Below are 99883 nucleotides of genomic sequence, written 5' to 3'. Positions count from 1 at the left end.
CCGAACTACGACGTACCCGTGCAGGGAATCACCTCACCCGGCACCGACGGCCCGACCTTCCTCGACCTGGTCTGGGATCAGGCGCCCTTCGAGAACCACGGCCAGTTCGTGTCGACCGTCAACCACGTCGCGCAGGCGTTCGTCGAGGCGGGACTGCTCAGCCAGGAGGAGAGGTCGACCGTCGTGACGACCGCCGCCCGATCGAACAAGGAGCTCGCTCCGTAGGCGTCGCCTGCTGCCGTCCTCCGCGTGCTGGACGGCCGTGGCCCGGTCGAGTCGACCGGGCCACGGCCGTTCGGTGGCTTTCCCTGCCGCCGTCGAGCGAGGGCATTCGGTCGAGGTTTCGAGAGGTTTTCGGGACGGGTGTCCCTGCCTGTGACAGGGCGGCGAGCTCCCCGTGTAGTGTTCCGCCCAGGTAGGGGTTCCGCGCGTGCTGCGGGGGCCGCACCCGCGCCGCAACATCTCCGAAAAGGTTTTAGGATGTGCTTCCGCTGGCTGATCGACAAGACACCCGGCGACGGCCTCACCGACGCGCAGCGCACCTGTGTCGGTCGCTGAGAGGGAGCATCGCATGACCACCGAGCCCGAGATCCCCGCCTACCGCCCGCCCACGCTCACCGATGTGGCCAAGCTCGCCGGGGTGTCGGTCGCCACCGCGTCCAAGGCCATCAACGGTCGCGGCGAGGTGCGGTCGTCCACGAGAGTCCGGGTGCTCGAGGCGGCGGAGCTGCTGTCCTTCGCGCCGAACGCCCTGGCCCGCGGGTTGCTCAGTGGCCGGACCGGCACCGTCGGCCTGCTGACGAGCGACCTGGAGGGGCGCTTCTCGATCCCCATCCTGATGGGCGCCGAGGACGCGTCGGGGGCCGGCCAGGTCTCGGTCTTCCTGTGCGACGCGCGCGGCGACGCGATCCGGGAGAAGCATCACGTGCAGGCGCTGCTGTCCCGGCGGGTGGACGGCCTGATCGTCGTGGGCTCCCGCACCGACCCCCGCCCGCCGCTGGCCGGCACCATCCCCGTGCCGGTCGTCTACGTCTACGCACCCTCCGCCGATCCGGCGGACATCTCGATCACGGTCGACAACGTGGGTGGTGGGCGGCTCGCCATCGAGCATCTGCTGGCGTGCGGCCGGCGCTCCATCGCCCACATCACCGGGGAGGCCGGGTTCCAGGCGGCGAGGGACCGTGCCGAGGGCGCGGCCGCCGCCCTCGCCGACGCCGGCCTGGGAATGGTCGGCGACCGGCCCTACTTCGGGTCGTGGGACGAGTCCTGGGGCAGAGCCGCCGCACACATGGTCGTCGAGCAACACCCCGAGGTCGACGCGATCTTCTGCGGCAGCGACCAGATCGCACGTGGTGTCCTGGAGACGCTGCGTGACTTCGGACGTGACGTGCCGCGCAGCATCTCGGTCATCGGGTTCGACAACTGGGAGGCTGTCGCCGCCGACTCCCGTCCGCGGCTGACCAGCATCGACATGAACCTGAAGCACCTCGGCGAGGTGGCCGGCCAGCGGCTCTTCGCGGCGATCGACGGTGCCGCGCCCAGTTCGGAGGAGTTCCCCGGCCGCGTGGTGATGCGCGAGTCGACCCTGCCCGTCGGCTGAGTCCGGCGGCCGTGCTGTACGCCCGCGCGGCCGTGGGGTTCAGTGGTGCAGCACCGGGCCGGTCGACTCGCGGACCACGAGGCGGCCGGGCTGCCGGATGACCCCGGAGCCGGCGTTGCCGTCCATCGCGGCGAAGAGATGGTTGACCGCGGCGGCCCCGAGCTGTTCGAGGTTGAGGTCCACGGTGGTCAGGGGCGGTCGGCAGTCGGCCGCGAAGAACTCCCAGTTGTCGTATCCGACGATCGCCACGTCGTCGGGGATCCGCCGACCGAGGTCGCGCAGGGTGTCGGCGGCGCCGGCGGCGACCTGGTCGTTGCCGCAGAAGATCGCGTCCACGTCCGGCCGGGCGGCCAGCAGCAACCGGGCGGCGTGCCGGCCCCATCGTTGCGACCACTCGCCGTAGAGCGGGTCGCCGGCCGGGGTGAGCCCGGCCTCGGCGAGCACCGTTCGTAGTCCGGTGGCGCGATCACGGGCCGCTCGGTAGGTGTCCGGCCCGGTGATGTGTCCGATCCTGCGGCGGCCGTGCGACACCAGGTGTTCGGCGGCGAGCCGGGCGCCACCCTCGTCGTCGGCGACGATCGACAGGTCGTTCGGATCGGTCGACTCGGCGTAGGCGTAGACCACCGGGACCGGGATGTCCTGTGTCAACGACGAGCGCAGGTCGTTGCTGTCGCCGACCACGATGAACCCGTCGACCTGGCGGGCGAGCAGGGTGCGGATGTAGTGCTGCCGTCGGATCGCGTCGCCACGGGCGTCGCAGAGCAGCACGGACATCTGTCCGTTGCCGAGGGCGTTCTCGGCGCCGAGCAGGATGGGTATGGCGAACCGGCCACCGAGTTCGTCGGTGAGCAGCCCGACGGTGCGGGTGCGCCCGGAGATCAGACCGCGGGCCAGCACGTTCGGCTGGAACGACAGCTCGGCGGCGGCCCGCAGGACCCGTTCCCGGGTTTCCGGCGCGACCTCGGCGCGGCTGTTGAGTGCCTTGGACGCGGTGGCCACGGAGGTGCCGGCGCGGTTCGCCACGTCGCTCAACGTCACTGACTGGGATCGTCGTCGGCCCACCGAAAGCCTTTCGCAAACATTTCAGGGGTGAATGGCGGGTGCCTGCTGCCCGTGCTCCCCGCAAGCGTAGTGCGCACGCTGGCTCCGGGGAAGGTGGCGAAGCTGTCGAGGGCGGTAGATCGTCACGCCCGCGACGACGAGCCGAAACGGTTTTCGGAGCGGATGCGACCACAGGTTGTTTCGCTCTGGTGAACCCATTGACACGGCCGTGATCCACCCGGAACCATCAGCGACAGTCCACTGCTCCTGCGTCGTCGTCGTGAGTTCTCATGACAACGATGTCAGGCGGCTCCGAGGAATCCACCACGATGGACCGCAGCCACGGTCCACTCTGCCCAGACGTTCGACGTACTCGACCCGGTTCGAGGCGAAAGGCCCTGCCCCTATGTCGCAACCCCCCATCGCGCGCCTCCTGTCCCCCCGACTGATCGCCGCGACAACCGCGGTCCTGCTGCCGGTGGGCCTGCTCGTCGGCGCGCCCCTGGCCAGCGCCGCGCCGACCACCGCGCCGCCCGGCACCTTCAGCTCCTCGTTCGAGTCGGCCGACCCGCAACCCTCCGCGAGCACCGTCGAGGTCGACCAGAGTGGAAAACCGGTCCAGGCGAACCTGAGCGGATCGAGCCGCAGGGTACTGCCCGGCAGCCTGCTCGGTCAGGTCCAGGCGGTGACCGCGAGCGCCGAGAACCCGCCGAACGAGACCGCCGCGAAGCTCACCGACGGCGATCCGTCGACCAAGTGGCTGGCGCGCAACCGGACCGGCTGGGTGACCTACCAGCTGACCAAGCCGACGGCCGTGGTGCGGTACGCGCTGACCTCCGGGGACGACGCTCCGACCCGTGACCCCAGGGACTTCACCGTGCAGGGGTCCACCGACGGCAGCACCTGGGTCGACCTGAACAGGCAGACCGAGCAGAGCTTCCCTCGGCGGTTCGCCACGAAGACCTACAGCCTCACCAACACGACCGCCTACGGCTACTACCGGCTGAACATCACCGCGAACTCCGGTGACCCCCTCGTGCAGCTCGCCGGCTGGGACATCAGCGACGGCTCCAACGTCCGACCGCCGGCCGCTCCCATGGTCAGCGTCGTCGGCACCGGTCCGTCCGGCGGCTACACCACGAAGCCGGGGGCCGGCTTCACCGGACTGACTTCGCTCCGGTACGCGGGCGGCGCCGAGGACGATGGCCGTTCGTACGCGACCAACCGGCTGTTCGACGTCAACATCCCGGTCGGGCCGAAGACCCGGCTCTCCTACAAGATCTTCCCGGAGTACACCGGCGAGGACCCGCAGTATCCGTCCACCTTCGCGGCAGTCGACCTGCACTTCACCGACGGCAGCTACCTGAGCGGCCTCTCGCCCGTCGACCAGCACGGCTACGCGCTCACCCCGGACGGGCAGGGTGCGTCGAAGGTGCTCTACGCCGACCAGTGGAACGCGGTGCAGGCCGACATCGGCGCGGTCGCACGCGGCAGGACGATCGACCGCATCCTGCTCGCCTACGACAACCCGCAGGCGACGGCGGACACCCGGTTCCAGGGCTGGCTCGACGACGTCGCGGTGACCGCCTCGCCGGCGTCCATCGACGGTTCGCGGCTCACCAACTACGTCGACACCCGGCGCGGGACCAACTCGACCGGTGGGTTCTCGCGCGGCAACAACCTGCCGATCACCTCGGTGCCGAACGGCTTCAACTTCTTCACCCCGGTGACCGACGCGACGTCCGACTCGTGGGAGTACCAGTACCACCGGGTCAACAACGCCGCCAACCTGCCCACCCTGCAGGGCCTCGCGATCTCGCACGAGCCGAGCCCGTGGATGGGTGACCGCAACCAGATGTCGGTCATGCCGGTGGCGGGCGACGGCCCCCTCACCGGGCCGCCCAGCAGCCGGGCGCTCGCCTTCAACCACGACGACGAGACGGCCCAGCCGGACCTCTACCGGGTCGCGCTGCAGAACGGCCTCACCGCCGAGATGTCGCCCACCGACCATGCCGGGATCATGCGGTTCACCTTCCCGTCCGGGCCGGCGACCGGAAGCCTGGTCTTCTACAACGGCACGTTCACCATCGGCGCCGACGGCACGTTCACCGGCTGGGTCGATAACGGAAGTGGCCTGTCGGCCGGTCGTAGCCGGATGTTCGTGTCCGGCACGTTCGACCGGGCGCCCACGGCGTCCTCCGCGACGGCCGCCACCTTCGACATCTCCGCGAACCGCCAGGTGACGATGCGCATCGCGACCTCGTTCCTATCGGTCGACCAGGCGCACCGGAACCTCGACCTGGAGGTCACCGGGAAGAGCTTCGACCAGGTCCGCGCCGCCGCCACCGCCGCGTGGAAAGACCGGCTCGGCCGGGTCGAGGTGCGGGGGGCGGCCGAGACGCAGCTGGTGACGATGTACTCGAACCTGTACCGGCTGAACCTGTACCCGAACTCGCAGTCGGAGAACACCGGCAGCGCCGCCGCGCCGCGCTGGCAGTACGCGAGCCCGGTGTCGGCGCCGACCGGCACGTCGTCCGCCACCCACACCGGCGCGAAGATCGTGGACGGCCAGATCTACGTCAACAACGGCTTCTGGGACACCTACCGCACCGTGTGGCCCGCCTACGCGCTGCTGTACCCGGACGTCGCGGCCAGGATCTCCGACGGGTTCGTCCAGCACTACCGCGACGGCGGCTGGATCGCCCGCTGGTCGTCTCCGGGTTACGCCGACCTGATGACCGGCACCAGCGCGAACGTGGCACTGGCCCAGGCGTACCTCACCGGCGTCAAGCTGCCCGACCCGCTCGCGGCGTACGACGCGGCGGTCAAGGACGCGACCGTCGCCTCCGGGCGCAGCGCGGTGGGCCGCAAGGGCATCGAGACCTCGCTGTTCCTCGGCTACACGCCGACGTCCACCGGAGAGTCGGTGTCGTGGGCGCTGGAAGGCTTCATCAACGACTACGGCATCGGCAACATGGGCGCGGCCCTGGCCAAGGACCCGGCCACGCCGAAGTCGGAGCGCCAGCGGCTCAAGGACGAGTCACGGTACTTCCTAGAGCGCGCCCGCAACTACGTCCACCTCTTCGACCCGAAGACGAAGCTCTTCCAGGGCCGGGACGCGTCCGGCAACTTCCTCGCCGGTGACCCGCTGGACTGGGGCGGCGTCTACACCGAGACCAACGGGTGGAACTTCGCGTTCACCGCCCAGCAGGACGGCCAGGGACTGGCCAACCTGCACGGCGGGCAGAAGGCGCTGCGCGACAAGCTCGACCAGTTCTTCGCCACCCCGGAGAACGCCGACCGACCCGGCGGGTACGGCGGCACGATCCACGAGATGCTCGAGGCGCGCGCGGTGCGGATGGGACAGCTCGGCATGAGCAACCAGCCGTCGCACCACATCCCGTACATGTACAACTTCGCCGGCGCGCCGGCGAAGACGCAGGCGGCGGTACGGGAGATCCTGCAGCGCCTCTACGTCGGCAGCGAGATCGGCCAGGGCTACCTGGGCGACGAGGACAACGGCGAGATGTCGTCCTGGTACATCCTCAGCTCGCTGGGCATCTACCCGCTGCAGGCCGGATCGTCCCACTGGGCCATCGGCTCGCCGCAGTTCACAAAGATGACCGTCCACCGCACGAGCGGCGACATCGTCGTCAACGCGCCGGACAACAGCACCAAGAACGTCTACGTGCAGGGCGTCACGGTCAACGGGAAGAAGCAGCGCGAGCTGTCCGTCGACGTGAGCGCGTTCGCCAAGGGCGGCACGATCGACTTCCAGATGGGCCCCAAGCCGTCGTCCTGGGGCAGCGGCAAGAACGACGCGCCGCCGTCGCTGACCAGGGGCGACAAGGCGCCCAAGCCGCTGCAGGACGTCACCGGCCCCGGTCTCGGCACCGCCAACGCGACGGGCGGCCAGGACGCGTCGAAGCTGTTCGACGACTCGTCGACCACGCAGCTGACGTTCACCACCGCGACGCCGCAGGTCAGCTGGGCCTCCCGTGGCGCCAGGCAGAAGCCGAGCCACTACACCCTCACCTCCGGTGCCAGTGCGGGCGATCCGGCGGACTGGCGGTTGCAGGGCTCCAATGACGGCATCACCTGGAGCACCGTCGACTCCCGCAAGGGCGAGGCGTTCCGGTGGCGCAACCAGACCCGTCCGTTCACCATCGACAGGCCGGGACGGTACGCCCAGTTCCGTCTCGTCGTCAGCAGGACCGCCGGCGCCGCGCAGGCCAACCTCGCCGAGATCGAGTTGCTCGCCGGAGGCGACTTCGAGATTGGTGGCGGCGACATCACGGTGACCGCCGCGGGCAGCGTGCACGCGACGTCCGGCGCACCCGTCTCGGTGCCACTGGCCTCCGTCACCGGGGGTACCGCCAGCGGCTACCGGGCCACGATCGACTGGGGTGACGGCTCACCGACCACCGAGGGCACCCTGACGTTGAGCTCGCGGGCCGTCTACAGCGTCAGCGGCTCGCACACGTACGCCACGCCGGGTCACCACCAGGCGAGCGTCACGGTGACCGACGGCACCGGCCAGGGCTCGGTCACGGTCGGCGTCGACGTGGCCTACGCGCCGAGCTCCGGCCTCACCGCGGCGTTCGACACCGTCTGCATCGGTGACGAGGGCGCCCTCGCGGCGAACTGCGACGCCAAGTCGTGGGCGTACTCGCGGGCCGCCCTGACGGCGGCCGGCGTGACCCAGGGCCAGCGGCACCAGGTGCCCGGAACGGACCTGCAGTTCACCTTGCCGGTGGTCCCGGCGGGGCAGCCGGACAACACCACCGGCAACGGCAGGACGGTCGTTCTCGACCTGCCGACCGACGCCCGGAGCATCTCGTTCATCGGCGCCGGCACGCAGGGCAATCAGAACAGCACCGGCACGGCGACGTTCAGCGACGGCAGCACGGCCAGCATCCCGATCCAGATGAGTGACTGGACGCTGGGCGGCAACGCCAACGGCACTCCGTCGTACGGCAACATCGTCGTCGCCAAGGCCGCGTACCGGTTGAGCGGCACGAGCCGGGACGGCGCGCAGCCGTTCCTGTTCGCCACCGCGCCGTACCAGATCCCGGCGGGCAAGACGCTCGTCTCGGTGACCCTGCCGACGCAGACCGGCGACCCCGGCTCGGCGGGCCGGATCCACGTGTTCGCCGTCGCGAACGACGGCACTCCGGCCGCCGCGCTGGTGACCACCGCCCCGAGCGACCAGACGGCCGACGCCGGGCAGGTCCTCGCGGCCACGCTCGGCTCGGTGAGCGGCGGCGTTCCCGGCACGACGGGCTTCCACGCCCGGGTGCAGTGGGGCGACGGCACGGTTCCGGACGACGTCACGGTCGGCCCGGACGGCGCGCTGAGCGGACGGCACACCTATGCGCAGGAGGGCACCTACACGGTGCACGTCACCGCGTGGGACACGTCGTCGAGCAGCACCGCGACCTTCACGGTGACCGTGGCGCGGGGCGGACTCCAGCCGGCGATCGCGGTGTCGACGTCGGCCACCGTGACAACCGGTGACGCGGTCACCGTCAACGGCAGCGGGTTCGCGGCCGGTGAGCAGGTGACCGTGACTCTCGGCACCAGTCCGGCGCGGACCGTCAAGGTCGCGGCGTCCGCGGCGGGAGCGGTACGCGCCTCCGTCGCGACGTCCGGTGACGCCGAGCCCGGCCGGTACTCCGTCACCGCCACCGGCGCGTCCTCCCGGACGCCGGCGACGGCCACCGTCCAGGTGACCGGTCAGCAGGAGAAGCCGACCTACGATCCGCAGGCGGCGCTGACGACCACCGCGGGACCGCACGGTACGTCGATCACGGTCGACGGCGCCGGGTTCGCTCCGAACGAGGCGGTCACGGTCAGCTTCGGTGACGGCCTCGCGGTCAGCACCGTGCGCGCGAATGGTGACGGTGTCATCGCCGGTGCGACGGTCAGCGTCCCCGGGGCGGCGAAGGCCGGCTCGACCGTGATCACGCTGGCGGGGGCCGAGTCGGTGACGCGGGTCGCGCTGCCCTTCACCGTCACGAACTGAGTCGGCGGTAGCGGTAGCGCGCGGGGCGGGGCGGATCACGGCCCGCCCCGCGCGCTGCTAGCGTCGACCATGACCCCGCCCGGCGGGGGCGTCCGGGCCGGTGACCGTCGTCACTGACTCGACCGCCGACACGCCGATACCCGAGATGTGGGGTGTGACAACGGCGTCGTCCCTATATATGGTGTCGACGCAGCTGGTTCGGCCGCTCGTCTGCAGTGGTCGAGGCAAGAGGGAACCCGGTGGAATTCCGGGACTGCCCCGCAGCGGTGAGTGGGAACGACCGCCGTCATCAGCACTGGGCCGCCAAGCGGCCTGGGAAGCGACGGCCAGTAGGAGACCGGCGAGCCCGGTCGTGCCCACGAGTCCGAAGACCTGCCAGCGCGCCGTGCACCCGCACCCGGGTGGGCGGCGGCCCGACGCCGCGTGGGACGGCCGACGCCCCCTGACCCACGCCCGGCGTGGCGTCCGCCGGTGTCTGTCTCCTCGCGTCCGAGGGCCATCAGGTCTCGAACTCGCGAGGAGTGAGTGGTGACAGTCACCCAGGTGGTCCCGACCGGCGGCGACACCGACCTGCCGGGCCGGCGGCGGACGCAGATGCACGTCCGCAAGCGCGACGGCGCCAGCGAACCGGTGGACGTCAACAAGATCGTCCGCGCGGTCGAGCGGTGGACCGACGACCTGACCGACGTCGACCCGCTGCGGGTGGCGACCCGGACGATCAGCGGCCTCTACGACGGCGCGACCACCGCGGAGCTGGACCGGCTGTCCATCCAGACCGCGGCCGAGATGATCGGCGAGGAGCCGCAGTACTCGCGGCTGGCCGCCCGGCTTCTGGCCGGCTACGTCGACAAGGAGGTGCACCGGCAGGGCATCACCTCGTTCAGCACGGCGATCCGGATGGGCCATGCCGAGGGACTGATCGGAGACGAGACCGCCGCCTTCGTCGCCGCGCACGGCCGGACGCTCGACGACGCCGTCGACCCGGACGGCGACCTGCGGTTCGAGTACTTCGGCCTGCGCACGGTGTACGACCGGTACCTGCTGCGCCACCCGACCAGCCGGCTGGTGCTGGAGACGCCGCAGTACTGGCTGCTGCGGGTGGCCTGCGGGCTGTCCCGTACGCCGGACGAGGCGGTCGACTTCTACCGGCTGATGTCCAGCCTGGCCTACCTGCCCAGTTCGCCGACGCTGTTCAACTCCGGCACCCGGCACACCCAGATGTCCTCCTGCTACCTGGTCGACTCCCCGCGCGACGAGCTGGACTCGATCTACCAGCGGTACGCGCAGGTCGCCAACCTGTCCAAGTTCGCCGGCGGCATCGGCATCGCGTACTCCCGGGTCCGGTCCCGGGGCGCGCTGATCCGCGGCACGAACGGGCAGTCCAATGGGATCGTGCCGTGGCTGCGCACGCTGGACGCGAGCGTCGCCGCGGTCAACCAGGGCGGCCGGCGCAAGGGCGCGGCGTGTGTCTACCTGGAGCCGTGGCACCCGGACATCGAGGAGTTCCTGCAACTGCGGGACAACACCGGCGAGGACGCCCGGCGCACCCACAACCTCAACCTGGCCAACTGGATCCCCGACGAGTTCATGCGCCGGGTCGAGGCCGACGAGGTGTGGTCGCTGTTCGACCCGAACGAGGTGCCGGAACTGCCCGACCTGTGGGGCGAGCGGTTCGACGTCGCGTACCGGGAGGCCGAGGCGCAGGGCCGCTACGTGCGGCAGGTCCCGGCGCGGGAGCTGTACGGGAAGATGATGCGCACCCTGGCGCAGACCGGCAACGGGTGGATGACCTTCAAGGACGCCGCCAACCGGCTGTGCAACCAGACCGCCGAACCGGGCAACGTGGTGCACCTGTCCAACCTCTGCACCGAGATCATCGAGGTGTCCAGCGACGCCGAGACCGCGGTGTGCAACCTCGGCTCGGTGAACCTCGCCGCCCACGTCACCGACGGCGTCATCGACTGGCAGCGACTGCGCGCCACGGTCCGTACCGCGGTCACGTTCCTCGACCGGGTCATCGACATCAACTACTACCCGACCGCGCAGGCGGCGGCGAGCAACCCCCGCTGGCGGCCGGTCGGGCTCGGGCTGATGGGCCTGCAGGACGTGTTCTTCGCGCTGCGGTTGCCGTTCGACTCGCCGGCCGCGCGGGAGTTGTCCACCCGGGTCAGCGAGGAGTTGTACCTGACCGCCCTGGAGACCTCCGCCGATCTGGCGCGGCGCTTCGGCGCGCACCCGGCGTACGGGCAGACGCGGGCGGCGCGGGGGCAGTTGCAGCCCGACCTGTGGGGCGTCCAGGGGACGCAGACCGACCGGTGGACCGCGTTGCGGGAGCGGGTCGAGGCGTACGGGCTGCGCAACTCACTGCTGGTGGCGGTCGCCCCGACCGCGACCATCGCCTCGATCGCCGGTTGTTACGAGTGCGTCGAGCCGCAGGTGTCCAACCTGTTCAAGCGCGAGACCCTGTCGGGGGAGTTTCTCCAGGTCAACACCGCTCTGGTACGCGAGCTGAAGTCCCGTGGCCTGTGGACCGAGCCCGTCCGGTCGGCGATCAAGCGCGCCGAGGGGTCGGTGCAGGACATCGCGGAGCTACCGGCCGCCGTGCGGGAGTTGTTCCGCACCGCGTGGGAGCTGCCGCAGCGGGCGCTGATCGACCTGGCCGCGGCTCGCGCGCCGTTCATCGACCAGTCGCAGTCGCTGAACCTGTTCCTGGCCTCGCCGACCATCGGCAAGCTCTCCTCGATGTACCTGTACGCCTGGAAGGCCGGGCTGAAGACGACCTACTACCTGCGGTCCCGCCCGGCCACCCGGATCCAGCAGGCCACCGTCGCACCCGCCACCGTCGCCCTCGCCGTACCCGTGGCGACCGACCCGGAGGCGCTGGCCTGCTCCCTGGAGAACCCCGAGTCGTGCGAGGCCTGCCAGTGACCGCCGCCGACACCACCACCGACACGAGGACCACGCACATGCTGCTCGACCCCGGGATGGACCTCACCCTCCGCCCGATGCGCTACCCGCACTTCTTCGACCGGTTCCGCGACGCCATCCGCAACACCTGGACGGTCGAGGAGGTCGACCTGCACGCCGACCTCGCCGACCTCGACAAGCTCTCCCCCGCGGAGCGGCACCTGGTCAGCCGGCTGGTCGCGTTCTTCGCCACCGGCGACACCATCGTCGCCAACAACCTCGTGCTCAACCTCTACCAGCACGTCAACAGCCCGGAGGGTCGCCTCTACCTGTCCCGGCAGCTGTTCGAGGAGGCGGTGCACGTCCAGTTCTATCTGAACCTGCTCGACACGTACGTGCCCGACGAGAGCGAGCGGTTCGCCGCCTTCGCCGCCATCGAGAACATCCCCTCGATCCGCCGTAAGGCCGACTTCTGCTTCCGCTGGATCGACTCGCTGAGCGAACTCCGCGAGCTGCGTTCGCGCGAGGACCGGCGGAGGTTCCTGCTCAACCTGATCTGCTTCGCCGCCTGCATCGAAGGACTGTTCTTCTACGGCGCGTTCGCGTACGTCTATTTCCTGCGCTCTCGCGGCCTGCTCCACGGTCTCGCCTCCGGCACCAACTGGGTGTTCCGGGACGAGTCCATGCACATGGCCTTCGCGTTCGACGTCGTCGACACCGTGCGCGGCGAGGAACCCGACCTGTTCGACGGCGACCTCGCCGGGCAGGTCCGCCAGATGCTCACCGAGGCCGTCGAGTGCGAGGTCCAGTTCGCCGAGGACCTGCTCGGCCACGGGGTGCCCGGCCTGACGCTGGCCGACATGCGGGAGTACCTCCAGCACGTCGCCGACCGGCGTCTGGCCCAGCTCGGGATCGCGCCGCACTACGGGTCGGCCAACCCCTTCGCCTTCATGGAGTTGCAGGACGTGCAGGAGCTGTCCAACTTCTTCGAGCGGCGGGTGTCGGCGTACCAGGTCGGGGTCAGCGGCACCGTCGCGTTCGACGACGACTTCTAGAACACCGCCGGGGGCGACGGGGGCCGGTCGTCGCCCCCCGGCGGTGCGTCAGGTCCGGCTGGCGCAGCCGACACACCTGCTCGCTGAGGGGCGGGCGGCGAGTCGTTCGGCGGGAATCGGGCGGGAGCATCGTTCACACACGCCGTAGGTGCCGGCCTCGACCCGTCGCAGAGCGACGTCGAGTTCGGAGAGGCGTCGGCGCGTCGCGTCCAGGACGGCGGTGAGCTGGGCCCGTTCGAACGCAATGGTGCTGCCCTCGGGGTCGTGCTCATCGTCGGCGTTGGACGACCGGGAGGCCTCGAAGAGGCTCCGCAGATCGCTGTCCAACGCTTCGGCCTGGGCCCGGCTCTGGTCTCGTAGGTGGAGCGGTTCCGCGCGGATCGAGCTGAAATCCCTGTTCATGGCCGCTCAACCGTACTGCGGGTGGCCCAGGTCGGCCGGGCGGACGCCTGGGCGGTGGCTGTCCCGCTACATGAAGTTGCGGGTGTGCAGGGCGGAGAGCGCCGCCGCCTCGTCGGGCCGGAAGCCCAGCCGTACCAGCCGGCGCTGCCGGCCCTGATCCATCACGTGCTGCAGCTTCTGCACCCGCTCGAAGCCGGCGGACACGTCGTCTGGGTGCCAGCCACCGGCCGCGAGGACCACCAGCGCGTCGAACACGTCCGCGTTGAGCCCCGCGGTGTCGACGAGCGCGTCGTGGCGGCGGTGGATGGCCGCGCGGAGCCGGTCCCGCAGCAGGGGGTCCACGGTCGCCTGGTGCTCGAGGTGTGCCATGCCGAACACCACGTGCCGTCGCTCGTCCTGCATCGCCAGCCAGCAGACGCGACGGGTCACCGGGTCCGGTGCGTTCTGCTCCAGGAACGAGAGCAGGTCGACGAAGCTGCCCTCCCCGAGTACGGAGAGCAGGAACGAGGCCAACGCGAAGTCGGACTCGGCGACGAGTGTGAAGAGCGACTGCCGACCGCCGGCCGACGACGTGCCCAGCTCGGCGCCCCGGAGCAACGCTCGCCGGCCGAACACCTCCATGTGCCGGGCCTCGTCGGCCATCTGCACCGCGAGGAGCTGCATCACCTCACGGAAGTGCGGATGTATCCGCCCGACGAACCGTGCCGGCACGACGAGCGCGGCCTGCTCGTTCTCGACAAGGTAGGTCATCACCTGCACCACCGCCGCCTCGACGTCGGCCGGCAGCGCGAACGCGTCGTCCCACGGCACCGCGGTCTCCGGGTCCCACTGCCGCGCCGCCGCCTGCGCGTACAGCTTGGGGGCGACGTCGGCCCACACCAGATCGCGGTCGTCCAGGTCGAACCGGGCCTCGGGGCCGCCGGATTCCAGCAGCGCACCGCGGGCGCCGAGCCCCCACCGTGGCGGCGGGTGCCTGCTGAGCGCCGAGGGCAGGGCGGGCCCGGCCCGCTCCGCGCCGAACCAGCGGGCGTCGTCCGCCGTGCCGCGGACGACCACCGCGACCAGTTCGCTCCGGTCGGCCGGATCCGGCCATTCGAGCCGGTGACCCCGGCTCCGGCACCAGGCGGGCAGGTGCACCGGCAGGGCGGGGTCGAGGCCGGAGACCGCCAGCCGGCCGCCGGGCGGTAGCGAGGCGAGTGCGCGTTGCACCAGCAGGTGCGCGCCCCGGTCGAAGCCCAGACCCCCGAGGTGGATCTCGGCGTCGGCCGCCGGCGCGCCGCTCACGGCCGGTAGTCCGCGGCGGTCACCCGCCCGTCGGCCGCGTAGAACCCGCTGGCGTCGACCGCCCGGGCGAGGGCGTCGTACCCCGTGGTGCGGCCGTCCTCCCAGGCGGTCAGCCCTTCGAGGTCGAGCAACGGGCGTACCTCCGGGTCGGCGTAGGACATGCCACGCAGCAGCGTGCCGAAGAGCCGGACCCCGGCGGACTCCGGATCGCGCACCGTCATGTTGCAGTGGTCGTATCGTGCGGTCTGCGCGACGATCCGGGTGCCATCGGGCGGGAGCGTGCCCTCCCGGACGAACGCCAGATGGTTGGCGTCGATCATGCAGGCGGCGTCCACCTCCTTGGCCACGAGGGCCCGGGCGGCGTCGCGCTCACCGCCGATGTGATCGCCGTGCAACCCGACGCCGACGTCGAACCGGCGCACGTCGACCTCGACCCCGGCGGCCGCGAGGTGCCCGAGCGGGATCAGCGTCGCCTGTGGACTGTCCATCGCGCCGACGGCGACGAGCGAGCCGGACAGGTCCTCGACCTGTCGGACGGGTGAGTCGGCGCGCACCACCACGACCGAGGTGAGGTCCCGGTCGGTGTCGCGCATGGTGAGGGCGCTCACCGTGCCGCCGCTGGCCGCCGCCAACCGTTCGGCCCGCAGCCAGGCGAGCGGTGAGTTCCACGCCGCGTCGATCCGCCCGGCTACGAGATCGTCGACCTGCCGCTCGTAGTGCGAGTAGAGGACGAAGTCGAAGTCCAGGCCACGCCCTCGCAACCAGGCGCGGAAGCCCTCCCAGATGGTCACCACCTTGGGGTCGTACGCGACCGCGCCCATCAGGACAGTGGGTGCCGCCATCAGCGGTTGACCTCGTCGAGCAGCGGCAGCCCGGTGGCGACTCGGCCGACGAAGTCGTGCAGGGCGTCGGTGGTGGGTGCCATCGCCCGGGCCGCGCGGGAGTCGCGGAATCGGCGTTCGAGGCCCAACTCCTTGCGGAAGGCGCTGCCGCCGCAGAGCTGCATCGCGCCGTCGGTCACCTCGGCGGCCGTCTCGCCGGCGAGCGCCTTGACCTGCAACACCCGCAGCGTCGCGTCCTCCCGGCCGGTCTCCAGCGCGGTCAGGGTGTCGCCGAGGAAGGCGCGCAGGGCGTCGGTGCGGATCTTCAGCTGGGCGTAGCCGCGCCGGGTGACCGGTGCGTCGCGAAGGGCCGCGCCGGTGTGCGCGAGGGTGGTGCCCGTGAGATGCCGGCCCGCTTCGGCGACGGCGCTGTCCGCGAGGCCGAGGCAGAACGCGGCGTTCAGCACCAGGAACCAGGGGAGGACCGCGCCGAGCGCGGTGTCGAGGCCGGCGCCGTCGGCGGCCAGCATCGCGCTGGCGGGGACGCGGACCCCGTCGGCGGTCATCGGCCGGGAGCCGTTGCCGCGCAGGCCGAGCCCATCGAAGTCGCCGGCGATGCTGAGGCCGGCGCTGCCGGCGGGAACGAGCCACAGCGTCATCGGACCCGCTCCCGCAGCGAGCGGGAGGCTCGACCAGACGTAGCTGTCCGCCTCACCCGCCGAGGTGACCCAGCTCTTGCGGGCGTCGAGCCGGACCGCGCCGTCGTCCGTCGTCGCGGTGCCGGTCGGCGACCAGAAGTGGCTGCGCGAGCCGAACTCGGAGAACGCCAGGGAGGTCAGGTGTTGACCCGCGCCGATGGCCGCACGGACGTCACGCGGGCCGTGCGCTTCGATGACGGCGGTCGCCGCGTAGTGCATGAGGACGACCATCGCCGTGGAGCCGCACTCGGCGGCCAGTCGTTCGATGACCTCCGCGACGGTGCGCAGACCCTGGCCGCCGCCACCGACCTCGGTCGAGGAGGCCAGGCCGAGCAGGCCAGCCGCGGCGAGGGCGTCCACGCTCTGTCGAGGGAAGGTGCCGTCCCGGTCGACGAGCGCGGCCTGAGGGCGGATCACGTCGTCAATGAGCGTGCCGAGCGTCGTCAGGTGGTCGGTGTTGGGGCGGGCTTTGTCGACACTGGCTGTCATGGGAATGTCCCCTTCGGCCGGACCGATGGCACCGCCGTCGAGGCTATCCCAGTCGAGCATCGCGAGGCGAGGGCGTCGGATGGCCGACATGGGCGCGAACCGCTCGCGTGGTCCTGTCGGCGAGGATGACCGGCGTCGGGCGGCCGCTCACCGTCCGGCGCGGGCGTCCTCGCGGTGCGGCCGGCCGTGCCCGTCATCCCGGTCGATCCGCAGCTCCCGTTCCAACTCGGCGATCACCGCGCGCAGATCGTCGAGCCGTTGGCTGATCGCGATGCGGTCCACCTCGTCCGGTACGCCGTCGCCGTCCTCGTCGTACCCCGGGGCCAGGCGTTCGGTCATCTCCAGCCGGCGTGCCTCCTCCATCGAGTTGACGATCACCGCGATGAGGATGTTGAGCAGCAGGTTGACCGTGATGACCACGTAGCTGACGTAGTAGAGCAGCGTCCACGGCGAAATCGTCATGCCCTGCTGGATGAGGTCCGGCAACGTCTCCAGGGAGAGCAGCACGAACAACGTCAGCAGGGACCGGCCGATGTCGCCGTACTGGTCGGGAAATCTGCTTCCGAAGATCAGCCAACCGGCCATGCCGTACACGTAGAGCGTCACCACGGCCAGCGCGAGGAAACCACCGACGCCCGGCAGGCTGCGCCACAGGGCGGAGACGATGGTACGAAGGCCCGGGGAGAAACGCACCAACCTGACCATCCGGGCGACCCGCACCACCCGCAGCAGCGCCGGATCGCCGTGCAGGCCCGGAATGAAGATCGCCGCGATCACGGCGAAGTCGAAGACGTTCCAGCCGTGCCGGAAGAAGTCCTGCGGGCGACGGCCGTAGGCGGCCAGCCGAATGCCGATCTCGACGACGAAGACGGCTCGGAAGAGCAACTCCAGCCAGTGCAGCACGGTGCCCGCCACGGTCAGGCCCCGGTACGTCTCCAGGCCGAGGACGATCCCGTTGGCGAGGATGACGGCGACGATGCCGATCTCGAAGGGGCGCGACCGGGCGAGCCGACCGCAGGCGTCGACCAGTCTGGACCGGCCGGGCGCGGGCGCCGCCGGCTCACCCCGCGGGACGGGTACGCGTGCGCCACTCACCAGTAGCCCGGCCCGATGGTGCGTGCGGAGGCCGCCGGTCGGGCCCACCTCCGGCCGGCGTCGTGGCGGTGCGGGCGGCGTGCGGGCATGTCCATCACCCTAACCAAGCGCCCGACCCGTGACCGACGGTCTCCCGCTCGGCCGCGGGTGGGGTGACCGCGCGGCGCGTCAATGGTGGCCGGTCCGTTCCGGAGTGACCGGGGCTCCGAAGAACGTGGCGAACGGATCCACGAACCTCGGATGGGCCCGGTTCACGGCGTCGTGGCCGCTGCGGGGAATCACCAGGGTCCGGGCTCGGGGCAACACGCTGGCCAGGGCCTCGTTGAGGTCGACGTAGTAGGGCGGGCTGTCGGCGCCGCAGGCGAGCAGCACCTCGGCGGTGACGCCTTCCCATCGGCTGGCCGGGCCGTCGTGCGCCCGGATCAGGGCTGACTCGTCCAGGGTCATCGGCAGCAGGTCGGCCATCGTCCGCCCGATCGGCGTACGCACGAACGCGCGGACGATGGCCAGCCGTACGCCGAACGGGAGTTTCGCCGCCGCCATCTGCGGATTGATGCCGGCGGCCGTGATGGCGAGGCTCCGGGCGATGTCGCCGGACCGCAGCGCCTCCTGTGCGGGGTCGAGCCACGCGGTGGGGAAGCCGCCGTCGATGGAGACCGCGGCGTCGTAGACGGCGAGCCGGTCGATCGGCAGTCGGAGCGCCGCCTGGAGCGCGATGAAGCCGCCGGAGCTGTGGCCGATGACGTTTCCGGACCCGGTGTGCTCCAGCACCACGGCGAGGTCGTCGATGTCCTGCTCGAAGGTGTATGGCGTCGACCTGGGCGGGGCGTCCGCCCGCCCCCGCCGGTTGTAGAGGTGCACGGTGAACCGGTCGGCGAGCGCCGTGGCGAGCCGTCGGTACATGTCGATGGTGATCCCGCCGCCGTGCACCACGATGATCCCGGGCCCGTTGCCCGTCGAGTGCAGCACGATGTTCGCGCCGTCCCGTGCCGTGATCCGCTCCATCGCCAGCCCACCTCCCGTGATTGAACTGCGAACGACGTTTGCAGTTTACAGTAGATCCGTGAGCGACGCACCCACGAGAGCCGGCGACGGCGGTTCCGACCGGCAGCCGATCTGGGCCAGACCCGAACGCGGCAGCCGCGGTCCCGCCCCGGCACACAGTCGCGACGCCATCGTCGCGGCCGCCATCGCATTGGCGGACAAGGAAGGACTCGCGGCGGTGTCGATGCGGGCCGTCGCCACCGCGCTGGGCACCGGGGCCGGGTCGCTCTACCGGTACCTGTCGTCCCGGGACGACTTGCTGGACCTGATGACCGATCGGGTGGTGGGGGAGTTGCGGCCGTACCCGCGGGCGGAGGGCGCCTGGCTGGACGGGATGCTGCTGCTGGCCCGCCGGCAGTTGGCGCTGCACCGCCGCCACCCGTGGCTGACCGACGTGATTCACCGACCGTCCGGCATCGGCCCCGAGAGCCTGGCCTGGTTCGACACCTGCCTCCGGATCCTGGAGCCCGTCGGCTGCGCCGTCACCTCAAAGTTCGAGGCGATCGCGATGGTGACCGGCGTGGTGAGCCTCTTCGCGCGCAGCGAGGCCACGGCCGGGTCCTTCACCTTCGCCGGCACCGACCTCGCGGCGTACCCGCACCTGGTCGCGGCGTTCGGTCAGCCCTCGCCACCAGCGCCCCGGACAGACCTTTTCGAGCGGGCCCTGCGCGGCCTGCTGACCGGTCTGCTCCTCGCCGAGCCCGCTGCGTAATCGACCACGCCCTGCCGTCCGGTGTGGGCGGAGCGCGCCGGCGGGCGGCGGGTACGGACACCCGTCGCCCGCCCGGCTTGCCGGTCGGCTCGGCCGACGGTCAGGCCTGCGCGGCCCGGATCGCGTCGTGCAGCGGGGTGCTCGGCCTTCCGATCAGCCGGCTGAGATCGTCGCTGTCGGTCACCAGCTCACCGATGGCGATCGAGCGGTCGAGCGCGGCGACGAACCCGGCGGTGCCGGCGTCGAGCCCGACGTTCTCCAGGGCCGAGGCCAGCTCGGTGGCCGACAGGTCCTGGTGGACGACGGTGGTGCCGGTGACCTCGGTGACGGCCGCTGCCAGCTCGTCGAAGGTGAAGGCGGTGCCGCCCAGCTCGTAGACGGTGTTGCCCTCCTCCTCGCGGGTCAGCGCCGCGGCGGCGGCAGCCGCGTAGTCGGCCCGGGTCGCGGCGGAGACCTTGCTGCCACCGGTGGCACCGAGGATCGTGCCCGTCCGCAGGTACTGCGGCAGCTGGTCGGTGTAGTTCTCGGTGTACCAGCTGTTCCGCAGCACGGTGTGGGGGAGGCCCGAGGCGGCGAGGATCTCCTCGGTGGCCTTGTGCTCCGGCGCCAGCGGGTTCGTCGTGGTGTCGGCGCGCAGGATGCTCGTGTAGATCAGGCGCTCGACACCGGCGAGCTTGGCCGCGTCGATGACCGCGGTGTGCTGGCGCACGCGCTGACCGGGCGTGTCACCGGAGATCAGCAGCAGGCGGCGTACGCCGGCCACGGCGCCGGGCAGCATCGACGGGTCGTCGTAGGTGGCCCGACGGATCTCGACGCCACGCGCGGCGAGGTCAGCGGCCTTCTCCGGGGTGCGGACGATGGCGGCGATCTCGGCGGCGGATACGCCGGTGTCGAGCAGCTGCTGGATCACCAGGCGGCCCAGGCGGCCGGTGGCGCCGGTGACGGCATAGGTGGGCATGACAACCTCCGGTAGGGTGATGCAAACCTGTAAGCACTTACGAATCTACAGCACATGCTAAGTCGTAACTGTGGGGTAGGCTGGTGAGGTGAGCGACATGCCGGCCCGGGACCCGGCGGGGCCTACCCAGGAACTCGTCAGCGATGTCTTCGCGCGGGGCTGCACCTCCCGCGCGGCCTTCGAGGACGTCACCTCGAAGTGGGCGTCGCTGGCCCTGCTCGCGCTCGGTGAAGGTCGCTACCGGTTCAACGCGCTGCGCCGCCGCATCGACGGGGTCAGCGAGCGGATGCTCTCCCAGACCCTGCAGACCCTGGAACGCGACGGCATGCTCACCCGCGAGGTCCTCACGGCGATCCCGCCGCGTGTCGAATACTCGCTGACGCCCCTCGGCAGCCGGGTCGCGGAGCAGCTTCGCGGCCTCGCCAACCTGCTGGAGGCCTCGGTGCCCGAGCTGCAGACCGCGCGCGACGCCCACGAGCGCGACCGGGGCTAGCGCTTCCGCGGCACACCTGCCGCGTTGATCATCCTGCGGCGGCCGGGTTGTAGCCTCAGCCCTCATGAGCTGGCTGCCTGACGAGTTCGTCCACCCCGTCCACGTGCCCGTGCCCGGCACCGCGCTGCACCTGCGGCCGATCCGCGAGGCGGACACCCCGCTCGACTACCCCGCCGTGATGGGCTCCCAAGAGCGCCTGTGGGAGATCTTCGGCCCGGCCTGGGCCTGGCCCCCGGCGACGATGACCTATGAAGAGGACCGCATCGATCTGCTGCGGCACGAGAAGGAGATAGCCGCGCACGAGTCGTTCAACTACGCGCTGCTGGACGAGGAGGAGACGGCGATCCTGGGCTGCGTCTACATCGACCCGCCCGAGCGCGCCGGCTCCGACGGCGAGGTCTCCTGGTGGGTGGTGGACGATCTTGTCGGCGGCGAGGAGGAGCGCGCGCTCGACGCGCTGGTGCCGCGGTGGATCGCGGCCGACTGGCCCTTCCGTCAGCCCCGCTATTTGGGCCGCGACATCACCTGGCAGGAGTGGCTCGCGCTGCCACGCGCCTCGTGAGCCGTCCGTGACGGTGCCCGCCTGGCCGTCAGGCGTTGAGCGTCTCGCGGGGCGGTACTCCGTAACTGGCGTGGTACCGGGCGGTGAACCTGCTGTGGTTTGCGAACCCCCACCGGCTCGCGATCGCCGACACGGTGTCCCGGCGAGGGTCGGCCAGGAGCAGGTCGTGGTGGGCCCGATCGAGCCGGACCTGCCGCAGGTACGCCATCGGGGTGGTGTCGAGATGACGGCGGAAGGCGAGTTGCACCGCCCGGAGGGAGACCGCCGCGGCGTCCGCGATGTCGGCCGCCGTGATGTCCCGGTCGGCGTGCTCGTCCATGAAGGCGATGGCCCGGCGCAACGTTGCGGTGTTGGCGTCGCGTCGGTCCTGAACGGTCGGATCGGTGACCGCGGTGTTGGGAAAGACGGTGAGCGCCGACGCGGCGAGCATTCGCGCGGCGTTGCCGATCACCAGCGGCTGCGCGCTGGCGATCGGGTTGTTCAGGACGACGTCGCTGACGTAGCTGGTGGTGTTGCGCCACTGTCGGGCGAGGGTCGCCGAGGCCGGGCCGATGTCGGTGAACCGGATCTGACCGGGTCGCCGGCCCGGCGCGGCGGTGGCGACCTGCGAGAGCACCGCGAGGTCCAGCACACAGATCTCCACCTCGCCGGGGTGCCAGCGCACGCTGTATGGCAGGTCGGGCCGGGTGGCGAGAAAGACGTCGCCGGGAGCGAACCGGTGGGCCGTGCCATCACAGGTACGGTCGACCCGGGCGGTGTGGGCGCGGCAGATCACCAATCCGTCGATGGCGCCCACCTCGATGTCGAGGTACGCCGTCTGCCCGGTGGTCGCGACGGCGAACGGCCCGGCGTCGACACGTTTGTGGACGAGCCGGATTCCGTCGTCCCCGCCGCGCATTCGTAGTTCCGTGTTGTACGTCCTGGCCAGGAAGTGGTGGATGGCCGACGGATCTCGGCTGTCGAACCCTCGGGTCTGCACTGGTGACGTCATCCGCTGTCTCCGTCCGGAATGGTGCCGCCGAATGGCGAACCAGGGCCGGCGGCGAGGTCGGGACGTGCCTGCGCGGAGGCGCGTCCCGGCACGCTGCTGCCGGCGGAGCCGTTGCGGTGCCAGTGCCCGCCCGCGTCGTCCAGTTCGGACGGGTGGCGGGACCTGGCGGCGGGGGTGTTCGGGTTGGGAGATCTCGGGGTGAATGGAGCGTTGTGAGCGGGACGGCGGCGGTCGGTCGAGCCAGTGTGGATCGGAGCTGATCTTTTGATTCCCGCTATCGGAATAGCCAATGACGGGAACTCAATCCCTACGATAATCCGCCCGTGTTCCGCTCGCGCTCGTCCGATCCGTTGAGTCGACTTCGCTTTCCGGCTACCGCGTCCGGGGTTCCTGCGTCTACTGGCCTAGCCATGCAGGTTGCACCGGCGGAATTCTTTTCATGATTCCCCGGGGGTCGTAGGGGATGCCGGGCGACTGGCCACGTAGGGGGAGACCATTGGACAGTACCGAATCTGACCGGGTCGTTCGGTTCGCCGTGGCCGAGACGCTCGCGCGGGTGGCGGGCGAGGACAGTCTGGCACTGGGCGAGACGGACGCGTTGCAGAGCCTCGGGAGTGCGCTGCGCGAGGTGCTGCGCCGGGCGCTCGACGACCGGGTGCCGCTCACGACGCCCCAGTTCGTCGACCTGTGCCGCGACCTGCGCCTGAACCGCGACTCCATGGACCTGCTGGGGCACCACCTGCTGACGGCGCTGCTGACCCACCAGGTGGGGCCGGACGCGCTGGTCCGCGTCGGCGCACTCCTCGGCACCGTCCGGCGCTACCTGCCCGCCGGCCGGCAGCCCACGCACCGCAACGGCGGCCCGGTGCCCGGGCGACGCGACGTACGCTCCGACAACAACGTCGTGGGCCGGTACCGGCCGAAGCTGCCGGAACACCTGCCCAGCCCGCCGACCTGGACCTGCACCGGTTGTGGTCGCGACTGGCCCTGTGCCACCAAGCAGAGTCAACTCCTCGCCGAGTTCGGTGGGGCGCGCGCCGCCCTCGCCGTGTACCTCGGCTCCTGCCTCGTCGCCGCCGCGCAGGACCTGCCCACGCTGCCGTTGCCCGGGGCCCGGCTGCGCTTCCTGGGCTGGCTGCCCCGAGCCCGGATTAGAAACGCGCCCTAGGCAAGACCGGTATCGATGCGATGGAATGTCATCCACGCGCCGCATCCCGGGGCTGGCGACCATCGTGCCGATCTCCGCGATCTTCAGCTGGTACGACTACATGCGCTACCAGGGGGTGCTGCGGTCCGCCGACTATCCCGGCTACCTGCACTTTTACGTCAACGGCCGCACCGACGGGGTCTGCGCGGACGTGCTGGCCCGGCTGTGCGCCGACAGCGCCGAGGAAACCGGTGACCACAACCGCTTCTGGGCGCAACGCGACTACCGGCCCGCCGCGGGCCGCGTCCGGACCAGCGTGTTCGTGGCGCACGGCGTCAACGACCTGAACGTCACGACCAACCAGTTCGCCCGCTGGTGGCAGGAATTGGCCGAGCAGGGCGTGCCCCGCAAGCTCTGGCTCTACCAGGCCGGCCACGAGGACCCGTTCGACGTCCGACGCGCCGAGTGGGTCGACTCCCTGCACCGCTGGTTCGACTACTGGTTGCAGGGGCTGCACAACGGGGTCATGGACGAGCCGCGGGTCGACCTGGAGACCGCGCCCGGAACGTGGACGACGCAGCGGGACTGGCCGGCGCCCGGCACCCGGTCGGTCCGGGTCGCCCTCGGCGCCGGGGACGGCGTGACCGGCACCCTCGGCGGGCGCGGCGCCCGGCCGGGCCGCGAGCAGGCGTACGTCGACGAGTCGCTGACCGAGGCCGAGCTGGTCGCCGAGCCGAACACCGCGACGTCCGGGCGGTTGGTCTTCCTCTCCGGAGCGCTCGCGGCGCCGGTACGGATCTCCGGCAGCCCTTCGGTGCGGCTGCGGGTCCGGGTGGACCGGCCGACCACCGAGCTGACCGCCCGGCTGGTCGACTACGGCACCGCCGAGCGGATCCGTTACGACAGCTCGGAGGGCGTGCGGACGCTGAGCACCGAGTCCTGCTGGGGAGCCTCCACGACCGCCGACGACGCCTGCTACCGGGACACCGAGGAGATCACCGGGGTCTCCGACCACGCGGTGCTGACCCGGGGCTGGCTCGACGCCGCCCACCACCGTTCACTGCGGTTCCGCACCCCGCTGCTGCCGGACCGCTGGTACACCGTGACCGTGCCGCTGAACGCGTACGACGCGGTGCTGCCCGCCGGCCACGTGCTCGGGCTGGTGCTCGGCCAGAGCGACCCGGAGTTCACCGAGACCGACGACCGGGACGCCACCGTCCGGGTCGACCTGGGCCGCAGCGAGCTGATCCTCCCGCTCGCCGGTCGGGCCGGGTTGCCCACGGTCGACGTCGCGCCACGGGTGGTCACCGCGCCGGCCGACCCGTCGGCGGCCCGGACCACGCGGGACACCCGGCAGGTGCCCTGACCGGCCGGCCCGTTTCCGGCACCCCACGCTGTCATCGGGTGACCGACCGCAGCGTCGCGCCGCTGACGGCAGCGCCTTCAGTGGGTTTGGGCAGGGTGTTCATCGTGGACCCGTATCCCGTACAACCGCCGTTAACGGCCCTCTCCGAGGCTTCTTGATCAAAGAGTATTCGCTTGATCGAGGAGAGGCTCGCACGTGAGGGACAAGCAACCCGAAGAGGTCGAGCGCGCGCAGCTGTCGCGGCGCAAGCTGGTCAAGTACGCGGGCATCGGCGCGACGCTGGCCGCGGCCAGCCCGTTGGTGGGCGGCGGTGCGGCCTGGGCCGACGAGGAGCGGCGGCCCGGCGACGACAAGAACGACCGGGGTGACCCGAAGGCCCGGGCGTGGCGCGCCGGTGACCACCACGTCCACTCGGAGTACAGCGGTGAGTTCGACACCACGAAGTCGCCGATCGTCTTCCACAAGGGCGCGGACGCGGTCTACCCGATCGTCACCAACGCCATCATGGCCAAGAACTTCGGTCTGACCTGGGCGATGTGCACCGATCACGGTGGACCGACGCACTCGAAGGTGAACATCGAACAGGCGTACCCCGACCTGCTGCGCTCGCGCAAGCTGGTCCCCGAGGTGCTCCAGTTCTGGGGCATGGAGTTCGACGCGCCCTCGCTGGACCATCACACGCTGATGATCCCGCGCCACGACGACGAGGCGAAGCAGCTCTTCGAGCTGGAGAGCCGGTTCGCCAAGTACGACGCGTTCCCCACCGACCCGGCCCGGGACACCGAGGCCAAGATGGTGGAGTTCCTCAAGGTCGCGCGGGGCATGCCGCACAAGCCGCTGGTGATCGCCCACCACGCGTCCCGCTCGGCGCCCGGTCTCGGCGTCTACGGCCAGGACACCCCGCGCGAGTTCCGCAACGGCAACAACGCCGCGCCGGACGTCTACATTGGCTTCGAGGGCGCACCCGGTCACCAGGCCGGTCCGCTCAACGGTGGCGCGCGGGGCGGGTACGGCAACCACCCCACCTACGGCGGCTTCGACCAGATGACCGCGCGGGTCGGCGGGCTGTGGGACTCGCTGCTCGGTGAGGGCCGACGCTGGTGGATCACCGCGACCTCGGACTCGCACGTGCACTGGACGCGCGGCGGCTCGGACTTCTGGCCGGGCGAGTACAGCAAGACCTACGTGCACGCCCGCCAGGACTACGGCGACATCATGGACGGCCTGCGCAACGGCCGGATCTGGGTCACCACCGGCGATCTGATCCGCAGCCTCGACGTCACCGCCAAGTCCCAGGGCAAGACCGCCGAGGTGGGCGAGACCATCACGGTCAGCCGTCGCAACCGCACCGACGTCGACATCGAGATCAAGTTCCGTCCGCTGAACGGCGAGAACGCCAACGGTGACCGGCCCGAGGTCCGCCGGGTCGACCTGATCGTCGGCCAGATCACCGGGCCGAGCGCCAGCCTGGACGCCGACACCAACCCCACCACCAAGGTGGTGGCCCGTTTCGGCCCGCGCGACTGGCGCCGGCAGGGAGCGGACTACGTCATCCGGCACACCCTGCGCAACGTCGAGACCGACACCTACGCGCGGGTCCGCGGCACCAGTACTGACGAGGCCGAGCCGCTCGCCGACGGGCTGGAGAGCCCGTGGGACGACCTGTGGTTCTACTCGAACCCGGTGTTCGTGCACGTGCGCTGACCAGCGCGACAGCGGATCGCGGGTCCGCCGGTACGGCTCGACGCACGACGGTCGGGCGGTGCTGGCGGACCCGCGCCGCTTTCAGCGGCTGGCGGGCGACTCGCCCGGATGTCAGGCGGTGCCGCGGCGGCGGGCCCGGGCGGCGGGTGCCCGACTGCCCGGCTCGGGCGCTGCCCCCGACCGGTTCGGGCCAGGGGCGGCCGGGTCGGGCCGCACCTGCGCGACCACCTCGCATAGGTCGCGCAGCGGGTCGACCGCCTGGGCCGAGCAGGCGACCCGCTGGAGCAGGGCCCGCAGCGTCGCCGACTCGGCCGGCGTGAGCGCCCCCAGAAGGTGCGACTCGACCTGCCGCAGCGCCCGACGCCGCTGCTCCCACGCCGCGCGGCCGGCGGCGGTGACGTCCACCAGCCGGCTGCGCCGGTCGGCCGGGTCCGCCCGACGGGCCACGATCCCGGGGCGTTCCAGGTCGTCGATCAGGTAGGTGAGCACGGTGCGGTCGATGCCGAGTTCCTCAGCGATCGCACCCTGGTTCCGGGCCGGTCCGTTGATCGCGGCGGTGAGCACCTGGTAACCGCGCGGGCCGCCGGGGAAGTCGGCGAGCGCGTGCTCGGCCGCCCGGACGTAGCCACGGAAGACGATCCCGAGCATCCAGCCCAGGTCGTCGTCGAGCGGATCGGGCCGGTCCCGCGTGTCACTGGCACCCGTCATGCGTCGACAATAGCGCAGCACCGCAGACCTTGTTGGCAACAGATGTTCTGTATGGCATAAGGTTGAGGTCATGACGCGTCGTACCGAGGCGTCGCGCGAAACGGAGGCTCCGCAGATGGGCGACTACGGCCACGACCTGGTGTTCGGATCGTTCACCACGCCGGGCAGCGACGATCCGGACCGCACCGTCGGCCTCGCAGTCCTGGCCGAGCAGGTCGGGCTGGACCTGGTCACCTTCCAGGACCACCCGTACCAGCCGAGGTTCCTCGACACCTGGACGCTGCTGAGCTACGTGGCCGCGCGGACCAGTCGGGTGCACCTGTCGGCGAACGTCACCAACCTGCCGCTACGCCCGCCGGCCGTGCTCGCCCGCAGCGTCGCCAGCCTGGACCTGCTCAGCGGCGGCCGGGTCGAGCTCGGCCTCGGCGCGGGCGCGTTCTGGGAGGCCATCGAGGCGATGGGCGGCCGACGGCTGACCCCCGGGCAGGGAGTGCGGGCCCTCGAGGAGGCCATCGACGTCATCCGCCAGCTCTGGGACGCCGAGGCGCGGGGAGGAGTGCGGGTCGACGGCGAGTTCCATCGGGTCGTCGGCGCCAAGCGGGGCCCGGCCCCCGCGCACGCGGTGCCGATCTGGCTGGGCGCGTACAAGCCGCGCATGCTCGAGCTCACCGGCCGCCGGGCCGATGGGTGGCTGCCGTCGCTGGGCTACCTCCAGCCCGGTGATCTGGCCAAGGGCAACGAGATCATCGACGACGCCGCGCGGCAGGCCGGCCGCTCGCCCGGGGACGTCCGCCGGTTGCTCAACATCTCCGGCCAGTTCGCCTCCGCCGGGCGCGGCACGCTGCACGGGCCCACCGAGCAGTGGGCGCGGGAGCTGGCCGAGCTCGCGCTAAGCGACGGCATCAGCGCCTTCATCCTCGGCAGCGACGACCCCGACGACCTGCGCCGGTTCGCCGGTGAGGTGGCGCCCGCCGTCCGCGAGCTGGTCGCCGCCGAGCGCGACCGTGGCTCCGCGCCGGCGCGTTCCCCGGTCACCGAGCCGGCGGCCGTCGTCGAGCCCCCGGCGCGGCCGCGCGTGACAGGCGGCGCGTTCGCCGTCGTGCCGACCCCCGACGACGGGCGGCGGCTCAGCGACCAGCGCGTCTGGGACGAGTCGGCCCGGCCGAGCGGGCCCGCGCCCGACCCGACGCGCACCTACACCGCACAGGAGCAGGCGACCGGCCAGCACCTGGTGCAGGTGCACGACGGCCTGCGTGGCGAGCTGGCCCAGATCCACGATCTGATCGAGCAGGTCGCCGCCGGTGAGATCGACGCCGGCATGGCCCGGTCGCACATCAACACGATGACGATGCGACAGAACCGGTGGACGCTCGGCGCCTACTGCGAGTCCTACTGCCGCATCGTCACCACCCACCACACCATCGAGGACCAGGCGCTCTTTCCGCGGCTGCGGCAGGCCGACGCCCGGCTCCGCCCGGTCATCGACCGGCTGGAGCAGGAACACCACGTCATCCACGACGTCCTGGAGGGCGTGGACCGGGCCCTGGTCGCGTACGTCGGGGCGCCGGACGGGTTGGCCGAGCTGCGTGCGGCGGTCAACCTGCTGACCGACGCCCTGCTGTCCCACCTCAGCTACGAGGAGCGCGAGCTGGTCGAGCCGCTGGCCCGGCTGGGGGTGAGCTGACCGCGGCGATCCGGCTGGGCCGGGGGTTGCCCCGACCAATCTGAGAGACTACTTTCGAAACATGTCTCTCAAGAATCCGTTCGGGGATTTCGAGGTCACCGAGCCGCAGGCGCTGCGCGCGCTGGCCCACCCGGTCCGGCTGGCCATCCTCGACCGCCTCCAGCGGCACGGCCCCGCGACCGCCACCGGGCTCTCGCCGCACGTCGGCGCGACGCCGTCGGTGGTCAGCTGGCACCTCCGGCATCTCGCGACGTTCGGCCTGGTCACCGACTGGGAGGGCGCCACCAGCAAGCGGGAGCGCTGGTGGCAGGCGGCCGCCCGGGGCTTCCGCTTCACGCTGCCCGACGACGCCGAGGGGCAGGCCGCCGGCCGTCAACTGCGCGGCGAGATGTTCGCCCGGGCAGCCGACGCGCCGCAGCAGTGGCTGCTGCACGACGAGCCCCGGTTGGACGCCGAGTGGCGCGGGCTGGCCGGGGTGGCCGACACCCGGTTCGTGGCAACCCCCGACGAGCTGCGGCAGCTGGAGGACGCGATCGAGCAGCTGCTCGCCCCGTACGTACGGCGCAAGGACGAGCAGGAGTCACCGGCCGGCGCGCAGGTCGTCCGGATGCTGCGCTACCTGCTGCCCGAGCCCGGCGACGACCCGGCGACGTCGTGACCACCGTCGACACCGCGCCACCGCCGGCCCTGCACCGCGACCGGCGGTTCCGCACCTTCTGGATCGGCGAGACGATCTCCCAGTTCGGTGACCGGATCAGCGAGCTGGCGCTGCCGCTGATCGCCGTCTCCCTGCTCGCCGCGACCCCTGCGCAGGTCAGTGTCCTCACCGCGCTGATCTGGCTGCCCAACCTGCTGGGCCTGTTCCTGGGCGCGTGGGTGGACCAGCGCACCCGCAAGCGCCGGCTCCTGATCATCGCCGACCTGGTCCGCGCGGCGGTGCTGCTCAGCCTGCCGGTGGCCTACCTCTTCGACGCGGTCACCCTCACCCAGCTCTACCTGGTGGCGCTGCTGACCGGCGCCGGGGCGGTGCTGTTCGCCATGGCGCGCCAGGCGTTCTTCGTCGCGTTGGTGCCGCCGTCGGCCTACGTCGACGCGACCAGCAAACTGAGCATGAGCCGCGCCGTGTCCTTCATGGCCGGCCCTGCCGTCGGCGGTGGACTGGTCCAGGCGCTGAGCGCGCCGGTCGCCGTCATCGTCGACGCGGTGTCGTTCCTCGGGTCCGCGCTGCTGATCGGCCGCATCCCGGTGACCGAGGCGCCTCCGCCGCCACGGCGGTCGTCCACTCTCGGCCTCGTCCGCGAAGGTCTCGTGCTGGTGCTGCGCCACCCGGTGCTGCGCGCCGCGCTCGGCTGCACCAGCACCGTCAATTTCTTCTCCTTCATCGCCACCGCGTTGCTGGTGCTGTACGCGAATCGCGAACTCGACCTGTCCGCCGGCGCCATCGGCATCGCGTTCGGCGCCGGCGCGATCGGCGGGCTCGCGGGCGCGGCACTGGCGCCCCGGGTCTCCCGCGCCATCGGATTGGGCCGTACCGCGATGATCGGCGCGGTGCTCTTTCCCGCGCCGCTGGCGCTGACCGCGCTGGTGACCGGGCCGACCTGGGCGAAGGTGGCCACGCTGGCGGCCATCGAGCTGGTCTCCAGCGTCGGGGTGATGCTCATGGACGTCAACCTGAACGCCCTCATCACCGCGGTCACGCCCGACGACGCACGGGGCCGCCGGGCCGGCGCGTACGGCGCGGTCAACTACGGGATCCGGCCGCTCGGCGCGCTGGTCGGTGGCGCGCTGGGCACGACCATCGGGCTGCGGCCGACGCTCGTCGTCGCCGGCCTGGGCGGCGCGCTCGCCGTTTTCTGGCTGCTCGCGTCGCCGGTGCGCCACATCGCCAGCCTCGATACGGCGACCTGACCCCTCCGGCAGACCACCGGCCGTGCGGCGGGCGCCGCACCGCCGGTGGGGAGCGCCCGACGCCCAGGGGCCGCCATCGCCTGAGCGGCCCCGGGCAGCTCAGCCTGCGGGGGCCAGCAGCAACCGGGCCAACTCCGCGGGCTGGGAGACCATCGGCCAGTGGCCGGTGGCCATCGTGACCAGTCGCCAGTGCTCGCTGGTCAGCAGTTCGGCCACGGTGTCGTTGGGCTCGGGCCCGTCGAGCAGGCACTTGACGTACGTGGTCGGCAGCTCGCCGAGCGGGCGGGTCAGCACGGCCGGCTCGGTCAGCGTGGCGGCGGGGTGCGGGGTGAAGCCCTTGGTCAACCGGGCGACCTGCTCGTCGGTGAGCCCCTGGCCGTCGAGCTCGGCCGCGCTCAGCGGCGGCCAGTAGCCGCCGTTGTCGGCGAGCAACGACTCCAGCGCCGCCGGGCCCTGCCACCAGCCGGACGCGAACGACCCGCCGTCGACCGGCACCTCCGAGTCGACGAAGACCACCCGGCTCAGCCGGTCGCCGATCCGCCCGGCGGCCTGACCCACCGGGATGCCCGAGTAGCTGTGCCCGACCAGCACCACGTCGCGCAGGTCGCGCCGCTCGATCTCACCGACGATGTCCTGCACGTGGGTCTGCTGCCCGGCCGGCACACCCTGCTTCTCGGCGAGGCCGGAGAGGGTCAGCGGATGGGTGCCGTGGCCGGCCGCGCGCAGCGGCGGCAGCACCTCGTCCCACGCCCACGACCCCAACCACGCCCCTGCCACCAGTACGAATTCAGCCATGGACCGGACCCTAGCCGGGCCCTCCGACATCGCCGCCGCACCCGCCGAGCGTTCGTTCGTTCAGCAGTGGTCCAGTGCGGGCGGGCCGGCGTCGACCGGCATCCGGTAGATCCGGACCGGGTAGTCGACGGCGGCGCGCCCGCCGTTGAGCCCGGCGGTCAGGTGCAACTGGGCGGCCGGCAGCCAGAGCTGGGCGTCGGCGTCGATCCACATGGCGTCCACCCAGGCGAGCCGGGAGTCGGCGACGAGTGTGCGCACGGTGCGGTCCGGCGCCAGGGCGAGGATGCGCCGTCGTTCCACATCGCTGAGGTAGATGGTGCCGGCGGCGTCGATCGCCGTACCGCCGGTGCTCGGGGTGTCGAACCACCGTTCGACCCGCCGGCCCAGTTCGTCCGCGGACACCGACGGGTCGTCCAACCACCGGGTGCCGATGCGGGACATCCCGCCGGAGGCCGGTTGGTAGTACAGCCACCGGCCGTCGGGGGACACCTCCACCTGGTCGGCGTGCACGTGGACCTCGCCGCCGTCGGGGTCGCGCAGGGGACGGCCGTCCGCCACCAGGCGCCCGCCCACGGTGCTCGGATGTCCGTCCAGAACCCGCCTGGCCCGCCCCGAGTCGAGGTCGAGCACGATCAGGCCCGGCGAACCGGCGTCGGTCAGGTAACCGACGCCGTCGTGGAACCGGACGTCGTCGACGTAGCTGGTGGGGTGCACCGCCGACTCCAGGTGGTAGATCCGGTCGACCCGGTCGCTGTCCGGGTCGACCACGATCAGCCGGGCCCCGCCCGGGACCTGCCGGGTGCCGATCCCCGGCGCGCCCGCGTCGATGATCCACAGCCGGCCGTCCGGGCCGGCACGCAGCCCGTTGACGGTGACGAACGCGGCGTCCGGTGGCTGATCGGCCTGATTCCACGCGGCATCCGGGTACGGGTCGCGCCGGCCGTCCGGCAGTGCCTCGGCGACCCGCACGCCCGGCCCGTCCGCCGACGGGTAGCTCAGAAAGATGCGCCCCCGCAGGGTCGTCACGCCCGTGCACACCCGGTCCTCGGCGAGCACCGGCGTCAGTCGAGGGTCCTCCTCGGTGGGCAGCGTGGACACGGGACCGCTCCTCACTCGCCCGACGGCGTCGTGGGCTCCAACCGGTGGCCGGGGGAGCCGACCACCCGGCGCGCGGTATCCCCGGGTCGTGCCGCCCGAAACCGGCGGCCCGTGGGTCGCCGCCGACCGCCACCCGCCCGGCGGGGCGCTCAGCCGGGTGGCGGGGCCGGTCGGTCCACCAGGGCCGCGAGACGCTTCGGGGCGAGCAGGCAGTAGCTCTCGGTCAGCAGCTCGGCGACCTCGTCCCAGCCGGTGTCGTCGTCCACGACCATGCCGAGCACGGTCGGGCCCCACTCCGGCTTGTAGAAGGGATGCCCGCTGGCCACCAGCCCGGCGATCTCGTCGGGCGGTGAGCGGAAGATCAGCAGGCAGGTCGGGCGGTCCACGTCCGCGGCGCGCGCATGGGCGGCCTGGTGGTCGGGATCGACGGTGAGCACGTGGGCGAAGGTCCGCTTGCGGATCCGCCAGCGGGTGCCCACCCACGCCGGCTCCTCGTACGTCTCCGGCAGCCCGAGGCAGATCGGCCGCAGCCGGTCGAGGACCTCGGGTGGGACGTCTCCAGGTTCGGTCACGGTCCGCGACCCTAGCCGGGCGGTACGACAGGTCACCGTCTCGCACGGCGGTACGGGCGTACGGGACGTGTGTCGACGGACTAGCGAGTGAGCAGGGCAGACGTCAATAGACCTACGTGCATGAAATTGAGAGCGATCGGCATCCCGGGTCATCGGTGTCGGCTGATGGCCGTGACACCTACAGCGATGCCAGGATTGCTCGTGGTAACAAGTTCTGCCACACCGTTACGCGCCGTCGCCGTCGCGTCGACCGGGAGCCGATGTCGTGATCCGACCCAGCGGACAACTGTGACCGCCGTTCCGAACGCCGGCCCGGACCGTCCGACCAGTGTTCCCGCCGAGGTGCTGCGCCGGGCCGCCGCGTACCCCGAACGACCTGCGGTCGTCGACCGGCACGGCACCCTGCGGTACCGCGATCTGGTGACCGAGGCGACCGTCCTGGCCGGGGCTCTCGCCCGCGAGCTGCCCCCGCCGGCGACCGGACACCCGGACCCGGTCGTGGCGGTGCTGCAACCACGCACCGCCGCCGCGGTCGTCGGCCCGCTCGCCGCCATGTTCTGCGGCGCCGCCTTCCTGCCGCTGGACCCGTCGTCGCCGCCGGCCCGGATCGCCCAGATCCTGGCCGACGCGCGGTGCCGGGTCGCGGTCGCCGCCGAGGAGCTCGTCGAGCGACTGCCCGCCGGTGTCACCGTCGTCCGGGCCGGTCAGGAGGAGCACCTGCGGCTGTCCGAACCGGACGACCTGGCGTACCTGATCTCCACCTCGGGGTCGACCGGCCGTCCGAAGCAGGTCGAGGTCACCCACCGGAGCCTGTGGACCGTGCTGGACTGGTACGCGCGGTTCTTCCGGCTCGGCCCGGGGGTGCGCACCGCGGCCTTCGCCGGCCTGGCCTTCGACGCCGCCCTGCTGGACATCTGGGCGCCGCTGATCCGTGGCGCGACGGTGGTGCTCGCCGACGAGGAGGTGGCGCGGGACCCGGAGGGGATCGCCGAGGCCCTGCGCGGGGTGGAGCACTGCTTTCTCAGCACCCCGCTGGCCGAGCAGCTGCTGCGCTCCGACGTGGACACCGGCCGGCTGCGCACCCTGGCCACCGGAGGCGACCGGCTGCGGCTCTGGCCACCCACCGGCTTCGGCGCGGCGGTGCACAACCTTTACGGGCCCACCGAGGCGACCATCCTGGTCACCGCCACCGATGACCTGCGCCGCTACGCCGACCGGGGCGGGCCGCCGCCGATCGGCCGAGCGGTCGCGGGCGCCCTGCTGACCCTGGACGGCGAGGTCGAGGGGGAGCTGGTGATCGGCGGGCCGGTGCTGGCCCAGGGTTACCGGGCGGGCACCGAAACCGCCACGGCGTTCGGGACCGGCCCCGACGGCGTCTCGCGGCACTACCGGACCGGGGACGTCTGCCGCCGGGACGCCGCCGGTGAGCTGCACTTCGTCGGCCGCGTCGACGGCCAGGTCAAGATCCGTGGTCAGCGCATCGAGCTGCGCGAGGTGGAGAGCGCCCTGCTGGAGCTGCCCGGGGTCGGTCAGGCGGCCGCCGAGCCCGTGCACCGCGCCGGGGCGGCGCTGCTGGTGGCCTGGGTGACCGGTCCGGTCACACCCGAGGCGGTACGCGCCGGGCTGCGCGACCGGCTGCCCGCGGCGATGGTGCCGCACACGGTGGACGTCCGGGACGCTCTGCCGCTGACCCCGAACGGCAAGCTGGACCGGGCCGCGTTGCGTGCCGACACCGAGCGGTGCTGGTCGGCCGAGGACGCCGCCACACCGCCCTCGGCCGAAACGACGGTGACCGATCCGGCCGGGGCCGCGGTGGCCGAGGCGTGGCGGGCCGTCCTCGGCGCGCCCCCACGTCCGGAGGACGACTTCTTCCTGTCCGGCGGGGACTCGCTGCTCGCGGTGCGGCTCACCGCCCAGCTCCGGCAGGGGCTGCGGATCGAGGTACGGGCGGCGCTGCTCTACCAGCACCGCCGCTACGCCGACTACCTCGCCGCGGTACGGGCACTGGGCGCGGACGAGGCCGGTGCGACGCGGTGACCGGCACCCTGCTCACCCGCCTGCTCACCGCCGGCCGGCGGCGCCCCGAGGCGATCGCCGTGCACGCCGACGACGGCCGGGTCAGCTGGGGACGGCTGCTCGACCTGGCCGGTCGGTACGCCGCCAGCTACCGGGCGTACGGCGTCGGCCCGGGCCACCGGGTCGGAGTACTGCTCGAACCGGGGCCCCACGCGGTGGCCGCCGCGGTCGGCGCGTTCGCGGTGCGGGCGGCGTACGTGCCGCTGGACCCGGCCCAGCCGCCGGCCCGGATCGGCACGCTGGTCGACGTGGCCGACCCCCTGCTGGTGGTGGCCGAGTCCGCCGTGCCGGGGCGGCCGGTGCTCCGCCCGGCCGCCGTCGTCGGCCGACCGGGCTTGCCGCTCGCGGACATCGGGGCACCGTCCGACGTGGCGTACGTCGTGCACACGTCCGGCTCGACCGGCGTCCCGAAGGCGGTGCAGGTCGAGCACGCCAACCTGACCAACCTGCTCGTCGACCTGGACGAGCGGGCCCCGGTGCCGGCCGGGCACACCGGCACCTGGTGGACCCGGCCCTCGTTCGACGTGGCGATCTGGGAGTGCCTCGCGCCGCTGAGCCGCGGCGGGACCGTGCGGGTGGTCCCGGCCGCGGCCCGCCACGACGGTGCCGCGCTCGCCGCGTTCCTGGACGTGTGCGGGGCGCAGAGCGCCTACGTGCCGCCGGCGTTCCTGCCGGAGCTGCACGCGCTGCTGCGCGCCGAGTCGGGCGCGCTGTCCGGCCTGCGCCGGCTGCTGGTCGGGGTGGAGCCCATTCCCCGCTCACTACTGGAGGCGATCGCCCGCAGCCGGCCCAACCTCACCGTGGTCAACGGGTACGGGCCGGCCGAGACCACCGTCTGCTGCACCCTGTACGTGCTGCCCCACCACGGCGCGACGCCCGGCGAACGCACCCCGATCGGCACCCCGGTCCGGGGCACCACGCTGCTGCTGCGCCACGCCGACGGGTCGTACCACCGCACCGGCACCGGGGAGCTGGTCGTCGCGGGCGCGGCGGTTGCCCGAGGCTACCTGCGTGCGCCGGCCGGAGCCCCCGCGTTCATCGCGGACCCGACGCAGCTCGACCGTCGCGCCTACCGCACCGGCGACCTGGTACGCACGCTGCCCGACGGCAACCTGCTCTTCCTCGGCCGCGCCGACCGGCAGGTCAAGATCCGTGGGTTCCGGATCGAGCCGGCGGAGGTGGAGGCGGTGCTGCGCGGCCTGCCCGGGGTGCGGGACGTGGTGGTCGCCGCCCGGCGGCTCTCCGGAGCCGGTGACGTGCTGGTGGCGTACCTGGCGGTGGAGCCGGGCAGCGGGATCACCGAGCGCGCCGCGCGCGGGTACGCGGCCGAGCGGCTGCCGGCGTACGCGGTGCCGGCCGCGGTGCTGCTGCTGTCCCGGCTGCCGCTCACCCCGCACGGCAAGTACGACCATGACCAGCTCGCCGCCCAGCCACTGCCCGCTGGGGTGCCCGGCCCCGGCGCTCCCGCGAATCTGTCGGACGACCCGCTCGACACCGGGCGGCGGTCCGGGTCGCTGGAGCTGGTGCTGGCCACCTGGCGTCGGTTGCTGCCGGTGCGCGACGTCCGCGCCGGGGACAGCTTCGTCGCGCTGGGCGGCACCTCGCTGGCCGCCGCCCGCGCGGCGGCCTGGCTCAGCGAGCGCACCGGTGTCCCGGTGAGCGCCGGCGACGTGCTGCGGGCCGACGACGCCGCCACGCTCGCCCAACGGCTCGCCGGTCCGGCCGGACCCGATCCGGTCCCCGTCGGCGGAGCGGGCCCGGTCACCGCTGGCGGACGCGGCCCGGTCGGGGCGCGGCAGGCGCCACTGACCCCCGAGCAGCTCGGTGTCTGGCTGCACGACGAGCTCCACCCCGGCAGCACCCTCTACAGCGAGCCGGTCCGCTTCGGCACCGACGCGCCGGTGGACCTGCCCCGGTTGGTCGACGCGTTGCGCCGGGCGCTGGCCGGGCATCCCGCGTTCGGCGCCGGACTGCGGCTCGTCGACGGGCTGCCCGAGCTGGTGCTCGACCGGCACCGGCCGGAGGTGCGGGTGCGCCGGTTCGCCGACCCGGCCGAGCTCGACGCCGCCGTGCGGGCCCACGCCGAACGGCCCTTCGACACCACCGCCGAACCGCTGCTGCGCTGCGCGGTGCTCACCACCGGGCGGCGTACCGAGGTGCTGCTGGTCTGGCACCACCTGGTGGTGGACGCCTGGTCGCTGCGGCTGCTCCTGGCCGACGTCACCCGCTGCCACGCCGACCCGGCCTGGTCGCCTCCGGTGTCCGCCACCACGGTGTGCGACCTGGGGCTGCGCCGGTCGGCGTGGGTGGCGGGCGAAGCGGGCCAGGCAGCCGTCGCGGCGGCCGTGGCCCGGGTCCGCGACGTGCCGGAGCCGGCGCCCGCCGCCCACGCCGGGCGGACCGTGCTGACCCGGCCGGTGCGGGCGTCGGCCGCCGCGCTGTCCCGTCCCGGCGGCGGCACCGCCACCGAACTGGTCGCCGCCGCGTACGCCCGCGCCCTGGGCGGGCTGCTGGACCGGGACACCGTGCTGATCGGCTGCGCGAGCGACACCCGCCGGGCCGCCGACGAGTTCGACGTCGCCGGGTACGCGGTGAACACCGTCCTGCTGCGCTGCGACGACGTGCGAGCCGGTGACTGGGCCGACCTCGTCGACCGGGTCGGCGGGCACCTGCGGCGGGTGGCGGCCGAGCAGGCCCCGTTCGCCGGGGTGGCGCGGGAGGTACGGCGCGGCACCGGAGCGCCGCCGGGGACCTACCCGACGTGCTACCTCGACTCGGTGGAGGAACCGGAGCTGGTCACCGGCGCGGTTCGCTGGCAGCGGCGGGAGCTGCACCGCGCCGCGAACCGCTTCCCACTCTGCCTCACCCTGCGCCACGCGGCGTCCGGCGCGCTGTCGATCCTCGTCGAGGCCGATGGCGGGCTGCTCGACCGGCCCGCCGTCACAGCGCTCGCCACCGCCGTCACCGATCAGCTCGAGGCGTACGCACAAGGAGATCCTGATGGCACGGACGATCGCGTTGCAGCAGGTCGCCGACGGACGGGCCGGGTGCCTGCTGACGATTGAGTTCCCCGGCGACTCCACCGGGGCCGGCCTGGCCGCGGCGCTCGCCACGGCCGAGACGGACGCCTCGCGCGGCCACCGGCCAGCCGGTATCGACCGGCACCAGGTGTGGCGGCTGGACCCGGTGACCAGTGTGGAGCTGGACGGCGGGCTGCCCGACCACGCCACCCTGGCCAACGCCGCCTCGGCCGAGTTCCTGCGCCGCCGGCCAACCGGCTCGGGCCCGCTCACCGTGGTCGGCTACTGCAGCGCGGCGATCTTCGCCGGGCACCTGACCCGAGCCCTGGTCGAGGCCGGGTCGCCACCGGACGCGCTGGCCCTGGTGGCGGCAACCGTGCCCGACGAGCGGGCCGCCTGGCGGGAGTACGCCACGCTGCACCGCAAGCTGACCGGCGAGGCCGCGCCGCCGCCCGTCCCGGCCGAGCCGCACGTGGTCGTCGCGCGCTGGCGGGCCGAGCTGGGCGGGCACGCCCGCGCGTTCGTCGCCGCGCAGGGCTTCCCGCCGGCCGAGGCGGAGACCGCCGCGCAGGAGATCACCGGCCGCTACCTGGCCTGGCTGTGGTTCCTGCTGGACGCCGCCCGGGCCGGCGAGGCACGGGTGCCCTGCCCGGTCACCGTGCTGGCCGACGACGCGCAGGCTCTCGACCGGCTGGCGTACCGGCCGGCCGTCGCGGCCTCTCGCCCGGCGACGGGCCACACGACATCACCAGACCACAGCGGCGCCGGCGTGGGAGCCGGCGCGGACGACGGGGGAACAGCATGACGACGAACGGACAACCGGTACGGGCCGACGCACTCGGACGGGTCGTCGCGGACGCCTGGGGAGCGGCGTTGGGCGTGGACGGGCTCACCGGACAGGACCACTTCTTCGAGCGCGGCGGCGACTCGCTCGCCGCCGCCCGGATGGCCGCGCGGCTGCGTACCGCGCTGGACGTGCGGGTGCCCCTCAACGCGGTCTTCGAGCACCCCAGCCTGGGTGGGTTCACCACGGCGCTGCGCGCCGAGCACGGACCGGCGGTGGACGAGGCCGCCGCTCTGTACCTGAGCGTGCTCGCCTGCTCGGACGCGGACGCCGAGGCGCTGATCGGACGCCTCGATGACTGACCTGCTCTCGCCGCGCAAGGCCGCGCTGCTGGCGGCGCTGCGCGCCCGCCGGGCCGCCGAGACCACCGAGGCATCCGCCACCCCGGACGGCACCGGGCACGGGCCGGCGGGTTCCCGGGTGGTCTCCGCCGGTCAGCGGCAGATGTGGTATCTCGACCAGGCGACGCCGGGCGACCCCGCGTACCTGGCGCCGGTGGCGTACCGGCTGCGCGGGCCCCTGAACGTGCCGGCCCTCGCCGTGGCCGTGGACGCCCTGGTGGCCCGGCACGAGCCGTTGCGCACCACGCTGCGCCTCGACGACGGCGACCTGGTGCCGGTGCTGCGGCCGCCCGGCACCGGGTTGCTGCGGCTCGCCGACCTGACCGGCCTGCCCGGGGCGGCCCGGGAGGCCGAGCTGAACGCCCGGCTGGCCGCCGAGGCCGCCACCCCGCTCGACCTGACCGACGGCCCGGTGCTGCGGGCCACCCTGTTCCGGCTCACCGACACCGAGCACGTGCTGGCGCTGACCGTCCACCACGTCGCGGTCGACGAGTGGTCGCTGCGGATCGCGGCAGCCGAGCTCGCCGAGGGGTACGCCGCACACCAGGCCGGACGGCCACCCGAGGTGCCCGACCTGCCGATGTCCTACCAGGACTGGGCCGGGCGTCAGCGGCGCTGGTTGGCCGGCCCGCAGGCCGCCGCGCAGCGGGACTGGTGGCGGGAGCGACTGGCCGGCGCGCCCCCGGTGCCCGAGCTGCCCGGCGGCCTCGCCCGGTCGACCGCGCCCATCAACGCGGGCGCTACCCTGGTCGTGCCGCTGGACGTACCGACGGAGACGCTGCGGGCGGCCTGCCGCCGGCTCACCGTCACCCCGTACCTGCTGCTGTTCGCCGCGTTCCAGGTGCTGCTGGCCCGCTGGACCGGCAGCGACGACGTGCCGGTCGGCACCCCGGTCGGCAACCGCCGCGACCCGGACACCGAGCCGCTGGTCGGCCTGCTCGTCAACACCCTGGTGATCCGCGCCGACCTGACCGGCGACCCCAGCTTCGCGGAGCTGACCACCCGGGTCCGCGCCGCCGTGCTCGCCGCGCAGGAGCGCCAGGAGCTGCCGTTCGAGGAGCTGGTCGCCGTCGCCCGCCCGGCCCGCCGCGCCGGGCACGACCCGCTGTTCCAGGTGATGTTCCTGTACGCGGACGCCACCGCGCCGCCGCCGCTGCCCGGCATCGAGGTGAGCCCGATCGAGGTCCCGACGGCCACCGCCAAGTTCGACCTGACCGTGGCGGTACGGCCCGGCCCCGGCGGGCTGGAGGCCGCGCTGGAGTACCGCACCGACGTGTTCGACGCCGCCACGATGGACCGGTTCGCCGCGGCCTTCCGTACCCTGCTCGCCGACCTGCTCGCCGACCCGGACGCTCCGGTGCGCGCCGCCCGGCTGCTCACCGACGCCGACCGCGAGCTGATCCTGCACACCTGGAACGACACCGCCACCGACGCACCCGAGGTCGGCTCGGTGCACGCCCTGATCGAGCGGCAGGCCCGCCGCCACCCCGACGCGGTGGCGGTCACCGACGGGGCGCGGACGTTGACCTACCGCGAGGTGGACGTCCGGGCCGACGCGCTCGCCGCGACCCTGCGCGAGCGCGGCGTCGGCGTCGGCGACCTGGTGGGCATCCTGCTCGACCGCACCGGCGCGCTGCCGGTGGCGATCCTCGCGGCGCTCAAGGCCGGCGCCGGGTACGTGCCGCTGGATCCGGCGCACCCGCCCGCCCGGCTGCGCTGGGTGCTCGACGACACCGCCGCGCGGGTGGTGCTCACCTCGGCCGCGCTGCGCTCCCGGCTGCCGGCCGGCCCGGCCGAGCCGGTCGAGGTGGACCTGAGCGCGCCGGTCACGCCACCCGACAGCGTGCCCCCGGTGCCGGTCGGCCCCGACGACCTGGCGTACGTCATCCACACCTCCGGGTCCACCGGGCGCCCCAAGGGCGTGCTGGTCACCCACGAAGGCGTGGTCAACTACCTGCGCTGGGCCGCCGCGGCGTACCGGATCGGGCCGGGCGACGAGGTGCCGGTGCACTCCTCGGTCGGCTTCGACCTCACGGTGACCAGCCTGCTGGTGCCGCTGGCCGCCGGCGGCACCGTGCACCTGCTCGACGACGACGCGGGCCGGGCCGGCCTCGGCGCGGCGCTGCTCGACCGGACCAGCCCGTACGGCCTGGTCAAGCTCACCCCGGCCCAGTTGGAGATCGTCAACCGGCAGGTCACGGAGGCCGGGGCGCCCGGCCGGACCCGGCTGTTCGTGATCGGCGGGGAGAACCTGCGCGCCGACCAGGTCGCGCTCTGGCGGGCGCACGCCCCGGGCACCCGGCTGATCAACGAGTACGGCCCGACCGAGACGGTGGTCGGCTGCGCCGTGTACGAGGTCGGCCCGGACACCCCGCAGCACGGCTCGGTGCCGATCGGCCGGCCGATCGCGAACACCCAGCTGTACGTGCTGGACGACCGACTCGACCCGGTCCCGGCCGGCCTGCCCGGCGAGTTGTACGTCGGCGGGGCCGGCGTGGCCCGCGGCTACCTCAACCGGCCCGGCCTGACCGCCGACCGGTTCGTGCCAGACCCGTTCGGGGGCGGCGGACGGCGGCTCTACCGCACCGGTGACCTGGCGCGGTACCGCCCGGACGGCACGCTGGAGTTCCTGGGCCGCGCCGACCGGCAGATCAAGCTGCGCGGCCACCGCATCGAGCCCGGCGAGGTGGAGGCGGCGCTGCGCCGGCTGCACCCCGCTGCTGACGTCGCTGTCGTGCTGCGGCACGACGACCCGGACGACCCTCGGCTGGTCGCCTACCTCACCGGCGACCCGGATCGGGCCGCGCTGCGCGCCGGTCTGCGCGCGGAGCTGCCGGAGCACCTGGTGCCGGCCGCCTTCGTGGGCGTACCCGCCCTGCCGCTGACCGGCAACGGCAAGCTCGACGCGTCCGCCCTCCCCGCACCGGCGGCGGACGGCACCGACAGCGGGCGCCCGCCGACCAGTGCCCCGACCGATGCCAGCGGGACCGTGGGTGCTCCCGACGACGAGCGGCGTCGGCCGGCGGTGGGCGCGGGGGCGTCGGCCGGCGACCGGGCGGAGGCCCGGAGGTTGGTGGCCGAGGTGTGGCGCGAGGTGCTCGGCGTGCCCCGGGTCGGCGAGCGGGACAACTTCTTCGACCTCGGTGGACACTCGCTGCGGCTGCTGGCCGTCCACCGGCTGCTGGTCGACCGGCTCGGGCCGGTGGTGACGGTCACCGACCTGTTCCGGCACACCACCGTCGAGGCGCTGGCCGACGTGCTGGCCAACGCCGCGTCAACCGTCCTGGCTGACCCCGCCGCGGAACGTGCCCGGGTGGCGCCCCGGCCGGTACCGGCGCCCACCCGGACCGCGCCGCCGGCCGACGCGATCGCCGTGGTCGGGATGGCCTGCCGCTTCCCCGGGGCCCGGACGCCCGAGGAGTTCTGGCGGATCATCCGCGACGGCGTCGACACGGTCCGCGAGTTCAGCACCGTGGAACTGCTCGCCGACGGAGCCGACCCCGCACTCGTCGACGACCCGGCGTACGTGCGCCGGGGCAGCGAGCTGGCCGACATCGACCGCTTCGACGCGGCCTTCTTCGGTTTCACGCCCCGGGAGGCGCAACTGCTCGACCCGCAGCACCGGTTGCTGCTGGAGTGCGCCTGGGAGGCGTTGGAACGCGCCGGGCACGACCCGGAGGCGTACCCGGGGCAGGTGGGGCTGTTCGCCGGCTCCGGGCGTAGCACCTACCTGCTGGAACACCTGCTCACCGACCCGGACCTCGTGGACGCGGTGGGCGGCTACCAGCTCGCGCTGAGCAACGACAAGGACTTCCTGACCAGCCGGGCGTCGTACAAGCTGAACCTCACCGGGCCGAGCGTCAGCGTCAGCACCGCCTGCTCCAGTTCGCTGGTCGCCGTGCACCTGGCCCGTCAGAGCCTGCTCACCGGCGAGTCCGACCTGGCGGTCGCCGGCGGTGTGAGCGTCGTCCCGGCGCAGCGGCGGGGCTACCTGCACCACGATGGCGGCCTGTTCTCACCGGACGGGCACTGCCGGCCGTTCGACGCCGATGCCCGGGGCGCCATCGCGGCCAGCGGCATCGGGCTGGTCGTCCTGCGCCGACTCACCGACGCGATCGCCGACGGCGACCTGATCCACGCCGTCATCCGCGGCTCGGCGGTGAACAACGACGGCGCCCGGCGGGCCGGCTACTCCGCCCCCGGTGTCGCCGGGCAGGTCGAGGTGGTCAGCCGGGCGCTGGCCACCGCCGGCGTGAGCCCGCGCGACATCGGCTACCTGGAAGCGCACGGCACCGGCACCCTGTTCGGCGACCCCATCGAGGTCAACGCGCTCACCGAGGCGTTCCGGCGCGGCACCGCCGACCGGCAGTTCTGCGCGCTCGGTTCGGTCAAGGCCAGCATCGGGCACACCGACGCCGCCGCCGGGGTGGCCGGGCTGATCAAGGCCGTGCTGGCGTTGCGACACCGCACGCTGCCGCCGGCGGTGAACGTCCGGCGGCCCAACCCGGCGATCAACCTGGCGGACAGCCCCTTCGATCTGCCGGCGCAGGCCCGGCCCTGGCGGGCCGACGGTCAGCCCCGCCGGGCAGCCGTCAGCTCATTCGGAATGGGCGGCACCAACGCGCACCTCGTGCTGGAGGAGGCGCCCGAACCGGCCACCCCGCCCGCCCCGACACCGGTCGGGCCGGAGCTGCTGGTGCTCTCCGCGCGGACGTCCGCCGCGCTGGAGCGGGCCACCGACGCGCTGCGGGGACATCTCGACGCGTACCCCGGGCTGGGGTTGCCGGAGGTGGCGGCGGCGTTGGGCCGGCGGCAGTCGATGGCGTACCGGCGGGCCGTGGTCTGCGGCGACCGCGCTGACGCGGTCGACGCGCTGGCCACGCCGGAGCGGCTGCTCAGCGCCGCGTCGGACCGGACCGACGCGGGGCTGGCCTTCGCCTTCCCGGGCCACGGCACGCAGCATCCCGGGATGGGGGCCGGGCTGTACCGGGCCGAGCCCGGCTACCGGGCCGTGGTGGACGAGTGCGCGGACCTGCTGCGCGGGCCGCTCGGGCTGGATCTGCGCCGGGTGCTCGTCCCGGAATCGGACGACCTCGACGTCGCGTCGCGACTGCTGGCCGAACCCCGGATCATCCAACCCGCGCTCTTCGTCACCGAGTACGCGCTCGCCCGGCTGCTCCTCGACCGGGGGCTGCGGCCCGAGCTGCTGGTCGGGCACAGCCTCGGCGAGTACGTGGCCGCCTGCCTCGCCGGGGTCTTCGACCTCGCCGACGCGCTGCGGCTGATCTGCGCCCGCAGCCGACTGTCCCAGTCCACCGAGCCGGGGGCGATGCTGGCCGTCGCCCTGCCCGAGGCGGGCATCGCCGCGCTGCTCGGCCCGGAAATCTCACTCGCGGCGGTCAACGCGCCCGAGTTGTGTGTGTTGTCCGGCCGCCCGGCGGCACTGGACGCGTTGGCCGCTCGACTGCGCGCCGAGAAGGTCGAGTACCAGCCGCTGCCGGCCGACCGGGGCTTCCACTCCGCGCTGCTCGACCCGGTGCTCGACGAGTTCCGGGCCGAGGCCCGCCAGGTCACCTACCGGGCGCCCCGGCTGCCGTTCCTGTCCAATGTGACCGGAGCAGAGGCCACCGCCGAGCAGGTCACCGACCCGGAGTACTGGGTGCGGCACCTGCGCGGCACGGTTCGCTTCGCCGACTGCGCCGCGCTGCTGGCCCGAACCGAACTGATGGTCGCCGAGGTCGGCCCGGGGCACACCCTCGGCGGGCTGGTCGGCCAGGCCGGCGTCGCACCACACCGGGTGGTGCCGGTGATGCGCCACCCCCGCGGCGACGGCGACGACCAACGGATCGCGCTGACGGCGGTGGGTCGGCTGTGGCTGGCCGGGGTGCCAGTCGACTGGTCCGCCTTCCACGGCGGACCGCGGCGCCGGGTGGAGCTGCCGACCTACCCGTTCGAGCGGCAACGGCACTGGATCGAGCGCGGCGCACGGACGCAGCTGGCCAGCGGCGTCGCCGCCACGGCCGAGCCGGAGCCGACGGACCTGGCGACCGGCAACCGGCCGGCGCTGCCGAACGCCTTCGTGGCACCCCGCGGCCCGGCCGAGCGGGCCGTGGCGGCGATCTGGACGGAGCTGCTGGGCATCGCACCGGTCGGTGCGCACGACGACTTCTTCGCGCTGGGCGGGCACTCGTTGCTCGCCACTCAGCTCGTCGTACGGGTGCACGCCCGGCTCGGGGTGGCGCTGCCGATCGAGACGGTCTTCGCGACGCCGACCGTCGCCGGCATCGCCGCCGCGTTGCCCACCACCGTCGAGCCGGCGGCGGGCGACGCCGAGGCCCCGCCAGCCCCTGCCGTGGGCGTCGAGCCCCCGCCCCAGCCGTCCGAGCGCATCCCGCGTGGCCCGGCCGGCCCCGCGCCGGTCTCCTCCGGCCAGCGCCGGCTCTGGTTCCTCGAACAGGTCCACGACCAGGTGGCGTACGTGGCGTTCAGTGCCCTGCGCCTGCACGGCGACCTGCGCGTGGACGTGCTGGGCGCCGCGCTCACCGAACTGGTCCGCCGTCACGACGTGCTGCGGACGGTGTTCGAGCCGGGGCCGGACGGCGGCGACCCGGTGCAGGTGGTCCGCCCCGCCGAACCGGTGCCGCTGGCCGTGCGGGAGCTGCCCGCCGGCCCGCCCGAGGCGGACGGCGACCTCGCCGAGCGGGAACGCGTCGCGCTCGTCGCGGTGGCCCGCGAGCCGTACGACCTGGCCACCGGCCCGCTGTTCCGCCCGGTGCTGTTCCGCAGCGCCCCCGACCGGCACGTGCTGGCGCTCGGCATGCACCACATCGTCTCCGACGGCTGGTCGCTCGGGGTGATCCGGGCCGAACTCGGCGCCCTCTACGACGCGTACCTGGCCGGCGCGCCATCGCCGCTGCCCGAGCTGCCGGTGCGCTACGCCGACTACGCCCGCTGGCAGCGGACCCGCGCCGACGCCGATGACGGCCTCGCCTACTGGACGCGGCAGCTCGCCGGCGCGCCCACCGCCGTGGAGCTGCCCACCGACCGGCCCCGACCGCCGGTGCAGTCCTTCGACGGGGCGGTGGCCCGACGTACCCTCCCGGCGGAGCTGATCGAGCAGGTCCGGGAGCTGGGGCGGCGGCACGGGGCCACGCTCTACATGACGGTGCTCGCCGCCGTGCAGACGCTGCTGTACCGCTACACCGGCCAACGCGACGTCTGCGTCGGTTCGCCGGTGGCCGGCCGGGTCCGCGCCGAGCTGGAGCCGCTGGTCGGCTTCTTCCTCAACAGCCTCGTGCTGCGGACCACGCTCGAGGACGGGTGGGGCTTCGGACGGCTGCTCGAGGACGTCCGCCGCACCGCGCTGGCCGCGTACGACCATCAGGAGGTGCCCTTCGAGCGGGTGGTGGACGCCCTCGACGTGCCTCGCGGCCTGAGCCGCAACGCGCTGTTCCAGGTGATGGTGAACCTGCTCAACCTGCCGGACGAGCCGTTGACGATGGGCGGGCTGCGCGCCGAGCCGCTCAGCGTGGAGAACGGCACCGCCCAGGTCGACCTCACCCTCTATGCGTACGACCGGCCGGAGGGGCTGCTCTGCTGCCTGGAGTACACGACCGCGCTCTACGACGAGGCCACCGCCCAGCGGATGCTGGCACACCTGGAGCAGCTGCTGCGCGGGGTGGTCGCCGAGCCGGAACGGCCCCTGACCGAGGTGGAGATCCTCACCCCGGCCGAGCGGGAGCGACAGCTCGTCGCCTGGAACGACACCGACCGGCCGGTGCCACCGGTGACGCTGACCGCGCTGGTGCAGGAGCAGGTGGCCCGCACCCCGGAGCGGCCGGCGGTCACCTTCGGGTCGACGACCCTGACGTACGCCCAGCTCAACGTGCGCGCCAACCGGCTCGCCCGGCGGCTGCGCCGCGTCGGGGTGGGGCGGGACACCACCGTGGCGGTGTCGCTGGAACGCTCCGCCGACCTGCTGGTCGCGCTGCTCGCCGTGCTCAAGGCCGGCGGCGCGTACGTGCCGCTGGACCCGTCGTACCCGCTGGACCGGCAGCGCTGGGTGCTCACCCACAGCCAGGCCGTCGCGCTGGTCACCGAGGCCGGGCCGGCGGAGTCCTTCGCCGACTTCCCCGGCCCGGTGCTGCGGGTCGACGCCCCCGGCGACGCCGTCGAGTCCTGCCATGACCTGGAGCCGGTGACCACACCGGACGACCTGGCGTACGTGCTCTACACCTCGGGGTCGACCGGGCGGCCGAAGGGAGTGCGGGTCAGTCACGCCTCGGTGGTGAACCTGCTGACCGCGATGGCGGACGCCCCCGGGCTGAACGCCGACGACACCCTGGTCGCGCTGACCACGTTCGCCTTCGACATCTCGGTGCTGGAGCTGTTCCTGCCGCTCGTGGTGGGTGCCCGGGTGGTCGTCGCCGGTCGGGACGTCGGCTACGACGCGGGGGCGCTGGCCGAGCTGCTGCGCGCCGAGGAGGCCACCGTGCTCCAGGCCACCCCGGCGACGTGGCGGCTGCTGCTGGCCGCCGGCTGGACCGGGCAGCCGGGCCTGCGGGCGCTCTGCGGCGGGGAGGCGCTGCCCGCCCCACTGGCCCGCGACCTGGCCCCCCGGGTCGCCGAGCTGTGGAACATGTACGGCCCGACCGAGGCGACCATCTGGTCCACCGTGGCCCGGATCGACGCCGACGCCGACGTCACCATCGGCCGTCCCATCGCCAACACCCGGGCGTACGTCCTCGACGGGGCCCTTCGGCCGGTGCCGGTGGGGGTGGTCGGCGAGCTGTACCTCGGCGGCGCCGGGGTGGCGCGGGACTACCTCGACCAGCCGGCGCTGACCGCGGACCGGTTCCTGCCCGACCCGTTCGACGCCCGGCCCGGCGCCCGGCTCTACCGCACCGGCGACCTGGCCCGGTACCGCCCGGACGGCCGGCTGGAGTGTCTGGGCCGCAACGACTCGCAGGTCAAGGTGCGCGGCTTCCGGATCGAGCTGGGTGAGATCGAGGCGGCCCTGCATCGGCACTCCGCCGTGCGGGAGAGCGCCGTCGTGGTCCGCGACCTGGACTCCGAGCCGGCCCTGGTCGGCTACCTGGCGTTGAACGCCGGCGCGGACGACCCGGGTGCCGGCGGCTGGCGGGCGTTCCTGCGCGACTGGCTGCCCGACCACATGGTGCCGGCGGTGTTCGTGCGCCTCGACGCGCTGCCGCTGACCGCGAACGGCAAGCTCGACCGGGCCGCGCTGCCGGCGCCGGAGCGCGGCGGCGCTCGTACCGGAGTCGAGCTGGCCGCGCCGGCCACGCCGGTGCAGGCGGCGCTCGCCGAACGCTGGGCGCTGGTGCTCGGCTACGACCGGGTGGGCATCGACGACGACTTCTTCGACCTGGGTGGGGACTCGTTCACCGCGATCCGGGCGCTGGCCGGCAGCGAGCCGCCGATCAGCGTGCTGGACCTGTTCCGCCACCCCACCATCCGGGGACTCACCGCGCACCTCGACGCGGACGCCGGCGCGCCGGCGCGGCTGTGGCACGAGCTGACCCCGTCGCGGAACGCCGCGCCGGCGGTGACCGTGCTCTGCGTACCGTTCGCCGGCGCCGGCGCGGTCATCTTCCAACCGCTGGCCTCGGCCATGCCGGACCAGGTGGCCCTGCTCGCGCTGCAACGACCGGGGCACGACCTGAACCGGCCGGACGAGCCGGGGCTGGAGATGGACGAGCTGGTCGACGCGTGTGTGGCGGAGGTGACCGCGGGCGTCAGCGGGCCGGTGATCATCTACGGGCACTGCATGGGTGGCGCCACGGCCGTGGAGTTGGGCCGACGGCTGGAACTGGCCGGCGTCGACCTGCGTCGGGTGGTGATCGGCGGGCACTTCCCGGCACCCCGACTGCCGGGCCGGCTCGCCGGTTGGTTCCGGCGGATCTTCCCGCTCGAGCGGTGGACCTCGAAGCGGCACGCGCTGGACTTCCTGCGCGCCATGGGGTTCTTCACCGACGTGCTCGACGAGCGGGAGAAGGACTTCCTGATGACGGTCTTCCTGACCGACAGCCGGATGGGGGAGGAGTACTACACCGGCGCGTACGCCACCGGGCCGGAAAGCCGGCTCGCCACGCCGCTGGTCTGTGTGATCGGCACGAAGGACCGGGCCACCGAGCTGTACGAGGAACGCTATCTGGAGTGGACCTACTTCGCCGACACGGTGTCCCTGCGCACGATCGAGGGCGCCGGCCACTACTTCCAGAAACACCAGGCGCCCGAACTCGCCGACATCATCCTGGCCGAGCCCGCTGAGCCGACCGAGCCCGCTGAGCCGACCGAGCGTGTGTCGGCGGGTGTTCCCGAGCCGGGCGCCCGGCTCGCCGGCCGGGCCGACGCCGGGCTCGGGGTGTTCTTCGCCGTCGCGTTCGGGCAGCTCGTGTCGCTGATCGGCACCGGGCTGACCGGTTTCGCGCTGGCGCTCTGGGTCTACCAGCGCACCGGCTCCATCTCCTGGTTCGCGGTGGCGTCGGTGCTGGCCCTGCTGCCCGCCGTGGTGCTGTCCCCGATCGCCGGCGCGGTGGCCGACCGGTGGAACCGCCGGCTCATCATGATCGCCGCGGACACGTTCGCGGCCTGCGGCACGGTCACCCTGGCGGTGCTGCTCTGGTTCGGCCGGGCGCAGCTCTGGCACGTGTTCGCCGCGCTCACCGTCAGCGCGATCGCCACCGCGTTCCAACAACCCGCGTACCTGGCCGCCGTGACGCAGTTGGTGCCCAAGCGCTACTACGGCCGGGCCAACGGCATCATCTCGCTGGGCGCGGCGACCAGCACGGTGGTCGCCCCGCTCGCCGGTGGTGCGCTGGTGGTCGCGATCGGGCTGCGCGGCATCGTCCTGCTCGACCTGGCCACCTTCGCCGTGGCGGTCGGCATCAACCTGGCCGTGCGCTTCCCCGACCGGCTGTTCAAGCGGCGCGAGGAGTCGTTCGGCCAGGAGGTGCTGGGCGGCTGGCGGTTCATCGCCCGCCGGCACGGGCTGCTCGCGATGATCATGCTCACCGCCGCGCTCAACTTCTTCTTCGCCATGGTCGAGGTGCTGGCAACCCCGCTCACCCTGTCCTTCGGGGACCCTTCGATGCTCGGCGTGGTGCTCGCCTCCGGCGGCGCCGGGCTGCTGCTCGGCAGCATCGCGATGGGCGTCTGGGGCGGCACGACCCGGCGGATGACCGGCATCCTGTCCAGCGTGCTGCTGCTCGCGGTCGCCATGGTCACCGTCGGCCTGCGGCCGGAACCGATCTTCCCGGCGCTCGGCCTGTTCGGTCTGGGGTTGACCTCGGCGCTGGTCAACAGCCACTGGTTGGCGATCGTCCAGGCCAAGGTGGGGCTGGAGTTGCAGGGCCGGGTCCTGGCCACCACGCTGATGCTCTCCTGGCTGATGGTGCCCGCCGGGTTCCTCTGCGCCGCCCCGCTGGCCGAGCGGGTGTTCACCCCGCTGGCGTCCGCCGACGGCGTCACCGGTCAGGTGCTGGGTGTCCTGATCGGCCACGGGCCGGGTCGGGGCATCGCCCTGACCGCCGTGGCGGCCGGCCTGTGCACGCTCGCGCTGGCCGTGGTCGGGTGGGCGTACCGGCCGATCCGGCGCCTGGAGGACGAACTGCCGGACGCTGACCCGGGCACCGTCGTGCTCAGCGACAAGGACCGGATCCAGGAGCTGGCCGACCGCCAGCTCGCCGAGCTGGCCGGGCGCCGTTGACCCCGCCGCCGGTGGTGTACGCCCGGTCGATCGGTCAGGATGGGCCGGGGCGTCGCCGGGCTGGCGCCCCGCACCGAGTGACCGCCGTGCCCGTTGAGGAGTGCCGTGCCGTCCACCCTGCTCTCCCGCCGCGACCTGGACTTCCTGCTGCACGACTGGCTGCGGGTGTCCGAGCTGGTCGAGCGCCCCCGCTACGCCGAGCACTCCCGGGAGACCTTCGACGACGCCCTCGACCTCGCCGAGCGGGTCGCGACCGAGCAGTTCGCACCGCACAACCGGGCCGCCGACCTCGCCGAGCCGACCTTCGACGGGCAGCGGGTACGGCTGATCCCGCAGGTCCGCGCGGCGCTGGACAGCTTCGCCGACACCGGCCTGCTCACCGCCGGGCTGGACGCCTCGGTCGGCGGCCTGCAACTGCCGCACGCCGTCGCGGCGGCCTGCTTCACCTGGTTCCAGGCCGCCAACGTCGCCACCTCGGCGTACCCGTTCCTCACCCTGGGCAACGCCAACCTCCTGCTGGCGCACGGCAGCGCGGAGCAGGTCGACACCTACGTACGACCCATGCTGGAAGGCCGGTTCTTCGGCACCATGTGCCTGTCCGAGCCGCACGCCGGCAGCTCGCTCGCCGACATCACCACCCGCGCCGAGCCGCAGCCGGACGGCACGTACCGGCTCTTCGGCACCAAGATGTGGATCTCCGGCGGCGATCACGAGCTGGCCGAGAACATCGTCCACCTGGTGCTGGCACGGATTCCCGGCGGCCCGCCCGGGGTGAAGGGGATCTCGCTGTTCATCGTGCCGAAGGTGCTGGTCGGGCCGGACGGCTCGCTCGGCGACCGCAACGACGTGGCGCTGGTCGGGCTCAACCACAAGATGGGCTTCCGGGGCACCACCAACACCCTGCTCAGTTTCGGTGACGGCGGCCACGCCCCCGCCGGTCGCCCCGGCGCGGTCGGTCATCTGGTCGGGCCGCCGCACCAGGGGCTGGCCCAGATGTTCCACATGATGAACGAGGCGCGCATCGGGGTGGGCGCCGGCGCCACCGCGCTCGGCTACACCGGCTACCTCAAGAGCCTGGCGTACGCCCGCGAACGGCCGCAGGGCCGGCCGGTCGGCGCCAAGGACCCGGGCACGCCGCAGGTGCCGATCATCGACCACCCCGACGTACGACGGATGCTGCTGGCTCAGAAGAGCTATGTGGAGGGGGCGCTGGCCCTGGTCCTCTACTGCGCGCGGCTGCTCGACGAGGAGAAGACCGCCCCGGCCGAGGCCGACCGCGAGCGGGCGCACCTGCTGCTGGACGTCCTCACCCCGATCGCCAAGAGCTGGCCGTCACAGTGGTGCCTGACCGCGAACGACCTGGCGATCCAGGTGCTCGGAGGGGCCGGCTACACCCGCGACCACGACGTGGAGCAGCACTACCGGGACAACCGGCTCAACCCGATCCACGAGGGCACCCACGGCATCCAGGCGCTGGACCTGCTGGGGCGCAAGATGACGATGCACGGCGGCGCCGGGCTGACCCTGCTGATCTCGACGATCCGCGCGACCGTCGACCGGGCCGGACCGGCCGGGGGTGAGGCCGCCGAGCTCGCCGACCGGCTGGCCGACGCGGTGGATCGGGTCGTCGCGGTGACCCGCGGACTGTGGGCCGACGGCGACCCGGTGCTCGCGCTGGCCAACGCCAGCGTCTACCTGGAGGCGGTTGGGCACGTCGTGGTCGCGTGGATGTGGCTGGAGCAGGTGCTGGCCCTGCCGCCGGAGGGGTCCGGCGACACGTTCCACGCCGGCAAGCGGCAGGCCGCGCGTTACTTCTTCACCGTCGAGCTGCCCCGCACCGGTCCACAGTTCGACCTGCTGGACAGCCGGGACCGCACCACGCTGGACATGCGGGCGGGCTGGTTCTGAGCGGCCCCGCCCTCACCGTCGGCGGGTCTGGTGGTGCATCGCCTGCCGCCCCTTGACCACACCCAGGATGATCACGATCACCAGCGCGATCAACCCGATGATGATCAGCCAGCGGACCGCCTCCAGGATCAGCCCGAGCAGGATCAGCACGCCGGCGACCACGCCGACAACCCAGAGCAGCGCGCGCATGTCCACCTCCGGTAACCGGTCGCGCCCGCGGCGGCGACCTCCCGGTCACCTTCCCGATCCGGCCGAGATCATGCCGGAGCGCCGCGCCGGCTCAGCCGGCGGTGCGCGCGACGTAGACGGTGTTGGCGGACTGGCCGCCGGTCAACGGGTTGGCGAACGGCACGACGTGCGCCCGCGCGGTCGCGAACACCTCGGTGAGCGCCGCCGTGAACTCGGCGTCCGGCGGGTCGTCCGACCAGAGCGCGAAGACCCCGTCCGGGCGTAGCAGGGCGGCCAGGCGCCGCAGCCCGTCCGGTGCGTAGAAAGCGGCGTGGCTGGGGTGCAGCACGTTGCGCGGAGAATGGTCGACGTCGAGCAGTACGGCATCGAACCGTCGCCCCGGCGCCTCCGCGTCGAACCCGGCGTCGCCAGCCACGGCGGCGAAGAAGTCGGCCTGGACGAACCGGGTCCGCGGGTCTTCGGCGAGCCCCGCCGCGAACGGCAGCAGACCGCGACGGTGCCAGTCGATCACGTCCTCGATCGCCTCCACCACCAGCAGCGACCGCACCCGCGGGTCGTCCAGCGCGGCGCGGGCGGTGTAGCCCAGACCGAGGCCGCCGACCACCACGTCGAGCGTGTCGCCGGCCAGCTCGGCCAGCCCCAGCCGGGCAAGCTCGATCTCCGCGACCGGGAAGAGGCTGGACATCAGGTACTCGTCGTCGAGCTTGACCTCGTACACCTCGACCTGGAGCGCCGGGTCGCGGCGCCGGCGCAGGCTGATCGCGCCGATCGGGGTTTCCCGCCAGGCCAGCTCCTCGAAACGCGTGCCCACGGGTGCCCTCTCGCCGCCGGATTCGTCCCCGGATGGTACCGGCCCGACCGGCGCCGGCCACGCAGGGTCCACGGGACATCGACGCAGCGCATATCCTGTGCCGGCCGATACAGCGGGAAGGGATCTCATGCCGTCGCGGCAGGACCAGCTGCACTCCTACCAGTTCAGCGTCCAGCGGGCGGTCGCCGCCCTGGTGATGCGCGAGACCGATCCGGCCCAGTCGCCGTTTAGGCGGCTGGCCGGTGCCGCGCTGGCCAGCGTCCTGGTCGCGGCGATCGGGCTGGGCGGCTCGGCGCTCTACGGCCTGTTCGCCGGCGGCGGCAGCGGCTGGCGCGACCCGGGCGCGGTGATCGTCGAGAAGGAGTCCGGCGCCCGCTTCGTCTACCGCGAGCAGAAGCTGCACCCGGTGCTCAACTACGCGTCGGCGCTGCTGATCGTCGGCGCCGGTCCATCGACGGCGTGCCGCGCGGGCTGCCGCTGGGCATCGCCGACGCGCCGGATTCGCTGCCCGCCCCGGGCCGGTTGGCCACGGCCGCGTGGACGGTCTGCTCGACGATCCCGTCCGGCGCGGCCGGCGAGGCGCCCCGCTCCGCGCTGCTGATCGGCGCCGAGCCCGGCGGTGGCCGGCCACTCGGAGAGGACGCGCTGCTGCTGCGCCACCCGGACGGCGGGCTGCACCTGGTCTGGCACCAGCGGCGCTACCTGATCCGCGACCCCAGCCGGGTGCTGGCGGCGCTGGCCACCACCCGGGCCCGGGCGGTCCCGGTGGCTCCCGCCCTGCTCAACTCGCTGCCCGCCGGCGTCGACCTGGCCCCGCTCGCCCTGCCCGATCTGGGCGGACGCGCCTCCGGGGTGCCGGGCGCCACGATCGGTCAGGTGTACCTGGTGCGCAACTCCGGCGGCGGTCGGCAGTACGCGGTGGCACTCGACGCCGGGCTGGCCGGGATCACCGAGTTGCAGGCCGGGCTGTTGCTCGCCCGCACCGGGCAGGGTGAGCCGGAGCCGATGACGCTGGGCCGGTTCGCCGCGCTGCCCACGGTGCCCGACCTTGCCCCGAACGGTCCGACCGCCCCGCCGCCGGCCCCACCCCGGCTCGCGGCCGGCGACGACGGGGCGCTCTGCGCCCGGGTCGGCGACGACGGCGGTACCGGGGAGGTGCGCTGGGGCGTACCGCTGCCGGACCTCGCCGCCGTGCCGCGGACCGCGCCGACTGGCAGTGCCGTGCTGGCCGACCACGTGGTGGTGGAGCCGGGGCGCGGCGCGGTGGTCGAGGCCGCCGCGGCACCCGGCGCGTCCGGCGGCGCGGTCTCCGTGGTCACCGACCTGGGCCGGCGGTACGTGCTGGCCGACCGGGACGTGCTCGCGATGCTCGGCTACCGCGACGTGCGCCCGCTGCGCCTGCCGGCGGGTCTGGTCAGCCTGGTGCCGGCCGGCGCGACCCTCGACCCGGCCGCCGCGAAGGCGGTCGCCGCCCCCGCCTGACGTGGCCCGGCTGGTCTCGGGTCAGGCCGCCGGGCGGCGCAGGATGCTGACCGCGAAGGGTGCGTCGTCGCGCCACGGGCGCAGATCCCACGTGGCGAAGCGGTGCTCCAGGCGCAGCCCGGCGGCGACCGCGTCCGCGTCGAACGCGGTCAGCGGGTAACCGCGCTCGGTGCCGAAGCCCACCGCCAGCACGCCGTCCGGGCGCAGGTGCCCGGCGAGCCGGCGCAGCACCTCCGGCTCGGTGCCGGCGGCGACGAAGGCGAGCACGTTGCCGGCCAGCACCGCGGCGTCGAACGGCTCGGCCTCACCGAGCGCGGGCAGGTCCAGCTCGGCCAGGTCGGCGACCAGCCAGTGAGGGCCCGGGTAGTCGGTGCGGGCGGCGGCCACCAGCGCGGGGTCGGCGTCCACCCCCACGACGGTGTGCCCCCGCTGAGCCAGCGCCGCGCCCACCCGGCCGGTGCCACTGCCGGCGTCGAGGATCCGGCAGCCCGGCGGGACCAGGGCGTCCACCAGCCGGGCCTCGCCGGCCAGGTCCGCTCCCTCGGACGCGAGCTTCCGGAACCGGTCGATGTACCACTGCGAGTGCTCGGGTCCGGTGTCGGTCGCCCAACGGGTCGGCTTGGCCATGTGGCCACCGTAACCGGGCCGGCGGGGACGCGACGGGCGACCCGGGCGAGCGGGACCCGGGTCACCCGCGTCATCCGCCGGCGTTCCCGCCGGCCGATGACGCCGGGCTTGCTCAGCCCTTCTCCGCGCCGGTGGTCAGCCCCTCGGTGAGTAGCCGTTCGCTGGAGAAGAAGAGGATCACGATGGGCAGGGTGAGGACGACCGACCCGGCCATCAGCACCGTCTTGGGCACCTCGACCCCATCGGCGAGCAGGGACAGGCCGAGCGACACCGTCCACCGGTCCGGCTTGTCGACCAGGAACAGCAGCGCGAAGAGGAACTCGTTCCAGGCGATCATGAAGTCGTAGAGCGCGACCGCCATGATCGACGGCATGGCCAGGGGCAGGCTGACCCGGCGGATGATGCCGAGCCGGCCGGCGCCGTCGATCGCGGCGGACTCCTCCAGGCTGACCGGGATGGTCTCGAAGTAGTTCTTCAGCATGTAGACCGAGACTGGCAGCGTCTGCGAGATGTAGACGAGCACCAGGCCGAACAGTGAGCCGCGTAGCCCGGCCCGGGTGAAGACCACGAACAGCGGGATCGCGATGACGATCGACGGGAACAGGTAGACCGCCAGGAACAGGAAGTCGACCTGCCGCCGGCCGAAGAACCGAAGCCGGGCCACGGCGTACGCCCCGGGGATCGCCACCAGCAGCGTGAGCAGTGTCGCCGCGACGGCGACCAGGCCACTGTTGCGGATGAAGGTGAGGAATCCCTGGCCGCCGTCGTCGGTGGCCTTGAGCACCTCGGCGTACGTGGCGACGGTCAGCTCACCGAAGCCGACCACCAGTGAGCCGGGGTCGAGCAGCAGCCGCTCGATGGGGCGTACCGAGAGCATCAGCATGTAGTAGAAGGGAAAGACGGTGATCACCAGGAACGCGGCGATCACCAGGCGGCGCAGCCAGCGCAGGCTGACCGTCTCGACGAGATCGCGGTCCATCAGCCGACCCTCCGTCCGAAGAAGCGCAGGTAGATCAGCACGAACACGATCAGCACCACGGCCAGTACGACCGCCTGCGCGGCGGCGGCGCCGATGTCGGTGCGCGCGGTGAGGAACTCGTACACCCGCACGCTGACCACCTCGGTGCCGGCCGCCCCGCCGGTGAGCAGGTAGACGTCGTCGAACTTGTTGAACGTCATGATGAAGCGCAGCACGCCCAGCAGGGCGATCACCGGCAGCAGCTGCGGCAGCAGGATGTACCGGAACCGCTGGGTGGGGGTGGCGCCGTCGACCCGGGCGGCCTCCTCCAGCTCGCCGGGCACCGCCTGGAGCCGGGCCAGCAGGAACAGGAACGCGAACGGGAAGTACCGCCACGCCTCGAACACGATCACCGTGGCCAGCGCGGTCGACTCCTGGGACAGGAACGGCACCGGGGCGTCCCAGCCGAGCAGTCGCCGGCCCCAGTCGTTGACGATGCCGAGCTGCGGGTCGAGCATCACCTGCCAGACGAAGGTCACCGCGACCACCGGCGCCACGTACGGCAGCAGCATGGACGCCCGCACCAGGGTGCGACCGCGGAACGGCCGGCGGACCACCAGGGCGGCGACCAGGCCCAGCAGGATCGACCCGACGGTGCCGCCGAGGCTGTAGACCAGCGTGGTCCACAGGGTGCTGGCGAAGCCGGGGGTGTGCAGCACCCGGTCGACGTTGTCCATGGTGAACTCGCCGAACAGTCCGGTCTTGCGCAGCGTGGCGAGCCGGACCCGCTGGAAGGCGAGCACCACGGTCCAGACGATCGGGATGCCGATGACGGTGATGGTGACGAGCAGGGTCGGGGCGACCAGCGCGAGCCCGGCGCGGGACTCCCGACGGCGCAGGGTCAGCGGTCGGCGGCGGGCCGGCGCCGGTCGCTCGCGGGTGGGCGAGCGACCGGCGCCGGGTGCGGTGGTGGTCAATTGACGCCCGCCTTGATGGCGTCGACGTCCTTCTTGGCTCGCGCTGCGGCGGCCGCCGCGTCGGACTTGCCGGAGATGACGTCGTTCAACGCCTTGGGCACCGGCAGCTCGCCGAGCATGGCGCCGACCAGCTTGCCCTGCCCCTGGCCGAGCCCCCAGCGTTGGAAGGTGTCCGGGCTGCGGCGCAGGGTGGCCAGCACCTCGTCGCCGTACACGTCCGCGAGGGGCTTCTTCGCGTCCACGCCGGCCTGGCTGGTGTTCCAGGCGGCGAGGTACGCCTCGGGCTCGGCCGGGGTGCCCTTGCGCACCGGGAAGCGGCCTTCGGGCGACATGCCGAACCAGCGCGGGTAGCCGTCGCCGAGCATGTACTCCACGAAGGACTTCGCCGAGTCGGTCGCGGCGCCGTCGAGCACCGCCCAAGAGCTGATTTCGCCGTACTGGGCCGGTTCGGTGCCGTTCGGGCCCTTGATCGCGGTGACGAATCCGCTGTTCTTCGCCAGGAACGACGGGTCGGCCTGGCACTGCGGGCAGGTCGGCTTGGCGTCGTTGCGCAGCCCGGCCAGCTCGTCGAGGATGAACGGCGACCAGACCACCATGGCCGCCTTCCCGGCGAAGTAGGTGGCGCGGGTGGTGTCCACGTCCTGCGCGCCCTTGATCGAGCTGGTCCGGATCAGGTCGCCGTAGAAGCGGAACGCCTCGACGCACTGCGGCGAGTCCAGGGCGACCTTGCCGGCGTCGTCGGTGAGCTGGCAGCCGTTGGCCAGCGCCAGGTGCTCGAAGGTCTGCTGGGTGAACACGTCGCTGGGGGCGGTCGCCGCGGTGATCCCGGCGACGCCGCCGGTGTTGAGCCTCGCCGCGGCGGCGGTGATCCGCTCGTACGTGTCGGGGGCGGGCAGGCCGGCGGCGGCGAAGAGGTCCTTGCGGTAGACGAGCAGTTGCCCCCAGCCGTCGCTGGGCACGGAGAGCTGTTTGCCGTCGTCGGAGGTGAGCTCCAGCGCGCGGGGGGAGAAGGTCTGCCGGCCGAGCGTGTCGACGATCTCGGTGTTGGCCGAGGCGTGCAGCAGTTCGTTGCCGGCGAGCGTACGGATGCCGGCCAGGGAGACGGAGCCGACCACGTCGGGGAGGTCGCCGGCGGCCGCGTTGGCGGCGATCAGGGAGGGGAACTGGTCCTCGTTGACGGTGACCAGTTCAACCTGGACCCCGGTCTTCGCGGTGAAGTCGGCGATGATCGCCTTGGTGGCGGTGACCCGGTCGGCCACGTCCTCCAGGCTCCACACGGTGATCTTTTTGCTGTCGCTGTCGCTGTCCGGTTCGTCGTCGCCGCAGGCCAGCAAGGTGCATGCGGTAAGTGCCATGATCAGGGTGGTGGCGAGTATCCGCCTCGGAGGTGTTGACATCGGTGGCACTCCTCTCGAAGGGTACATGAAGGATTCAACGCCTTCGATTGATCAATAACAAGACATATAACGATTTTTTGCCTATCCTGGAGCCCAGTGCTACCGGGATGTGACTCATGGTCAACTGGGTTGTCTCTCTCGCGGGGCCTCGACGGATCAGCCTCGAGCCCTGCCCACCGGATCCGCTCGGCCCCGGCCAGGTCCGGGTGCGCACCTGCTACTCCGGCATCTCGGCCGGCACCGAGCTCACTCTCTACCGGGGCAGCAATCCACGACTCAGCAAGGACTGGGACGACGCCGCGCGGATGTTCGTGCCCCGGCAGACCCCGGTGCCGTACCCGCTGATCGGCTTCGGCTACGAGGAGGTCGGCGAGGTCGTCGAGGTGGCCCCGGACGTCGCCGACCGGCACCCGGGGCAGCTGGTCTGGGGCATCTGGGGGCACCGCGCCGAGGCCGTGCTGGCCGCCGGGGCGGTCCGCCCGTTGCCCGCCGGCCTGGACCCGCTCGCCGCGGTCTTCGCCCGGCCGGGCGCCATCGCGCTGACCGCCGTGCTCGCCGGCGACCTGCACCTCGGCGACTGGGTCGGTGTCTTCGGGCAGGGCGTCATCGGGTTGCTCGCCACCCGGCTCGCGGTGCTCTCCGGCGCGCGGGTGGTGGCGGTCGACCGGATGCCCGGCCGGCTGGGGCACGCCGCCCGCTACGGCGCCCGGTCGACGGTGGTAGCCGGCGCGGAGTCCGCCGCCGCCGTGCTGCGGCAGGCCACCGACGGCCGGGGCGCGGACGTCTGCCTGGAGCTGTCCGGGGCGTACCCCGCGCTGCACGAGGCGATCCGCTCCACCGCGCACGCCGGCCGGGTCGTGGCCGCCGGCTTCTACCAGGGCCAGGCCGACGGACTCGGCCTCGGCGAGGAGTTCCACCACAACCGCATCCAGTTGGTGGCCGCCCAGGTCTCCGGCCCGACCCCCGCGCCGAGCATGGCCGGCCGGTGGACCGGTGACCGGGTGGCACAGACCTTCATGGAGCTGGTGGCTGAGCACAGCGTCGACCCGTTGCCGCTGGTCAGTCACATCGTCGACGCCAGCGCCGTCGCCGACGCCCTCGCGCTGCTCGACCGCGGCGCCGGTGACGTCCTTCAAGTGGTGCTGAGGTTCTGATGACCACCATCGCGCTGGCCTGCCAGGAACAGCTCCTGCCGGGCACCGACCTGATCCAGAAGTACGCCCTCGCCACCGCCCTCGGCTACCAGGGCATCGAGCTGCGCGGGCGCGGCGACCTCGCGTTCGCCCGCCGGCTGCCCGAGCTGCGCCGGGCCCGCGCCGCCGGGGTGGTGATGCCCACTGTCTGCGTCGAGATGGACCACTTCATCGGCGACTTCGACCCGGCACGGTCCGCCGACGCGGTGCGCAACCTGTGCTCCCAGCTCTCGGTGATCGCCGAGTTGGGCGGCGTCGGGGCGATGACGCCGGCGTCGTGGGGGATGTTCTCCCGGCGGCTGCCGCCGTTCGAGCCGCCGCGCCCACCGACCGGCGACCGGCAGGTGCTCCTGGACGCCCTCGGCGAGCTGGGCGAGCACGCCCGGGCCGAGGGGGTCACCCTTTTCCTGGAACCCCTCAACCGGTACGAGGACCACATGGTCAACCGGCTCGACGAGGCGGTCGCGCTCTGCGCGGCGGTCGGGCTGCCGTCGGTGCGGGTGGTCGCCGACACCTTCCACATGAACATCGAGGAGGACGACGTGCACCGGGCGTTGCGTGCCGCCGCGCCGTACCTCGGGCACGTGCAGGTCAGCGACTCCAACCGGTACCAACCCGGCGCCGGGCACCTCAACTGGCCGGCGCTGGTGCGGACCCTGCTGGAGCTGGACTACCGGGGCTGGCTGGCGCTGGAGTGTCGGCTGCGCGGCGACCCGGTCCGCGCCCTCCAGCAGGCCGCCACGGTGCTGCGGCACGCGCTGCCCCGGCGGGCCGCGGCATGACCGCCGACGCCCTGGCCCGCACCGGCGCGCCGTCCGACCTCGCCGGGCTGCGCCGACTCGCGGTCGCCACCCTCGACGCCAACTGGGAGCACGACCACACGGTGCCCTCACGCACCCTCTACCCGCACCAGTGGAGCTGGGACTCCGCGTTCATCGCCATCGGGCTGGCCCAGGTCCGTCCCGAGCGGGCCTGGCGGGAGCTGGCGAGCCTGTTCCGGGCGCAGTGGGCCGACGGGCGGGTTCCGCACATCGTGTTCAACCCGGCGCTGCGGGTCGGCGCGTACTTCCCGGGGCCGGAGCTGTGGCGTTCGGCGACCGCCGAGGGGGCGCCGGCTGTCGACACCTCCGGCCTGGTCCAGCCGCCGGTGCACGCGCTCGCCGCGTGGCTGTCGTACCGGCGGGCGCCCGACCCGGCCGGCCTGGCCGCACTGCGCCGTCTCTATCCGGCGTTGGTGGCTCAGCAGCGCTACCTGGCCGAGCGGCGGGACCTGACCGGCGGCGGGTTGGCCTGCATCGTGCACCCGTGGGAGTCCGGCCTGGACAACAGCCCGGCCTGGGACGAGCCGATGGCCGCGGTGCCGGCCGAGGCGACGGTGATGCGCGCGTACCGCCGGCACGACACCGCGCACGCCGACGCCGCGCACCGCCCCACGGACCTGGACTATGCGCGCTACCTGGCGATCGTCGCCTCGTACCGGGATCGCGCCTACTCCGACCAGCATCTGGCCGACGAGCACCCGTTCCTGGTGGAGTGCCCGCTGTTCAACGCCGCGTTCGGTGCGGCCGAGCACGCGCTGGCCGAGATCGCCGCGCTGGTCGGCGCCGACCCGGGGCCGCACCGGGCCCGTGCGGCCCGGATCACCAAGGCCCTGGTGCGCCGGCTGTACGACCCGGCCACCGGCACGTTCGCCCCCCGCGACCTGCGCACCGACCGGCTGGTCCCGGCACGCACCGTGCTGGGCCTGGCGCCGCTGATCCTGCCCGGTCTGCCGACCCGCCAGGCGGACGCGCTGATCGTGGAGGCCCGGTCGGCGCGCTTCGGGGTGGCTCGGCGGATGGACCGGCCGCTGCCCAGCCACGACCGGACCGCTCCGGACTTCGAACCGTTGCGCTACTGGCGCGGGCCGAGCTGGCTGAACGTCGGCTGGCTGGTGCGGCGCGGGCTGCTCACGCACGGGCACCCGGAGCTGGCGGCCGGGCTGCGCCGGTCCATGATCGGGCTGGTCGCCGGCGCCGGCTGCCACGAGTACTTCCATCCGGACACCGGCGCCGGGCTGGGCTCGCCGGCGTTCAGTTGGACCGCGGCGCTGCTGCTCGACCTGCTGGCCGAGGACGCCGGGACCACGCCGCACTGAGCACGTCGGTGCGTCGGCGTACGGTGTCCTCGTCCCACGACGCGAAGGAGCACGGTGCCCGAGATCGACAAGGTGGCCTGGATCCTCATCGAGGACGGGCGGGTGCTGAGCACACGCTCCCAGGGCAAGGATGTCTGGTACCTGCCGGGCGGCAAGCGTGAGCCGGGGGAGAGCGACCTGGACACGCTGCGCCGGGAGGTCGCCGAGGAGTTGAGCGTCGCGGTGGACGTCGCCGGCGCCGTGCACGTCGGCACGTTCACCGCCCAGGCGCATGGCCACGCCGCCGGCACGACGGTCCGCATGACCTGCTACCGCGCCGCACACGACGGCGAGCTGAGGCCGGCCAGCGAGATCGCCGAGCTGGCCTGGCTCGGGTACGCCGACCGGCACCGCACCTCCCCGGTCGACCAGGTCATCTTCGATCATCTGCTGGCGGCTGACCTGCTGCGCTGACGGCGCAGTTTGTCGGCACCGGCCGGGGGTAAGCGCCGGGGCGTGACCGACAGGGCGGGCGGCGGGCAGTTCCCACACTTCATCGACGCGGTGTCCCGGCGGTCCGGCCTGCCGGCCGAGCAGGCCGCCGCCATCGCCCGCGCCGTGCTCCAGACGATGGCAGAACGGGTGAGCGGTGGGCCGCCCGACCCCCTCGCCGGGCACCTCCCGGACGACCTCGACGGCTACCTGACCGACCCGGCCCCGCCGACCATGACCGCCGGCCCGGACAGCGGCGTGGCCGGGCTGGACACCGGCCTGGACATCGGCGGCACGGCTGCGGCCCCGCCGGCGCCGGACGCCGGGCCGGTGGAGTTCCTCCGCCGGGTGGGTCAGCGCGCCGGGGTCGACCCGGCAACCGCCCGGACCGGCACGGGCGCGGTCTTCGCGACCCTGCGGGAGGCGGTGACCGTGCGGGAGTTCCGGGAGATGGTGGCGCGGTTGCCGCGCGATGGCGACGGCGATGTCACGCCGGTCCCGCCCGATCCGTATGGGGCCTAACCCGCCGCACAGGTGTGTTTTCGGTGAGACCCACTCCAGATCGTAGAAATTGCGGTATGCCTGACATTCGTAGCCCCGCGAACCGGTGTCGATCATCCGACGAATGGGCCGTCGAGCACACGATTCCATTGTGTTGAGCGGGAAATTCCACCACGCAAGAAACAATGTGCCGAAAAATTGGCCGCTGGCAGACGTGTTAGGCGAAAATTCACCGTTGCGCCAGGGGGATGATCGGACGATATTCGTCGTCCCTCGTCCGAGCCCGAGTCGACCCTTTGGCTTGACTCTAATCGATGATCTTTCCCGGCAGCCATCGAACCCTATGCTCGTTCCATTGTGACGTCCTGGGGGGGATCATGATCAAGACTGTTGATTGCCGCGCGCCCGTCTGTTGTGGACCGGTGCACGCGTCCTGAAATGGGAACCTCGACGCTGATCCATCGCTTCGGCGATGCCGCTGCCGCTCGTCCCGACCATCCCGCCGTACTCGGCGACACCGGCCCGCTCGACTACGCCGCCCTCGCCGGCCTGGCCGGGGGGCACGCCGGCCTGCTGGCCGCGGCCGGCGTTCGGCCCGGTGACCGGGTCGGCCTGCTGACCGCGCACGGCGCCGGCACCATCGCCGCCATCCTCGGCACGCTCGCCGCGGGTGCCGCCTACGTGCCGCTCGACCCCGGCTTCCCGGAGCAGCGGCTGCGCCACCTGCTCGACGGCGCCGACGTCACCGTCCTGCTCTGCGGCGGCGAGCACACCGAGCTGGCCCGTCGGCTCGCCGCCGACCGGCCCGGCCTGCGGGTCGTTCCGGCCGTGGACGTGCGGCCCGCGCGGCTGCGGCCGGTGCCGGTGGCCTCGGACGCGCTCGCGTACGTGCTGTTCACCTCCGGCTCCACCGGGCGGCCCAAGGCGGTCGGGCAGAGCCACCGCAACCTGACGCACGTGGTGGACAACCAGATCGCCCTCCTCGCCGTGCGGCCGGACGACCGGCTGAGCCTGCTCGCCTCGTTTAGCTTCGACGCGGCAATCCCCGACCTGTACCCGGCGCTGCTCACCGGCGCCACCGTCGTTCCGGTCGACCTGCGCCGGCACGGGCTGGCGTACGCCGTCGACCAACTGGCCCGGCACGGCGTCACCGTCTACCACTCCACCCCGACCGTCTACCGGCACCTGTTGGACACCCCGGGCGTCGAGCGGCTGGACCGGGTCCGGGTGGTGCTGCTCGGCGGCGAGCAGGCCACCTACGCCGACGCGGCCCGCGCCCGTGGTCGCTTCGCCCCGGGCTGCGTCCTGGTCAACGGCTACGGGGCCACCGAGATGACCTTCGTCGCCCGGCACACGCTGCCGCTGGCCGACGTCGACCCGGCGGCAACCGGCCCGCTGCCGATCGGCACCGCCCTGCCCGGGTACGCGCTGCGGCTGGCGCCGGACGGCGAGATCGTCGTGCGCGGCCGGCACCTCGCCCCCGGCTACCTCGACCGGGCCAGCGACCGGTTCGGCCACGACCCCGACGGCGTGCCGGTGTACCGCACCGGCGACCTGGGCGAGCTGCTGCCCACCGGCGAGCTGCGCTGCCTCGGCCGGCTGGACCGGCAGGTCAAGGTGCGCGGGTTCCGGATCGAGCTGACCGAGATCGAGTCGGTGCTCGCCGCCGAGCCGGGCATCGCCGAGGTGCGCGCCATCGTCCGCGACGGCGAGGTGCTGGCGTACGTCCGGCCGGTCGGGCCGCCGGTGGACCCGGCGGCGCTGCGGGCCGCCCTGGCCCGGCAACTGCCCGAGTACACGTTGCCCCGCGCGGTCGTACCGGTCGCCGAGTTCCCCCTGACCACCAGCGGGAAGGTCGACGAGCGGGCGCTACCGGACCCGGCCCGGGCGGTGCCGCCCGGGGACCGGCCAGCCACCCCGACCGAGCGGGTCGTGCACGACATCTGGTGCGCCGTGCTCGGTCGGGACGTGGTCGGTCGCACCGACAGCTTCTTCGACGTCGGCGGGCAGTCCCTGCTGCTCGGCCAGGTGCAGCAGCGGCTGGCCGAACGGTTCGGTGTGGCAGTGCCGCTGCTGCGGCTGTTCGACCACCCGACCGTCGCCGCCCAGGCCCGGTTGGTCGACCCGCCGGCACCGACCACGCCGCCGACGCCGACGCCGGTTGCCACGGCGTCGACCCTGCCCGCCGTGCCGCCGATTGCCGCCGGCCCGCCCGCCGCGCCGGTCGGCGCGCGGGAGTACACCGGCGACGAGATCGCCGTGGTCGGTCTCGCCGGCCGGTTCCCCGAGGCGCCGGACGTGGCCACCTTCTGGTGGAACCTGTGCGCCGGGGTGGACGCCATCCACGACCACAGCGACGAGGAGCTGGCAGCGCTCGGCGTCGGCCCGGGGCTGCGCGCCGACCCCCGGCACGTCAAGGCCACCGGCCGGCTCGACGGGGTCGCCGACTTCGACGCGGAGTTCTTCGCCTTCGGCGACCGGGAGGCGGCCCGCACCGACCCACAGCACCGGCTCTTCCTGGAGACGGCCTGGGAGGCGCTGGAGGACGCCGGTCACGACCCGGACCGGTTCCCCGGTCTGGTCGGGGTCTACTCGGCCACCTCGGTCAACCGCTACTTCCTGTTCCACCTCATGGACAACCCGGCCGTGGTCGGCGACGTCGACCCGGACGACTGGGAGGCCCGGCTGGTCGGTCGGCAGCTCACCGACCACCTGCCCGGCCAGGTCGCGTACCGGTTGGGGCTGACCGGGCCGGCGGTGGCCGTGCAGAGTGCCTGCTCCAGCTCACTGGTGGCGGTCTGCCTCGCCGCGCAGAGCCTGGCCGACTACCAGTGCGACATCGCGCTTGCCGGCGGGGTGAGCGTCACCTGGCCGCGGCACCGGCACACCCCCGGTGGCCTGGCCTCCCCGGACGGCCGCTGCCGGGCGTTCGACGAGGCCGCCCAGGGGGCCGGCTTCGGCTCCGGTGTGGGGGCGGTGGCGCTGCGCCGGCTCGCCGACGCGCAGGCCGACGGCGACCGGATCTACGCGGTCCTGCCCGGCTGGGCGGTCACCAACGACGGCGGGGACCGCGCCGGCTACGCCGTTCCCGGGCCCGCCGGCCAGGCCGCCGCGGTGGCCGGCGCGCTCGCGGCCGCCGAGGTCGCCCCCGGCGAGGTCCGCTTCATCGAGGCGCACGGCAGCGGCACGCCGCTCGGCGACGCCATCGAGGTGGCCGCGCTGCACGAGGTGTACGAGGGCGCCGCGCCCGCCGAGACCTGCGCGCTCGGCTCGGTGAAGACCACCATCGGCCACCTGGACGCCGCCGCCGGCATCGCCGGGCTGATCAAGGCGGTGCTCGCCGTGCAGCACGGCATCATCCCACCGAACCTGCACTTCACCCGCCCGCACCCGGAGATCGACCTGTCCGCCGGCCCGTTCTACGTGCCGACCAAGGTGCGCGACTGGCCGGACACGCCGCGCCGGGTCGCCGGGGTCAGCTCGTTCGGGCTGGGCGGCACCGACGCGCACGTCGTGGTCGAGCAGGCCCCGCCGGCCGAGCCGGTCGACCCGCCGCCGGCCGGGGCGCACCTGCTGCCGGTGTCGGCGCGTACCCCGGTGGCGTTGCGGGCGGCGTTGACCCGGCTGCGGCGGCACCTCGCCGGCACCACCCCGGCGCTGGCCGAGGCGGCCGCGACGCTGGCGCTGGGCCGGCGCGCGTTCCGCCACCGGGCCGCCGTGGTGGCCACCGACCCGGCCGGCGCGCTCGCCGCCCTCGACGAGTTGCTGGCCACCGACGCGCGGGTGGCCGGCGCACCCGGGCCGCTGCGCGAGCTGGCCGCCGCCTGGGTGGCCGGGCGTGACGTCGACCTCACCACCCTGCATCCCGCCGGCACCATCCGGCGAACCTCGCTGCCCACCTACCCCTTCCAGCGGCAGCGGTACTGGATCGACCCCCCTCAGAAAGGCGTGCGGTGAACTGGTTCATCTCCGCCGGCAGCCGCGACCCGGCACCGGTGCAGTTGTTCTGCCTGCCCTACGCCGGTGCCGGCGCCAGCGCGTTCCGACACTGGCCCGACCGGCTCGGCCCCGACGTCGAGGTGCTGCCCGTGCAGCTCCCCGGCCGCGAGAACCGGATCAGCGAGGACCCGCGATTCCAGATCGCCGACGTGGCCCGGGCCATCGCCGGGCGGGCCGACCGGCCGTACGCCATCTACGGGCACTCGATGGGCGGCCGGGTCGGCTTCGAGGTGGTCCGCGAGCTGCGCCGCACCGGCCGGCCGCTGCCATTGCGCCTCTACGTCGGCGGCGCCCGCGCACCGCACGTCAGCGAGCCGAGCGTCTTCGACGGACTGTCCCGGGTGGACGACGCCGAGCTGCTGCGCCGGCTGGATGCCGGGGGCGGGCTCCCCGCCGGGCTGCTGGAGCACCCCGAACTCGTCGAGCTGCTGATGCCGCTGCTGCGCGCCGACTTCGACCGGGTGGACGGCTACCGCTACCGGCCCGAGGCGCCGCTGCCGGTGCCGATCGTGGCGTTCAGCGGCCGCACCGACCGTGCGGTGACCCGGGAACAGAGCGCCGCCTGGCGGGAGCACACCGCCGCCGGCTTCACCCTGCACGAGCTGGACGCCGGGCACTTCTTCCTGCACGACGCGCTGCCCGCGCTGGCCGCCACCATCCGCGCCGACCTGCGCGCGGCCGTCGCCGGGAGCGCCCCGGAGGCCGGCGGGCACCGCGTGCCGCTGGGCGACACCGGCTGGTCGGTGTGGCGCGACGCCCTGCTGCGCAGCACCGGGTTCCCGGCCGACGGGCTGACTCTGCTGGCCGCACCGCAGGCCGCCGCGGCCGCCGACGAGCTGCTGGTCACCGGCGCCGGCGTCGAGCAGTTCGACAAGGAATTCGACGAGGCCCTGCTCGCCAGCGCCGGTCGGCTGACCGACCTGGCCGCGGACCCGCTGCTGCGGGAGGCGATCACCTGGCAGAACCGGGGTGCGTTGCCCGCCCTGGACGGGCTGGTCCGCGGTGGCGCCGAGGCCACCCGCAACGTGCGCCGGCGGGAGCGGGAACGGGCGCTGCTGAAGTACTGGCAGCGATACTGCGGCAAGAACGAGACCATCGGCTTCTTCGGGCCGAGCTGCTGGGTCACCATCGACCCTGACCTGCCGGCCGCCGCCGAGGTGCGCCCGGGCGCGGCACTGACCCGCCGCCGCTGGGTGTGGTTCGAGTCGTGGGCGCTGGCCTCGTACGCCGAGCGGATCGGCGCGGACCCGGCGGTGCGCCGGTGGTGGGCACCCCGGCTCGCCCCGCACCTGAGCCTCGCCGGCCGCGAGGTGCTTCGTCCGGCCCGGCCGCCGGTGCCGCTGTCCCCGGTCGAGGCGGCGCTGCTGGCCGCCGTCGACGGCCGTCGCCCGGCCCGCGACGTGATCGCCGACGCGTCCATCGGGCTGCGTCGACCCGAGGACGGGTACGAGCTGCTGGACCGACTGGTGCAGCGGGAGCTGGTCACCTGGGACGCCGCGCTGCCGGTGACCCCGCACGCCGAGGAGGTGCTGCGCCAGCGGATCGCGGCGATCGGCGACGCCCCGGCCCGGGCCGCCGCCCAGGTCGGCCTCGACCGGCTGTGCGCCGCCCGGGACGCGGTCGCCGCGGCGGCCGGTGACCCGGACCGGCTGCGGGCCGCCCTGGACGCGCTCGACGAGACGTTCACCGAGCTGACCGGGCAGCCGCCGCGACGGCGGGCCGGGCAGATGTACGCCGGCCGCACACTCTGCTATGAGGACACCAGCCGGGACCTGGACGTGGTCTTCGGCGCGCCGCTGCTGGACGAGCTGGCGGCGCCGCTGGCCGTGCTGCTGCGGGCCGCCCGCTGGCTGGCCGGCGCGCTGGAGGAGGCGTACGGCGCGGTCTTCCGCGAGCTGTACGACGAGTTGCGCGCCGAGGCGGGCGACGGTCCGGTCGCCCTGTCCGACCTGTGGTTCCTGGTGCAGGGCCTGTTCTGGGGCACCGGGGAGCGGCCGGTGGACGCCGTCGCCGCGCAGTTCGCCGCCCGCTGGGCCGACCTGTTCGGCCTGGCCGAGCAGCCGTCGGGCGCCACCGAGGTCCGGCTGGACGTGGCAGACCTGGCCGCCCGGGTCGACGAGGCGTTCCCGACGCCGGCGGCACACTGGTCCAACGCCCGGTTGCACAGCCCCGACCTGCAGATCTGCGCCGCCGACGCGGACGCGCTGGCCCGCGGCGAGTACACCGTGGTGCTCGGTGAGCTGCACGCCGCCTGGCCGTCGTTCGACACCTACGCGGTGACCCCGTCGCACCCCGACGTGGAGCGGCTGCGCGCCGGGCTGGCGGCCGACCTCGGCCCACGTCGGATCCGACTGCTCTACCCGACCGACTGGCCGCGGCGCACCAGCCGGGTCGCCGAGTCGCTGGCCGGCCCGACCGACCGGCAGTTGGCCTTCGCGGCGGCGCCCGGCGCCGAGGAGGAGCGGGTGCTGCCCACCGTCACGCTCACCGTGCACGACGAGGCCGGCCGACTGGTCGTCACGGCCGCCGACGGGCAGCGCTGGCCGCTGACCGAGGTCTGCGCGGCCCTGCTCAGCACCCACGCCGTCGACGGGTTCAAGCTGGTCGCCGCCGCGCCGTACACGCCCCGGATCACGCTGGACCGACTGGTGGTGGCCCGGCAGACATGGCGTACCACCGTGGGGGAGAGTGGCCTGGCCACGGTGACCGGCGACCGGGCCCGCTACCTGGCGGTGCGCGACTGGCGGCGAGGGCTCGGCCTGCCCGAGCAGGTGTACGTCAAGCTCGGCACCGAGACCAAGCCGTGCTTCGTCGACCTGAGCAGCCCCGCATTCGCCAGTCTGGTCTGCTCGATGGTCCGGGCGGCCCGCCGCGACGGCGGCGACGACGTCACCCTGGTGGTCAGCGAGATGCTGCCCACCCCCGAGGACGCCTGGGTGCCCGACGCCGCCGGCCGGCGCTACTTCAGTGAGCTGCGGCTGCACATCGTGGACGCCGCCGAGCCGGAGCCGGCCCGATGAGCCACCGGCTGCCGCTCGGTGAGACCGGTTGGTCGGTGTCGCGCGACGTGGTGCTGCGCACCGCCGGGTTCCCGGCGGTCGGGCTGGACGCCTTCGCCGCCCCGGACGCCGCCGACGCCGCCGACGCGCTGCTGGCCGGTGAGGTCGCCGCCGAGGTGTTCGACAAGGCGTTCGCCGAGGCGCTCGCCGACGGGTCGGCCGCCGCCGGCCGGATCGCCGCCGACCCGCTGCTACGCGAGGCGGTCACCTGGCAGAACGCGGAGATGCTGATCGCCCTGGACGGGCTGCTGCACACCGACCCCACGGTGCGCAACGTCCGGCGGCGCAAGCGTGAGCTGAGTCTGTTGCGCTACTGGCAGCGCTACTGCGGTAAGGCCGAGACGATCGGCTTCTTCGGCCCGGTGTGCTGGGGCACCTTCGACGGCACCGACCCGTCCACTCGGCTGCGGCCGGGGCCGACGTCACTGTCGAGGCGGGAGGTGCACTTCGAGGCGTGGGCGCTCATCGCGTACGCCGACCGGCTCGCCGACGACCCGGCCGTGCGCCGCTGGTGGGCGCCGGCGTTGCCGCCGCACCTGAGCGTGGTGGGCCGCCTGCTGCACCGGCCGCTGCACCCGCCGGTGGAGATGTCCGTTCTGGAGGCGCGATTGCTGGCCCGCTGCGACGGGCGCACCCCGGCGGTGCGGCTGGCCGAGCAGGTGCACGCCGACGGCGATGCCGGCCTGCGCACTGTCGACGACGCGTTCCTGCAGCTCGATCGGCTGGTCGAGCGTGGCCTGCTGACCTGGGACGCCGGCCTGCCGATCAGCCCTCGGGCCGAGCAGGTCCTACGCGATCGGCTGGCCGCGATCGGCGACCGGACGCTGCGCGCCGAGGTGAGCGCCGGCTTCGACCGGCTCTGCGCGGCCCGCGACGAGGTCGCCGCGGCGGCCGGCGACGCGGACCGGCTGGGCGCCGCGCTGGCCGCGCTGAACGAGGAATTCACCGCGGTCACCGGCCGGCCCGCCACCCGGCAGGCCGGTCAGATGTACGCCGGCCGCACCGTCGTCTACGAGGAGACCGCCCGCGACCTCCAGGTCACCGTCGGCGCGGCGGTGCTCGACGCCCTCGCCGCGCCGCTGGCCGTGCTGCTCCAGGCCGCCCGGTGGCTGACCGCCGAGATCGGCGCCGCCTGCGAGCGGCTCCTCGCCGAGCTCTACGAGGAGCTGCGCGCCGACGGGCCGGTGCGGCTGGCCGACATCTGGTCACTGGCCCAGGGGCTGCTGGTCGCCCCGGACGGGCCGCTGGCCGCCGCGGGGGCCGGCTTCACCGCCCGCTGGGCCGAGCTGTTCGACCTGGCCGCGCTGCCGACCGGGCAGCCTGAGCTGCGGCTGCGGCTGCGGGGCACGGAGCTGGCCGAGCGGGCACGGCGGGTGTTCCCGGCGGACGCGCCAGGCTGGCCGTCGGCCCGGATCCACAGCCCGGACGTGCAGATCAGCGCCGTCGACCTGGCCGCGCTGAACCGTGGCGAGTTCCTGCTCGTGCTCGGTGAGCTGCACCCGGCCAACGCCACCTTCGACAGCGCGGTCTTCGTGCCGTTCCACCCGGACGCGGCGGCGCTGCGCGCCGGGCTGGACGCCGACCTGGGCCCGGCCCGGGTGCGGGTGCTCTATCCGGAGGGCTTCCCCCGGGTCACCACCCGCACCACGTACGGGCTGACCGGCCCGGCTGACCGGCAGCTCGGCATCGACACCGCTCGCGGCGGTGAGGTGGACCGGCTGGTCCCGGCGACCGAGGTGCGGGTGGTGCCGGCCGGCGACCGGCTGACGGCGGTGCTGCCCGACGGCAGCCGGTGGCCGCTGGTGGAAGTGTTCGCCAACCTGCTCGGCTCGCTGCTGGTGGACGCCTTCAAGCTGCTCGACCCGGCGCCGCACACGCCCAGGATCACCATCGATCGGCTGGTCGTGGCCCGGCGGACCTGGCGGACCACCGTCGCGGACAGCGGCCTGGTCGGGGTGACCGGAGAGGCCGAGCGGTTCCTCGCGGTGCGCCGGTGGCGGGCCCGGCTCGGCCTGCCCGAGCGGGTGTTCGTGAAGGTCGGCACCGAGGTCAAGCCCTGCTACGTCGATTTCACCGGGCCGCTGCACGCCCAGTCGCTGTGCGCGATGGTCGACGCCGCCGCCCGCACCGGGCTGGACGTCGCGGTCGTCGTCACCGAGCTGTTGCCGGCACCTGACGAGAGCTGGGTGACCGATGTGCACGGCCGCGGAACCGTCAGCGAGCTGCGTCTGCAAGTCATCGATCCGAGCAGCTACCCCGGGGGGAACGGGTGACCGACATCCTGTCCATCAGCGCCGTGGCCGGTGAGCCGCTGTCCTGGCCGGACGCGACGCTCGCCGAGCTGGTGATCGCGCAGGCCGCTCGCACCCCGGACGCGGTGGCGGTGCGCCAGTGGGACAGCCGGCTCACCTACGCCGAGCTGGTGGCCCGGGCTGCCGGGGTGGCTGCCGCGCTGCGCGTCCGGGGCGTCGACCGGCAGAGCCGGGTGGGGGTGTGCGGCACCCGCCGTCCGGAACTGGTCGCCACCGTTCTGGGGGTGTTGCTGGCTGGCGGTTGCTACGTGCCGCTGGAGCCGGGCGGCCCGCGTCGGCGGCTGCGCGGGATCGCCGCCGACGCGGGCGTGTCCCTGGTGGTCGGTGACGCCGCCGAGGCGGAGTTCGGCGACGTGCCGGGCGTCGACACGCTCGCACTGCCCGGCCCGGCCCCGCTCGCGCCCTGCCCGGCCCGCCCCGGCGATCCGGCCTACGTGCTGTTCACGTCGGGTTCCACCGGTCGACCCAAGGGCGTGCTCACCAGCCACCGCAACGTGGTCGAGTTCCTCACCGGCGTGGTCGCGCTCACCGGCGCGGACGCCGGCGTCCGTAGCCTCGGCATCGCGTCGCTCGGCTTCGACGCGGCCACCATGGACCTGTTCGTGCCGCTGCTGCTCGGCGGCACGGTGCAACTGCTCGGCGTCGAGGACCGCGCCGACCCGGTTCGGCTGACCCGGTTCATGGCCGCGCACGAGGTCAACTGGGGCTTCATCACGCCCACCCTGCTGGCCATGCTGGACCCGGCGGAGCTGCCCGCCTGGCGCACGGTGCTGTGCGGCGGCGAGGCCGTGCCGGTCGCGCTGGCCACCCGCTGGGCGCCCGGCCGTCGATTCTTCAACGGCTACGGCCCCACCGAGACGACGGTGCTCGCGGTCAGCGGCCCGTTGAGCGCCACCGAGACCGAGCCGGTGCCGATCGGCCGGCCACTGCCCAACCACCGGGCGTACGTGGTGGACGTGACGCTGGACCCGGTGCCGCCGGGGGAGATCGGTGAGCTGCTGATCGGCGGGCCGGGGCTGGCCGACGGCTATCTGGGCCGGCCCGCGTTGACCGCCGAGCGCTTCGTTCCGGACCCGTTCTCCGGGCTGCCCGGCGAGCGGTTGTACCGCACCGGCGACCTGGTCCGGCTCGACCCGGACGGGCGGATCGCCTACCTCGGGCGGGCCGACCGGCAGGTCAAGATCCGTGGCCAGCGCATCGAGCTGGGCGAGGTGGAGGCCGTGCTGGCCGAGTTGCCCGGGGTGACCGGGGTCGCGGTCGAGGCGGTGCCCGGCCCCGACGGCGTCGAGCTGGTCGCGTTCCTCACCCCTGCGGACGCGCTCGACGACGCCCGGCTGCGGGCGTACGCCGGCAGCCGGCTGACCGCGGCGATGCTGCCGGCCCGGGTGCTGCGTCGCGCCGCCCTGCCGATCAGCACGGTCAGCGGAAAGCTGGACCGGCCGGCGCTGCGCGCGCTGGCCGCCGCCGTGCTCCTCCCCTCGGCCCCCGCCGACACCGCCACCACCGCCACCGGTCCGGCCACGCCGGACGGTTCCGTGGCGGCGGCGGTGGCCGGCATCTGGACCAGGTTGCTCGGCGCGGCACCCAAGCCGGCGACGGACTTCCTCGCCGCCGGTGGCAACTCCATCGCGGCGATGCGCCTGGTCGCCGCGCTCCGCGCCGAGCTGGGCCGGCAGCTCGACACTCGTGCGGTGTTCACCGAGCGCACCTTCGGGCGGCTTGTCGAGCGGGTGGCCGCCGCGCCGAGCGGCGGGGACGGGCTGCGCACCGGCAACCCGCCCACCCTCTCCCCACCTCAGCGCCGGCTCTGGTTCGTCGACCAGCTCGCGCCGTCCAGCGCGCCGTACAACATCGCGGTGGCGCACCGGGTGCGTGGCCCGCTGGACACCGCCGCGCTCGGGGCGGCGCTGCGGGCCGTCGCCGAGCGGCACGACGTGCTGCGCTGGCGGATCCCGCAGACCGCCGGCGTGCCGTACGCCGTCTGCGCCGAGCCGACCGACGTGGCCGTGCCCGTGGTCGACCTGACCGGCGGCGCCGAGCCGGAGGCCGAGCTGACCCGGATGCTCGCGGCCGGCGCCGCGCACCCCTTCGACCTGGCCACCGGGCCGCCCTGGCAGGTGACCGTCTACCGGCTCGGCCCGGCCGAGCACGTGCTGGCCGCCACCTGGCACCACGCCGTCTTCGACGGCTGGTCCGAACGGGTCTGCTACGACGACCTCGCGGCCGGGTACGCCCAGGCGGTGGCCGGCCAACCGCCGGCGCTGCCGGAGCTGCCCGCCCGCTACGCCGACTACGCGGTCTGGCGGGCCGAACGGGACCGGCTGCGCGGCGCGGCGGACCTGGCCTGGTGGACGGCGCACCTGGACGGCGTCCCTACGGTGCTGGACCTGCCCCGGGACCGACCCCGACCTGCCGTGCAGACCTACGCCGGTGCGGAGGCGGCCGTCCGGCTGCCCGCCGACACCGACCGCGCGGTCCGCGAGCTGGCCGAGCGGCGCGGCACGACCGTGGCGGCGGTGCTGCTGGCCGCGTTCGGTGAGCTGATCGCGCGGCTCACCGGCGGTGACGACCACGTGCTCGGCGCGATCGTCGCCGACCGGCGGCTGGCCGCCTTCGACGACGTGATCGGCTTCTTCATCGACACCGTGCCGGTGCGGGTCAGTACCGGCGGGGCGAGTTTCGCCGAGCTGGTCGACCGGTGCTCCGGGGAGCTGCACGAGGCCACCGCCCATCCCGGGGCGCCACTGGAACGGATCGTCGAGGCGCTCGGCGTCGGCCGGGACACCGCCCGCGCGCCGCTGGTGCAGGTGCTGTTCAACGTGCTCAACTTCGCGCCACCACGGCTGACGCTGACCGGGCTGACCGCCGAGGCGGTGCCGGTGCCCAAACCGGGCTCGCCGTTCGACATCACCGTCTACGTAATGCAGACCGACGGCCGCACCGGCGTCGAGGTGGTCTACAACCCGGACCTGTTCGACGCCACTCGTATCGACGACCTGCTCGCCGACCTGGCCGAGCTGGTGGGTGCGCTGGCCGGCGCACCGGACACGCCGGCCCGCGAGGTGGCCGCCGCGCTGCCCCGGCCGACCGTGCGGGTGCCGCAGCTCGGCGCGATGACGGTGGCCGGCGGCGACCCGCCGGCGCTGGTGCCCGCCGGCCCGGACGGACTCACTGAGACCGAGGAGCTGGTCGCGGGGATCTGGCGGGAGGTGCTGGAGCGCGACCGGGTGGGGGTGACCGACAACTTCTTCGACATCGGTGGGCACTCCCTCGCGCTCGCCGCCGTCCACGCCCGACTGACCACCGCAACCGGCCGGTCCATCAAGATGCTCGACCTGTTCCGCCACCCCACCATCCGGGCGTTCGCCGCCAGCCTCGACGGAGCCGCCGACCGCCCGGAGCTGGCGCGGGCCGCTCTGCGCGCCGCCGCCCGCCGCGGCCGTACCCGCCGTATCCCTCCCCGCCGCCCCGGCGGCACTGCGTGACGAAGGACGACCTGATGAGCAACCCGACCGCAGCCGACCTGCCCGACGAGGGCATCGAACCGATCGCGATCGTCGGTCTGGCCGCGCGCCTGCCCGGCGCGGCCGACGTGCACGAGTTCTGGCGCAACCTCATCGACGGGGTGGAGTCGGTCACCGAGCTGACCCGGGAGGAGCAGCTGGCCCGGGGCGCGACCGTGGAGGAGGTCGACGACCCGGGCTGGGTCAGTCGTGCTCCGCTGGTCGACGGCTACGACGAGTTCGACGCCACGCTGTTCGGGATGACCGGCCGGGAGGCGGAGCTGACCGACCCGCAGCACCGCCTGTTCCTGGAGTCCTGCCACACGGCGCTGGAGGACGCCGGCTACGACCCGACCCGCTACGACGGCGCGATCGGCGTGTACGCCGGCACCGGCGGCAACATCTACCTGAACCGGAACGTGCTGCGGAACCGGCGGGTCGGCGGCAACCCGCACTCCGCGGTCTCCATCGCCACCGGCAACTCGCCGAACTATGTGGCCACCAACGTGTCGTACCGGCTGGACCTGCGCGGGCCGAGCCTGACCGTGCACACCGCCTGCTCCACGTCGCTGGTCGCGTTCCACCTGGCCTGCGAGGCGCTGCGCAACGGCGAGTGCGACATGGCGCTCGCCGGTGGTGTGAACATCGAGCTGCCGCACGTCGGCTACCTCGGCATGGACGGCTTCACCTCACCCGACGGCCGCTGCCGCCCGTTCGACGCCGCCGCCAACGGCACGGTGTGGGGCAGCGGCGCCGGGGTGACCCTGCTCAAGCGGCTCTCCGACGCGATCGCCGACGGCGACGCCATCCGCGCGGTCGTGCTCGGCAACGCGATCAACAACGACGGCGCCGCGAAGGTCGGCTTCACCGCGCCCGGCATCGACGGGCAGGCGGCGGCCATCGCCCAGGCCGTGGCTATGGCCGACGTCGACCCGCGCACCATCAGCTACGTCGAGGCGCACGGCACCGGCACCGCGATGGGTGATCCGATCGAGGTGGCGGCGCTGTCCGCCGTGTACGCCCGGGACACCGACGAGCGGGGCTGGTGCGGCATCGGCTCGGTGAAGTCGAACATCGGCCACCTCAGCCAGCCCTCCGGCATCGTCAGCGTGATCAAGACGGTGCTCGCCATGGAGCGCGGGCTGATCCCGCCGACGATCAACTTCGAGACGCCGAATCCAGCCGTCGAGTTTGCCGACACCCCGTTCTACGTGGCGAACACCCTCACCAAGTGGGACACCGACGGCGGGCCCCGCCGGGCCGGGGTCAGCTCGTTCGGCATCGGCGGCACCAACGCCCACGTGGTGCTGGAGGAGGCGCCAGCGGCGTACCGCACGGACCGTCGGGTGCGCCCGGCGTACCTGCTCCAGGTCAGCGCGGCCACCCCGAGCGCCCTGGACGGGGCGGTGCAACGCCTCGCCGCGCACCTGGACGGCGCCGCCGACGCCGGGCCCGCGTACCTCGCCGACGTCGCGCACACCCTGTTCGTCGGCCGCCGTGCCTACCCGCACCGCCGCGCCGTCGTCGCCACCGACCTCCCCACGGCAGCAGCCGCTCTCCGTGCCCCTCTCCGCGGACCGAAACCATCGACCGACCGTCCAGCCCCGACAGTAGGCTTTTTGTTCTCCGGTCAGGGCGCCCAGTACGCGGGGATGGGCGCGCAGCTCTACGCCGAGCAGCCCCGCTTCGCCGCGGTCGTCGACGAGTGCGCCGAGCTGCTCCGCCCCGACCTGGGTCTGGACCTGCGCGACCTGATCCTCGGCCGGGATCCGGCGGCGGGGGAGAAGCTCACCCAGACCCGCTACACCCAGCCCGCGCTGTTCACCGTCGAGTACGCCCTGGCCGCGCTCTGGCAGGCCGCCGGGGTCCGACCGGCCGCGATGATCGGCCACTCCATCGGCGAGTACGTCGCGGCCACCGTGGCGGGCGTGCTGAGCCTGCCGGACGCGCTGCGGGTGGTCGCCGCCCGGGGCCGGCTGATGCAGTCGCTGCCCGCCGGCTCGATGCTCGCCGTCGCGCTGGACGAGTCGGTCGTCGCCGACCTGCTGCCCGACGGCCTCTCGGTGGCCACGGTCAACGGCCCGGGCACCTGTGTGGTGGCCGGCGAGACCGCCGCCGTCGAGGCGTTCGCCGCGACGCTGAAGGGCAAGTCGAAGGCGTTGCGCACGTCGCACGCGTTCCACTCGCCGATGGTGGAGCCGATCCTCGCCGAGTTCACCGCGCTGATGGGCACGGTCCCGCTGCGCCCGCCGACGGTGCCGTTCCTGTCCAACGTCACCGGCACCTGGATCACCGCTGAGCAGGCGATCGACCCGGCATACTGGGCGACGCACCTGCGTCAGCCGGTCCGCTTCGGCGACTGCGTGGCCACCCTGCTGGCTGCCGGCACGTGGCAGCTGGTCGAGTGCGGTCCCGGCCGGCAGTTGGCCAGCCTGGCCCGGATGCAGGTCGCGAAGGCCGCGCCGGAGCAGCGCTCGCTCACCCCGTTGGCCAGCCTGCCCGCCGCCGGGGAGAGCACCGGTGATCTGGCCGCCCTGCTCGCCACCGCCGGCGCGCTGTGGTGCGCCGGGCTTCCGGTGCGCGTCGACGCCGACCCGACGGCCCGCCGGGTGCCGCTGCCCACGTACCCGTTCGAGCGCCGCCGCTACTGGATCGAGCCGGACCCGGAACAGCCCGTCGCCGCCGCGCCGGTGGAGACCGGGCCGCGACCGCTGGCCGAGTGGTTCGCGGTGCCGGTCTGGCGGCAGGCCGCGCCGCTGCCGCCGTCCGGGTCGTTGGGCCGCTGCCTGGTCCTCACGGCGGGTCCGCGCGGTGACGCGCTGGTCGCCGGCCTGCGGGCCGCCGGTGCCGACCCGGTGCCGGTACGCCCCGGCGACGCCTTCGCCGCCATCGACGGTGGTTACCGGCTGCGCCCCGGTGTACGCGCCGACCACGACGCGTTGGTCGCCGCGCTCACCGCCGACGCCGCACCGCCGATCCGGCTGGTGCACGCGTTCACCCTGGACGCCGCGCCGACTGGCACCGACATCGCGGCGACCTGGGCCGCCCAGGACCTGGGCTTCTTCAGCGCCCTGCACCTGGTGCAGGCGCTCGCCGGCGCCGGGCTGACCGGCGAGGAGCACGTCCTCGCCCTGGACCTGCTCACCGCCGGCACCGGCGACGTGCGCGGCGACGACCTGCGCCGCCCGGAGCACGCCACCCTCGCCGGGTTGGCCCGGGTGCTCCCGGCCGAGCTGCCCGGGCTGGCGGTCCGGCTCATCGACGCGGACCCGACCGACGACGACACCAGCCCGCTGGTCGTCGAGCTGCGCCGTCCCCGGGAGCCCGAGGTGGCCCTGCGTGGCGGCCGCCGCTGGGTGGCCGACGTCGAGCAGGTGACGATCGACGCCGAGGGGGAGCCGGGCGCGCTCCGCGACGGCGGCCGGTACGTGATCACCGGCGGCCTCGGCGGCATCGGCATCACCCTGGCCGAGGACTTCGCCACCCGGGCGCGCGCGAAGCTGGTGCTGCTGGCCCGCTCCGGGCTGCCGGAGCGCGAGCGGTGGGACGACCACCTCGCCGTGCACGGCGATGATCGGGCCGGCCGGGCCATCGCGGCGATCCGCCGGATGGAGGCCGCCGGCGCCGAGGTGCTGGTGCTCGCCGCCGACGTCACCGACCCGGCCGACCTGCGCCGGGTCCGCGACGCCGCGACGGCCGCGTACGGCGGCGTCGACGGCATCGTCCACGCGGCCGGTCTGCCCGGCGGTGGGATGGCCGAGGTCAAGGAGCGGGCCGAGGCGGAACGGGTGCTCGCCCCGAAGCTCGCCGGCACCCTCGCCCTCGCCCAGGTCTTCGGCGACCTGCCGCTGGACTTCGTGGTGCTCTGCTCGTCCATCACCGCGGTGGTCGGCGGCTTCGGGCAGGTCGACTACTGCGCCGCGAACGCCTTCCTGGACGCGCACGCCCGCTCCGGCGCGGGCTGGCGGGCCCCGGTGCTGTCGCAGAACTGGGGTGGCTGGGCCGAGGTGGGCATGGCGGTGGAGACCGCTGCGCCGGCCGGGTTCCGGGCGGCCGGCCGCGACACGGTGACGAGCCCGGTCGACCACCCGGTGCTCACCACGAAGGTCACCGGGCCGGCGGAGACGGTGCTGCACGGTCTGGTCTCCGCCAGCACCCACTGGCTGCTCGACGAGCACCGGATCGGCGGGATTCCGGTGGTGCCGGGCACCGCCCACCTGGAGTCGGTGCGGGCCGCGGTGGCGTCCGCGCTGCCCGCTCCCGGCCCGGGAGCGGCCGTGGAGCTGCGCGACGTGGTCTTCCTGGAGCCGTTCGCGGTGCCCGACGGCACCGTCGCCCAGTACCGGGTGGAGCTGACGCGGGCCGACGACGGCGGCACGGACTTCGCGGTCCGGAGCCTGGCCGGTGGCCGACTGCGCACCCATGTGCGGGGCGCGGCCGGCTGGACCGACGAGCCGGCCCCACCGGCTGTCCCGGCCGTTCCGGCCGGCCGTCGGGTGGACGACGACGCCTCCTTCGGCCGGGGCAGGACCAGCATGCTCACCTTCGGGCCGCGCTGGACGGCGCTGGGCGAGCATCACCTGGCCGACGGCTCCGAACTGGCGGTGGTCGAGGCACCCGCCGCGGCCGTCGGCGACCTGCCCGACTGGGGCCTGCACCCCGCGCTGCTGGACGTGGCGACCGCGTTCGGCCGGGGTCAGGGCAGCGGCACGTACCTGCCGATGTCGTACGGCCGGATCGTGGTGCGGGGGCCGCTGCCGGCCCGGTTCACCAGCGAGCTGCGGCACCGGGCCGGCGACACCGACGAGGTCGTCGCCGCCGATCTGTCGCTGCGCGACCCGGACGGCCGGGAGCTGGTCGCGATCAGCGACTTCGTGCTGCGCCGGGTCGACCAGGGCGCGGTCACCGGCGGCCTGACCGGACCGTCCGACGCTGACGGAGGCTCTGCCGCGCCGACCACGACCGAGGACATTCGGCCGGTGGACGGCGCGGAGGCGTTCCGTCGCAGCCTCACCGCCGGCCTCGGCGCCCAGGTGGTCATCGCCACGCGGACGGTGGACGACATCCGCCGTCGAGCCGGGCGGGTCACCACCGGCAACCTCACCGGCGACGACGTGGTCGCCGATCCGGTCCAGCCCGGCGTCGGGGACGGCAGCGCCGCACCGGGCACCGAGCTGGAGAGCACCATCGCCCGGGTGTGGCAGGACGCGCTCGGGGTGGACCGGGTCGGCCTCGACGACGACTTCTTCGCCCTGGGCGGCAACTCTTTGGTCGCGGTGCAGCTCATCGCGGCGATGCGCAGGGCGACCGGGGTGAAGCTGCCGATGCGCAGCCTCTTCGAGATCCCCACCGTGGCCGGGCTGGCCGCCCGGATCGAGGAGTTGCGCGGCACGACCACCGACGAGCCGGCCAGCCCGGCACCGATCCCCGCCATTCCGCGACTGCCCCGCGCGTGACGAGAAATCAGGACTGGAGAGCCATGAGCGACACGATCGCCACGCTGCCCGTGGTCGTCGAATCCGACGGCCGGGCACTGACCGAGCTGATCGCCGAGCGCCGCGCCGAGCTGCGGACCACCCTCGCCGACCGGGGTGGTCTGCTGTTCCGCGGCTTCGACGTGGGCGGGGTGGACGGCTTCGACCAGGTGGTCCGGGCGCTGTCCGGTGAGCCGCTGACCTACACCGAACGGTCCTCGCCGCGGCACGCCATCAAGGGCCAGGTGTACACCTCGACCGACTACCCGCCGGACGAAGAGATCTTCCTGCACAACGAGAACTCGTACCAGGCGCGCTGGCCGTTGACGCTGTTCTTCTACTGCATCACCGCGCCGGAGACGCTGGGCGCCACACCCCTGGCCGACATCCGACAGGTCTACCGGGAGATCGACCCGGCGGTACGCGAGGAGTTCGTCCGCCGCCGCTGGATGCTGATGCGCAACTTCCACGAGGACTTCGGCGCCAGCTGGCAGCACGTGTTCGGCACCGACGACCGGCCCGAGGTCGAGGCGTACGCGGCCGTCAACCGGATCAGTCTGGAGTGGACCGGCCGCGACGGGCTGCGTACCCGGGCGGTCCGCGACGCCGTTCACCACCGGCCCGGCTCGGACACCCCCCGCTGGTTCAACCACGCCACCTTCTTCCACGTGAGCAGCCTGGCCAAGGACATCCAGGAAGGCCTGCTGGCCATGTTCGGCGCCGACGGGTTGCCGTCGAACACCTACTACGGCGACGGCGGTGAGATCCCCGCCGACGTCATGGACCACCTGCGCGCCGCGTACCGGGCCGCCAGCGTCCGATTCGACTACCAGCGCGACGACGTGCTGGTGGTCGACAACATGACCGCCGCGCACGGGCGGGAGCCGTTCACCGGCGCCCGAAGGATCGCCGTCGCGATGGCCGAACCGCACACCCCCGACACCGTTGGAGAGCAGTGATGGCCGAAACGCGATTCCTGGTCGTACGCAACGACGAGGAGCAGTACTCCATCTGGTCGGCCGAGCGGGACCTCCCGGCGGGGTGGCACGACGCCGGCTTCGCCGGCACCCGCGAGGAGTGCCTGGCGCACATCGACACCGTCTGGACCGACATGCGCCCCCGCTCGATACGCGAGGCGAGCCGGTGAGCGCGAGGAGCACAGCGCAGCGGAGCCCCGCAGTCGCGAACGGAAGGCGGCAACGATGACCAGGGAGTGGACCTTCCCGGCCTCCTTCGCCCAGGAGCGGGTGTGGACCGCCAACCAACTCGACCCGGGTTCGCCGGTCTACAACGTCTCGGCGCCGTGGCGGTTCCCGGCCGGCGTCACCGCGGCGCAGGCCGTCGAGGTGCTTGCCCAGGTGGTCGCCCGGCACGAGTCGCTCCGTACCCACCTGCGGATGGTCGACGGCGCGCTGGTGCAGGTGGTCCGTGCCGCCGAGCCGCTGGAGCTGCCCGAGCTGGACCTGACCGGCCTGCCCGCCGACGAGCAGGAGCGCCGGTACGCCGAGACGATGACCGAGCTTGCCCGCACCCCGATCCCGTTGGACGCCCCGCCACCGTGGCGGGCCCGGCTGGCCCGCTTCGACGACTGGCTCCGGTTGCAGTTCGTGGTGCACCACGCGGTCTTCGACAGCCACTCCGCGGTGCTCTTCGACGCCGAGTTGGCCGCGTTCAGCCAGGCCGCGCTGACCGGCGCGCCCGCCGACGTGCCCGAGCTGCCCATCCAGTACGCCGACTTCGCCGTCTGGCAGCGTGACCAGCTCTCCGGTGACGAGCTGACACGCCAGCTCGCCTTCTGGCGCGAGCAGTTGGCCGGCGCGCCGGCGGTGACCGGCCTGCCGTTGGACCGGCCACGCCCCACCCAGCTCGGCTTCGCCGGCGACGAGGTGCGTTTCGACCTTCCCGAAGGGCTGCTGGACCGCGTCGGGCAGCTCGCCGCCGACGCCTCGGCCACCCCGTACATGGTGCTGCTGGCCACCTTCGCGGCGCTGCTGTCCCGGATCTCCGGCGATCCCGAGGTGGTGGTCGGGGTCTCCACCGCCGGGCGGGACACGGCCGAGCTGACCCCGCTGATCGGCATGTTCGTCAACCCGGTCGCGCTGCGGTGCGACCTGGCCGGCGACCCGAGCGTCGCCGAGCTGCTCGGCCGGATCCGTGCCGGCCTGGTGGACGCGATGGAGCACGGGCAGACGCCGTTCCAGCGGATCGTCGAGGTGGTCGCACCGCAGCGTGACCCGTCGGTGCAGCCGGTGTTCCAGACCGCGCTGAACTTCATCCCGGACTCCGGCCTGGACCCGGTGCCGCTGGGCACCACCAAGGACGACCTGGCCTTCGACATCACCGGCGGCACCAGCCGGCTGGTCTACCGCACCGACCTGTTCGACCGGGCCACCGCCGAGTCGGTCGTCGCCCGCTACCTGCGGCTGCTCGCCGCCGCCGTCGCCGACCCGGCGACGCGGCTGTCCGCGCTGCCCCTGCTCGACGACGCCGAACGCGACGTGCTGCTCACCTGGACCGGCACCGGTGGTGAGGTGGCCCCGGCCACCCTGGTCGCCGAGGTGGAGCGGCAGGCCGTCGCCACCCCGGCCGCGGTCGCGCTGGTCTGCGACGGCATGCACCTGAGCTACGCCGAGCTGGCCGCCCGGGCCAACCGGCTGGCCCGGCTCCTGGTCGAGCGCGGCGCCGGCCCGGAGAGCAGGGTCGCGCTGCTGCTGCCCCGCTCGGTGGAGCTGGTGGTGGCCATCCTCGCGGTGCTCAAGTCCGGCGCGGCGTACCTGCCCGTGGACACCGACTACCCGGCGAACCGGATCGGCTACCTGCTGGCCGACGCCGAGCCGGCGCTGGTGCTGGCCACCTCGCGGACGGCCGAGCTGGCCCCGACCGACGCGCTGGTGCTCGGTCCGACGACCGCCGCCGACCTGGACGGCGCCGACCTGACCGACGACGACCGGCGGTCGCCGCTGCGCCCGGAGCACCCCGCGTACCTGCTCTACACCTCCGGCTCCACCGGCCGGCCCAAGGGCGTGCTGATCGAGCACCGCGCGGTCACCGCGTACCTGGCCTGGGCCCGGGACACCTACCCTGGACTGGCCGGCACCGCGCTGCTGCACTCGCCGGTCTCGTTCGACCTGACCGTGACCGGGCTGCTTGGCCCGCTCACCGCCGGCGGCACGGTCCGGTTGGCCGGCATCGACACGCCGGCGGCCCGCGCCGGCGGCCCGCCCACCTTCCTCAAGGTCACCCCCAGCCACCTGCCGCTGCTCGACGACGCGCTGTCGCCCACCACCGACCTGGTGATCGGCGGCGAGGCGCTGGCCGGTGAGCAGCTGGCCGGCTGGCGGGGGGCCCACCCCGAGGTGGCCGTGATCAACGAGTACGGCCCCACCGAGGCGACCGTCGGCTGCGTCGCGGCCCGGATCGCCCCCGGGCAGCCGGTGCCCGCCGGTCCGGTGCCGATCGGCCAACCCACCTGGACGACCCGGGTCCACCTGCTCGACGCCGCGCTGACCCCGGTGCCGCCGGGCGTGGTCGGCGAGCTGTACGTCGCCGGGTCGCAACTGGCCCGGGGCTACCTGCGCCGGCCGGCGCTCACCGCCGAGCGCTTCCTGCCCTGCCCGTACGGGCCGGCGGGGGAGCGGATGTACCGCACCGGTGACCTGGCCCGCTGGCGGGCCGACGGGACGCTGGAGTACGTGGGCCGCCGGGACAACCAGGTCAAGGTCCGGGGCATGCGGATCGAGCTGGGCGAGATCGAGTCGGTGCTGCGTGCCCGGCCGGACGTGGACGAGGCCGTGGTCGTGGTCCGCGCCGACAGCGGCGAGCCGACGCTGGTCGGCTACCTGGTCGGCCGGGTCGACGAGGCGGCGCTCGCCGCCGACCTGGCCCTTGAGCTGCCCGCGCACCTGGTGCCGAGCGCTCTCGTCCGGCTGGACGCGCTGCCGCTGACCCCGAACGGCAAGCTGGACACCGCCGCGCTGCCGGCCCCGGCCGCCGCCACCTCCGGCGGCTTCCTCGCCCCGCGCACCGACGCCGAGGCCCTGGTCGCCGAGATCTACGCCGAGATCCTCCAGTTGGAGAAGGTCGGTGCGCTCGACGACTTCTTCGCCCTGGGTGGCAACTCGTTGCGCGGCATGCGGGCGATGGCGCGCATCCGCGCCGAGGTGGACGTGGAGTTGCCGATGCGGGCGCTGTTCAGCAGCCCGGTGGTCGCCGACCTGGCCGCCCAGATCGAGCAGCGGATCGCCGCCGAGCTCGACGAGCTCTCCGACACCGAGGTCGCCGCGCTGCTCGCGGCGGAGAAGGACACCCCGACATGACCGACGTGAAGGACCCGGCCCGCGACGCCGCCCGACAGGCGCTGATCACCCAACGGCTGCGCCGCCGGTCGGGCGGCACCCCCGCCGCGCGGATCATCCCCCGCCCGCCGGACGCCGAGGTGCCGCTGTCGTACGCCCAGGAGCGGGTCTGGTTCATGGATCAGCTCGCCCCCGGCGAGGCGGCGTACCACATCGCGGTGCCGCTGCGGGTGCGTGGCCCGCTCGACGTGGCGGCCCTGCGTCGGGCGCTGGCCGACCTGACCCGGCGGCACGAGTCGCTGCGCACCCGGTTCCCGGCCGACTCCGACGGGCGGCCCACCGCGGTGCTCGACGACGCGGTCGAGGTGCCGCTGACCGTGGTCGACGCCGCCGACGAGGCCGCCGCGCGGGCACTGGTCGACCAGGCGGCGGCCGAGCCGTTCGATCTGGCCGACGGGCCGCTGCTGCGTGCCCTGCTGATCCGTCTGGCGCCGACCGAGCACGTGCTCTTCCTCGGCCAGCACCACATCGTCGGCGACGGCTGGTCGGTGGACGTGCTGTTGCGCGACCTGATCACCCGCTACCGCGACAGGGAGCTGCCCGCCCTGCCGGTGCAGTACGGCGACTTCGCCGTCTGGGAGGCGCGGGAGCTGACCGGGCCGAGTGCCCGCCGGCACCTGGACTGGTGGAAGGGACGGCTGGCCGGGATCACGCCCCTGGAGCTGCCGCTGGACCTGCCCCGGCCGGCGACCCAGACCTACCGGGGCGACTTCGTCGAGTTCACCCTGGACGCTGCCGCCACCGAGGGGCTGGCCGCGCTGACCCGCTCCTACGGCGGCACGCTGTTCATGACCCTGCTCGCCGCGTACCAGGTGTTCCTGGCCCGGCACGCCGGCCAGGACGACTTCGCGGTGGGCGCCTCGGTGGCCGGCCGGTCCGCGCCGGAGCTGGAGAACGTGGTCGGCATGTTCGTCAACATGCTGCCGCTGCGCGCCGAGCTGGCCGGCGACCCGACCTTCATCGAGCTGCTGGGGCGGACCCGCCGCGCGGTGCTGGACGGGTTGGAGCACGCCGAGGTGCCGTTCGCCCGGGTGGTGCACGAGCTGGGCCTGCCACGCGATGTCAGTCGCTCGCCGGTGTTCCAGGCGATGTTCGTGTTGCAGAACTACGAGATGGGCCGGTTCGACGGGGTCGCCGACGACGGCGGGGTCGGCTTCGAGTGGCATCCGATGGAGCTGCGCGCCACGCGCTTCGACTTCGAGCTGCACGCCGTCGAGACCGGCGACGGGCTCTGGGGCAAGCTGATCTTCAACACCGACCTGTTCACCCGGGCCACCGTCGAGCGGATGGCGCACCGGCTGACCACGCTGCTGCGCGCCGTGGTCGCCGCACCGGACCTGCCGGTCTCCGCGCTGGACCTGCTCGCCCCGGCCGAGCGGGAGCTGTTGGCCGGGTGGAACGACACCGCCGGCGACTTCCCCCGGCAGCAGACGCTGCACGCCCCGATCGAGGAGCGGGCCGCCCGTACCCCGGACGCGGTGGCGCTGCGGTTCTCCGGCCGCTCGGTGACGTACGCCGAGCTGAACGCGGCGGCGAACCGGGTGGCGCACCGCCTGCGCGGCGCCGGGGTGGGCCCGGAGACCCTGGTCGGGGTCTGCGCGGAACGTTCGGTGGAGCTGGTCGCCGGCCTGCTCGGCGTGCTCAAGGCCGGCGGCGCCTACCTTCCGCTGGACCCGGAGTACCCGCCGGACCGGCTGGCCTTCATGGTCACCGACGCCGCGGCGCCGGTGGTGCTGGTGCAGGAGCACCTACGCGACGTGCTGCCGGCGACCGACGCGAGCGTGCTCGCCCTGGACGACGAGTCGACCTGGGCCGACCAGCCGGTGACCGACCCGACTCCGGCGGCGGACCCGGCCAACCTCGCGTACGTCATCTACACCTCCGGCTCCACCGGCCGGCCCAAGGGCGTGCCGAACACCCACCGGGGCATCGTCAACCGCCTCGACTGGATGCAGCGCACCTATCGGCTCGGCGCCGACGACGCCGTGTTGCAGAAGACCCCGGCCAGCTTCGACGTCTCGGTCTGGGAGTTCTTCTGGCCCCTGCGCGAGGGCGCCCGACTGGTGCTGGCCGAGCCGGGCGGTCACAAGGACGCCGGCTACCTGCGCGACCTGCTGATCTCCGAGCGGGTCACCACCGCCCACTTCGTACCGTCCATGCTCACCGTCTTCCTCGCCGAGGACGGCGTCGGGGCGGCCACCGCGCTGCGTCGGGTGATCTGCAGCGGCGAGGAGCTGCCGCTCGCCGCGGCCCGGGACTTCACCGCCCGTTTGCCCGGCTGCGGCCTGCACAACCTGTACGGCCCCACCGAGGCGGCGATCGACGTCAGCGCCTGGACGTGCGACCCGGCGCTGCTGGCGGAGCTGACCAGCGTGCCGATCGGCGCGCCGATCAGCAACTTGAGGCTGCACGTGCTGGATGCCCGGGGCAACCCGTGCCCGGTCGGCGTCGCCGGTGAGCTGCACATCGGCGGCGTCGGGCTGGCCCGGGGCTACCACCGCCGGCCGGCGCTGACCGCCGAACGGTTCGTGCCGGACCCGTTCGTCGCCGAGCCGGGCGCCCGGCTCTACCGCACCGGCGACCTGGCCCGCTGGCGCGTCGCGCCCGGCGTGGCGGCTGGCGGGGTGCTCGAGTTCCTCGGGCGGATCGACCACCAGGTCAAGCTGCGTGGGCTGCGCATCGAGCTGGGCGAGATCGAGAGTGCGCTGCGCGCCCAGCCCGGGGTGACCGAGGCGGTGGTGCTGGTCCGCGAGGACACCCCCGGCGACAAGCGGCTCACCGGGTACCTGGTCGGCGCGGCCGAGCACGACGCGGTCAAGGCGGCGTTGAAGGAGACCCTGCCCGAGTACATGGTGCCCGCCGCGTTCGTCACCCTGGACGCCCTGCCGCTGAGCCCGAACGGCAAGCTGGACCGCAGGGCGCTGCCCGCGCCGGTGGTCACCCGCGCCGCGTCGGTGGCGCTGGTCGAGCCGCGCGACGACACCGAGCGGTTGCTCGCCGGCATCTGGTCCGACGTGCTCGGGGTGGCGACCCTCGGCATCGACGACGACTTCTTCGATCTGGGTGGGCATTCGATGCTCGCCACCCAGGTGGTGGCCCGGATCCGCAAGGCCGAGCACGGGGGACGGCCGGTCGGCGTGATGGACCTGTTCCAGCAGCGGACCATCCGCGACCTAGCCACGTTCATGTCCGGCGACGGTGAGAGCGACGGGCCGCGCCGGCTGCTCTACGAGCTGACCAAGCCGATCCCGGCGGCGCAGCGGGTGATCACCTACGTCTGTGTGCCGTACGGCGGCGGCAGCGCGATCGTCTACCAGCCCCTCGCGGACGCGCTGCCGGCCGGGCACGCGCTCTGGTCGCTGGCCATCCCGGGTCACGACGTGGGGCTCACCGAGGACGCGCTGCCCTTCGACGAGCTGACCACCCGGGTCGCCGAGGAGATCCTGGAGCGCGTCGAGGGCCCGCTCGCCCTGTACGGGCACTGCGGCGTCGGCAGTGCGATCGTCGCCGAGGTGGCCCGCAAGGTGGAAGCCGCCGGCCGGGAGTTGACCGCCCTCTACATCGGCGCGATGTTCCCGTTCGCCCGTCCGAAGGGACTTTTCGCGGCGGTCCGCACCCGGCTGGAGAAGCTGCGCAGCAACAAGCACTACGCGAGCTGGCTCAAGTCGATGGGGGTGGACACCGACGAGCTGGACCCGGAGCAGGCCGACCGGATCATCAGCAACATGCGCGCCGACTCCCGGGCCTCGGAGGAGTACTTCACGGACCTGCTCGACCGGCGCGCGGAGAAGCTGCGCGCCCCGATCATCTCGGTGGTCGGCTCGGAGGACCCGGTCACCGACTACCACACCGAGCGGTACGCCGAGTGGCAGTTCCTCAGCGACCGGCTGGGGCTGGTCGTCCTCGACCAGGCCGGGCACTTCTTCCTCAAGTACCGGGCCGAGGAGCTGGCCGAGATCGTCACCCGGGTGCACCCGGCGCTCGTCGCCGGCGACGTCGCCGCGCTGACCCCGCAGGCACGCGGCGAGGATGCCGGCTGGGCGGTGGCCGACACCACGGGCGTGGACGCCCGCACCGGCCCGGAACAGCCGGTGGTACGGCCGAGCATGGCCCGGTTCGTGGCGGTCACCGCCGGTCAGTTGGTCTCCACCACCGGCTCGGCGCTGACCGCGTTCGCCCTGCCGATCTGGCTGTTCACCCGCACCGGCTCGGTGGCCAACCTGGGCCTGCTCTGGGCCCTCGCGCTGGTCTGCGGCGTGCTGATGCTGCCGGTCGCGGGCGCGATCACCGACCGGGTCAGCCGGCGAAAGATCATGATGGTCGCCAGTTGCAGCGCCGGCTCGATCCAGCTGATCCTCGCGGCGCTGCTCTGGACCGACAACCTGGCGCTCTGGCACATCTACGCCCTGGTGGCGCTGAGTCAGGTCGCCGGATCGTTCCAGCGGATCGCGTTCCAGTCGGCCGTGCCGCAGCTGGTGCCCAAGCGCTACCTGGGCCACGCCATGGGCATCACCCAGCTCTCCAACGGCTTCGGCATGCTGCTCATGCCGGTCTTCGCCGCGGGTCTGCTGGCCGCCATCGACCTCAAGGGCATCCTGCTGCTGGACGTGGTCAGCTACCTGGTCGCGGTGGTGACCCTGTCGGTGGTCCGCTTCCCCGACCTGCTCGGCTGGCGGCCCAGGGAGCGGCTGCTGGTGGCGATCGCGAACGGCCTGCGCTACTCGTGGCGCCACCGCGGCTTCCGCCTGATGCTGGGCTACTTCGCGCTGGGCAACATCTTCCTGGCCCCCGCGCTGGTGCTCACCACACCGCTGGTGCTCTCCTTCGGCAGCGCCACGCAGGTGGCCCAGGTGGCTCTCGCCGAGGCGCTCGGCGCGGTCGCCGGTGGCGTACTCATGTCGCTGTGGGGCGGGCCCCGGCACCGACGCATGATCGGCGTGCTGATCGGCAACATCGGCACGGCGGTCGGCTGCGTCCTGGTCGGCCTGGACGCGTCCGTCGCGATGATCTGCGTCGGCGCTTTCTGGCTGGCCATGTCGATGACCACCGCGCAGTCCATCTACGCCACCATCGTCCAGGTCAAGGTGCCGCAGCGCTTCCACGGCCGGGTGTTCAGCCTCAACCAGACCATCACCTGGTCGACGCTGCCGATCGGCTTCGCGCTGCTCGCCCCGGCCGCCACCGGTCTGTTCGAGCCGATGCTCGCCCCGGACGGGGCGCTCGCCGGGTCGGTGGGCGCGGTGATCGGCACCGGTCCGGGCCGGGGCATCGGCTTCGCGTACGTCTGCTTCGGCGCGGCGCTGGTCCTGATCAGCCTGGGCGGTTTCGCGATCCGGCTGCTGCGCCGTTTCGACCTGGAGGTGCCGGACTCGCTGCCCGACGACCTGATCGGCGCGCAGGAGCGGGAACGCCGGCTGGCCGCCCGCGCCACGGAACGCGAGGAGGAGCGGGTGCCGGTCGGGGTGTGACGGGTGCGGGTGCCACCGCGGTGCCGCACGGCACCGCGGTGGCACCCACCGCGTACGAGATCATCTTCGGGATTGGCCGGACCTCCCGAGCTGCGCCGTGGTACGAGTCCTCGGTGAATCCTGATGGCCGCGGCCGGCCTGCGGGCAGCCCGCCACCGCGCGACCGGCTGGTGGCACGCGCGAAAGCAACTGCCGCTCGGGTTCGGGGCCGAGGTGGCCGGGCGGGACGACTGCGGCTCAGTCAACTGGAAGTCGCCCTGGTCATCTCGGTACAGGCAGGACTCGCCGCGGCTCTGGCCTGGTCGATAGGGCACGATCTGCTGGGCAACCCCGCGCCGATCTTCGCCCCCTCCGCTGCGGTGGGCACGATCGTCGCCTCACTCGGGCAGCGCGCCCACCGCACGGTCGAACTGCTGCTCGGAGTCGGGCTCGGCATCGCCACCACCGACTTCCTGCTGTCCTTTCTGGGCACCGGGTTCTGGCAGACCGGATTCGTCGTCGGGTGCGCCATCCTCGCCACGCTGGTGCTCTTCGGACGCAGCGGGGCGGCCGTCGGCCAGGCCGGCGGCACGGCGGTGCTGCTCGCGACCCTGGCGCCGGCCCAGAAGGACCTGGAATGGCCGCGCATCGTTGAGGCGATGGTCGGCGGAGCGGTGGGTCTCGTGGTGGTCGCCTTGCTGATTCCGCTGAACCCGATGCGGATCCTCGACCGTGACGCGGCCCCGATCTTCCACTGCCTCGCCCGTCAGTTGCGGGAGGTCTCCGCGGCGCTGACGACGAGCGATCAGCAGCGGGCGGTTCGCGCGTTGGATGCCCTACGCGCCATGGGACCGGACCTCGACCGGATGCACCAGGCACTCAGCGGCGCCGAGGAGGTCGTCAGCCTCGCGCCGGCCCGTTGGCTGCGCCGTCAGGATGTGGAGCGGTTCGCGCGTGCGAGCCAGCAGATGGAACGGGTCATCGAGCACAGTCGGGGAGTGGCCCGCAGGTCAGCGCTGGCCCTGCAGTACAACGAACGGGTTCCTCCCGACCTGCCCGCGAGCGTCGGACAACTCGCCGACGCCGTCGAGTTGCTGCGCCGTGAGCACCGCGCCGGGCGCCCCACCGAGAAGACCCGGCACGCGGTACGCGCCGCCGTCTTCCAGGCTGGCCGAGCCCGAGCCCAGAGGGTCGACGAATTCGGCGACGCGGTGGTGACCCAGGTGCGTACCGCCGCCAGCGACCTCCTTCGCGCCACCGGGTGCGACGCGACAACGGCGAACGAGGAGGTACGCGACGCGGTGCAGCGGGGCGAGGAGTCCGTTCGAGCGGGTGGTACGCCGGAATGAGTCACCGGGTCGACGCCCACCCGGTGAAACGCTCGACCAGGTCAGCCGGCGGGATGCCCGGTCCGGCGAGCTGACCGGCGGCCGCCTCGCTCAGCGCCGCGAGGTGGGCCAGCAGCGCGGCCCGGTCGGTCCGGTACTCGGCGAGCAGGCGCAGCTTCGCGGTCGAGCACGGCCAGGCGATCCCACACGCCTGACAGCGCCAGGTGGGCCGCGAGGGGAGGTGGTCCCGGCGGCGGCTCACACCGTCACCCGCCGGGGTACGCCCGCCCGACGACGGCTGGTCGGGGCCGGCAGCGCCGTCAGCCAGCGCACGCCCGCGGGCATCAGGTACAGCTCGCGGCGGGCCACCGCGTCGCCGTTCGGAGCCAGCTCGTAGCACTCGATCCACAACCAACCGTGGTACGTGTGCCGGTCGGCCAGGACACGAATCACGCGCACGGTCACCGCCCGGACGAACTGCGGGCTCGCGTCGCGGGTCAGGTGCAGCAGGTCGCCTGACCTGATCGTCCCTGCTGCCACGGCTTCCCCTCCGCCTCCATTGGTGGACGGGGGCCCGGCCTCGGTGCTCGCCGCCGGTTCGGCCGGGCCCCCGCTACGGGCGCGCGCGCCGGGCTCCTGTCGCCTCCACCGCTCGCGCCGTCTACACAGCACCCTGCCGAGGGTTGCGTGACAATCACACAGCGTTAGATGATTTCTCCGGTACGTTCCATTGGCCCCCGAAGGGACGCGGGCATGAACCACGCATTCGTCGCGGCGCTCGCCGAGGCGTGCGAGACGGCCGAGAGCCTGGCCGATCGCGTCGGTCTGCACCCCAAGACCGTGGCCCGGTGGGCCAACCCGGACGCATCCCGCAGACCCGCCATCGTGCCGAGGTAGCGAAGATTCTCCGCAAGGATGTGCTGGACCTGTGGCCGGACGTGCTCAACCGCCGGGAGCCGGTGTGGTTCCGACCGTCGGTCGACATCGAGCGTGAGGCGGTCGCGCTGCGGGCGTTCCAGCTCGCCTGGGTTCCGGGCCTGCTCCAGACCGAGGCGTACGCACGCGCCACGCTCGCCTGGGAGGCGCTGATCCCAGCCGAGATCGACGAGTTGGTCGCGGCGCGCATCGACCGTCAAGCGATCTTGACGCGCGAACGTGGGCCCCTGTTCGTCGCAGTGCTGGATGAGGGAATCATCCGTCGTCCGGTTGCTGGCGGCCGGGCGCTCATGGCTGCCCAGCTCGCTCACCTCGTGGCCTGTGCCGACCTGCCGAGCGTTCAACTTCACGTCGTGCCGAGCGAGGTGACCGCCTACCCGGGGCTCAACGGACCGTTCACGCTCGCCGAACTGCCCGACGGGACGAGGGTGGCGCATGTGGACAGTCAGGCGCACGCGCAGATCGTCGACCAGGCGTCGGAAATTGTTACGCTGGAGCGACGGTGGGAACGCATCCGGGGCGAGGCCCTTCCCCGTGGGCGGTCCCTGGACCTCCTGAAAGAAGCGGCAGCCTCATGGACATGACCGGCGCGCAGTGGCGTAAGAGCACGAAGAGTGGCAGCAACGGCGGTGACTGTGTGGAGGTCGCGGACAACCTTGCCGGCGTCGTCCTGGTCCGCGACACGAAGAACCGCGACAGCGGCACTCTGGTCTTCGGCCCGATGGCGTGGCGGGCGTTCGTCGCCCAGGTCAGCGAGCGGCCGTAACCGCATCCGGGCGTACCCCGAAGTCGCCGTCGGTCAGGGTGACGCGCACGCACCATTCCGGTGTCGCACGATTGCACGGACCTCGGGATGGCGCTGTGTCACGGGTCGAGACAGTCGCCGCGTATCCGGATCTGCCGGGGGCAGTGATGTTCGGAACCCCGTAAGGTGCGGCCAGTGAGGTGGGAGGCACTGGGGCAGTGGGGTGAAGACGCCGCTCGCATCGAACCGCTCGCTGGCGGAGTAGCCAACGACGTGTGGAGCGTGCGCGTCAACGGGCGCCTCGCGGTCGGTCGTCTCGGCACCAGGAGCGACGCTGATCTCGCATGGGAGACCGGTCTCCTGCAACACCTCGACGGTGCGGGTCTGACCGTGCCGGTGCCGATCCCGACTACGGACGGCCGGCTGTTCGCCGACGGTCTGGTGGTGATGACCTACCTGGATGGCGGACCGCCCGAGACGCAGGCCGACTGGCGTCGCGTGGCCGGCATGCTGCGCGAGCTGCATCGGTTGACGCAGGGCTGGCCGCAGCGCCCAGGCTGGCGATCGTCGACCGACCTCCTGCACGCCGAGACCGGGACGAAGATCGACCTCGGCGCGATGCCCCCGGAGGGGGTTGCTCGATGCCGGGCAGCGTGGGCGCGGCTGATCGGACGTCGGACATGCGTCGTCCACGGCGACCTCAACCCTGGCAACGTCCGGATGACCGAGAATCAGGTCGCGCTGATCGACTGGGACGAGTCGCACGTCGATGTCCCCGACCTCGACCTCGTGCTGCCCGACAATGCCGCTGGCCTCGACGACGGCGCGTACGACATCGCCGCGCAGGCGTCGGCCGCATGGGAGGCCGCGGTCTGTTGGGACGACGAGTACGCAGTCAAGCGGCTCGCCGAAGTCCGAGCGGTCTGAGAACGCGTTCGAGGAGCGGGGTTGTTGGCGGTCGAGTCCGCATACGCCGACCACGAGCACACGGTGCACGAGGGCCTGCGCTTCGTGCAGCTGACACCACCCGGCTCGCTGACGGTCTCTGCTGCCGGGCGATGGCGCCCGTGGGTGAGCTCCCGTCAGGGGGCGGCTGGTCGGTGGGCGGGTTGGAAGAGTTCGACGAGATTGCCCGAGGGGTCGGTGAGCAGGATCTGGCGTCCGCCGGGGCCGGCGATGACGTCGCTACGGAACGACAACCCGGCGCTGCGGAGTCGGTCGATCTCGGCATCCAGGTCGTCAACCGTGAGGTGGATGCGGTTGCGTCCGGCGGTGGTGGCGTCGTCGGGGGTGGCGCGGGCGCCTGAACTGGCTGGGCCGGACACCAGCAGCCGCAGCGGGCCGCGTACCACGTCCGCGAAGGCTGGCCCGGCACTGGTGTTCAGGGCAAAGCCGAGATGGGTGGTGTAGAAGTCGACGGCCGCCTGAACGTCGTCGACGATGTAGCGGACGCTGGCGTACTGATCGGACGCTTTCACAGCTGGTCTCCTTCAGGATCGCATGCGCTGAGGACGGGCAGCAGGTGCCTGACGCGGGTCTCGATGTCAGCCGCGATGCGCCGGAAGGCGAGGTAGCCAGCCCGATCGGTGCCGCCGGTGGCGGCGGGATCGGGAATGCTCCAGTGCATTCGCCGAGGCTGACCCGGGAAGTCGGGGCACGCCTCACGGGCTTTGTCGCACAGGCTGATGACGTAGTCGAACCGTCGACCGGACAGGGTGTCCCAGTGCCGGGGGCTCTGGCCGGTGATGTCGATGTCGAACTCCTCGCGGAGCACCCGAACGGCGTTGACGTCCAGGTGCGGCTTGGGCCGGCTACCGGCACTCATCGCCTCGACCTGGCCGTCAGTGGAGTGGCGGAGCAGGGCCTCGGCGATCGGTGAGCGGGCGCTGTTGCCCGTGCACAGGAACAGCACGCCGACGCCGGGCGAGCGTTTCAGATCAGCTGGGGACACACCTGGCGCGACGTGCTCCCGGGTCAGCGCCGGGTGCAGGGCCGCCCCGGTGTCGGCGAGTGCGTTCGCGCAGCGGTCCAGATCCAGGTGGTAGTAGCTGTCGCGGCCGTCGAAGCTGCTTCGGGCGGCCGTGACCAGCCCGCCGTCGCGCAGCAGCCGCAGGTGGTACGAGACCAGGTTCTGCGGCTCGCCCACCAGCGTCACCAACTCTCGGACCCGATAATCGCTGGCTGCGAGCTCGGTCAGCAGCCGCCAGCGCAGCGGATGGGCGGCCAGGCGTACAAACGCCGGGGCACCCTGACTCGACAGCGTCACGACTGTAAGTTACATCAAACGGGTGTGATGCATCAAGCAACTCTGATGAGGTGACGTGGATGGAGGAGGTGGGATGGCCTCCGAAAGCCATTTCCTACCCGGATAGGGCAGCGAGTGAGTCCACGTAGATCAGCGCGAACGCCGGGTGAGAGATGGCACAGGCGATGCGAGGCAGTAGCGGGCCGGCGCCGCTGTGCCCGACGAGCACGACATGCGTTTCGGTCTTGAGGCACGCCAGGACGTGGCCACCGCGTCTGCGACGCCCCGATGGTGGCAAGGCCTGCCAGTGACGGCAGGGGTCAGATCTGGAATCGTGACGTCGTCACCGGCCGGCGCCACATGCGCCGCGACTCCCCGCCAGGTGGGCGTCCGAGAAGTACGGGAGCAACCTTGGTCACCCACCGATCGCTCGATCTCATTGCTCATGCGACACGACTCACCTTGCATGTGCGGTGGCCACCCGCTGGTGGCATCCCGTTCTGCCGCAGATGGTGCGGTGCGTCCGAAGGTCGTACCCACGTCCTACGGTGGGCCAATGGACTGGAAGATTGAACTCATCCCGGTTCCGGTGATCGACGTCGACCGGGCCAAGGCGTTCTACCAGAAGGTGGGCTTCAACGCCGACCAGGATCACAGGGTGCACGAGGGCCTGCGGTTCGTCCAGCTGACACCACCTGGCTCAGCCTGCTCCATCGTGATCGGCGAGGGCATCACCGACAAGATTCCCGGCACACAGGAAATCCAGGTTGTGGTCGCCGACGCCGAGGCAGCGCGTCGGCAACTGCTAGACGCCGGCGTCGAGGCCAGCGAGGTCGAGGTGCAGCCATGGGGCAGCTTCGTCTACTTCGACGATCCTGACGGCAACAGGTGGTCGCTGCAGGCGATCGAGTCACGCCCCAACGGCTGATCGGCGGTCATAACAGTCCTGGTAGCGCATTGATTTGTAGCCGCTGAGCGGGCGTCGGGGGCCGCACCTGCGAGACTGATAAGTCAGCCGGCCGCTCGTCGTTCAGGTAGTCGATGAGCGTGCTGCTGCTCGATCCGGCGGCTGCCACGCCGTCGACTCTGTTGGATGTCGTCGTTGTGCTGCCCGCTGATAGGACTGACGGAGCAGCGGGGTGAATTGAGGGTAGCCAGGACGGTGTCGCCGGCGGTCAGGCAGCGTGGCGGGCGCGGCGGCGGGCTCGGATGAAGGCTGTATCGCCGCGCACGCGGCCCCACCAGGACCACGGAACGCTGGTCATGTACCGGCCGATCGACGCGAAGACCTGCGCGGCGTCGGCGTCGCGGCCAGTGCGCGCCAGCCCGTACGCCAAGAAGTTCGCGTCTTGCCACGACCAGGTCGCCTTGTCGCCGTGCAGGTCTCGGTCGTAATGGCTCAGGCAGGCGTGCACCATGGCCCACTCAAATGCCAGCGCCCAGTCCGAAAGAGACCGGCGGCTGCATCCGGATCTCATGGGTTCTGTCGGGTCGGTTCTTGGAGCAGACTCGGCGTCGGTAGCGGCTGGCGGGTCAGCACTCTCCGGATCTGACCCGTGCGAGGTCTTGCGGCAGACCGTGCGCCCGCTGGTCGTGAGGAGATGCATCACTGCTGGGATGACGTGCCCCTGTACGTGTGGGTGAGCACTGGACCATGAGATCGTCGGCTGTCTCCTCCGCGCTGCTGCTTGATGTTGGTGGAACCGTGGGAGCGAGGTAGCGATGCTGTTCGTGGGTGATGACTGGGCCGAGGACCACCACGACATCGAGATCGTGAACGAACAGGGCCGTCGGTTGGCGCGCCGGCGTCTGTCGGAAGGATTGGATGGCGTCACGCGCCTGCACGCTCTGATCGCCGGCGTGATGCCGAAGGAGTGGGCCGAGCTGCCAGCCTCCGATGCTGCCGCTCGGGTCAAGATCGGGATCGAGACCGAACGCGGTGCATGGGTCGCCTCGCTGGTGGCCGCCGGTTATGAGGTCTTCGCGATCAACCCGATGTCCGCGGCACGGTACCGGGAGCGGCATTCCACGTCGAAGGCGAAGAGCGACGCCGGCGATGCGCATGTGTTGGCGGAGATCGTGCGCCTCGACCGCGATCACCACCGCCCGATCGCCGGGGACTCCGACGACGGCGAGGCGATGAAGTTGGTCGCTCGCAGCCACCAAAGCATGATCTGGGACCGGACCCGGCACGTGCTACGTCTACGGAGCGCGCTACGGGAGTACTTCCCGGCCGCGTTGACCGCCTTCGACGACCTCGACGCGCCTGACGCGCTCGCCGTCCTGGCCGCGGCACCCGATCCCGACCGGGCCGCGCGACTGTCCACGGCCAGGATCAGCACGGCACTGCGTAAGGCAAACCGTCGTGACGTCGCGGTCAAGGCGCTGCAAGTCCAGACCGTCCTACGGGCGCCCGCGCTACGGCAGCCTCCGGCCGTGCAGCAGGCGTTCGCGGCCATCGTCGCCGGTGAGGTCAGGCTGATCGCAGCGCTCAACGCGGAGATCGACGCCCTGGGCGAGGTGGTGGCAGAGCATTTTGGTCGGCACCCGGACGCTGAGCTCTACACCAGCCTGCCCGGCCTCGGTGTGGTCCTCGGTGCTCGGGTGCTGGCCGAGTTCGGCGACGACCCCAAGCGTTACGCCGACGCCAAGGCGCGCAAG

Annotated in this window: 62 protein-coding genes, 3 pseudogenes and 1 riboswitch; of the genes and pseudogenes, 41 read left to right on the top strand and 24 right to left on the bottom strand. The window is 73.2% G+C overall.

What is annotated here, in order from left to right; translation table 11 throughout:
- Nucleotides 1-225, top strand: a 225-nt coding sequence (locus tag ACWD6N_RS20485; RefSeq protein ID WP_450005065.1) for a hypothetical protein, incomplete at its 5' end; no start/stop codon positions are given.
- 346 nt (nt 226-571) lie between these two features.
- Nucleotides 572-1600 carry a LacI family DNA-binding transcriptional regulator gene (locus ACWD6N_RS20480; RefSeq protein ID WP_354966751.1) on the top strand — a complete coding sequence of 343 codons (1029 nt, stop codon included), beginning with the start codon at nt 572-574 and terminating at the stop codon, nt 1598-1600.
- 39 nt (nt 1601-1639) lie between these two features.
- Here ACWD6N_RS20480 and ACWD6N_RS20475 read toward each other — a convergent pair whose 3' ends face one another.
- On the bottom strand, nt 1640-2662 hold the full coding sequence (locus ACWD6N_RS20475) for a LacI family DNA-binding transcriptional regulator (protein WP_354966750.1): 1023 nt from the start codon (nt 2660-2662) through the stop codon (nt 1640-1642).
- Nucleotides 2663-3047: 385 nt separating this feature from the next.
- Between ACWD6N_RS20475 and ACWD6N_RS20470 the strand changes: the two genes are divergently transcribed.
- The 3 genes from ACWD6N_RS20470 to ACWD6N_RS20460 all read left to right on the top strand — a co-directional run bounded on the left by ACWD6N_RS20470 (nt 3048) and on the right by ACWD6N_RS20460 (nt 12628).
- Entirely contained in the window at nt 3048-8666 is a 5619-nt protein-coding gene (locus ACWD6N_RS20470; protein WP_354966749.1) for a GH92 family glycosyl hydrolase, read from the top strand.
- Nucleotides 8667-8843: 177 nt separating this feature from the next.
- Nucleotides 8844-9059: riboswitch (cobalamin riboswitch) on the top strand.
- A gap of 201 nt (nt 9060-9260) precedes the next feature.
- Nucleotides 9261-11594: a ribonucleoside-diphosphate reductase subunit alpha gene (locus ACWD6N_RS20465; protein WP_354966761.1), complete on the top strand. Its 2334-nt coding sequence runs from the start codon at nt 9261-9263 to the stop codon at nt 11592-11594.
- A 38-nt stretch (nt 11595-11632) separates the two neighbouring features.
- Nucleotides 11633-12628 carry a ribonucleotide-diphosphate reductase subunit beta gene (locus ACWD6N_RS20460; RefSeq protein WP_354966760.1) on the top strand — a complete coding sequence of 332 codons (996 nt, stop codon included), beginning with the start codon at nt 11633-11635 and terminating at the stop codon, nt 12626-12628.
- A 48-nt stretch (nt 12629-12676) separates the two neighbouring features.
- Here ACWD6N_RS20460 and ACWD6N_RS20455 read toward each other — a convergent pair whose 3' ends face one another.
- From ACWD6N_RS20455 to ACWD6N_RS20430, 6 genes are all read right to left on the bottom strand, one after another.
- The gene (locus tag ACWD6N_RS20455; protein WP_450005064.1) at nt 12677-13030 is read right to left on the bottom strand and encodes a TraR/DksA family transcriptional regulator; all 354 of its coding nucleotides are present in this window, start codon (nt 13028-13030) and stop codon (nt 12677-12679) included.
- Between the two features lie 66 nt (nt 13031-13096).
- Entirely contained in the window at nt 13097-14314 is a 1218-nt protein-coding gene (locus ACWD6N_RS20450; RefSeq protein WP_354966747.1) for a ferritin-like domain-containing protein, read from the bottom strand.
- On the bottom strand, nt 14311-15156 hold the full coding sequence (locus ACWD6N_RS20445; protein WP_354966746.1) for a phosphate/phosphite/phosphonate ABC transporter substrate-binding protein: 846 nt from the start codon (nt 15154-15156) through the stop codon (nt 14311-14313). The genes ACWD6N_RS20450 and ACWD6N_RS20445 overlap by 4 nt, the downstream gene beginning before the upstream one ends.
- The gene (locus ACWD6N_RS20440) at nt 15156-16322 is read right to left on the bottom strand and encodes an acyl-CoA dehydrogenase family protein (protein ID WP_354966745.1); all 1167 of its coding nucleotides are present in this window, start codon (nt 16320-16322) and stop codon (nt 15156-15158) included. Before ACWD6N_RS20440 ends, ACWD6N_RS20445 begins: the two co-directional genes overlap by 1 nt.
- 147 nt (nt 16323-16469) lie before the next feature.
- A complete protein-coding gene (locus tag ACWD6N_RS20435; RefSeq protein ID WP_354966744.1) occupies nt 16470-17417 on the bottom strand; it encodes an ion transporter in 948 nt (315 codons plus the stop codon).
- A gap of 168 nt (nt 17418-17585) precedes the next feature.
- On the bottom strand, nt 17586-18422 hold the full coding sequence (locus ACWD6N_RS20430) for an alpha/beta fold hydrolase (RefSeq protein ID WP_354966743.1): 837 nt from the start codon (nt 18420-18422) through the stop codon (nt 17586-17588).
- Between the two features lie 58 nt (nt 18423-18480).
- On the opposite strand from ACWD6N_RS20430, the gene ACWD6N_RS20425 reads away from it, so the two are divergent.
- Nucleotides 18481-19173: a TetR/AcrR family transcriptional regulator gene (locus ACWD6N_RS20425; protein WP_354966742.1), complete on the top strand. Its 693-nt coding sequence runs from the start codon at nt 18481-18483 to the stop codon at nt 19171-19173.
- A gap of 100 nt (nt 19174-19273) precedes the next feature.
- Here the strand turns inward: ACWD6N_RS20425 and ACWD6N_RS20420 are convergent, their stop codons facing one another.
- Complete coding sequence (locus tag ACWD6N_RS20420; protein ID WP_450005063.1) at nt 19274-20131, bottom strand: NAD(P)H-binding protein; 858 nt, start codon at nt 20129-20131, stop codon at nt 19274-19276.
- 97 nt (nt 20132-20228) lie between these two features.
- Here ACWD6N_RS20420 and ACWD6N_RS20415 point away from each other — a divergent pair, with 97 nt between their 5' ends.
- Complete coding sequence (locus ACWD6N_RS20415) at nt 20229-20624, top strand: winged helix-turn-helix transcriptional regulator (RefSeq protein ID WP_354966759.1); 396 nt, start codon at nt 20229-20231, stop codon at nt 20622-20624.
- 64 nt (nt 20625-20688) lie between these two features.
- On the top strand, nt 20689-21186 hold the full coding sequence (locus ACWD6N_RS20410) for a GNAT family N-acetyltransferase (protein ID WP_354966740.1): 498 nt from the start codon (nt 20689-20691) through the stop codon (nt 21184-21186).
- 28 nt (nt 21187-21214) lie between these two features.
- Here the strand turns inward: ACWD6N_RS20410 and ACWD6N_RS20405 are convergent, their stop codons facing one another.
- Nucleotides 21215-22177, bottom strand: a complete 963-nt coding sequence (locus ACWD6N_RS20405) for a helix-turn-helix domain-containing protein (protein ID WP_354966739.1) — start codon at nt 22175-22177, stop codon at nt 21215-21217.
- 496 nt (nt 22178-22673) lie between these two features.
- Here ACWD6N_RS20405 and ACWD6N_RS20400 point away from each other — a divergent pair, with 496 nt between their 5' ends.
- From ACWD6N_RS20400 to ACWD6N_RS20390, 3 genes are all read left to right on the top strand, one after another.
- Nucleotides 22674-23345, top strand: a complete 672-nt coding sequence (locus ACWD6N_RS20400; RefSeq protein ID WP_354966738.1) for a hypothetical protein — start codon at nt 22674-22676, stop codon at nt 23343-23345.
- 25 nt (nt 23346-23370) lie between these two features.
- Nucleotides 23371-24690: a CocE/NonD family hydrolase C-terminal non-catalytic domain-containing protein gene (locus tag ACWD6N_RS20395; RefSeq protein WP_354966737.1), complete on the top strand. Its 1320-nt coding sequence runs from the start codon at nt 23371-23373 to the stop codon at nt 24688-24690.
- Between the two features lie 195 nt (nt 24691-24885).
- Complete coding sequence (locus ACWD6N_RS20390; protein ID WP_450005062.1) at nt 24886-26394, top strand: phosphoesterase; 1509 nt, start codon at nt 24886-24888, stop codon at nt 26392-26394.
- Between the two features lie 111 nt (nt 26395-26505).
- Here the strand turns inward: ACWD6N_RS20390 and ACWD6N_RS20385 are convergent, their stop codons facing one another.
- Entirely contained in the window at nt 26506-27102 is a 597-nt protein-coding gene (locus tag ACWD6N_RS20385; protein WP_354966735.1) for a MarR family winged helix-turn-helix transcriptional regulator, read from the bottom strand.
- Nucleotides 27103-27172: 70 nt separating this feature from the next.
- On the opposite strand from ACWD6N_RS20385, the gene ACWD6N_RS20380 reads away from it, so the two are divergent.
- The 3 genes from ACWD6N_RS20380 to ACWD6N_RS20370 all read left to right on the top strand — a co-directional run bounded on the left by ACWD6N_RS20380 (nt 27173) and on the right by ACWD6N_RS20370 (nt 30694).
- Nucleotides 27173-28786, top strand: coding sequence for an LLM class flavin-dependent oxidoreductase (locus ACWD6N_RS20380; RefSeq protein ID WP_354966734.1), 1614 nt, complete (start codon nt 27173-27175; stop codon nt 28784-28786).
- Between the two features lie 61 nt (nt 28787-28847).
- The gene (locus ACWD6N_RS20375; protein WP_354966733.1) at nt 28848-29444 is read left to right on the top strand and encodes an ArsR/SmtB family transcription factor; all 597 of its coding nucleotides are present in this window, start codon (nt 28848-28850) and stop codon (nt 29442-29444) included.
- The gene (locus tag ACWD6N_RS20370) at nt 29441-30694 is read left to right on the top strand and encodes an MFS transporter (RefSeq protein ID WP_354966732.1); all 1254 of its coding nucleotides are present in this window, start codon (nt 29441-29443) and stop codon (nt 30692-30694) included. The genes ACWD6N_RS20375 and ACWD6N_RS20370 overlap by 4 nt, the downstream gene beginning before the upstream one ends.
- Before the next feature lie 99 nt (nt 30695-30793).
- On the opposite strand, the gene ACWD6N_RS20365 is transcribed toward ACWD6N_RS20370, so the two are convergent.
- The 3 genes from ACWD6N_RS20365 to ACWD6N_RS20355 all read right to left on the bottom strand — a co-directional run bounded on the left by ACWD6N_RS20365 (nt 30794) and on the right by ACWD6N_RS20355 (nt 33159).
- On the bottom strand, nt 30794-31489 hold the full coding sequence (locus ACWD6N_RS20365) for an alpha/beta fold hydrolase (RefSeq protein ID WP_354966731.1): 696 nt from the start codon (nt 31487-31489) through the stop codon (nt 30794-30796).
- Nucleotides 31490-31549: 60 nt separating this feature from the next.
- Nucleotides 31550-32587: an L-dopachrome tautomerase-related protein gene (locus ACWD6N_RS20360; RefSeq protein ID WP_354966730.1), complete on the bottom strand. Its 1038-nt coding sequence runs from the start codon at nt 32585-32587 to the stop codon at nt 31550-31552.
- A 149-nt stretch (nt 32588-32736) separates the two neighbouring features.
- Nucleotides 32737-33159, bottom strand: coding sequence for an MmcQ/YjbR family DNA-binding protein (locus ACWD6N_RS20355; protein WP_387326608.1), 423 nt, complete (start codon nt 33157-33159; stop codon nt 32737-32739).
- A 288-nt stretch (nt 33160-33447) separates the two neighbouring features.
- Between ACWD6N_RS20355 and ACWD6N_RS20350 the strand changes: the two genes are divergently transcribed.
- From ACWD6N_RS20350 to ACWD6N_RS20325, 6 genes are all read left to right on the top strand, one after another.
- Entirely contained in the window at nt 33448-35196 is a 1749-nt protein-coding gene (locus ACWD6N_RS20350; protein ID WP_354966728.1) for a non-ribosomal peptide synthetase, read from the top strand.
- Nucleotides 35193-38300 (top strand): amino acid adenylation domain-containing protein, encoded by a 3108-nt coding sequence (locus tag ACWD6N_RS20345; RefSeq protein WP_354966727.1) that lies wholly within the window; start codon nt 35193-35195, stop codon nt 38298-38300. Before ACWD6N_RS20350 ends, ACWD6N_RS20345 begins: the two co-directional genes overlap by 4 nt.
- Nucleotides 38236-39060 (top strand): alpha/beta hydrolase family protein, encoded by an 825-nt coding sequence (locus tag ACWD6N_RS20340; protein WP_354966726.1) that lies wholly within the window; start codon nt 38236-38238, stop codon nt 39058-39060. Before ACWD6N_RS20345 ends, ACWD6N_RS20340 begins: the two co-directional genes overlap by 65 nt.
- Entirely contained in the window at nt 39057-39401 is a 345-nt protein-coding gene (locus tag ACWD6N_RS20335) for a phosphopantetheine-binding protein (RefSeq protein WP_450005061.1), read from the top strand. Before ACWD6N_RS20340 ends, ACWD6N_RS20335 begins: the two co-directional genes overlap by 4 nt.
- Nucleotides 39394-51168, top strand: coding sequence for a non-ribosomal peptide synthetase/type I polyketide synthase (locus ACWD6N_RS20330; protein ID WP_354966724.1), 11775 nt, complete (start codon nt 39394-39396; stop codon nt 51166-51168). The genes ACWD6N_RS20335 and ACWD6N_RS20330 overlap by 8 nt, the downstream gene beginning before the upstream one ends.
- Before the next feature lie 105 nt (nt 51169-51273).
- Nucleotides 51274-53076: an acyl-CoA dehydrogenase gene (locus ACWD6N_RS20325; RefSeq protein ID WP_450005060.1), complete on the top strand. Its 1803-nt coding sequence runs from the start codon at nt 51274-51276 to the stop codon at nt 53074-53076.
- Nucleotides 53077-53088: 12 nt separating this feature from the next.
- Here ACWD6N_RS20325 and ACWD6N_RS20320 read toward each other — a convergent pair whose 3' ends face one another.
- Both ACWD6N_RS20320 and ACWD6N_RS20315 read right to left on the bottom strand, forming a co-directional pair.
- Nucleotides 53089-53265, bottom strand: a complete 177-nt coding sequence (locus tag ACWD6N_RS20320; RefSeq protein ID WP_355067416.1) for a hypothetical protein — start codon at nt 53263-53265, stop codon at nt 53089-53091.
- A 91-nt stretch (nt 53266-53356) separates the two neighbouring features.
- Complete coding sequence (locus tag ACWD6N_RS20315; protein ID WP_450005059.1) at nt 53357-54076, bottom strand: spermidine synthase; 720 nt, start codon at nt 54074-54076, stop codon at nt 53357-53359.
- A 127-nt stretch (nt 54077-54203) separates the two neighbouring features.
- Between ACWD6N_RS20315 and eccB the strand changes: the two are divergent.
- Nucleotides 54204-55558: pseudogene (eccB, locus tag ACWD6N_RS20310) on the top strand (type VII secretion protein EccB).
- 21 nt (nt 55559-55579) lie between these two features.
- Here eccB and ACWD6N_RS20305 read toward each other — a convergent pair.
- The 4 genes from ACWD6N_RS20305 to ACWD6N_RS20290 all read right to left on the bottom strand — a co-directional run bounded on the left by ACWD6N_RS20305 (nt 55580) and on the right by ACWD6N_RS20290 (nt 59517).
- Nucleotides 55580-56185, bottom strand: a complete 606-nt coding sequence (locus tag ACWD6N_RS20305; RefSeq protein WP_450005058.1) for a class I SAM-dependent methyltransferase — start codon at nt 56183-56185, stop codon at nt 55580-55582.
- A gap of 112 nt (nt 56186-56297) precedes the next feature.
- Entirely contained in the window at nt 56298-57164 is an 867-nt protein-coding gene (locus ACWD6N_RS20300; protein WP_089021366.1) for a carbohydrate ABC transporter permease, read from the bottom strand.
- Nucleotides 57164-58120 (bottom strand): carbohydrate ABC transporter permease, encoded by a 957-nt coding sequence (locus ACWD6N_RS20295; RefSeq protein ID WP_387326639.1) that lies wholly within the window; start codon nt 58118-58120, stop codon nt 57164-57166. The genes ACWD6N_RS20300 and ACWD6N_RS20295 overlap by 1 nt, the downstream gene beginning before the upstream one ends.
- Nucleotides 58117-59517 carry an ABC transporter substrate-binding protein gene (locus ACWD6N_RS20290; RefSeq protein WP_450005057.1) on the bottom strand — a complete coding sequence of 467 codons (1401 nt, stop codon included), beginning with the start codon at nt 59515-59517 and terminating at the stop codon, nt 58117-58119. The genes ACWD6N_RS20295 and ACWD6N_RS20290 overlap by 4 nt, the downstream gene beginning before the upstream one ends.
- 116 nt (nt 59518-59633) lie before the next feature.
- Here ACWD6N_RS20290 and ACWD6N_RS20285 point away from each other — a divergent pair, with 116 nt between their 5' ends.
- From ACWD6N_RS20285 to ACWD6N_RS20215, 15 genes are all read left to right on the top strand, one after another.
- The gene (locus ACWD6N_RS20285) at nt 59634-60671 is read left to right on the top strand and encodes a zinc-dependent alcohol dehydrogenase (RefSeq protein WP_450005056.1); all 1038 of its coding nucleotides are present in this window, start codon (nt 59634-59636) and stop codon (nt 60669-60671) included.
- Nucleotides 60671-61492: a sugar phosphate isomerase/epimerase family protein gene (locus ACWD6N_RS20280; protein WP_354966715.1), complete on the top strand. Its 822-nt coding sequence runs from the start codon at nt 60671-60673 to the stop codon at nt 61490-61492. Before ACWD6N_RS20285 ends, ACWD6N_RS20280 begins: the two co-directional genes overlap by 1 nt.
- Nucleotides 61489-62847, top strand: coding sequence for an MGH1-like glycoside hydrolase domain-containing protein (locus tag ACWD6N_RS20275; protein ID WP_450005055.1), 1359 nt, complete (start codon nt 61489-61491; stop codon nt 62845-62847). The genes ACWD6N_RS20280 and ACWD6N_RS20275 overlap by 4 nt, the downstream gene beginning before the upstream one ends.
- A gap of 54 nt (nt 62848-62901) precedes the next feature.
- Entirely contained in the window at nt 62902-63300 is a 399-nt protein-coding gene (locus ACWD6N_RS20270; RefSeq protein ID WP_450005054.1) for an NUDIX hydrolase, read from the top strand.
- A 42-nt stretch (nt 63301-63342) separates the two neighbouring features.
- Complete coding sequence (locus ACWD6N_RS20265) at nt 63343-63840, top strand: DUF2267 domain-containing protein (RefSeq protein WP_450005053.1); 498 nt, start codon at nt 63343-63345, stop codon at nt 63838-63840.
- 417 nt (nt 63841-64257) lie between these two features.
- Nucleotides 64258-67776, top strand: a complete 3519-nt coding sequence (locus tag ACWD6N_RS20260) for an AMP-binding protein (RefSeq protein ID WP_450005052.1) — start codon at nt 64258-64260, stop codon at nt 67774-67776.
- On the top strand, nt 67773-70838 hold the full coding sequence (locus tag ACWD6N_RS20255) for a thioesterase domain-containing protein (RefSeq protein ID WP_450005051.1): 3066 nt from the start codon (nt 67773-67775) through the stop codon (nt 70836-70838). Before ACWD6N_RS20260 ends, ACWD6N_RS20255 begins: the two co-directional genes overlap by 4 nt.
- Nucleotides 70835-73150, top strand: a complete 2316-nt coding sequence (locus tag ACWD6N_RS20250) for a lantibiotic dehydratase (RefSeq protein ID WP_450005050.1) — start codon at nt 70835-70837, stop codon at nt 73148-73150. The genes ACWD6N_RS20255 and ACWD6N_RS20250 overlap by 4 nt, the downstream gene beginning before the upstream one ends.
- Nucleotides 73147-76674 carry an amino acid adenylation domain-containing protein gene (locus ACWD6N_RS20245; protein ID WP_450005049.1) on the top strand — a complete coding sequence of 1176 codons (3528 nt, stop codon included), beginning with the start codon at nt 73147-73149 and terminating at the stop codon, nt 76672-76674. The genes ACWD6N_RS20250 and ACWD6N_RS20245 overlap by 4 nt, the downstream gene beginning before the upstream one ends.
- 14 nt (nt 76675-76688) lie before the next feature.
- Nucleotides 76689-82148, top strand: coding sequence for a type I polyketide synthase (locus tag ACWD6N_RS20240; protein WP_450005048.1), 5460 nt, complete (start codon nt 76689-76691; stop codon nt 82146-82148).
- A 23-nt stretch (nt 82149-82171) separates the two neighbouring features.
- The gene (locus ACWD6N_RS20235) at nt 82172-83125 is read left to right on the top strand and encodes a TauD/TfdA family dioxygenase (RefSeq protein ID WP_450005047.1); all 954 of its coding nucleotides are present in this window, start codon (nt 82172-82174) and stop codon (nt 83123-83125) included.
- Nucleotides 83125-83313: an MbtH family protein gene (locus ACWD6N_RS20230; protein ID WP_450005046.1), complete on the top strand. Its 189-nt coding sequence runs from the start codon at nt 83125-83127 to the stop codon at nt 83311-83313. Before ACWD6N_RS20235 ends, ACWD6N_RS20230 begins: the two co-directional genes overlap by 1 nt.
- A gap of 55 nt (nt 83314-83368) precedes the next feature.
- The gene (locus ACWD6N_RS20225) at nt 83369-86482 is read left to right on the top strand and encodes a non-ribosomal peptide synthetase (protein ID WP_450005045.1); all 3114 of its coding nucleotides are present in this window, start codon (nt 83369-83371) and stop codon (nt 86480-86482) included.
- Nucleotides 86479-91989, top strand: a complete 5511-nt coding sequence (locus ACWD6N_RS20220) for an amino acid adenylation domain-containing protein (RefSeq protein ID WP_450005044.1) — start codon at nt 86479-86481, stop codon at nt 91987-91989. Before ACWD6N_RS20225 ends, ACWD6N_RS20220 begins: the two co-directional genes overlap by 4 nt.
- Entirely contained in the window at nt 91986-93317 is a 1332-nt protein-coding gene (locus tag ACWD6N_RS20215; protein WP_450005043.1) for an FUSC family protein, read from the top strand. Before ACWD6N_RS20220 ends, ACWD6N_RS20215 begins: the two co-directional genes overlap by 4 nt.
- A 1-nt stretch (nt 93318) precedes the next feature.
- Here ACWD6N_RS20215 and ACWD6N_RS20210 read toward each other — a convergent pair whose 3' ends face one another.
- The gene (locus ACWD6N_RS20210) at nt 93319-93558 is read right to left on the bottom strand and encodes a flavin reductase (protein WP_450005042.1); all 240 of its coding nucleotides are present in this window, start codon (nt 93556-93558) and stop codon (nt 93319-93321) included.
- A complete protein-coding gene (locus ACWD6N_RS20205) occupies nt 93555-93836 on the bottom strand; it encodes a hypothetical protein (RefSeq protein ID WP_450005041.1) in 282 nt (93 codons plus the stop codon). Before ACWD6N_RS20205 ends, ACWD6N_RS20210 begins: the two co-directional genes overlap by 4 nt.
- A 213-nt stretch (nt 93837-94049) precedes the next feature.
- Between ACWD6N_RS20205 and ACWD6N_RS20200 the strand changes: the two are divergent.
- The 3 genes and pseudogenes from ACWD6N_RS20200 to ACWD6N_RS20190 all read left to right on the top strand — a co-directional run bounded on the left by ACWD6N_RS20200 (nt 94050) and on the right by ACWD6N_RS20190 (nt 95904).
- Nucleotides 94050-94816, top strand: a pseudogene (locus tag ACWD6N_RS20200) (DUF5753 domain-containing protein).
- The gene (locus ACWD6N_RS20195; RefSeq protein WP_450005040.1) at nt 94807-94998 is read left to right on the top strand and encodes a DUF397 domain-containing protein; all 192 of its coding nucleotides are present in this window, start codon (nt 94807-94809) and stop codon (nt 94996-94998) included. Before ACWD6N_RS20200 ends, ACWD6N_RS20195 begins: the two are co-directional and overlap by 10 nt.
- 174 nt (nt 94999-95172) lie before the next feature.
- A complete protein-coding gene (locus tag ACWD6N_RS20190; RefSeq protein WP_450005039.1) occupies nt 95173-95904 on the top strand; it encodes a phosphotransferase enzyme family protein in 732 nt (243 codons plus the stop codon).
- Between the two features lie 155 nt (nt 95905-96059).
- On the opposite strand, the gene ACWD6N_RS20185 is transcribed toward ACWD6N_RS20190, so the two are convergent.
- Nucleotides 96060-96455, bottom strand: a complete 396-nt coding sequence (locus ACWD6N_RS20185; protein WP_450005038.1) for a VOC family protein — start codon at nt 96453-96455, stop codon at nt 96060-96062.
- A complete protein-coding gene (locus tag ACWD6N_RS20180; protein WP_450005037.1) occupies nt 96452-97243 on the bottom strand; it encodes an arsenate reductase/protein-tyrosine-phosphatase family protein in 792 nt (263 codons plus the stop codon). Before ACWD6N_RS20180 ends, ACWD6N_RS20185 begins: the two co-directional genes overlap by 4 nt.
- Nucleotides 97244-97778: 535 nt before the next feature.
- On the opposite strand from ACWD6N_RS20180, the gene ACWD6N_RS20175 reads away from it, so the two are divergent.
- Nucleotides 97779-98150, top strand: a complete 372-nt coding sequence (locus tag ACWD6N_RS20175; RefSeq protein WP_354966697.1) for a VOC family protein — start codon at nt 97779-97781, stop codon at nt 98148-98150.
- A 421-nt stretch (nt 98151-98571) separates the two neighbouring features.
- Here ACWD6N_RS20175 and ACWD6N_RS20170 read toward each other — a convergent pair.
- Nucleotides 98572-98652: pseudogene (locus ACWD6N_RS20170) on the bottom strand (DUF4291 domain-containing protein); the annotation flags it as partial.
- A gap of 292 nt (nt 98653-98944) precedes the next feature.
- Between ACWD6N_RS20170 and ACWD6N_RS20165 the strand changes: the two are divergent.
- The coding region (locus ACWD6N_RS20165; protein ID WP_450005036.1) for an IS110 family transposase at nt 98945-99883 on the top strand (939 nt) is incomplete at its 3' end.

It is taken from the genome of Micromonospora sp. NPDC005163 (genome assembly GCF_053599835.1).
The sequence above is the reverse complement of the archived record's forward strand: the minus strand, read 5'-3'. Positions and strand labels throughout refer to the sequence as shown.

Excerpts from the sequence above, each read along its gene's own strand:
- ACWD6N_RS20340 (WP_354966726.1), top strand. The coding sequence starts at position 38,236 with ATGGCACGGACGATCGCGTTGCAGCAGGTCGCCGACGGACGGGCCGGG.
- ACWD6N_RS20285 (WP_450005056.1), top strand. The coding sequence starts at position 59,634 with ATGGTCAACTGGGTTGTCTCTCTCGCGGGGCCTCGACGGATCAGCCTC.
- ACWD6N_RS20420 (WP_450005063.1), bottom strand. The coding sequence starts at position 20,131 with ATGCCCACCTATGCCGTCACCGGCGCCACCGGCCGCCTGGGCCGCCTG.
- ACWD6N_RS20235 (WP_450005047.1), top strand. The coding sequence starts at position 82,172 with ATGAGCGACACGATCGCCACGCTGCCCGTGGTCGTCGAATCCGACGGC.
- ACWD6N_RS20365 (WP_354966731.1), bottom strand. The coding sequence starts at position 31,489 with ATGGCTGAATTCGTACTGGTGGCAGGGGCGTGGTTGGGGTCGTGGGCG.
- ACWD6N_RS20410 (WP_354966740.1), top strand. The coding sequence starts at position 20,689 with ATGAGCTGGCTGCCTGACGAGTTCGTCCACCCCGTCCACGTGCCCGTG.
- ACWD6N_RS20405 (WP_354966739.1), bottom strand. The coding sequence starts at position 22,177 with ATGACGTCACCAGTGCAGACCCGAGGGTTCGACAGCCGAGATCCGTCG.
- ACWD6N_RS20430 (WP_354966743.1), bottom strand. The coding sequence starts at position 18,422 with ATGGAGCGGATCACGGCACGGGACGGCGCGAACATCGTGCTGCACTCG.
- ACWD6N_RS20470 (WP_354966749.1), top strand. The coding sequence starts at position 3,048 with ATGTCGCAACCCCCCATCGCGCGCCTCCTGTCCCCCCGACTGATCGCC.
- ACWD6N_RS20320 (WP_355067416.1), bottom strand. The coding sequence starts at position 53,265 with ATGCGCGCGCTGCTCTGGGTTGTCGGCGTGGTCGCCGGCGTGCTGATC.
- ACWD6N_RS20220 (WP_450005044.1), top strand. The coding sequence starts at position 86,479 with ATGACCGACGTGAAGGACCCGGCCCGCGACGCCGCCCGACAGGCGCTG.
- ACWD6N_RS20195 (WP_450005040.1), top strand. The coding sequence starts at position 94,807 with ATGGACATGACCGGCGCGCAGTGGCGTAAGAGCACGAAGAGTGGCAGC.
- ACWD6N_RS20395 (WP_354966737.1), top strand. The coding sequence starts at position 23,371 with ATGTCATCCACGCGCCGCATCCCGGGGCTGGCGACCATCGTGCCGATC.
- ACWD6N_RS20260 (WP_450005052.1), top strand. The coding sequence starts at position 64,258 with ATGGGAACCTCGACGCTGATCCATCGCTTCGGCGATGCCGCTGCCGCT.
- ACWD6N_RS20300 (WP_089021366.1), bottom strand. The coding sequence starts at position 57,164 with ATGGACCGCGATCTCGTCGAGACGGTCAGCCTGCGCTGGCTGCGCCGC.
- ACWD6N_RS20385 (WP_354966735.1), bottom strand. The coding sequence starts at position 27,102 with ATGACGGGTGCCAGTGACACGCGGGACCGGCCCGATCCGCTCGACGAC.
- ACWD6N_RS20250 (WP_450005050.1), top strand. The coding sequence starts at position 70,835 with ATGAGCCACCGGCTGCCGCTCGGTGAGACCGGTTGGTCGGTGTCGCGC.
- ACWD6N_RS20225 (WP_450005045.1), top strand. The coding sequence starts at position 83,369 with ATGACCAGGGAGTGGACCTTCCCGGCCTCCTTCGCCCAGGAGCGGGTG.
- ACWD6N_RS20375 (WP_354966733.1), top strand. The coding sequence starts at position 28,848 with ATGTCTCTCAAGAATCCGTTCGGGGATTTCGAGGTCACCGAGCCGCAG.
- ACWD6N_RS20380 (WP_354966734.1), top strand. The coding sequence starts at position 27,173 with ATGACGCGTCGTACCGAGGCGTCGCGCGAAACGGAGGCTCCGCAGATG.
- ACWD6N_RS20280 (WP_354966715.1), top strand. The coding sequence starts at position 60,671 with ATGACCACCATCGCGCTGGCCTGCCAGGAACAGCTCCTGCCGGGCACC.
- ACWD6N_RS20480 (WP_354966751.1), top strand. The coding sequence starts at position 572 with ATGACCACCGAGCCCGAGATCCCCGCCTACCGCCCGCCCACGCTCACC.
- ACWD6N_RS20240 (WP_450005048.1), top strand. The coding sequence starts at position 76,689 with ATGAGCAACCCGACCGCAGCCGACCTGCCCGACGAGGGCATCGAACCG.
- ACWD6N_RS20460 (WP_354966760.1), top strand. The coding sequence starts at position 11,633 with ATGCTGCTCGACCCCGGGATGGACCTCACCCTCCGCCCGATGCGCTAC.
- ACWD6N_RS20230 (WP_450005046.1), top strand. The coding sequence starts at position 83,125 with ATGGCCGAAACGCGATTCCTGGTCGTACGCAACGACGAGGAGCAGTAC.
- ACWD6N_RS20305 (WP_450005058.1), bottom strand. The coding sequence starts at position 56,185 with ATGGCCAAGCCGACCCGTTGGGCGACCGACACCGGACCCGAGCACTCG.
- ACWD6N_RS20290 (WP_450005057.1), bottom strand. The coding sequence starts at position 59,517 with ATGTCAACACCTCCGAGGCGGATACTCGCCACCACCCTGATCATGGCA.
- ACWD6N_RS20455 (WP_450005064.1), bottom strand. The coding sequence starts at position 13,030 with ATGAACAGGGATTTCAGCTCGATCCGCGCGGAACCGCTCCACCTACGA.
- ACWD6N_RS20175 (WP_354966697.1), top strand. The coding sequence starts at position 97,779 with ATGGACTGGAAGATTGAACTCATCCCGGTTCCGGTGATCGACGTCGAC.
- ACWD6N_RS20275 (WP_450005055.1), top strand. The coding sequence starts at position 61,489 with ATGACCGCCGACGCCCTGGCCCGCACCGGCGCGCCGTCCGACCTCGCC.
- ACWD6N_RS20465 (WP_354966761.1), top strand. The coding sequence starts at position 9,261 with ATGCACGTCCGCAAGCGCGACGGCGCCAGCGAACCGGTGGACGTCAAC.
- ACWD6N_RS20335 (WP_450005061.1), top strand. The coding sequence starts at position 39,057 with ATGACGACGAACGGACAACCGGTACGGGCCGACGCACTCGGACGGGTC.
- ACWD6N_RS20330 (WP_354966724.1), top strand. The coding sequence starts at position 39,394 with ATGACTGACCTGCTCTCGCCGCGCAAGGCCGCGCTGCTGGCGGCGCTG.
- ACWD6N_RS20445 (WP_354966746.1), bottom strand. The coding sequence starts at position 15,156 with ATGGCGGCACCCACTGTCCTGATGGGCGCGGTCGCGTACGACCCCAAG.
- ACWD6N_RS20415 (WP_354966759.1), top strand. The coding sequence starts at position 20,229 with ATGCCGGCCCGGGACCCGGCGGGGCCTACCCAGGAACTCGTCAGCGAT.
- ACWD6N_RS20440 (WP_354966745.1), bottom strand. The coding sequence starts at position 16,322 with ATGACAGCCAGTGTCGACAAAGCCCGCCCCAACACCGACCACCTGACG.